Origin of the sequence: Streptomyces sp. NPDC021012 (genome assembly GCF_044333355.1) — a bacterium.
Taxonomy (GTDB): Bacteria; Actinomycetota; Actinomycetes; order Streptomycetales; family Streptomycetaceae; genus Streptomyces.
In genome coordinates this window covers 18,624-132,099 of sequence record NZ_JBIRQU010000001.1, presented here as the reverse complement: position 1 = coordinate 132,099, position 113,476 = coordinate 18,624, and the positions used below count along the sequence as shown (strand labels likewise).

The window sequence follows — 113,476 nt, the reverse complement described above, 5'->3', positions numbered from 1 at the left end:
GGTTCCGCGTGCTCGGCAGGCTGGGGGCATGACAGCGATCGAGGTGCGGGGACTGCACAAGGCGTATGACGGCCGGAAGGTGGTCGACGGGGTTTCCTTCGAGGTCGGCGAGGGGGAGGTCTTCGGGATCCTCGGCCCCAACGGAGCCGGCAAGACCACCACAGTGGAGTGCGTGGGGGGCCTGCGGACCCCCGACGAGGGGTGGGTGCGGGTGTGCGGGTACGACCCCGCCACGCAGCGGGACGAGCTCACCCGGGTGCTCGGGGTCCAGCTCCAGGAGAGCGAGCTCCAGGCCAAGCTGACCGTCCGTGAGGCGCTCGACCTGTACGCCTCCTTCTACGAGCGGCCCGTCGACCGGCGGGAGCTCGCCGAGCGGCTCGGACTGGCCCCGCACCTGCGGACCCGGTTCGGGAAGCTGTCCGGCGGGCAGAAGCAGCGGCTGTTCATCGCCCTGGCGCTCCTCGGCGGTCCCCGGGTCGTCGTGCTCGACGAGCTCACCACCGGGCTCGATCCGCGGGCCCGCCGCGACACCTGGGCGCTCGTCGAGTCCGTACGCGACAGCGGCGTGACCGTCCTCCTCGTCACCCACTTCATGGAGGAGGCCCAGCGGCTCTGCGACCGGATCGCCGTCATCGACCGCGGCCGGGTCACCGCCCTGGACACCCCCGCCGGGCTCATCCGCCGCGCCGGGGCCGCCAAGTCCGTCTCGTACGAGGACGACGGGCGGATCGACCGGGCCGAACTCCTCGCCCTGCCCGGCGCCGCCGCCGTGGACGCCCAGGGCGGCCGGACCGTGCTCACCGGCACCGACGCCACCGTCGACGCCTTCGTCCAGCTGCTCGCCCGCCGCGGGATCACCGCCCGCGGACTGCGCGTCACCGACGCAACCCTCGACGACGCCTACCTCGACCTGACCGGAGCCGACCAGTGACCACCGTGACCGCCGCCCCGCGCAGCCGCCCCGCCGCCGCCCTGCTGCGGACCGAGCTCCGCCTCTTCGCCCGCGAACCCGCCTTCCTGTTCTGGGTGCTGGCCGCGCCGACCGTGCTCCTCGTGATCCTCGGGTCCATCCCGTCCTTCCGCGAGCCCTCCGCCGACCTCGGCGGACTGCGCACCGTCGACCTCTACGTCCCCATCGCCGTCCTCTTCGCCCTGATCACGGCCGGACTCCAGGCCCTGCCACCGGTCCTCTCCGGCTACCGGGAACGCGGCATCCTGCGCCGCCTGTCCACCACCCCGGTCCGCCCCGGCGCCCTGCTCGCCGCCCAGCTCGTCCTGAACGGGGCCGCGGGGCTCGGCTCCGCGCTGCTCGTCATCGCCGTCGGCCGGCTCGCCTTCGGCGTCGCCCTGCCCGGCAACCTCCCCGGCTACGCCCTCGCCCTGCTCCTCGCCACCGCCGGCAGCCTCGCGCTCGGCGCGACGGTCTGCGCCGTCTCCCGCACCCAGAAGATCGCCCAGGGCATCGGTACGGCCGTCTACTTCCCCAGCATGTTCACGTCGGGCGTCTGGCTGCCGGTCCAGATGATGCCGGATACGCTGCGCGGGATCGTCGGGTTCACCCCGCTCGGCGCCGCCTCCCGGGCCCTGGGCGCGGCCGCGTCCGGTGCCTGGCCGGCGTGGAGCGCGCTCGGTGCGATGGCGCTGTGGACGGTGCTGCTGACCGGGGTGGCGGTCCGCTGGTTCCGCTGGGAGTGACACGAGTGCCGTACGCGAGGGGCGAAGTGACCACGAGTACCGTGACGTCGGTCGAGGAACGCCGACGGCAGTTCTTCCGCTGGGCGCCGTACGGACTGCTCGCCGTGGCCACGGTCCTCGCGCTCGCCGTCGCCGACCGGATCACCCCCCGCCCCCTCGCCGTCCTCGTCGCGCTCCTCACCGCGACCCTCGCCCTCCAGCTCTGGTGGACCCGCCGCGAGCGCGCCTTCGCCGCGAGCGAGCCGCCCGCGCCGGACACCCCCGGCGTCGTCAGCATCCCCGGCGCCCCCGGCCCCGCCTCCGTCACGTACTTCGTGCTGCGCACGGCGCTCGGGTTCGCGCTCACCTGGGTGAGCCCGTTCTTCGCGGTCTTCGCCTGCGTCGGGTACTTCGACGCCGTCCCCCTGCTGCCGCCCCGCCCCGTGTACGCCCGCGCCGGACTCCTCGCCGTGGCGCTGACGCTCGGCGGCTCGCAGTCGGGCGGGCTGCCGCCGCGGTCCGCCGTCCAGTGGGCGGCGTTCGGCGGACTGTTCGCGCTCAACGCCGCCCTCGCCCTCGGCCTCGCCCACCTCGGCGGCAAGGAGATCGAGAGGGCCGCCACCCTCGCCCGCACCAACGCCCGCCTGGAACAGGCCCTCACCGAGAACGCGGCGCTCCAGGCGCAGCTCCTCGTGCAGGCCCGCGAGGCGGGCGTCGCCGACGAGCGGCGGCGGCTCGCCGCCGAGATCCACGACACCATCGCGCAGGGCCTCACCGGCGTCATCGCCCAGCTCCAGGTCGTCTCCGTGACCACGGACCCCGAAGTCGCCCGGGTCCACCTGGGCCGCGCCGCCGACCTCGCCCGGCACAGCCTCGGCGAGGCCCGCCGCTCGGTGCAGAACCTCAGCCCGGTCGCCCTGGAGCACGACACCCTGCCCGAGGCGCTGAAGAAGACCGTCGCCGCCTGGACCGAACGCACCGGCATCGCGGCCCGGTTCACCGTCACCGGCACCGAGCACCCGCTGCACGACGAGATCGCCGCCACCCTGCTGCGGATCGCCCAGGAGGCCCTGGCCAACGCCGAGCGCCACTCGGGCGCCACCCGCGCCGGCGTCACCCTCTCCTACATGGGCGACGAGATCACCCTGGACGTACGGGACGACGGCCGCGGCTTCGACCCGGCCGCCGTCCCCGCCCGCTCCCGGGCCGGCGGCTTCGGCCTCGACGGCATGCGCGCGCGGGCCGAGCGCCTCGCCGGCACGGTCACCGTGGAGACCGCTCCGGGCGAGGGCACGGCGATCTCCGCTCGCGTACCGTTGGGCGCGCCATGACTGACATCACGCTCCTGATCGTCGACGACCATCCCGTCGTACGGGACGGCCTGCGCGGCATGTTCGCCGTCGAGGGCTCCGGCTTCCGCGTCCTCGGCGAGGCCCCCGACGGCGTCCGGGGCGTCGAACTCGCCCTGGAACTCGACCCGGACGTCGTCCTCATGGACCTGCGGATGCCGGGCGGCGGCGGGGTCGACGCCATCGCCGAGCTCACCCGGCGCGGGGCCCGCTCCCGGGTCCTCGTCCTCACCACGTACGACACGGACACCGACACCCTCCCGGCGATCGAGGCGGGCGCGACCGGCTACCTCCTGAAGGACGCGCCCCGCGGGGAGCTCTTCGCGGCGGTGCGCGCCGCCGCCGAGGGCCGCACGGTCCTCTCCCCGGCCGTCGCCTCCCGCCTGGTGACCGCCGTCCGCACCCCCGCCGCCGCCGACACCGGCCTCTCCGCCCGCGAGAACGAGATCCTCGCCCTCGTCGCCAAGGGCACCCCGAACCGCGCCATCGCCGCGGAGCTCTTCATCAGCGAGGCCACGGTCAAGACCCACCTCACCCACATCTACGCCAAGCTCGGGGTCAACGACCGCGCGGCCGCCGTCGCCACCGGCTACGAACGCGGCATCCTGGGCCGCGCCTGAGCGGTCGCGGGCTACTCCCGGACCCGTAGCAGGACCATCGCGCGGGCCGGGACCGTGATCACCGTGCCGCCCTCGTGGCGGGTGCCCGGTGGTGCGGACTGGTCCTCGCGGGAGGTGTCCACGACGAGTTCGTAGGTCGCGGCCCACGGGGGGCCGGGGAGGTGGAAGTCCAGGGGCCGGGGGCCGGCGTGGAGGACGGCGAGGAAGCTGTCGTCGGTGATCTGGCGGCCGAGGGCGTCGCGGCCGGGGATGTCGCGGCCCGAGAGGTAGAGCCCGAGCGTGGCCGTCGGCGCGTACCAGTCGCGTTCGGTCATCTCGGTGCCGTCGGCGGTGAACCAGGCGAGGTCCCGCAGCCCGTCCGCGCCCTGGGCCCGGCCGGAGAAGAAGGCGCGGCGGCGCAGGACCGGGTGGTGGTGGCGGAGGGAGAGCAGGCGGCGGGTGAGGGAGAGGAGGCCGGCCCGGCCGGGGTCGTCGGGGAGCGACCAGTCGAGCCAGCCGAGCTCGTTGTCCTGGCAGTACGCGTTGTTGTTGCCGCCCTGGGTGCGGCCCATCTCGTCGCCGGCGACGAGCATCGGGACGCCGGTGGAGAGGAGGAGGGTGGTGAGGAGGTTGCGCTGCTGGCGGAGGCGCAGCTCCTGGATCCCCGGGTCGTCGGTCTCGCCCTCCACCCCGCAGTTCCAGGAGCGGTTGTCGTGGGTGCCGTCCCGGTTGCCCTCGCCGTTCGCCTCGTTGTGCTTCCGCTCGTACGTGACGAGGTCCCGGAGCGTGAAGCCGTCGTGGGCGGTGACGAAGTTGACGGAGGCGTACGGGCGGCGCCCGCCCCAGGCGTACAGGTCGCTGGAGCCGGACAGCCGGTAGCCGAGGTCCCGCACGTCGGGGAGCGCCCCGCGCCAGAAGTCCCGTACGGCGTCCCGGTAGCGGTCGTTCCACTCGGTCCACAGGGGCGGGAAGGCGCCGACCTGGTAGCCGCCGTTGCCGACGTCCCAGGGTTCGGCGATCAGTTTCACCCGGCGCAGGACCGGGTCCTGGGCGATGACCGCCAGGAAGGGGGAGAGCATGTCGACGTCGTGCATCGAGCGGGCGAGGGCCGCCGCCAGGTCGAAGCGGAAGCCGTCGACGCCCATCTCCGTGACCCAGTAGCGCAGGGAGTCGGTGATGAGGCGCAGGACCTGCGGCTGGACGACGTGCAGGGTGTTGCCGCAGCCCGTGTAGTCGGCGTACCGGCGGGCGTCGGACTGGAGGCGGTAGTAGCCGCGGTTGTCGATGCCCTTGAGGGAGAGGGTGGGGCCGAGTTCGCCCGCCTCCGCCGTGTGGTTGTAGACGACGTCGAGGATGACCTCGATCCCGGCCGCGTGCAGCGCCCGCACCATCCGCTTGAACTCGCCGACCTGCTGCCCGGCCGTCCCGGACGAGGAGTAGCCGGCATGCGGGGCGAAGTAGCCGACGGAGTTGTAGCCCCAGTAGTTGCGCAGCCCGCGGCGGAGGAGGTGGTCCTCGTGGGCGAACTGGTGGACCGGGAGGAGCTCGACCGCCGTCACCCCGAGCCGGACCAGGTGGTCGACGGCGGCGGGGTGCGCGAGGCCCGCGTAGGTGCCCCGCAGGTGTTCCGGGATGCCCGGGTGCTGCTTCGTGAAGCCCTTGACGTGCAGCTCGTAGATGACCGAGTCCTGCCAGGGCGTCTTGGGCCTGCGGTCGTCGGACCAGTCGTCGTCGTCATGGACGACGACGCCCTTGGGGACGTACGGGGCGGAGTCCCGCTCGTCGCGGACGGTGTCGGCGACGTGCTGCTGGGGCCAGTCCCGGACGTGCCCGTAGACCTCGGCCGGCAGGGCGAAGTCGCCGTCGACGGCCCGCGCGTACGGGTCGAGGAGCAGCTTCGCCGGGTTCCAGCGGGCGCCGGTCCACGGGTCCCAGCGGCCGTGCACCCGGTAGCCGTACCGCTGCCCGGGGCCGACGCCCGGCACGAAGCCGTGCCAGATCTCGTGCGTCAGCTCGGTCAGCGGGAGGCGCGTCTCCGTCCCGTCCGCGTCGAAGAGGCACAGCTCCACCGCCTCCGCACCGCCCGCCCACAGGGCGAAGTTGGTGCCCGTCACCCCGCCGGGGCCGACCCGGCAGCGGGCCCCCAGCGGGGTCGGCGCCCCCGGCCACACGGGCGGCCCGGCCCGCTCCAGGGCACGCTGCTGTACCGCCTCCTGCTCGGCTGCGCTCGCCACCGTCCCGGCCTCCCGCGGCTCGTCGGGCCCGCACGCGGGGGGAGCGGCGGCGTCCCGGCCGTCGCTCCCGCGCGTGGTTCTCCCCCTGTTCTGCCCGCACGGCCGTGCTCCCAACATGACCGGCACGCACGTTTCCCCTGGAGGGTGGCCGTCGTTGGGCCGGGTGTGACCTTTGTGTGGAAGCGGGCGGGGCACGCCCTCGCGGTGGCGGGACTGATGGCGGGCCTCGCGGGCTGCTCCGGAGCGGGCGGCGGTGGCGGCGTCGGCATCGGCCTGCCGGGCAAGGCGCGGGCCCCGGGCGACGTCATCCGGGTGAGCCCGGAGGACGGCAGCCGGGCGGTGCCGGCCGAGGGGCCCGTCGAGGTGAAGGTGGACAGCGGGCGGCTCGAAAGGGTGACGGTCGCCCAGGTCGAGGACGGCCGGCGGGCCGAGGTCGCCGGGGAGATCTCGGCGGACGGGCTGCGCTGGCGGCCCCGGCGGGACGCCCGGCTCGCGCTGGCCGCCAAGTACAGCGTGGACGCGGTCGCGCTCGACGGGCACGGGCGCCGCTCGGCCCGGCACACCACCTTCACCACCGTGGTCCCCGAGTCCCGCTTCATCGGCTACTTCAAGCCGGAGAACCGTTCCACGGTCGGCACCGGCATGATCGTCTCCTTCGGCTTCAACCTGCCGATCGAGAACCGGGCCGAGGTCGAGCGGGCCGTCCGCGTCACCTCGGAGCCGCCGGTGGAGGTCGTCGGCCACTGGTTCGGCAAGGAGCGGCTCGACTTCCGGCCCGCCGCGTACTGGCGGCCGGGCACGAAGGTCACCGTGGAGATCGGCCTGCGGGACGTCGAGGGGGCGCCCGGGGTGTACGGCATCCAGCGCAAGAAGGTCGGCTTCACCGTCGGCCGCTCCCAGGTCTCCCTGGTGGACGCGGCCGCGCACACCATGGAGGTACGGCGGGACGGCCGGGTCCTGGCCACGCTGCCGGTGACCGCGGGGGCGCCGAAGACCACCACGTACAACGGGAGGATGGTCGTCACCGAGCTGTACGACGTGACCCGGATGGACGGCAGGACGGTCGGGTTCGGCGGGGAGTACGACATCAAGGACGTGCCGCACGCGATCCGGCTGACCGACTCGGGGACCTTCCTGCACGGCAACTACTGGGCCGACCCCTCCACCTTCGGCTCGGCCAACGTCAGCCACGGCTGTGTGGGCCTGAGGGACGAGAAGGGCGGCAGTCCCGACTCGCCGGCGGGCTGGTTCTTCGACCGGACGCTCGTCGGGGACGTGGTGGAGGTGGTCAACTCGCGGGACAAGGAGGTGGCCCCCGACAACGGTCTCGGCGGCTGGAACCTGGACTGGCGCCGGTGGAAGGCGGGCTCCGCGCTGAGCTGACCCCCGACCGCCTCCCGTATCACGCCGACTGGGACTGAACGGTGACATGCGCGAAGAACTTTCGTGTCCTGCGGTGTGATTATCTAGCGCTGTGTGCGCGAGTGGATGCGCACGGGGGAGGGGCCGTGGCGATGCCGGGCCGTGCGAGGGGAGAAAGCCACAGTGAACGGGCAGCCGATATCGGGGGCATCGGTCGGGAGCGGGCGGCGGCGCGGGGGCGTCAAGCTGCAGGCCCTGGCGGCAGGGGCGCTGCTCCTGGTCCTGACCGCCTGCGGCGGCGGTGAGACCGCCACCGGCGGCGGTGCGGGGGGCCAGGGTCCGGCCGCGCAGGGCGGCGGCCAGCAGGGGAACGCGGCCTCGCAGGCGGTCGTGACGGTCCTTCCGAAGGACGGCGCCGACTCGGTCGCCACCAGCGGGGCCCTCAAGGTCACCGCCGAGCAGGGCAAGCTGACCACGGTCACGGTCGCCGACTCCAAGGGCACCGAGGTCGAGGGCAGGATCGCCGCCGACGGCGCCAGCTGGTCGCCGACCGCGCACCTGGCGGCGGCCACCCAGTACAAGGTCCACGCCATCGCGAAGGACGCCGACGGCCGCGAGTCGGCGAAGGACACCACCTTCACCACGCTCGTCCCGAAGAACACCTTCATCGGCCAGTACACGCCGGAGGACGGTTCGACCGTCGGCGTCGGCATGCCGGTCTCCATCAACTTCAGCCGGGGCATCACCGACCCCGAGGCCGTCGAGAAGGCCATCAAGGTGACGGCCGTCCCGGCCGTGCGGATCGAGGGCCACTGGTTCGGCAACGACCGCCTCGACTTCCGTCCCGAGGACTACTGGGCCGCCGGCACCAAGGTGACGGTGCAGCTCAACCTGGACGGCGTCGAGGGCCGCCCGGGCGTCTACGGCAAGCAGAAGAAGACGATCTCCTTCACCATCGGTCGCCGTCAGGTCTCCACGGTGGACGCCTCCGCGCACACCATGAAGGTCGAGCGCGACGGCAAGATCATCAAGACCATCCCGATCAGCGCGGGCGCGCCGTCCACGACGACGTACAACGGGCAGATGGTCATCAGCGAGAAGTACAAGGTGACCCGCATGAACGGCGCCACCGTGGGCTTCGGCGGCGAGTACGACATCAAGGACGTGCCGCACGCGATGCGCCTGTCCAACTCGGGCACCTTCGTGCACGGCAACTACTGGGGCTCCCCGGGGATCTTCGGCACCACCAACACCAGCCACGGCTGTGTCGGTCTGCAGGACGCGCGGGGCGCGGGCGACAGCTCGATGCCGGCGGCCTGGTTCTTCGACCGCTCGCTCATCGGTGACGTGGTCGTCGTGAAGAACTCCAAGGACAAGCAGATCCAGCCGGACAACGGCCTCAACGGCTGGAACATGGACTGGTCGGAGTGGATCGCCTAGACCTCCCGTGACCTTCCGGTCGAAGGGGCCCGGTGCTGTGAGCAACAGCACCGGGCCCCTTGCCGTTAACGGACACTAACCTTCCTCCCATGACTGTGAACCTCGAAGTCGCCGAAGGCGTCGGCACGATCCGCCTCGACCGCCCCCCGATGAACGCCCTGGACGTCGCCACCCAGGACCGGCTGCGCGAGCTGGCCCAGGAGGCGACCGACCGCGACGACGTGCGGGCCGTGGTCCTCTACGGCGGCGAGAAGGTGTTCGCGGCCGGCGCGGACATCAAGGAGATGCAGGTCATGGACCACGTGGCCATGGTCAAGCGCTCGCGCGCCCTCCAGGACTCCTTCACCGCCGTCGCCCGCATCCCCAAGCCGGTCGTCGCCGCGATCACCGGGTACGCCCTCGGTGGCGGCTGCGAGCTCGCGCTCTGCGCCGACTACCGGATCGCCGGCGACAACGCCAAGCTGGGCCAGCCCGAGATCCTGCTCGGCCTGATCCCCGGCGCGGGCGGCACCCAGCGCCTGTCCCGGCTGATCGGCCCCTCCAAGGCCAAGGACCTCATCTTCACCGGCCGGATGGTGAAGGCCGACGAGGCCCTGACGCTCGGCCTGGTCGACCGGGTCGTCCCGGCCGCCGAGGTGTACGAGCAGGCGCACGCCTGGGCCGCGAAGCTGGCGCAGGGCCCGGCCGTCGCCCTGCGGGCCGCGAAGGAGGCGATCGACCAGGGCCTGGAGGCCGACATCGACACCGGTCTCGCCATCGAGCGCACCTGGTTCGCGGGCCTGTTCGCCACCGCGGACCGGGAGACCGGGATGCGCAGCTTCGTCGAGGAGGGCCCGGGCAAGGCGAAGTTCGCCTGACGTTCTTCACGGGTCGGGTGACGATCCTTCACGGGTGGGGGCCGATTCCGCCGGAACGGCCCCCGCGGAGGGCTTCGTACGGCCATGATGGGGGGCATGGCGGGCCTGGAGGGTAGGGAACAACCGCGGCAGCGCGCGAGCGCCGCCGCATCGCGGTGGTCACCGGCCGCCGACGACGAACAGGCCGCCGACGCAGTGGAGTTGTACGGCAATCCGGCCGAGGAGGATGTCCGGCTGCCGTCCCGCCCCGAGTCCGCGTGGGTGGCCCGCAGGCTCACCCAGCACGTCGTGCTGCGGCAGTGGGGGCTTGGTCCGACGATCGCCGAGCACGCGATCCTCCTCGTCTCGGAGCTCGTCGGGAACGCCGTGCGGCACACCGGTGCCCGGGTCTTCGCCCTGCGGTTACAGCGGCGCCGGGGCTGGATCCGGATCGAGGTGCGCGATCCCTCGCGCGGACTGCCCTGTCTGATGCCGGTGCACGAGCTCGACGTCAGCGGCCGCGGGCTCTTCCTCGTCGACAAGCTCGCCGACCGCTGGGGCGTGGACCTGGCGCCGCGCGGCAAGACGACCTGGTTCGAGATGCGGGTCGTCGACCGGCCCTGAGGCTCCTGGCCCCGGACGCACGGAAGCCCCCGTGCGCAGTGGTGGGGCGCGTGGGGGCTTCCGTGTGGTGAGCCGTGGACGGGGGGGTGTATCCACGGCCGCTATGTCGACCTGGCCCGGGTCAATGGGGGTCGTGTCTCCGACTATGGCAGACGGGAGGCCTCGCCGCCAAAAGTCCTTACTGGGGCGAGACGGGTCAAAAGCGGACAGTTCAATTATGAATCGTTGGTGACGTGTAGCACTCGCCTTGTAAACAGTGAATGGCTATGCGGTTCATCGGGTGTTTCTGGTGCTCGTCCGCATGGTGGACGCCTGGCGCGCGGCGGCAAACGTCCTGAATTGGCCTAATCGTGACCAATCGGGCGACATCCCTCTTAAATGGTCGCGTGAAGCCGACCGACCGCCGAGGAGCCCTCCGGGCGGGCGCGGCCGCCGCCCTCGCGGGAGCCCTCGCCACCGCCTGCGGCACGGAACCCCGCCCCGCCCCCGCCGCAGCCCGGCCCCCCGCCGCAGCCCGGCCCCCCGCCCCCGCGCCCGTCGCCGCCCCGGCGCCCCGCCGCTTCCCCGGGCAGCCGGACGAGATCGCCCACGGCCCCGGGGACCGGCCCCGGGTCGCCCTCACCTTCCACGGCCAGGGCGACCCCGCCCTCGCCCGGCGGCTCCTCGGCCAGGCCGAGAAGGCCGGCGCCCGCGTCACCGTCCTCGCCGTCGGCGGCTGGCTCGACGAGCACCCCGAGATGGCCCGCCGCATCCTCGACGGCGGCCACGACCTCGGCAACCACACCCAGCGCCACATCGACATCAACGCCATGACCGAGGCCGAGGCCCTCGCCGAGATCGAGGCCTGCGCCGGCCGGCTGCGCCGCCTCACCGGCTCCGTCGGCACCTGGTTCCGGCCCTCCCGCACCCAGCACGCCGCCCCCCACGTCCTGCGCGCCGCCCGGCGCGCCGGATACCCGCACGTCCTCTCGTACGACGTCGACTCCCTCGACTTCACCTCGCCCGGCGCGGCGGCCGTCGTCCGCAACGTCATAGGGCCCGTCCGCGCCGGATCCGTCGTCAGCCTGCACTTCGGCTACCCCGACACCGCCGCCGCGCTGCCCCTCCTCCTCGCCGACCTCGACCGCCGCGGCCTGAGCGCGGTCACCACCACGGAGCTGCTGAGCTGATGGCACACCCCACCCGAAGGACCAGGGCCCTCCTCGCCGCCGCCCTGATCGCCGGACTCGCCGGCTGCGGCACCGCGAACCACTCCGAGGGCGCCGCCCCCGTGAAGAAGGCCGCCGCCGTCCCCAAGGCGGCCGTCGCTCCCCCCGGACTCCCCGGGATGCCGCCCCTGCTCGACGCGCACGACGTCTACGCCGCCGACCGGCCGAACCGGCTCTCCCCGGTGGTGAAGGACTTCCCCTCCCGGGTCTACGTCCCCAACACCAACTCCAACACCGTCTCGGTCATCGACCCCGCGACCTACCAGGTCGTCGAGACCATCCCGGTCGGCGTCCAGCCCCAGCACGTCGTCCCCTCCTGGGACATGAAGACCCTCTGGGTCAACAACGACCGGGGCCACACCCTCACGCCCATCGACCCCGCCACCGGCGTCGCCGGCAAGCCCGTCGAGGTCCACGACCCGTACAACCTCTACTTCACGCCCAACGGCAAGTACGCCATCGTGATGGCCTCGCTCGACCGCGAGCTCGTCTTCCGCGACCCCCACACCATGGAGCGGAAGAAGACCGTCCCCGTCAGCTGCTACGGCGTCAACCACGCCGACTTCTCCGCCGACGGGCGCTACTTCGTCGTCTCCTGCGAGTTCTCCGGCGAGCTCCTCAAGGTCGACACCGAGAAGATGGAGGTGATCGGCCAGCAGAAGCTGCCCTTCCAGGGCGCCATGCCGCAGGACGTGAAGATCTCCCCGGACGGGAAGACCTTCTACATCGCCGACATGATGGCCCACGGCATGTGGGTCCTGGACGGCGAGAAGTTCACCACCCCCACCCTGCTGCCCACCGGCAAGGGCTGCCACGGCCTCTACGTCAGCCGGGACTCGCGCGAGATGTACGTCTCCAACCGGGGCGAGGGCTCGGTCTCCGTCTTCGACTTCGGGCAGAACAAGCTCACCAAGAAGTGGTGGCTCCCGGGCGGCGGCTCCCCCGACATGGGCGGCGTCTCCGCCGACGGCAAGGTCCTGTGGCTCTCCGGACGCTACGACGCCGAGGTGTACGCGATCGACACCGCGACCGGGAAGCAGCTCGCCCGCATCCCGGTCGGCAGCGGCCCGCACGGCCTCGCGGTCTACCCGCAGCCGGGCCGCTACTCGCTCGGGCACACCGGCATCTTCCGGTAGCGGCTCAGCCGGCGATCAGGAGCGCCTCCGAGGCCACCGGGCGGTAGCCGGCCGCCTGGAAGACGCGGACGCTGCGGGCGTTGCCCGGGGACTGCTGGGCCCACACCACCCCGCCCGGGGCGAGGTGGCGGGCCGCCGTCGCCAGGGCCCGGCCCAGGCCCCGGTGGCGCACCTCCTCGTCCACCTCGATCGCCGCCTCCCAGCGGCCCGCGACGCCCCGGCCCAGGATCAGGACGCCGCCGTCGGCCGCCCAGACCCGGACCTCGTCGCGGAACTTCAGGGCCCGCGCCACCCGGGGGTGCGCGGGGTCGTCGATCTCGCGGAGCTCCAGCGGGGGAGGGCCCGGCAGGGTGTCCGCCACCGTGAGCAGGTCGATCGTGTTCATGTGCCGGCCGGTGCGGGCCATCAGGGCGTACAGGAAGCCCGGGTTCATGCTCGCCGCGAGCGGGTCGCTCGACGCGGCCGCCAGCGCGGCCCGCACCCACTCCGGGTCGGCGTCCGTGAAGACCACCGAGTGGGCGGTGAAGGCGAGCACCCCCGCGTCCCGGGGGTTCGGCTGCGGCACCACCGTGGTCGAACCGTCCGGAGGCGGGAAGTCCCCGCGCGCGGCCGCCGCCAGTATCCGTGCCACCTCGTTGTTCATGCCCCCATCATCGGTCACCGGGCGGCCAGCTAATCTGGCCCCGTCAGACAAGCACCAAGAAGGGGCGGACGCAGTGGCGGACATCGACTCGGCACGCACGGCATTCAACAAGTTCGACGTGAACGGCGACGGCTTCATCACCGCCGAGGAGTACAAGCACGTCATGGCGGAGCTGGGCGACTTCAACGTCACCGTGACGGTCGCCGAGGCGATCATCAAGCAGCGCGACGACAACGGCGACGGCGTCCTGTCCTGGGACGAGTTCTGGGCGCACTACAGCAAGGCCTGAACCTGAGCTGCCGGCCCGGACGGGCGGAGCGACCCGGGTCGCGGCCTGTCCGGGCTTTGTCGTACCCCGGACCCGACGTATTGGCCTAGACCTATTGTGCGGCTCTTTTCGCGACGGTACGTTCGTCCACGGCTGCGCAGCCGGACGTACCGCAACGCAACGCACCACATCGCATCGTCACGCACTCCGCCGGGGCATCCCGGCGTTTTCAGGAGGCAATGCCATGTACCGCCGCACCGCAGCCGCCCTCGCGACCGCCGTCACCGCCGGGGCGCTCGCGCTCGGAGCCGCCGGAGCCGCCCAGGCCAACCCCGGCCCCGGCTACTACGCGAACAGCTCCTACTCCTCGTACGCCGACTGCCAGGCCGCGGGGAAGGCCGGCTACAGGATCTGGGGCCCGGTCTTCACCTGCGAGCCCTTCAGCGCCGACCGCCAGGACATCATCGTCCTCTGGGTCCGCGCCTGACGGAGAAACGGCCGGCCCCGGGGGAGATCCCCGGGGCCGGCCGTTCTCGGGCGGGGCTCAGCACTCGATGATGTTCACCGCGAGACCGCCGCGCGCGGTCTCCTTGTACTTCACGCTCATGTCGGCGCCGGTCTCCTTCATGGTCTTGATGACCTTGTCGAGGGAGACCAGGTGGCTGCCGTCGCCGCGCATCGACATCTTCGCCGCCGTGACGGCCTTGACCGCCGCCATGCCGTTGCGCTCGATGCACGGGATCTGGACCAGGCCGCCGACCGGGTCGCAGGTCAGGCCCAGGTTGTGCTCCATGCCGATCTCGGCCGCGTTCTCCACCTGCTCCGGGGAGCCGCCGAGGACCTCGGCGAGGGCGCCCGCCGCCATCGAGCAGGCCGAGCCGACCTCGCCCTGGCAGCCGACCTCGGCGCCGGAGATCGAGGCGTTCTCCTTGAACAGCATGCCGACCGCGCCGGCCGCGAGCAGGAAGCGGACGATGCCGTCCTCGTCGGCGCCCGGGACGAAGTTCATGTAGTAGTGCAGGACGGCGGGGATGATGCCGGCCGCGCCGTTGGTCGGGGCGGTGACCACCCGGCCGCCCGCCGCGTTCTCCTCGTTCACGGCCATCGCGTAGAGGGTGATCCACTCCATCGCGTGCGCGGCCGGGTCGCCCTCGGAGCGCAGCTTGCGGGCGGAGGTCGCGGCGCGGCGGCGGACCTTCAGGCCGCCGGGCAGGATGCCCTCGCGGGACATGCCGCGCGAGACGCAGGCCTGCATGACCCGCCAGATCTCCAGCAGACCCGCGCGGATCTCCTCCTCGGTGCGCCAGGCCTTCTCGTTCTCCAGCATCAGCGAGGAGATCGACAGGCCGGTCTCCCTGGCCAGGCGGAGCAGCTCGTCGCCGGTGCGGAAGGGGTACTTCAGGACGGTGTCGTCCAGGATGATCGGGTTCTCGCCGGCCACCGCGTCCTCGTCGACGACGAAGCCGCCGCCGACCGAGTAGTACGTCTTCTCCAGGACGAGCCCGCCCTCCGCGTCGTACGCGAAGACCGTCATGCCGTTGGCGTGGTACGGGAGCGCCTTGCGGCGGTGCAGGATCAGGTCGTCGTCGAAGGAGAACGGGATCTCGTGGGCACCGAGCAGGTTGATCCTCCCGCTCGCCTTGATCCGCTCGAACTCGTCGTCGGCGCTCTCCACGTCGACCGTGCGGGGAGAGTTGCCCTCCAGGCCGAGCAGGACGGCCTTGGGGGTGCCGTGGCCGTGGCCGGTGGCGCCCAGCGAGCCGTACAGCTCGGCCCGTATCTTCGCCGTCCGGGCGAGCAGGCCCTCGTTCTTCAGGCGGCGGGCGAACATCCGGGCCGCCCTCATGGGGCCCACCGTGTGGGAGCTCGAAGGACCGATGCCGATCGAGAACAGGTCGAAGACCGAGATGGCCACGGAAGGACTCCTTGTGGGGGCTAGACGCCGTTGTCTGCCGGGGTGGAGCAGAGAAGCGCGAAGGGGCTGAGCATGGGCCGGGGCACCGCGCTCACTGTCCAGTGTGCGGGGTGCCCCGGAGATTCCGTACGAACAAAAGGGTACGAAATTACTTCAGGCCGGGGTACAGCGGGTGCTTGTCCGCGAGGGCGGTCACCCGGGCCTTGAGGGCGGCGGCCTTGTCGGCGTCGAAGCCCGGCTTGAGGGTCTCGGCGATGACGTCGGCGACCTCGGCGAAGTCCTCGGCCTGGAAGCCGCGGGTCGCGAGGGCCGGCGTGCCGATGCGCAGACCGGAGGTGACCATCGGCGGGCGCGGGTCGTTCGGAACGGCGTTCCGGTTGACCGTGATGCCGACCTCGTGGAGACGGTCCTCGGCCTGCTGGCCGTCGAGCTCGGAGTTGCGCAGGTCCACCAGGACCAGGTGCACGTCCGTGCCGCCGGACAGGACGGAGACGCCGTGGGCGGTGACGTCGTCCTGGACCAGGCGCTCGGCCAGCGCGCGGGCGCCGTCGAGGGTGCGCTGCTGGCGCTCCTTGAACTCCTCCGAGGCCGCGACCTTGAAGGAGACGGCCTTGGCCGCGATCACGTGCTCCAGCGGGCCGCCCTGGAAACCGGGGAAGACCGAGGAGTTCAGCTTCTTCGCGAACTCCTTCTTCGCCAGGATGATGCCGCCGCGCGGGCCGCCGAGCGTCTTGTGCGTGGTGGAGGTCACCACGTCCGCGTACTCGACCGGGTTCGGGTGCAGACCGGCGGCGACCAGGCCCGCGAAGTGGGCCATGTCGACCCACAGGTAGGCCTCGACCTCGTCGGCGATCCGGCGGAACTCGGCGAAGTCCAGCTGGCGCGGGTAGGCGGACCAGCCCGCGATGATCACCTTGGGGCGGTGCTCCTTGGCGAGGCGCTCGACCTCGGCCATGTCGACCAGACCGGCGTCGTCCACGTGGTACGCGACCACGTTGAACTGCTTGCCGGAGAAGTTCAGGCGCATGCCGTGGGTGAGGTGGCCGCCGTGCGCCAGGTCGAGACCCAGGATCGTGTCGCCGGGCTGGGCGATCGCGAAGAGGGCGGCCTGGTTCGCGGAGGCGCCGGAGTGCGGCTGGACGTTGGCGTACTCGGCGCCGAACAGGTCCTTGATCCGGTCGATCGCGATCTGCTCGGCCACGTCGACGTGCTCGCAGCCGCCGTAGTAGCGGCGGCCCGGGTAGCCCTCGGCGTACTTGTTGGTGAGGACGGAGCCCTGGGCCTCCATGACCGCGACCGGAGCGAAGTTCTCCGAGGCGATCATCTCGAGGGTGGACTGCTGACGAAGGAGCTCGGCGTCGACGGCGGCGGCGACGTCGGGGTCCAGCTCGTGGAGGGGAGTGTTCAGAAGCGACATGAATCGATCCCTAGGGGGTCTCGGGCCCGGTCTCAGTTCCCGGAGAACTCGGTGTACGCGGCGGCGTCGAGCAGGTCGTCCGGCTCGCCGGTGACGCGCACCTTGAACAGCCAGCCACCCGCGAACGGAGCCGTGTTCACCAGGGACGGGTCGTCCACGACGTCCTGGTTGGCCGCGACGACCTCGCCCGTGACGGGGGAGTAGAGGTCGCTGACCGACTTCGTCGACTCCAGCTCGCCGCAGGTCTCGCCCGCGGTGACGGTGTCGCCGACGGCGGGGAGCTGGGCGTAGACGACGTCACCGAGCGCGTTGGCCGCGAACTCCGTGATGCCGACCGTCGCGACGCCGTCCTCGGCGGCCGACAGCCACTCGTGCTCCTTGGTGTAGCGCAGCTCGTTGGGGTTGCTCATGACCTGATTCTCCTGGATCGGGGGAGTACTGATGAACGTGGGTCTTGCGGGGTGAGACGAGGAGTGAGACGAGTCCGTCACTTCTGGCGCTTGTAGAACGGCAGCGCCACGACCTCGTACGGCTCGTGGGTGCCGCGGATGTCCACACCTACACCCTGGGTGCCGGGCTCGGCGTGCGCCGCGTCCACGTACGCCATGGCGATCGGCTTTCCGAGGGTCGGGGACGGGGCGCCGGAGGTGACCTCGCCGATGACCACGCCGTCCTTGACGACGGAGAAGCCGGCGCGCGGGACGCGGCGGCCCTCGGCGACCAGGCCGACGAGCTTGCGCGGCGGGGCGGTCTCGGCGCGCTCGGCGGCCTTCTCCAGCGCCTCGCGGCCGACGAAGCGGCCCTCGTTGGTGGTCTTCTCGAACTTCACGACCCGTCCCAGGCCCGCGTCGAACGGGGTGAGGGCGGTGGTCAGCTCGTGGCCGTACAGCGGCATGCCCGCCTCCAGGCGGAGCGTGTCGCGGCAGGACAGGCCGCAGGGGATCAGGCCGACGCCCTCGCCCGCCTCGGTCAGCGCCTTCCAGACGCCCTCGGCGTGCTCGGGCTTCAGGAACAGCTCGAAGCCGTCCTCGCCGGTGTAGCCGGTGCGGGCGATCAGCGCGGGGACGCCGGCGACCGTGCCGGGCAGGCCGGCGTAGTACTTGAGGCCGTCCAGGTCGGCGTCGGTGAGCGACTTCAGGATGCCGGGGGACTCCGGGCCCTGGACGGCGATCAGGGCGTACGCGTCGCGGTCGTCGCGGACCTCGGCGTCGAAGCCGGCCGCGCGCTCGGTCAGCGCGTCGAGGACGACCTGGGCGTTGGAGGCGTTGGCGACGACCATGTACTCGGTCTCGCCGAGGCGGTAGACGATCAGGTCGTCGAGGATGCCGCCGTCCTCCCGGCAGATCATCGTGTAGCGGGCGCGGCCGTTGCCCACGGTCGAGATGTTGCCGACGAGGGCGTGGTCCAGGAGGTCGACGGCCTGCGGGCCGGTGACCGTGATCTCGCCCATGTGGGAGAGGTCGAAGAGGCCCGCCTTGGTGCGGACGGCGTTGTGCTCGTCGCGCTCGCTGCCGTACCGCAGCGGCATGTCCCAGCCGGCGAAGTCGGTCATGGTCGCGCCCAGCGAACGATGCAGGGCATCGAGGGCGGTCAGACGGGGGGCAGTGCTCATGGGGTGGCTCCCGGGTCCCAAGGGCGTGATCGGTGACGAAAACACATGACGGGCGAGGACGTCCTCCCCATCTGTCATGGAACCTGAGAGGTTCACCGAGAGCATCTCGTCACCGAGAGGTCGGCTTGCACCTTGGGTGGGGACGCGGCGAAGCGTCCCGCTTTTCAGATCTGCCTCATCCACGCGGTACGGGGCCTGAGAGATTCAAGGGAGGGTCTTGCTCCTTCGGCGCCCGGACGCGCTCGGCGGTCCGGAACTCTCCCGCGCGGATTCGAGCGGCCGGTATGCGGTTGTACGGCGACTGTGCGCGCCTGGCGCGCACATCATTGCACGCGGTGTCGGCGGGGCAAATCGCTTGTGTCGCATTACCGATTCTTTACACTTCGTGGGCAAGGGTCTCCTGAGGTCTCCTGAGACCCGGCCAGGGGGAGTAGCGATGAGGATCCAGGACACCGGCGCGTACGCGACGGGTACCGGCATACCGTCCCAGCGGGCCCGTGCCCGGAGCCGCCGCCGCGGCCGCCTCCTGCGGGACCTGCGCGAGCGCGGCGGCCGCGGCCCCCGCGCCCTCACCTTCGCCGCGGGCGACCTCGTCGTCGTCTCCGGGCTGCCCGGCAGCGGCAAGTCCACCCTGCTGAAGCGCGCCGCCGAAGGGGGCGGCATCGACTCCCAGGACGCCCGCGAGCGCTGGGAGGCCCGCATGCCGCGCCTCCTGCCGTACGCCGTCTACCGCCCCCTCGTCCGGATCGCGCACTACGCCGGACTGCGCCGCGCCCTGCGCTCCGGCGCGAGCGTGATCGTCCACGACTGCGGCACCCAGTCCTGGGTGCGGGCCTGGCTCGCCCGCGAGGCCAGGCGCCGCGGCCGCGCCCTGCACCTGGTCCTCCTCGACGTCACCCCGGACACCGCGCGGGCCGGCCAGGACGCCCGGGGCCGGGGCGTCTCCGCGTACGCCTTCGGGCGCCACCGGCGGTCCGTCGGCCGGCTCCTGCGGGCCGCCGAGTCCGGCACCGTGCCGCACGGCTGCGCCTCGGTCACCCTCCTCGACCGGGACGCCGCCGACTCCCTGCGCAGGATCGGCTTCCGGGAGGCGGCCTGAGGGCGCGACCGGCGTCCTCGGGGGGTGCGACCGGCGTCCCCGGGGGTGCGACCGGCGTTCCTGAGGGGTGAGACCGGCGTCCCGCCCCGTCCCGGGACGCCCGTACCCTTCCCTTTGGGCCACGGCGGCGCCGGGGCGGCATTAGGGTGCTGCCGGGTGGCCGGTGGCGGCAGGCCGTGCGAGAAGGGGAAACGCGACCGTGGACGTGACGTGGCCGGGCAACGAGCTCGAAGAGGTCCTTGCCGCCTCACTCGGCAACCCGGGGGCGGGCGGACGCCTGATCGAGGTGCTCGGCCGCAGCCCGGTCTGGGTGCCCCTGCCCAACGGCGGCGGCCCCGACAGCGCCGACCTGGACCTCGCCACCATCGAGCTCGACGGCGCGGCCTTCGTCCCCGTCTTCAGCTCCGAGCAGCAGTTCCTCGCCTGCGTCGGCACCCACATGTCCTTCACGGTCGCCCCCGCCCGTGACTTCGCCCGCGGTCTGCCCCCGCAGCTCGGCATCGCCGTGAACCCCGGCGGCACCGTCGGCGTCCCGCTGCCCCCGCCCGCCGTCGCCGAGCTCTGCCGCGTCGGCCGGACCCCGCTCGACGGCCCCGCCAGCGGCGGCCGCGTCCGGCTCTTCGAGCCCGACTGGCAGGACGACCCGGTCGACTTCCTCGCCGCCGCCTCCGCCGAGTTCGAGGCCACCGGGGTCGTCACCACCGCCCGCCGCGCCCTCGCCAGCGTCGAGGGCACCGAACCGGCCCTCTTCATCGGCGTCCAGCTCGGCGGCTGGGACGGCGTCGACCGGAACGCGCCCCTGGACGCCCTCGGGCGCGCCCTCGGGCGCGTCGAGGTCGCCTGGCCCGTCAACCTCATCCTGCTCGACATGGCGCAGGACCCGGTCGGGGACTGGATGCTGGAGCGGGTGCGGCCCTTCTACCAGCGCGCCGCCGTGTAGGCGTACCCCTGTTTAAGCTGAACTGACTCGGTGGACGGAAGAGGGGCGGGACCCAGGGTGAGCGCGTCGGGCACGGCAGCGGCCGGAGGAGTCGAGCACAGACTGCGCCAGGTGGCACCCGGACGCTACGACGCGTACGAGCAGTTGCTGCACGCCCTCGCCGACGGCGAGCTCTTCATGCTGCTCTGGCAGGGCGCCCCCGGCGCGCCCGACGCCCAGTACGGGAACATGGAGGTCGACGGCTTCGGGTACGCGCCCTGCGTCACCTCCGCCCAGGAGCTCTCCGCCTCCGGCTGGAACCGCGCCCACGAGCTCGTCACCGGCCGCGAGATCGCCCGCGCCCTCTACCCCGACCGCTGGGGCGTCTGGCTCAATCCGCATGCCCCCGGCGGCGGCGTCGGCATCCCCTGGCCCGATCTGCGCCGGATCGCCACCGGTCTCGACCGGATGCCCGCCGGACCGCTGCGGGTCACCGAGCCCGCCCTGGAGATCCCGCAGTTCTACGCCCTGCTCACGCAGAACGCGCACCGCACCCCGGTCGTCCGGTCGCTGCGCCGCGGCTGGGTGCAGCCCGCGCTCGGCTCCGCGTACCTCGTCATCGGTCTCGACCTGTACGACACCTCCCCGGCGGCCGTCGACACGGTCCGCTCGATGATGCGCCAGTCGATCGGCTCCGTCCCCGACGGACTGCCCGTCTCCACGGTCGCGCTCTCCGACGCGTACGACCCGGTGGCCCTCTGGCTGCGGTCGAACGCGCGCCCCTTCTACGACCGCGAGGCGCATGCCGGACGCGGTTCCGCGTCCGTCCCGGGATACGGCTACCCGCCCCCGGCTCCGTCCGGATACTGAGACGCCCCTCGTGTCCCACTTGTCGGCAAAGGCCTCCGGAGTCCCCTCCGGAGGCCTTCGTTCACCCCAATTCCATAGGTGAAGACACCTGTTGAGCGGCATGTCCGATTGCGCACAAGAGAGCCCCGGTTGGTCCGCTCAGGTGATCGCGACGTCCGGATAACGGAAGTCGCAGCACCGCATCACGTTTGAGCAAACATTCACCTTCAGGTCTGGCGGGTGATCGCGAGCGCATTGAAGACTCCCCGGAACACCGGGCGTTCCACCTCCTTTCGAGCGGATGCCCAGCAGGTTGTTCCACCGAGCCGCTACCCGCGGCGGGCAAGGGCCGGCTATCCGCGGCCGAGAGGGGTCCTCACCACGATGACGGCACCACTGCACGAGACGAGTGCGGGCGAGGCGACCGCCACCGTCGACGGCGCGCCCGACGCTCCCGGCACTCCGGACAAGTCCGGCGCGGCCGGCAAGGCGATCGAGGGGCGCTCGCCCTGGAAGATCGCCTGGACCCGCCTCAAGCGCGACAAGCTGGCCCTCGCGGGCGCCTTCGTCGTCATCTTCCTCATCCTCGTCGCGATCTTCGCGCCGGTCATCGTGGGCCTCCTCGGCCACCCGCCGGACGAGTTCCACGAGGACCAGATCGACCCGCTGTTCGGCACGCCGATCGGGTCCTGGGGCGGCATCAACGGCGACTTCCTCCTCGGCGTCGAGCCCGTCAACGGCCGCGACGTCTTCAGCCGGATCGTCTACGGCGCCCGGATCTCGCTGCTCGTCGCCTTCCTGGCGGCGGTCTTCGCGGTCTTCCTCGGCACGATCCTCGGCATCATCGCGGGCTACTTCGGCGGCTGGATCGACGCGGCCCTCAGCCGGGTCATGGACGTCATGCTCGCCTTCCCGCAGCTGCTCTTCACGATCGCCCTGGTCTCGGTGCTGCCCAACGAGCTGCTCGGCCTGGACGGTTCGGGCGTGCGCATCGCCGCCCTCGTCCTGGTGATCGGCTTCTTCGGCTGGCCGTACGTCGGACGCATCGTCCGAGGCCAGACCCTCTCGCTGCGCAACCGCGAGTACGTCGAGGCCGCCCAGAGCCTGGGCGCCGGCCGCTTCTACATCCTGCGCCGCGAACTGCTGCCCAACCTGATCGCCCCGATCACGGTCTACGCGACCCTCATGATCCCCACCAACATCCTGACCGAAGCGGCGCTCAGCTTCCTCGGCGCGGGTGTGAAGCCTCCCACCGCTTCCTGGGGCCAGATGCTGTCGACGGCCATCACCACCTACGAGTCGGACCCCCTGTTCATGGTGATCCCCGGCCTCGCGATCTTCATCACCGTTCTGGCGTTCAACCTCTTCGGCGACGGCGTGCGTGACGCGCTCGACCCGAAGGGCTCCCGCTGACCGTTCGCCGACGACACGCAAGACCCGCCCCTGCCGATGGCGACAGGAGGCCCATCCCCACTCGGCGGACCGCCGTGACGGCCGCCACTATCCCGGAGGTTGCTGGACCCATGCTGAAGAGCTCTCAGCGCAGAATCGCCGCGGGCGCGCTGCTTGCGGCGGCCACGATGGTCGTCACCACCGCCTGTGGCGGCGGTGGCGGCAAGGACGGCGGCAAGGACAGCGCGGGTGCGCCCGGCTTCAACGCCGGTGTGAACAAGGTCGCCAACGCCTCCGACAAGAAGGGCGGCGAGCTGAAGTTCATCGGCTCGCAGGAGGCCGACAACTGGGACCCGCAGCGCGGTTACTACGGCTTCGTGTGGGACTTCGCCCGCTACTACACCCGCCAGCTGGTCACCTTCAAGGCCGCCCCGGGCACCGCCTCCACCGAGCTGGTCCCCGACCTCGCCACCGACGCCGGCAAGGTCTCGGCCGACGGCCTCACCTACACCTTCACGCTGAAGGACGGGATCACCTGGGAGGACGGCAAGCCGATCACCTCCAAGGACATCAAGTACGGCATCGAGCGCATCTGGGCCCAGGACGTCATCTCCGGCGGCCCGATCTACCTCCAGCAGGTCCTCGACCCCAAGGGCGAGTACAAGGGTCCGTACAAGGACACCACCACGGACAAGCTCGGTCTGAAGGCGATCGAGACGCCGGACGACAAGACCATCATCTTCAAGCTGCCGGTCGCCAACGGCGACTTCCTGCAGATGCTGGCCATGCCGGCCGCCTCCCCGGTCCGCCAGGACAAGGACACCAAGGCTCAGTACGGCCTGAAGCCCTTCTCCTCCGGCCCGTACAAGTGGCAGTCGTACACGCCGAACAAGTCCATCAAGCTCGTCCGCAACGACAAGTGGGACGCCAAGTCCGACACCGTCCGCAAGGCGCTCCCGGACAGCATCAGCGTCACGTTCACCACGAACGCCGACGACATGGACAACCGTCTGGTCGAGGGCGAGTACGACCTCGACATCAACGCGACCGGTGTCGGCGCCGCCGCCCGCCAGAAGGTGCTCCAGCAGCACAAGGGCAACGTCGACAACCCGCAGACGGGCTTCATCCGCTACGCGGTCTTCCCGCAGACGGTGATCCCCAACATCGAGTGCCGCAAGGCGATCATCTACGCCGCCGACTCGAAGTCCCTCCAGACCGCCCGTGGCGGCCCGCAGGCCGGTGGCGACATCGCCCCCAACATGCTGCCGCCGGGCATCAAGGGCGGCGACCCGACGTACGACCCGTACGGCAAGCTCGCCGGCGCCCCGGACCTGGCCAAGGCCAAGGAGGCGCTGAAGAAGTGCGGTAAGCCGAACGGCTTCAAGACCACGATCGCGGTCCGCAACAACAAGAAGATCGAGATCGCGACCGCCGAGTCCCTCCAGCAGTCGCTGAAGGCCGTCGGCATCGACGCCCAGATCGACCAGTTCGACGGCGCCCAGACCTCCGGCATCATCGGTTCGCCGAAGGTGGTCAAGGAGAAGGGCTACGGCATCATCATCATGGGCTGGGGCGCCGACTTCCCGACCGGCCAGGGCTTCCTCCAGCCGCTGGTCGACGGCCGCTTCATCCTCCAGAGCGGCAACAACAACTTCGCCGAGCTGAACGACAAGGCCATCAACGGCCTGTTCGACCAGGCGCTGAAGGAGACCGACCCGAACAAGGCCGGCGAGCTCTACAAGCAGATCAACACGAAGGTGTCGGAGGCCGCGGTCTACCTGCCCTTCACCAACGAGAAGAACATCATCTGGCGCAGCTCCCGGCTGACCAACGTCTACACGGCGGACGCCTACAACGGCCGCTACGACTACGCGTCGCTCGGCGTCGTCAAGTAATCCGACCCGCTTCACCGGCGCACCACCCGCCGCCAGGTCCGAAGGGCAGGTGATGGCCGCCCCGGCGGCCGGGGAATCCGACCGGATTCCCCGGCCGCCGACCGGCCGACCGCATGCTTGCATACATAATCCGACGGCTTTTCGCAGTCGTCGTGATGCTGCTCGTCGTCACGCTCGTGACGCTCAGCATCTTCTTCCTCATCCCCAAGATGACCGGCAGTGATCCTGCCGCGATGTTCGTCGGCAAGCAGGCGGATCCGGCTTCCATCGAGGCCATCCGGCAGAAGCTCGGCCTGGGCGATCCGATCCTGGTGCAGTTCTGGCACTTCGTCTCGGGCATCTTCGTCGGCCGGGACTACACCGGCGGCGGCGACACGATCCACTGCGCCGCGCCCTGCTTCGGCTACTCGTTCCGTACCGAGCAGGACGTGTCGACGATGCTCGCCGACGCCTTCCCGGTCACCCTGTCCATGGTCATCGGCGCCGCCGTGCTGTGGCTGGTCATGGGTGTCGCCACGGGCGTGGTCTCCGCGCTCAAGCGGGGCACGATCATCGACCGTGCCGCGATGATCACCGCGCTCGCCGGTGTCTCGCTCCCCATCTTCTTCACCGCCATGCTGGCGATGCTCGTCTTCCGCACCCAGCTCGGCTGGGTGGACGCCTCGTACGTGCCGATCACCGAGTCCTTCACCGGCTGGTTCGGCGGCCTGCTCCTCCCCTGGGTCACCCTGGCCTTCCTGTACGCGGCGATGTACGCGCGCCTCACCCGCGCCACCATGCTGGAGGTCCTCGGCGAGGACTACATCCGCACCGCGCGGGCCAAGGGCCTGCCGGAGTCGGTCGTGCTCGGCAAGCACGCCATGCGCTCCACCATGACCCCCATCCTGACCATCTTCGGCATGGACCTCGGCGCCCTCATCGGCGGCGCGATCCTGACCGAGACCGCGTTCAGCCTCCACGGACTCGGCGGCCTCGCCATCAAGGGCGTGAGCGAGCGTGACCTGCCGCTGATCCTGGCCGTCACCCTCATCACCGCCGCCTGCGTCGTCCTCGCGAACCTCGTGGTGGACCTTCTGTACGCGGTGATCGACCCCCGAGTGAGGCTCGCATGACGGACAAGCTGACGAAGACCGGCGCGGCGGTGGGAGAGCCCGTCGACACCGGGAAGTCCGCCCCCTCCGAAGCCTTCCTCGACGTACGCGACCTGAAGATCCACTTCCCGACCGACGACGGTCTGGTGAAGTCGGTCGACGGCCTCAGCTTCCAGCTGGAGAAGGGCAAGACCCTCGGCATCGTGGGCGAGTCCGGCTCCGGCAAGTCGGTCACCTCGCTCGGCATCATGGGCCTGCACACGGTCGGCCAGTACGGCCGGCAGAAGGCCAGGATCTCCGGCGAGATCTGGCTGAACGGGCGCGAGCTCCTCTCCGGCGACCCGGAAGAGGTCCGCAAGATGCGCGGCCGCGAGATGGCGATGATCTTCCAGGACCCGCTGTCCGCGATGCACCCGTACTACACGGTCGGCCACCAGATCGTGGAGGCGTACCGCGTCCACCACCCCGTGGACAAGAAGACGGCGAAGAAGCGGGCCGTCGAACTCCTCGACCGGGTCGGCATCCCCGAGCCCGCCAAGCGGTTCGACAACTACCCGCACGAGTTCTCCGGCGGCATGCGCCAGCGCGCGATGATCGCCATGGCGCTCGTCAACAACCCCGAGCTCCTCATCGCCGACGAGCCCACCACGGCGCTCGACGTGACGGTCCAGGCCCAGATCCTCGACCTGATGCGCGACCTCCAGAAGGAGTTCGGCTCCGCGGTCATCATCATCACGCACGACCTCGGCGTCGTCGCCGAGCTCGCCGACGACATCCTCGTGATGTACGGCGGGCGCTGCGTCGAGCGCGGACCGGCCGAGTCCGTCTTCTACGAGCCGCAGCACCCCTACACCTGGGGCCTGCTCGGCTCGATGCCGCGGATCGACCGCGAGCAGACCGAGCGGCTCATCCCGGTCAAGGGCAACCCGCCCAGCCTCATCAACGTCCCGAGCGGCTGCGCCTTCAACCCCCGCTGCCCGTACGCCGACGTCCCCAAGGGCGGCATCACGCGTACCCAGCGCCCCGAGCTGACCCTCGTCGGAGAGCGTCACCACTCGGCCTGCCACATGCCGCAGGAGGAGCGCACCCGCATCTGGACCGAAGAGATTGCGCCGAAGCTGTGAGCGACACGATGGAACCCCTGCTGAAGGTCACCGGCCTGCAGAAGCACTTCCCCATCCGGAAGGGCCTGCTCCAGCGTCAGACCGGCGCGGTCAAGGCGGTCGACGGGCTCGACTTCGAGGTCTACCCCGGTGAGACCCTCGGTGTCGTCGGCGAGTCCGGCTGCGGCAAGTCGACGATGGGCCGGCTCATCACCCGCCTCCTCGAACCGACCGGCGGGAAGATCGAGTTCCAGGGCACGGACATCTCGCACCTCGGCGTCTCGGGCATGCGTCCGCTGCGCCGGGACGTCCAGATGATCTTCCAGGACCCGTACGGCTCGCTGAACCCGCGCCACACGGTCGGCTCGATCGTCTCGGCCCCCTTCAAGCTCCAGGGCGTCGAGCCCGAGGGCGGCGTGAAGAAGGAGGTCCAGCGCCTGCTCAGCCTGGTCGGCCTGAACCCCGAGCACTACAACCGCTACCCGCACGAGTTCTCCGGCGGCCAGCGCCAGCGCATCGGCATCGCCCGCGCCCTGGCCCTGAAGCCGAAGCTGGTCGTCGCGGACGAGCCGGTCTCCGCCCTGGACGTCTCCATCCAGGCGCAGGTGGTGAACCTCCTGGACGACCTCCAGGAGGAGCTGGGCCTCACCTACGTGTTCATCGCGCACGACCTGTCGGTCGTCCGGCACGTCTCGGACCGCATCGCGGTGATGTACCTGGGCAAGATCGTGGAGCTCGCGGACCGCAAGTCCCTGTACGAGTCCCCGATGCACCCGTACACCCGGGCCCTGATGTCCGCGGTCCCGATCCCGGACCCGCGCCGCAAGGGCGTCAAGAGCGAGCGCATCCTGCTCCAGGGCGACGTCCCGTCCCCGATCGCCCCGCCGGCGGGCTGCCGCTTCCACACGCGCTGCTGGAAGGCCACGGACCTCTGCCGCACCCAGGAGCCCCCGCTCCTGGAGCTCCGCCCGGGCCAGCGCGTGGCCTGCCACCACCCGGAGAACGCGGAGGGCCTCACGGTCCCGGAGGCCCGCCAGTCGGTCGAGGTCACGATCACGAAGAAGCCGGAGACGCCGGAGACGCCGGAGACGCCGGAGACGCCGGAGACGCCGGAGCCGGCGGAGCCGGCCGCGAAGGCCGAGGCCGACGTGAAGGCCGAGGCCGACGTGAAGGCCGAGGTCGACGTGAAGAAGGACGACGCGTCCGGGGAGTGATCCCTGGGCGAGGCCGAGGGAGGCCCCCGCCGCCGCACGGCGACGGGGGCCTCCCCATGTCCATGTCGGGGACGGACGGAACAACCGGGACAATGGGCCCGTGCTCCACGATCTGTTCACCCCCTCCGTCCAACACGCCCTCGACCTCGTCGGCATCTTCGTCTTCGCCATCTCCGGCGCCCTCCTCGCCGTCCGCAAGAACTTCGACGTCTTCGGCATCGCCGTGCTCGCCGAGGTGACCGCCCTCGGCGGCGGTCTCTTCCGGGACCTGGTCATCGGGGCCGTGCCCCCCGCCGCCTTCAGTGATCTCGGCTACTTCCTGATGCCGCTGATCGCGACGGTCCTCGTCTTCTTCCTCCACCCGGAGGTGGAGCGCACCCAGACCGCGGTGAACGTCTTCGACGCGGCCGGTCTGGGCCTCTTCTGCGTGACGGGGACGACGAAGGCGTACGACTACGGCCTCGGCCTCACCTCCTCCGCCGCGCTCGGCCTCGCGACGGCCGTCGGCGGCGGTGTGCTGCGGGACGTGCTGGCGAACGAGGTGCCGTCGCTGCTGCGCTGGGACCGGGACCTGTACGCCGTCCCGGCGATCGTGGGCGCGACGATGGTCGTGCTGTGCATCCGGTTCGACGCGCTCAACGGGTTCACGAGCGGCGCCGCCGTCGTGACCGCCTTCACGCTCCGCCTGCTCGCGATGCGCTACCACTGGCGGGCGCCCCGCGCCTGGAACCGCCGCTCCTCCGCGCGCGAGGAACCGGAAAAAGCTACCGCTCAGTAGCAACCTGCGGTACCGTCGGAAACATGAGCACGAGCACCGAGAACGCCGTCGCCCTCACGAGTGAGTTCGACCGCGACACCGCCGTCACCCTCCGGGAGCCCGGGGTCTACGACGCCGAGCTCTCCGCCGGCTGGACCATCATCCACGCCGTCAACGGCGGCTACCTCCTCGCCCTGCTCGGCCGCGCCCTCGGCGACCACCTCCCGCACCCGGACCCGTTCACGATCTCGGCGCACTACCTGACGCCCTCCGTGCCGGGCCCGGCGGTCATCCGCACGGAGACGGTCCGCACCGGCCGCACCCTCTCCACCGGACAGGCCTCGCTCTTCCAGTACGCCGAGGACGGCACCGAGGTCGAGCGCATCCGCGTCCTCGCCTCGTACGGGGACCTCGACGCCCTCACGGACGACGTCCGCACCTCCGCGACGCCCCCGGCGATCGCCGCGATCGAGAACTGCTTCAGCGCGGCGGACGCCCCGGCCCCGAGGATCCCCGGCTCCTCGGCGATCGCGGACCGCCTCGACCTCCGCCTCGACCCCGCCTGCGTGGGCTGGGCGGTCGGCGCCCCGTCCGGCAGGGGCGAGATGCGGGCCTGGTTCGGCCTCGCCGACGGCCGCGAGCCCGACGCCCTGTCGCTCCTCCTCTCCGTGGACGCCCTCCCGCCGACCTCCTTCGAGCTGGGCCTCAAGGGCTGGACCCCCACCGTCGAGCTCACCACCCACATCCGCTGCCGCCCCGCCCCCGGCCCCCTCCGCGTCTCCATCACCACCCGCAACCTCGCCGGCGGCTTCCTGGAGGAGGACGCCGAGGTCTGGGACAGCGCCGACCGCCTGGTGGCCCAGTCCCGCCAGCTGGCCCGCGCCCCGCGCGACTGACCCGCGCCCCGCGGCCGATGCGCGGCACGGCGCCTCGCGGTCGATACGCGGCACGGCGCCTCGCGGCCGAGAACAGCCGTCGCCGTCCGGTGTGAACGGGCCGGGCGGCGGGCCGGGGTGTCCGGGCTCGTAGAATCGACGCACCATGGCTTACCTCGACCACGCCGCGACCACGCCCATGCTGCCCGAGGCGATCGAGGCGATGACCGCCCAGCTCGCCGTCACGGGCAACGCCTCCTCCCTGCACGCCGCCGGACGGCGCGCCCGGCGGACCGTCGAGGAGGGGCGGGAGACGCTCGCGGCCGCGCTCGGCGCGCGGCCGAGCGAGGTCGTCTTCACCTCCGGCGGCACGGAGGCGGACAACCTCGCCGTGAAGGGCCTGTACTGGGCCCGGCGCGACGCCGACCCCCGCCGTACCCGCGTCCTGGCCAGCCCGGTCGAACACCACGCCGTCCTCGACGCCGTCGACTGGCTGGCGACCCACGAGGGCGCGGCCGTCGAGTACCTGCCCGTCGACCACCACGGCCGCGTCCACCCGGACGCGCTGCGCGAGGCGATCGCCCGTGACCCCGAATCCGTCGCGCTGGCCACCGTCATGTGGGCGAACAACGAGATCGGCACGATCATGCCGGTCCGCGAACTCGCCGACGTCGCCGCCGAGTTCGGCGTACCGCTGCACGCCGACGCCGTCCAGGCCGTGGGGCAGGTTCCGGTCGACTTCGCCGCCTCCGGCCTCGCCGCGATGACCGTGTCCGGCCACAAGATCGGCGGCCCGTACGGCATCGGCGCCCTGCTCCTGGGCCGCGAGTACACCCCCGTGCCCGTGCTGCACGGCGGCGGCCAGGAGCGGCACGTCCGCTCCGGCACCCTCGACGTGCCGGCCGTCGCCGCCTTCGCGGTCGCCGCCCGCCTCGCCGCCGAGGGGCAGGAGGAGTTCGCCCGCGAGGTCGGAGCCCTGCGCGACGAGCTCGTCACCGCTGTCCGGGCGGTCGTCCCCGACGCGATCCTCGGCGGCGACCCGGCCGGCCGGCTCCCGGCCAACGCCCACTTCACCTTCCCCGGCTGCGAGGGCGACTCCCTGCTCCTGCTGCTCGACGCGGCCGGCATCGCCTGCTCCACCGGCTCCGCCTGCACGGCCGGCATCGCCCAGCCCAGCCACGTCCTGCTGGCCACCGGCACCGACCCGGACCTGGCCCGGGGCACCCTGCGCTTCTCCCTCGGCCACACCTCCACCAAGGAGGACGTGGCGGCGGTCGCGGAGGCGATCGGCCCGGCCGTGGAGAGGGCCAGGACCGCCGGCCTCAGCTGAGCCGCGCGCGGGCCTTCCGCACGAGCCCCATGTACCGGTCCCAGTCCCAGTGCGGACCGGGATCGGTGTGGTCCGTGCCCGGCACCTCCACGTGCCCGATGATGTGCTCCCGGTCCACGGGTATCCCGTACCGGGCGCATATGTCGGCCGTGAGCCGCGCCGAGCCCTCGTACATCGCCGTCGTGAAGTCCTGCGGCCGGTCGACGAAGCCCTCGTGCTCGATGCCGACGCTCCGCTCGTTCATGTCGCGGTTCCCGGCGTGGAAGGCGACGTCGAGCTCGCGGATCATCTGCGCCACATGGCCGTCCTTGCGGACCACGTAGTGCGCGGCGGCCCCGTGTGCCGGGTCCTTGAAGACCTTCAGGGCGCTCGCGTAGCTGCCCTGGACGACGTGGATCACGACCCGGTCGATCGGATAGTCGTCCGGCCGGTCGGCCCGCCGCCAGTTCGCCCGCGACGCCGCCGTCCACTCGGCGCCCTTGTGGTCGAGCTCGCCCTCGACCCGCTTCTTCTCCATCCCCGGCAGCCGCCACCAGAGCCGGCCCAGCTCGTCCCTCGCCAGCGCGGCCGTGCCCACCGCGGCGGCCGCGCCGCCGATCAGCACGGCCCGGCGCCCCACGCGCCGCCCGCCCGCCCCGTCCCCCGTGCCCTTCGGCTTGCTCCCCATGCCCGGGAGAACGCTTACTCACGCGACCGCGGTTCCCGGAGCCCCGTACCCTGGTACCGCTATGACTAAGACTCCTCTCCGCGTCCTCGCCGCCATGTCGGGCGGAGTGGACTCCGCCGTCGCCGCCGCCCGCGCCGCCGAAGCCGGTCACGACGTCACCGGCGTGCACCTGGCCCTCTCCGCCAACCCGCAGTCCTTCCGTACGGGAGCGCGCGGCTGTTGCACGATCGAGGACTCGCGCGACGCGCGCCGGGCGGCCGACGTCATCGGCATCCCCTTCTACGTGTGGGACCTCGCCGAGCGGTTCCGCGAGGACGTCGTCGACGACTTCGTCGCCGAGTACGAGGCGGGCCGCACGCCCAACCCGTGCCTGCGCTGCAACGAGAAGATCAAGTTCGCGGCGCTCCTCGACAAGGCCCTCGCCCTCGGCTTCGACGCGGTCTGCACCGGCCACTACGCGACCGTCGTCCTCAACGAGGACGGCACCCGCGAGCTGCACCGGGCCTCCGACATGGCCAAGGACCAGTCGTACGTCCTCGGCGTGCTCGACGAGAAGCAGCTCGCCCACGCCATGTTCCCGCTCGGCGACACCCTCACCACCAAGGACGAGATCCGCGCGGAGGCCGAGCGGCGCGGGCTCGCGGTCGCGAAGAAGCCCGACAGCCACGACATCTGCTTCATCGCCGACGGCGACACGCAGGGCTTCCTCGCCGCCCGCCTGGGCAAGGCGGAGGGCGACATCGTCGACGAGGCCGGGACGAAGATCGGCAGCCACGAGGGCGCGTACGGCTTCACCATCGGCCAGCGCAAGGGCCTGCGGATCGGCCACCCGGCCGCGGACGGCAAGCCCCGCTACGTCCTCGACATCTCGCCCGTGAACAACACCGTCACCGTCGGCCCCGCCGAGGCCCTCGACGTCACCGCCCTCACCGCCATCAAGCCCCGCTGGTGCGGCACCGCCCCCGAGGGCCCGGGCCGCTTCACCGCCCAGCTCCGCGCCCACGGCGACGAGACGCCGGTGAGCGCCTCCATGGAGGACGGCGAGCTGAAGGTCACCTTCGACGCGCCCGTCCGCGGCGTCGCCCCCGGCCAGGCGATCGTCCTGTACGACGGCACGCGCGTGGTGGGCTCGGCGACGATCGCGACCACGACGCGGCGCACGGCCGCGCCCGCCTAGAAACGCCCGTCGCCTAGACCGGCCCGTCGAGGAACTCCTGCAGGACCGGGGCCAGCACGTGCGGGGCCACCTCGTGCGTCTGGCCCGTCAGGGTGCGGTGCCGGGCCCGGGGGAGGGCCGCCGACAGGGCGCGGGCCGCCTGCCGGGTCGCCACCGGGCTGGCGCCGCCGTCGACGACCAGCACGCGCGCGTGGACCGCCCGGGCGAGCCCGTCCGCGAGCGGCTCCGGCTCGTAGACCGACACCGCGCCCACCGGCAGCCCGGCCGCCGCCCCCGCGAGCGCGAGGGCCCCGCCCGTCTCCGTGCCGTGCACGGCCGCGCCCGGTCCCGCCGCCTCCAGGACGGCCGCCAGGTCCTCGATCTCCCGCTCCACCAGGGCCGGACCGCGCCGCTCGTACGTCACGACGGAGAACCGCCGGGCGAGCAGCCCCGCGAGGGCCCGCCCGCCGCCGGCCGCGCCGCCCACCAGCACGACGGCCGGCCCGTCCCCGTACCGCTCGTACGCGATCTCCGTGCCGTCCCGCGACACCACACGACCCCTGCTCACCACGTCCATGGCAGGGCAGACCGGGGCCGTGACGGAAACTCATCGCCGCCCGCCGGACCTCTTTCGCGACCCCCTACGGTGGGGCCATGAACATCTGCGTCTTCCTCTCCGCCGCCGACCTCGACGAGCGCTACACGTCCGCCGCCCGTGACTTCGCCACCCGCCTCGGCAAGACCGGTCACACCCTCGTCTGGGGCGGCTCCGACACCGGCCTCATGAAGGTCGTCGCGGACGGCGTCCAGGAGGCCGGCGGCAGGCTGGTGGGCGTCTCCGTCGACTTCCTCGCCCACAAGGCCCGCCCGAACGCCGACCAGATGGTCATCGCCGGCGACCTGGCCGAGCGCAAGGCGCTGCTCCTCGCCAAGTCCGACGCCGTCGTCGTCATGGTCGGCGGCACGGGCACCCTCGACGAGGCCACCGAGATCCTGGAACTGAAGAAGCACGGCAAGCACACCAAGCCGGTCGTCCTCCTCAACACGGCCGGCTTCTACGACGGCCTCAAGGCCCAGTTCCACCGCATGGAGACCGAGGGCTTCCTCCCCCGCCCCCTCTCCGAGCTCGTCTTCTTCGCCGAGGACGGCCCGACGGCCCTCGCCCACCTGGAGGCGGAGATCGCCTCCCGCTGATGCGAGCATGGTGACCATGGCTACTCATGTGATCACCGGAGCCGGTTCCGGCATCGGCGCGGCCGTCGCGCGCCGCCTGCACGCGCGCGGGGACGAGCTCGTGCTGCACGCGCGCGACGCGGGGCGGGCGAAGGAGCTCGCCGCGCAGTTCCCGGGGGCGCGGACGCTCGTCGGGGACCTGGCGGACCCGGACCGGCTGTCGTGGGCGTTCTCGCACCAGAGCCTTCCGGACCGGGTGGACGGTCTGCTGCACATCGCGGGGGTCGTCGACCTCGGGCCGGTCGGGGAGCTGACCCCGAAGACCTGGCACCACCAGCTGAACGTCAACCTGGTGGCGCCGGCCGAGCTGACCCGGCACTTCCTGCCCCAGCTGCGGGTCTCGCAGGGGCACGTCGTGTTCGTGAACTCGGGGGCCGGGCTCAACGCGCATGCGGAGTGGGGCGCGTACGCCGCCTCCAAGCACGGGCTCAAGGCCCTCGCGGACTCGCTGCGCCACGAGGAGCACGCCAACGGCGTGCGGGTCACCTCGGTCTACCCGGGCCGCACCGCCAGCCCGATGCAGGCGAAGGTCCACCAGCAGGAGGGCAAGGAGTACGACCCGTCCCGCTGGATCGACCCCGAGTCCGTCGCGACGGCGATCGTCACCGCGATCGACCTGCCGCGCGACGCCGAGATCAACGACCTCACCGTGCGTCCGGGGCGGTAGGCGTGGACGACATGAAGCTGTTCGGCCCGGCCACCGGGGTCGGGTCCCTGCCCGGGGGCGACGCCCGCGAGGCCGCCAAGACGGTCACCGGGTCCTTCGAGGACTTCCCGTTCCTCGCGGAGCTGCCCGCGCGCGGCCCCGGCGCCGACATGATCGGCCGGACCCTCGGGATGCTCGTCGACCTGTACGCGCACGTGGAGCCGAGCGGTTGGCGGATCAGCGACCGGCCGGGCCGCGACACCAAGCGGGCCCGCTCCTGGCTGGGGGAGGACCTGGACGCCCTGGAGGAGTTCACCCAGGGGTACGAGGGTCCGCTCAAGGTCCAGGCGGTGGGCCCGTGGACGCTCGCCGCCGCCCTGGAGCTGCGGGGCGGCGAGGCCGCCCTCGGCGACGCGGGCGCGTGCCGCGATCTGGCCGCGTCCCTCGCCGAGGGGCTCCGCGAGCACCTCGCGGAGCTCTCCAAGCGGGTTCCCGGGGCGCGGATCGTGCTCCAGCTCGACGAGCCCTCGCTCATCGCCGTGCTGCGCGGGCAGATCCGTACCGCCAGCGGCTACCGCACCCACCGGGCCGTCGACCGGCAGGTCGTGGAGAGCGCCCTGCGGGACGTCATGGGCGTCCACGACGGGCCGGTGATCGTCCATTCCTGCGCGCCCGACGTGCCGTTCGCGCTGCTGCGGCGCGCGGGCGCGGCGGGCATCTCGTTCGATTTCTCGCTTCTCACCGAACGTGACGAGGAGCCGATCGGCGAGGCCGTGGAGGCCGGGACGAAGCTCTTCGCCGGTGTGGTGCCGTCCACCGACACGGCATTGTCAGACCCGGGCGGTAGCGTCATGGGTGTCAGGACGCTGTGGCGCAGGCTGGGGCTGAATCCGGGGGCTCTCGCGGAGTCCGTGGTCGTCACGCCCACGTGCGGTCTGGCGGGTGCTTCGCCCGCCTATGCCCGGGCGGCGCTCGCCCACTGCGTCAGAGCGGCACGGTCGCTCGCGGACAACCCTGAGTAACGGAGGACGAAACGGTGGCAGTCGAACAGGGGGCCCTGCCCGCCCAGGCACGGGAGAAGCACGCCGAGCTGGCCGAGCAGGTCGAGGAGCACCGCTTCCGGTACTACGTGAAGGACCAGCCGGTCATCAGCGACGGCGAGTTCGACAAGCTCCTGCGCGCGCTCGAAGCGCTGGAGGAGGAGTATCCGGAGCTGCGGACGCCGGACTCGCCGACCCAGAAGGTCGCCGGGCAGTACGAGACCGACTTCACCGCCGTCCAGCACCGGGAGCGGATGCTCTCCCTGGACAACGCCTTCGACGAGGAGGAGCTCGCCACCTGGGCCGAGCGCGTCGCGCGGGACGTCGGCACGCCCGACTTCCACTACCTGTGCGAGCTCAAGGTCGACGGCCTCGCCGTGAACCTGACGTACGAGCACGGGCGGCTGACCCGCGCCGCCACCCGCGGCGACGGCCGCACCGGCGAGGACATCACGCCCAACGTCCGGACGATCGCCGACATCCCGGAGCGCCTCAAGGGCGACCGCATCCCGGAGCTCGTGGAGATCCGCGGCGAGGTCTACTTCCCGATGGAGGCCTTCGAGGGGCTCAACGCCCGTCTGGTGGAGGCCGGTGACAAGCCCTTCGCCAACCCGCGGAACGCGGCGGCGGGTTCGCTCCGGCAGAAGGACCCGAAGGTCACCGCCTCCCGCCCGCTCCACATGGTGGTGCACGGCATCGGCGCCCGCGAGGGCTTCGAGATCTCCCGGCTCTCGGAGACGTACGAGCTGCTGCACGAGTGGGGCCTGCCCACCGCCCGGCACAACAAGGTCGTCGACTCCCTCGACGGAGTGCGGGAGTTCATCGCGTACTTCGGGGAGAACCGGCACTCCGTGGAGCACGAGATCGACGGCGTCGTCGTCAAGCTCGACGAGATCCCCCTCCAGGGCCGTCTCGGCTCCACCGCGCGCGCCCCGCGCTGGGCGATCGCCTGGAAGTACGCGCCGGAGGAGGTCAACACCAAGCTGGTCGACATCAAGGTCGGCGTCGGCCGCACCGGCCGCGTCACGCCGTACGCGCAGGTCGAACCGGTGACCGTGGCCGGCTCCGAGGTCGAGTTCGCGACCCTCCACAACCAGGAGGTCGTGAAGGCCAAGGGCGTGCTGATCGGCGACACCGTCGTGCTGCGCAAGGCCGGGGACGTGATCCCGGAGATCCTCGGGCCCGTCGCCGACCTGCGGGACGGCACCGAGCGGGAGTTCGTGATGCCCGCCGAGTGCCCCGAGTGCGGGACGCCGCTGAAGGCGATGAAGGAGGGCGACATCGACCTCCGCTGCCCGAACGCCCGGACGTGCCCGGCGCAGCTGCGCGAGCGGCTCTTCTTCCTGGCCGGGCGGCAGTGCCTCGACATCGAGAACTTCGGCGCGGTGGCGGCGGCGGCCCTGACCCGCCCCCTGGAGCCCGCCGAGCCGCCGCTCGTGGACGAGGGCGACCTCTTCGACCTCACCATCGAGCAGCTGCTCCCGATCAAGGCGTACGTCCTCGACCCGGACAGCGGGCTGCCCAAGCGGGACCCGAAGACCGGCGAGGAGAAGATCGTCACGGTCTTCGCCAACCAGAAGGGCGAGCCGAAGAAGAACGCGCTGGCGATGCTGGAGAACATCGCGGCGGCCAGGACCCGCCCGCTCGCCCGCTTCATCAACGGGCTCTCCATCCGGCACGTCGGGCCGGTCGCGGCCGAGGCGCTGGCCCGCGAGTTCCGCTCCCTGGAGCGGATCGAGCAGGCGAGCGAGGAGGAGCTCGCGGCCGTCGACGGCGTCGGCGGGATCATCGCGGCCGCCGTGAAGCAGTGGTTCTCGGAGGAGTGGCACCGCGAGATCGTGCGCAAGTGGCGCGAGGCCGGAGTGAGCCTGGAGGACGAAGGGGCAGGAGAGGACGAAGGGCCGCGTCCGCTGGAAGGGCTGACGGTCGTGGTGACCGGCACCCTGGAGAAGTTCACCAGGGATGGCGCAAAAGAGTCGCTCCAGCGGCTCGGGGCGAAGGTGACCGGTTCCGTTTCGAAGAAGACCTCCTTCGTCGTGGTGGGTGAAAACCCTGGTTCGAAGTACGACAAGGCGATGCAGCTGAAGGTTCCGGTTCTCGACGAGGGGGGCTTCTCCGTCCTGCTCGAACAGGGACCCGAGGCGGCCCGGGAGGCCGCGGTGCCCGTCGCCGAGTAGCCCCCGGAGCCCTGCGGAAGCTCACCCGTTCGGCGCATACCAGATCGTTACGGGTGGGCTGGTCGCATTCGGGCAAGAGAGGGAGAGCGCTGCCCGTCGGAGCCCTCGGCGGCCTAGTGTGGTGACCGTGCGTCCAGTCCTGCACGCCCGCGCGAGGGCTCTGCCGGTCATGGCGTCAGGACAACGGACCCGTGCCTCCGGGACGGTCGCCCGCCGGCGGCCGGGCGCCGGACGACGGACGGGGCCGGACGACGGTACGGCCGCGCAGGACGCGGCCCATCGCACACCGACGGCACCGCCGCCTGTGAGAGGGACGGGAATGGAACCGACCGAGAGCGCCGCCCCGGTCCCACGGCCGCAGGGCCGTGTGGTCCCCCTGGGCTTCCCCTCCCGGCTGCCCGCAGCCGTGGTGGGCATCGCCGCCGTCGTGCTCGCCGCCGGGCTCCAGCGAGCCCTGAGCGCCGGCCACGGACTCTTCCCCGGCGGCGCCGCCGGCTGGTCCCTCGCCGTCCTCACCGGCCTCATCGTCGGCCACCTGGTCGCCCTCGGCCGGGACCGCTGGTGGGGCGGCACCGGCTCCGGCGCCGCCCTCACCCTCGCCGTCCTCCTGCTGTACGGCTGGGTGCCCGCCGGACTCGTCTCGCTGACCGTCGTCGCCCTCGTCGGCGCCGCCCGCCACCACCGCTGGCGCCAGAGCCTGCTGCACGGCGCCGCCGACGTCCTCGGGGTCGGCGCCGCCGCCCTCCTCCTCGCCCTCTTCGGAGACGTACCGACCGTCGAACAGCCCTGGCACCCCCTCGGCTGGACCATCGGCGACCTCCCGGAGGTCGTCCTCGCCGCCGGTACCTACCTCGCGGTCACCCGCCTCCTCCTGTGGTACACGCTCGCCCCCCAGGGCCGCGGACTGCCCACCATCGCCCGCACCGCCCTCCTGCGGCAGGGCCTCGTCGCCGTCGCCCTGCTCGGCATCGCCCCGCTCATCTGCGTCGTCGCCGCCACCCGGCCGGTCCTCCTGCCGCTCTTCGCCGTCCCCCTCATCGCCCTCGACTCCACCCTCTGGATCGCCCGCGCCCGCGCCGAGGAGCAGCTCCGCGACCCGCTCACCGGGCTCCCCAACCGCCAGTGGCTCCTGGAGCGGGCCTGGACCGCCCTGGAGGAGGCCGAGGGCGAAGGCGCCCGCGCCGCCCTCGTCCTCATCGACCTCGACCGCTTCCGCTCCGTCAACGACACCCTCGGGCACCTCGCGGGCGACCGGCTGCTCCTCCAGATCGCCGAACGGCTCCGCCTCGCCCTGCCCCGCGGCGCCGAGGCCGCCCGCCTCGGCGGCGACGAGTTCGCCGTCCTGCTGCCCACCTGCGACTCCACCACCAGCGCCCAGCGGGTCGCCCGCCACCTCGTCGCCGAGCTCTCCTCCCCGCTCGACCTCGACGGGCTCACCCTCGTCCTGGAGGCCAGCGCCGGCGTCGCCGTCTTCCCCGACCACGCCCTGGACGCCGAGGGCCTGCTGCGCCGCGCCGACGTCGCCATGTACCAGGCCAAGCGCGACCGCACCGGCGTCGAGGTCTACGAGTCCAAGCGCGACTCCAACACCCCCGACCGGCTCGGCCTCCTCGGCGACCTCCGCCGCGCCCTCGACGCCGGCGAGGTCGAACTCCACTACCAGCCCAAGGTCCGCTTCGACGGCCAGGTCGCCGGCCTCGAAGCCCTCGTCCGCTGGGTCCACCCCGAGCGCGGCAAGGTCCCGCCGGACGAGTTCATCGCCATCGCCGAGTCCTCCGGCCTCATGCCCCACCTCACCGAGTACGTCCTGGAGACCGCCCTCGCCCAGGTCGCCCGCTGGCGCGCCCAGGGCCTCAACGTCCCGGTCGCCGTCAACGTCTCGCCGCGCGACGTCCACACCCCCGGCTTCGCCGGAGCCGTCGCCGCCCGCCTCGCCCGCCACGGCGTCCCGGCCGGCGCCCTCCAGCTGGAGATAACGGAGCACGTGCTCCTGGAGGACCCCCAGCGGGCCGCCGACACGCTGAACGGCCTCACCGGCCACGGCGTCAAGATGTCCCTGGACGACTTCGGCACCGGCTACTCCTCCCTCGTCCACCTGCGCCGCCTGCCCGTCAGCGAGCTGAAGATCGACCGCTCGTTCGTGGCGCGGCTCGCCGTCGACACCGAGGACGCCGAGATCGTCCGCTGCACCGTCGACCTCGCCCACTCCCTCGGCCTCCTCGTCGTCGCCGAGGGCGTCGAGGACGACGAGACCTGGGAGCGCCTGCGCGACCTGGGCTGCGACGCCGTCCAGGGCTGGCTGGTCGCCGCCGCCATGCCGCCCGGCGAGGCCACCGCCTGGCTCCTCGCCCGCGGCGAGCACGGCTGGCGCCGCCCCGCCGACATCGCCGCCCAGGTCGACCTGGACCACCCTTCGGGCCAGGTCGTCCAATGACCCACCCCTGACTTACCCCCTCCCGGGGCAAACCGTTTAACGGGCAGCGGCACCGGCGCCATAGGATGGTCCGACACCATCAAGCTCACCCCGTGAGGAACCGCATGCCTGGCATCACGCGCGAGGAGGTCGCCCACCTCGCACGGCTGGCGCGTCTGGAGCTGAAGGGCGAAGAACTCGATCACTTCGCCGGTCAGCTGGACGACATCATCGGCGCGGTCGCCCGCGTCGCCGAGGTCGCCGACCAAGACGTACCGCCGACCTCCCACCCGCTGCCGCTGACCAATGTCATGCGCGCGGACGAGGTCCGTCCGTCGCTCACCCCCGAGCAGGCGCTCTCCGGCGCCCCGGCCCAGGAGCAGCAGCGTTTCAAGGTGCCGCAGATCCTGGGGGAGGACTAAGAAGTCATGACGGACAACACCATCATCAAGCTCACCGCGGCCGAGATCGCCGGGAAGATCGCCGCCGGCGAGCTGACCGCCGTCGAGGTCACCGAGGCCCACCTCGCCCGCATCGAGGCCGTCGACGAGAAGGTCCACGCCTTCCTGCACGTCGACCGCGAGGGCGCCCTCGCCCAGGCCCGTGCCGTCGACGAGAAGCGCGCCCGGGGCGAGAAGCTCGGCCCGCTCGCCGGTGTGCCGCTCGCGCTCAAGGACATCTTCACCACCGTCGGCATGCCGACCACCGTGGGCTCGAAGATGCTCGAGGGCTGGATGCCGCCGTACGACGCGACCCTGGTCAAGAACCTCAAGGCCGCCGACGTCGTCATCCTCGGCAAGACCAACATGGACGAGTTCGCGATGGGCTCCTCCACGGAGAACAGCGCCTACGGCCCGACCGGCAACCCCTGGGACCTCACCCGGATCCCCGGCGGCTCCGGCGGCGGCTCCTCGGCCGCCCTCGCGGCGTACGAGGCCCCGCTCGCCATCGGCACGGACACCGGCGGCTCCATCCGCCAGCCCGCGGCCGTCACCGGCACCGTCGGCGTCAAGCCGACCTACGGCGGCGTCTCCCGCTACGGCATGGTGGCCTTCTCCTCCTCCCTCGACCAGGGCGGCCCCTGCGCCCGTACGGTCCTGGACGCGGCCCTCCTCCACGAGGCGATCGCCGGGCACGACCCGCTCGACTCCACCTCCATCGACGCCCCGGTCCCGCCGGTCGTCGAGGCCGCGCGCAACGGCTCGGTGGCCGGGATGCGCGTCGGCGTCGTCAAGCAGTTCCGCGGCGAGGGCTACCAGGCCGGCGTCGTGCAGCGCTTCGACGAGTCCGTCGAGCTGCTGAAGTCGCTGGGCGCCGAGATCGTCGAGCTGGACTGCCCGACCTTCGACCTCGCGCTCTCCGCGTACTACCTGATCGCGCCGTCGGAGTGCTCCTCCAACCTGGCCCGCTTCGACGCCATGCGCTACGGCCTGCGCGTCGGCGACGACGGCACCCGCTCGGCCGAGGACGTCACCGCCCTCACCCGCGAGGCCGGCTTCGGCGACGAGGTCAAGCGCCGCATCATCCTCGGCACGTACGCGCTCAGCTCCGGCTACTACGACGCGTACTACGGCTCGGCGCAGAAGGTCCGCACCCTCATCACCCGCGAGTTCGAGCAGGCCTTCGAGCAGGTCGACGTGATCGTCTCCCCGACGACCCCGACCACCGCCTTCCCGATCGGCGAGCGCGCCGACGACCCGATGGCGATGTACCTCGCGGACCTGTGCACCATCCCGACCAACCTGGCCGGCAACGCCGCCATGTCGCTGCCCTGCGGCCTCGCGCCCGAGGACGGCCTCCCGGTCGGTCTGCAGATCATCGCCCCCGCCATGAAGGACGACCGGCTGTACAAGGTCGGCGCCGCCGTCGAGGCCGCCTTCGTGGAAAAGTGGGGCCACCCGCTGCTCGAGGAGGCTCCGTCGCTGTGAGTTCCACCAGTGCACTGCAGAAGGCCAAGGGCTTCAAGAAGTCCAAGACCGGTACGTACCTGTCGATGGGCACCACCGCCTTCGGTGCCATCGCCGTGACGAAGCAGATCAAGAAGGCCCGCGCCGAGCACGACACGCTCAAGCTCGTCGACGCGGTCGTGTCCGCCGCCGCCATCGTCACCGGCCTCGCCATCCTGTACCGCGAGCTGAAGCGGCTCGGCGACGACGACGTCCTGCTGGGCTGAGAGGGAAGTTCCACCGTGACTGTCACTGAACTGCTGTCGTACGAAGCGGCGCTCGCCGAGTACGACCCCGTCATGGGCCTGGAGGTCCATGTCGAGCTCGGCACCAAGACGAAGATGTTCTGCGGCTGCTCCACCGAGCTGGGCGCGGAGCCGAACTCGCAGACCTGCCCGACCTGCCTCGGCCTGCCCGGCTCCCTGCCGGTGGTCAACGCGATCGGCGTCGAGTCCGCCATCAAGATCGGCCTCGCGCTGAACTGCGAGATCGCCGAGTGGTGCCGCTTCGCCCGGAAGAACTACTTCTATCCGGACATGCCGAAGAACTTCCAGACCTCCCAGTACGACGAGCCGATCGCCTTCAACGGCTACCTGGACGTCCAGCTGGAGGACGGCGAGGTCTTCCGCGTGGAGATCGAGCGCGCCCACATGGAGGAGGACACCGGCAAGTCCACCCACATCGGTGGCGCGACCGGCCGCATCCACGGCGCCTCGCACTCGCTGCTCGACTACAACCGCGCCGGCATCCCGCTCATCGAGATCGTCACCAAGCCGATCGAGGGCGCGGGCGAGCGGGCCCCCGAGGTCGCCAAGGCGTACGTCGCCGAGCTGCGCGCGCTCATCCTCGCGCTCGGCGTCTCCGAGGCCCGGATGGACAAGGGCCAGATGCGCTGCGACGTGAACCTGTCGCTGCGCCCGCACGGCACCAAGACCTTCGGCACCCGCTCGGAGACGAAGAACGTCAACTCGCTCCGTTCGGTGGAGCGGGCGGCGCGCTTCGAGATCCAGCGCCACGCGGCCGTCCTCGCCTCCGGCGGGACGATCGTGCAGGAGACCCGTCACTTCCACGAGGACGACGGCTCCACCACCTCCGGCCGCATCAAGGACAACGCCGAGGACTACCGGTACTTCCCGGAGCCCGACCTCGTCCCCGTCGCCCCGGCCCGCGAGTGGGTCGAGGAGCTGCGCGCCGGTCTGCCCGAGCTGCCGCGCGTGCGCCGCAACCGCCTCCGCGAGGAGTGGGGCGTCTCCGAGCACGAGATGCAGTCCATCCTCAACGCGGGCGCGGTCGACGCGATCGTCGCCACCACCGAGGCGGGCGCCGACGCGGCGTCGGCCCGCAAGTGGTGGATGGGCGAGCTCGCCCGCAACGCCAACGAGAAGGGCGTCTCCCTGGAGGAGCTGCCCATCACCCCGGCGGACGTCGCCCGGGTCTCGGCCCTCGTCGCGGCCGGTGACCTCAACGACAAGCTGGCCCGCCAGGTCATCGAGGGCGTCCTCGCCGGCGAGGGCACCCCGGACGAGGTCGTCGAGAAGCGCGGCCTCAAGGTCGTCTCCGACGACGGCGCGCTCGGCACGGCGGTCGACGAGGCCATCGCGGGCAACGCGGCCATCGCCGACAAGATCCGCGGCGGCAAGGTCGCCGCGGTCGGCGCCCTGGTCGGCGCGGTCATGAAGGCCACCCGCGGCCAGGCCGACGCGGCGAAGGTCAAGGACCTGATCCTGGAGAAGCTGGGCGTCAGCGAAGGCTGATCCCGTACGGCTCAAGGGGGTGGCCCCGCACCGGAGTTCCGGTGCGGGGCCGCTTTCGTGCGTGGGCGGGGATCAGAAGCAGGAGACCGACGTCGTCGGCCGCAGCAGCAGGGAGCTGGCCTCGTCGCGCTGACCGATGCCGTTGCCGTCGACGAAGTCGTCCGACAGCTGGTCGTGGCTGACGGAGCTGCCCGGGTTCACGCAGAAGTCGAAGTTCGAGTAGTTGGCGTCCTTGTAGTAGTGGCTCTCGTAGCCGCCGGTGCTGGAGTTGCTGGCCGACCACGAGTTGTCGTTCACGCCGTGCCCGCTGGAGAACACGTCGTCGGTGAAGTTCGGGTCGCTGTTGAAGAAGTTGTGCACGGAGGACCCGATGCTGCCCTCGAAGAGGCAGTGGTAGCCCGCGGGGCAGCTGGGGCCGGCCGAGGCGGTCGAGGCGGTCGCGATGCCGCCGCCCACGAGGAGCGCGGCGGTGGCGGCCACGGTGGCGAACTTCTTGAGCATGGACATGTCAATCTCTCTTTCGTTCCGGGGATTGCCGGGGAACATCCGCTCCTGGGCTCAGGGGCGGAAGACTGTGGTGGTGGCGGGAGGGCTCAGCCGCCCAGCGCCTCGCCTGCCGCCTTGTCCTGGCGGGCCGAGAGCTTCTCGAAGTCCCGGCCGACGTCCGGGTGTTCGTCCAGCCAGCGCTGCTGGACGGCGGCCAGCCGGCGGTACGCCGTGGTCAGGTACCCGGTCTCCGCCTTGCAGCGCACGTCCGCCGCGGCGACGGGGCTGGTCCGCCGCTCCGCCTCCGAGCGCAGGGACGCCTGGACCCGTACGGGATCCTCGGCCTTGACCTTGGCCCGGTCCATGCACTCCCGCCAGCGCGCGGTCGCCGTGCGGAACGCCGGGTCCTTCTCCACGTCCTCGCGCGCCTGCTCCTGCCCCTCGAAGAGCAGGATCCGCACCTGGAGCCAGCGCATCCGGCCGTCGCCGAGCAGCCGCGTCTCCGCCTCGGCCATGCAGCCGTTGCCCGGCCGCGAGACGCCCAGCCGCGCGCCCTTGGCGGTGACCCGCTTGGCCTCGTCGCCGAAGAGGGCCCGTGCGTACGCGGCGGTGGTCTCGGGGCTGCCGGGCTTCGGCGGCGCCTCGGGGGACGCCGAAGGGGCGGTCGCGGGCCGGGGAGCCGTGGACTCGAAGCCGAAGGGCTGCGGGCGCTCCTCGGCGCCCGGGGCCTTGGGCGGGGGGACGGGGGCGTACCGGTAGCCCCGCTCGGCCATGCAGGCGATGGTGATCTTCTGCTGTGCCTCGGCCGCCCGCAGCTGCGGGGTGAAGAGCAGGCCGGTCACGGGCGGCAGCCGGTGCAGCGCGGTCAGCTCGGCGGGGGCCGGGGCCGTCGCCGGTGTCGGGCCCGTCGTCGAAGCCGTTCCCGTACTCGAACATGCGGCGCATCCGGCGAGAACCGCTCCCGCGGCGATGGCGCGGACGAGCTTCGCCAGGGTCTCGGGCATTTTGCGTTCCCCCGTTCTGTTGGTGAGTGAGCCGATCCGAAAACCGAACGGATCAGAGTCTGCGATCACCGGGGGAGTTCCGTGAACTTGCGTGCGCTGGAACGCAATTGCCCTGGTCGGAAGGGGTGGAGATGCTGCGCGTTCACTTCACGGGCGAGGACCTCGGGCGGATCAGGATCGCCACGGGACCCGATCCGATGTGGGAGATGCTGCTGAGCCTGCACCGGCTGCGAAGACGGGATTCGGGCGTGCTCCTGGGCCCGTGGGTGCGCGAGTCGCTGTCCCGGGTGCCCGCGACGACGCGGATGCTGACGGTGCTCACGCCGCCCGTCGGGTACTCGCCGGACTTCCTGACCCCGGCGGTCGGCGGGGGCTTCGCCGACCGTCTGGAGGCGCTGCGCGCCACGCCGTTACGCCAGGTGGTGAACGATCTGACGGAGTTCGGCATCCAGAACCCCGGGCGGCGCCTGCCGACGATCTGCCGCCGGCAGCTGGCGGCCAGGGAGTCCGGGGCGGTGGGCAGGCTGGCCGACGCGGCGCACGCGTACGTCGGCACCGTGCTCGACCCGTTCTGGGAGCGGATCCGGGCGCAGGTGAGCCGCGACCGGGCGCGCCGCATGACGGCGCTCGCGGAGGGAGGCTGGGACGCGGTCCTCCGTACGCTCCATCCGTCGGCGCGCTGGGAGTACCCGGTGCTCCGGATCGCCTTCCCCGTCGAGCAGGACCTCCACCTGGGCGGCCGCGGCCTGCTGCTCCAGCCGTCGTTCTTCTGCCGCCACGCCCCGACGACGTTCGCCGACCCGGCCCTGCCCCCGGTCCTCGTCCACCCGATCGAGCACGAGACCCACTGGGCCACCCCCGAGGCGGGCCCGGCGGACGGACGGGCGCTCGCGGCGCTGATCGGCCCGACACGGGCCGCCCTGCTGGCCGCCCTCGCGGACGGCGACGCGGCGACCGGCGAGCTGGCCCGCCGCGCGGGCACCACCGCGCCCAACGCCAGCCGCCACCTCACGGCCCTGCGGGAAGCGGCGCTGGTCTCCAGCCACCGCCACCGCAACGCGACCCTCCACACGGTCACCGAGCTGGGCCGCGCCTTGCTGGAGGGTCGCAACGTCCCTCTGACCGCCTAGGAGGCCGCCCCGCCGACGAAGGAGCCCCACACGGCCGGGGAGACGCTGAAGACGGGGCTGCTCTCGCCGAGCTTGGAGTCCCGGACGTGCACGGCGGCGGGGTGGGCGGCCACCTCGACGCAGTTGCCACCCTCGTCGCCGCTGTAGCTGGACTTGCGCCAGTCGTAGGCGACTTCGAGGCAGTTCCCACCCTCGCTGCCGCTGTAGCTGGACTTGAACCACGAAAGTGCTGCTGAGCTCATGTCACTCCTGCCAGATGTTCCAGCAGGCCCATGGTGTCCTCGGGTGTCAGGGCCTGTGAGCGCAGCATTCCATACTTGCCCTGGAGGATGCCGACCTCGTCGGGGTCGTCGATGAGGAAGCTCACCCGCTGCCCTTCGATGTAGGCGACGTGCTCGTGGTCGGGTGTTTCCAGGAGCACCATGGGCCCGTCGAGTGCCGCATGCGTGGTCCGCGACTTCGGGATGATCTGGAGGCTGAGGAAGGGGAGTTCGGCCATCTCGCGCAGATGGAGGATCTGCCCGCGCAGCACCTCCCGGCCTCCGATGGCCTTCTCCAGGATGGATTCGTCCAGGAGGAAGGACATCATCGGCGGCCACGGCTTCTGCTCGAAGATCCGCTGGCGGTCGAGCCGGTCGAGCATCCGGTCCTCCACTTCCTGCGGAGTGATCGGCGGATAGAGGCAGTCGAAGACCGCGCGGGCGTACTCGGGGGTCTGGAGCAGTCCCGGGACCACCGCGTTCTCGTACGAGCAGATGCTCAGCGCCTGCGCCTCCAGGTCGATGAACTCCTGCACGAACGCCGGGTACCGCTCCTTCTTCGGCGCCTTCCCGACCGCCACCGCCAGCGCCCCGCCCGTGTTCAGGATGCCGTCCAGCTCACCCGCGAGCCCGAGCCGCAGCGCCCTCCGTCCCTGCTCGATGGAGCCCAGCGTCTCCAGGGCCACGCACGCCTGTGAGGCCAACTGGGGCTGGGTCAGCCCCGCTTGTTTCCGGTAGAGCGCCAGGAGGGCGCCGACCACTTCCCACGAAGGGACCTTCTTCCTGGAGTTCGTGCGACGTTGCATGAGCGGTGCCTTCCCCGCTCCGTACGTGGTCGACGCGCTCGGGACCCGTACAAAGAATTTGTACGGGTCGATGCCCTGGGGCGCGTGGGGCGCGGGACGTCACCGTGGTCGCCATGAGCGACCAACTCCCCCTGTTCCGCGAGGCCTTCTACCGCCGTGAGCGCCGTTCCGTGCCCCTCGCCCGCGACTTCACCCGCAAGGCGCTGGCCGACTGGGGGCTGGACGGGCGTGCGGACGACGTGCTGGTGTGCGTGAGCGAGCTCGCGACCAACGCGCTCCTGCACGGGGTCCCGCCCGGCCGGGGCTACCGGCTCCACCTGTACCTGGAGCGCCCCGGGCCGCTTCGTATCGAGGTGCACGACAGCGGGGACGGGACCCCGGCCGTCCGCGAGCCGTCCGACGAGTCGGGCCGGGGGCTGCTCCTCGTCGAGGCGCTCGCGGACCGGTGGGGTGTGGGGGCGCGCGACCCCGGCAAGATCGTCTGGTGCGAGTTCGCCGTGCCGGGTCTCCAGCCGGTCGGTGTCTCCAGCCGGTCGGTGTCCCCAGGAGCGTGTCCCGGTAGCGGGCAAGCGGCTCCGCTCCCGTGACCGGCGGGTCGGTCGCGGCGGTCCCGCCGGGGCCCGTGTGGGGCTCCGGCGGGGCTCGTGACGTGGCCGGGGAGGCCCGGCTGGTCAGTCGGCCAGGGCGGCGGGCCCTGCTGTCCCGGCGTGGCGGAAGATCTTGCGGAGGTTGACGGCTGTAGGCCTTCCGGCCGGGCTTGGTCCGCAGCTTGCGGGCCATGCGCCCCTTCAGGGCCGCGTCCTTCGGGATGCGTCCGCGTTGCGGGTGCCGGTGTTCTGCGCGGACTGGTCGAGCATGGCGGTGTGGTTCGGTGCGCGGAGGCGTTGCGGGTGACGTCGGCGGCGCGGCCGTGGCTCATCGCCTTGTGCTCGGAGGCGTTGGCTTCGAGTGGATCGCCGGTCACAGAGGCACGCTCCTAGCGGCGCAGGAAGGTTCCGCCGTCGATGACCCAGAGGTTGGCCGGAACCGCGCCGCACTTGACGACTTCGGAGTGCGTTTGGGGGTTGGTCCGGGCCCAGCCGACCCGACGCTGGTGCTGCTCGTCGGTCGGGTAGAAGGTGAGACCGGCCTCGGGGTGCCGGCCCTCCTCGAAGAGGTACGGCTCGCCCCCGAGCGGGGTGACCACGGTCCGTGAGATGGGCCCGGTCACGGTGATGGCACCGTTCCCGTCGACGGTCAGACAGTCGACGTCGAACTCGGCCCGGACGGTGCCGCTCTCCTCGAACACGTGCTGCACCACGACGTGCCCCCGGGTGTGGCCGTCGACCGTACGGGCGCTGACCCGCGCGGTGAGCCGCTCGCCCGGGTTGGGGCCCGGGCCGTGCTCGTTGAGCAGGGTCCAGCCGTGCAGCGCGAGGTGCTGGGCCGGTCGGGGGGCGGCCGGCACGGGCACGGCCGCGGCGGTGCCGGCCGTCCCGGCCGCGAGGGCCACGGCCGCAGTGGTGAGCGCGATGGCGGTGGTGAGCTTTCGCATGGTCGATCCTCGGTGGAGAGAAGGGAGCCGGGGCGTTTCCCGACTGCCTCCAACCTCCCAGCTCGCCCCCGGTCGAGGCCTCCGCCGCAAGGAGGGACCGGCTCCCCCCGGCGGGGGAACCGCTCCTCCTCCGCCCGGCTCATCGAGTGGCGTGTCACCGCGTGTCGCGGCGTGTCGCGTCCACGACGTCGACGGCGAACCCGGCCGCCGTGAACCGCTGCCCCGCCTCGACGGCGAACCCGTGCCGCCCGGCTCGGGGGCCGACTCGATCGCCGCCGACGGCAGGTGCACCCGGGAGGCGGAGTTGCGCTGACTCGCCGCCACGAGCTTGGCGATGTCGAGGTGGTCGGGGTGCTCGTGCGTCACCAGCACCTCGTCGACCCGGTCGAGCGCCTCGGCCGCCGGGAACGTCCCCGGGTCGATCACCAGCACCCGGTCGTCCGCCTCCGGGCGCACACAGGCGTGGCCGTATCCGATCAAATTCATGCGCCCGCTGTGGCCATGGTGGATCGCAAGGCGCACGCGGGTTGCCGGTTACCGGGACACGCTCCTAGCCGGCCAGGAAGGCGAGGAGCCGGCGGACGGCCTCCGCCACCGGGAGGCCGACCTCGCCGACGAGGGCGGCGACCCCGGAGACGGCGCCGAGGGCGCGGCGGAAGGCTCCGGGGGGTGCGGCGTCGCCCTGGCGGATGGTCTCCAGGGAGCTGTCGAGGACCTCGCGGTCCTCGGCGGACACCTGGCCGCGCAAGGTCTCGATGGCGTGGATCACGGCGTCGTGGAGGGCCTGCGGGTCCTGGGCGCCCTGCTGGTTGTGGTCGATGCGGCCGACGGCTCCGTCTCCGGAGGCGTTGTAGAAGTCGCGCATGGTGCCGATGTGGAACTCGCCGTTTCCGGTCACTGTCCTGTCCTTCCCACGCTGCCCGCGCCGGACGCGTTGTAGAAGTCGCGCATGCTGCCGATGTTGTAGGTGACCATCTGCTTGACGAAGCCGGGGAAGTGCGGGTCGTCGATGGCCCGCATGATGTCGCGCACGAGCTCGTGCACCTCGTTCCGGTCCAGGCTGGCCAGCAGGGTGCGCGGGTTTCCCGAGGTCTCGATGACCAGGGCGTAGTACGTCCTCGTGAGCAGGACGGCGAGCAGCTGGAGGAGGAAGGCCGCCACGAGCACGGCCGCGGTGATCCGCACCCCCTGCGTGATCAGTTCCCGGTCGCTGTCCGACACCTCGCCGGACTGGGCGACGGCGAGCGCGGCGACCGCCAGGACCCCCGTGACCAGCAGGGAGGTGAGGAAGCGCCCCACGGCCTTCGCGCGCGGGGGTTTGATCCGGACCGTCGTCGCCCGCGCGATGTTCTGCAGGGGGTACGCCTCGGCCCCGATCCAGAGCACCCGCCTGCTGACCTCGACCTTGATGACTTTGCGTCTGGCCATGCGACATCCCCTCATACGTCGTGGCCGTGCGTCGCGATCAGGATGCTCGCGAACACCGCCGCTCAGCAAGGGAAATCCGTGAGGTGGCTCACACCGCCGTTCCGGCCCGGTCCCGGCCGACCGGGGCCTGACCGGCCGTCGCGTGAGGGGTGCGGTGGACGGCGGGCGTTCGTGGCCGGAAACCGCTTGGATTCGTGTCGAGTTCTGTTGGACGTTCACCATCGCGCCCCCGTTGGGTCTTCTCTCGGTCATCCCGGCTCATTACCGTCCCCGGCGTACCCCCCAATGGCTCGAAGGCGAACCATTGGCCGTCGACTGGAGGTCGGTGTCTTGTCCCCCGAGAAGTCCCCCGAGCTGTCCCGCAGAAGGCTCCTCGCGCTGGGCGGAGGCGCCCTCGGCGTCGCCGCGGCGGGGTCGCTGCTGCCGCCGTCGTTGCAGGCGGCGATGGCCGCGGAGCCGCCCGCCGGGGGGATGTCGGCGGTCCGGCACGTGGTGATCCTGATGCAGGAGAACCGTTCCTTCGACCACTACTTCGGCACCCTCCGGGGCGTCCGCGGATTCGGCGACCGCAACGCGATCGAACTGCCCTCGGGCAAGCCGGTCTTCGAGCAGCCCGCCGCGCCCGGCCGGACCGTGCTGCCCTTCCCGATCCGCGGCGCCGCCGAGGCGCAGCAGAAGGACCTCCAGTACATCGGCGCCCTCGACCACTCCTGGAGCGGCGGCGGCAAGGCCTGGCGGGGCGGCTGGATGGACGGCTGGGTCCCGGCGAAGACCGCCGCCACCATGGCGTACTACGACCGGCAGGACATCCCGCTCCACTACGAGCTCGCCGACACCTTCACCATCTGCGACGCGTACCACTCGTCCATCCACACCTCGACGAGCCCCAACCGGAACCACCTCTGGTCCGGCTGGACCGGCTTCGAGGCCGACGGCAGCCGTGCCGTCAGCAACGCCGCCTACGCGGAGGACACCCACCCCGGCTACGGCTGGCCCACCTACGCCGAGCGGCTCGAAGCCGCCGGGCGGAGCTGGAAGACGTACACCGAGTGGGAGAACTTCACGGACAACAACATCGAGTTCTTCACCAGCTTCAAGAAGATCGCCCGCAAGGCGCTCGCCCTCACCGGCGGGCCCGGGACGGCGGCGCACACCTTCATGGAGTCCTTCTACGCCGCCGTCCGCGACACCGGGGACCTCGCCGAGCGGGCGAGGCTGCTCGGGCTCCTGGAGGAGGGCGTCGCGACCCTCACCGACGCCGAGCGCTCCCTCTTCGAGCGCGGGCTCCGCCGCGTCGAGTCCGGCACCCTCGCCGACGCCTTCCGCGCGGACGTCGCCGCCGGCACCCTCCCCGAGGTCTCCTACCTCGTGCCCTCCGCGATCGACTCCGAGCACCCCGGCTCCTCCTCGCCGATCGCCTCCGCGACCCTCGTCTACAAGGTGCTCGACGCCCTCGGCGCGCACCCGGACGTCTGGCGCCACACCGTCGTCCTGATCAACTACGACGAGAACGACGGCTTCTTCGACCACGTGCCGCCGCCGGTCCCGCCCGCCGACGACACGGACGAGCGGTGGAAGGGCCTGCCGACCGGCCTCGGCGTCCGCGTCCCGCTGCTCGTCGTCTCCCCGTGGTCGGTCGGCGGCTACGTCTGCTCCGAGACCTTCGACCACACCTCGGTGATCCGCTTCCTGGAGCGGCTCACCGGCATCGAGGAGCCCAACATCACGCCGTGGCGCCGGGCCGTCACCGGTGACCTCACCTCCGCCTTCGACTTCCGGCGGACCCGGCGGCAGCCGCCCGTCGAGCAGCCCGGCCCGGTGCCGCCCTTCACCGGGCGCTGGCGGCCCCAGCCGCCGGCCGTGCAGCGGATGCCCGTCCAGGAGCCCGGGGTCCGCCCCGCGCGCCCGCTGCCGTACCAGCCGGACGCCTCCGCGACGACCGGTGCCGGTGCCGTGACGGTCGCGCTGAGCAACCGGGGGAAGGCGAGCGCGCACTTCGCGCTCTACCCGTACGCGGGGGAGTACGCCGTCCCGCAGCACCAGGACGTCAGGGGGGAGGGGGAGTGGACCGTCCCCGTTCCGGGTGATCGTTACCGGTTCACGGTCACCGGCCCCAACGGCTTCCGGCGCGAGTTCGAGGGCCCCGCGACCGGCGGCGCCGAGCTGGCCTCCCGGATCGACCACGAGGACCGTGACCTGCACCTCACCGTGCGGAACACCGGGCAGGCCCCCGTCTCCTTCACCGTCCGGCCGCTCGGGTACGTCGACGAGGACGACCTCGCCGACTGGACCCGCACGGTCACCGTGAAGCCCGGGAAGACCCGTACCGTCGTCCACTCCGCCGCCGACGCGCACGGCTGGTACGACGTCGAGGTGACCGCACCGGGCGGCTTCCGCCGCAGGCTCATGGGCCACATCGAGAACGGCCGGCCGAGCGTCTCCGGCTGAGGACCGCGCGGGGCCGGGGGCAGGACCCCCGGCCCCGCGACCTGCCCTGTGAGGATCGCCACGAAACGGGCAAACGATCACGTTTGGCTGTAACAGTGGGGCGCGAGCACAGATCCAGTCAGGAGTACGTCCTTGGCAGCAATCGCACGGTGGTGTGTACGTCACCGTCTCGTCGTCGTCCTCCTCTGGCTCCTCGCGCTCGGCGGGACCGCCGCCGGCGCGACCCTCGCCGGCAGCGCGTACTCCAACGACTACGAGGTCCCCGGCACCGAGTCCGGCCGGGCCACCGCCCTCCTCGACCGGGGCTTCCACGGCCTCGGCGGCGACAGCGACACCATCGTCTGGCACAGCGACCGGGGCAGCGTCCGCGCCGACGCCGTCGAGGAACGCGTCGGCGACATGCTCGACAAGGTCGCCGAGCTGCCCGGCGTCGCCGCCGTCACCTCCCCGTACGAGGACGCGCGCGGGCAGATCAGCGAGGACGGGCACACCGCCTACGCCACCGTCACCTTCGACGCGCAGTCCGACGACATCCCCGTGGCCCAGGCCGAGGCCCTCGTCGCCACCGCCAGGGCCGCCGCCACGGACGACCTCCAGGTCGAGCTCGGCGGCAGCGCCGTCGCCCTCACCGAGGCCCCCGGCGGGCACGTCGCGGAGATCGTCGGCGTCGCCGTCGCGGCCGTCGTCCTCTTCCTCGCCTTCGGCTCGCTCGCCGCCTCCGTGCTCCCCATCGCGACCGCGCTCGTCAGCGTCGGCATCGCGTACTCCGGGATCGTGCTCCTCGGCCATCTGATGACCGTCGCCGACTTCGCCCCCATGCTGGGGATGCTGGTCGGCCTCGGCGTCGGCATCGACTACGCGCTGTTCATCGTCACCCGGCACCGCAGAGGCCTCAAACGCGGACTCTCCGTCACCGAGGCCGCCGAGACCGCCGTCGCCACCACCGGCCGCGCCGTCGTCTTCGCGGGCGCCACGGTCTGCATCGCCCTGCTCGGCATGCTGATCCTGCGGCTCAGCTTCCTCAACGGCGTCGCCATCGCCGCCTCGCTCACCGTGCTCCTCACGGTCGCCGCCTCCGTCACCCTGCTGCCCGCGCTGCTCTCCTTCATCGGGATGCGGGCGCTGTCCCGGCGCGAACGCCGGACGCTCGCCGAGCGCGGGCCGCAGCCCGAGCTGCCCACCGGCTTCGCCGCCCGCTGGTCCGCCTTCGTCGAGCGGCACCCCAAGCTCCTCGGCGCCGTCGCCGTCCTCGTCATGGGCGTCCTGGCGCTGCCGACGCTCTCGCTCCACCTCGGCACCTCCGACCAGGGCAACAATCCGGCCACCGCGACCACGCGCAAGGCCTACGACCTGCTCGCCGAGGGCTTCGGCCCCGGCGTCAACGGGCCCCTGACCCTCGTCGCCGGCCTCGACGGCGCCGACGACCGGGTCGCCCTCGACCAGCTGCCGGCCGCGCTCGACGCCACCAAGGGCGTCGCGTCCGTCTCCCCGGTCACGTACAACAGCGCGGGCGACACCGCCTTCCTCACCGTCGTGCCCGCGTCCTCGCCGCAGTCCCAGCAGACCAGCGAGCTCGTCGACCGGCTCCGCGCCGACGTCCTGCCGAAGGCCGGGGCCGGGACCTCCCTGGAGGTCCACGTGGGCGGCGTCACCGCCTCGTACGACGACTTCGCCGGGATCATCGTCGGCAAGCTGCCGCTCTTCGTCGGCGTCGTCATCGCCCTCGGCTGCCTGCTGCTCCTGCTCGCCTTCCGCTCGATCGGCATCCCGCTCAAGGCCGCCGCGATGAACGTCGCCGCCGTCGCCGGAGCCTTCGGCATCGTCGTCGCGATCTTCCAGTGGGGCTGGGGGAGCGAGCTCCTCGGCCTCGGCAGCGCCGGCCCGATCGAGCCCTTCCTCCCCGTGATCATGGTCTCGGTCCTCTTCGGGCTCTCCATGGACTACCAGGTCTTCCTGGTCAGCCGGATGTACGAGGAGTGGCTGGAGACCGGCGACAACCGGCGGGCGGTCCGGGTCGGCCTCGCCGAGACCAGCCGCGTGATCAACTCCGCGGCGGTCATCATGATCTCCGTCTTCCTCGCCTTCGTCCTCAGCGGCGACCGGGTCATAGCGATGTTCGGCATCGCCCTCGCGGCCGCCGTCGCCCTCGACGCCTTCATCCTGCGGACCCTCCTCGTCCCCGCGCTCATGCACATGCTCGGCAGCGCGAACTGGTGGCTGCCCAAGTGGCTCGACCGGCTGCTGCCCCGGATCAGCATCGAACCGCCCGAGTGCCGGGAGGCCGCCGACACCCGTGCGAAGATCGCCATACCCGTACAGCGCGTCACGGCCCCGGCCGACGAGGAGAGGAACGACGATGTTCGCGATATCGCTGGGTGACGACGGCGCCGAGCTGAGGCCCCTGGAGCCCTGGCAGGCCGAGGAGTTCCTCACCCACATGGACCGGGGCCGGGAGTTCGTCGGGCAGCACATCGGCCTCCCCGACATCGTCACGGACCTCGACTCCGCCCGCGCCTACCTCACCTCGTACGCCGAGAAGGCCGCGAGCGACACCGGCCGCCTCTACGGCATCTGGAGCGGGGGCACCCTCGTCGGCGGCGTCCTCTTCCGGACCTTCGACGCCGCGAACGGCACCGCCGAGGCGGGCTGCTGGCTGGAGCCCTCCGCCGCCGGGAAGGGCCTGATCACCCGGGCCTGCCGGGTCATCATCGACTGGGCGATCGAGGAGCGCGGCATCCACCGCGTCGAGTGGCACGCCTCCACGAAGAACGAGCCCAGCATCGCCGTCGCCCGCCGCCTCGGGATGACGCAGGAGGGCGTCGTACGGGAGAACTACCTGTACCGCGGCCACCGCAGCGACACCGCGATCTGGGCCGTCCTCGCCCCCGAGTGGCGCGCGGCGAAGACGTCCTGAGGTGCCTCTCCGGCCCCTCCCTGAGGCACCCTAGGGAGTCCCTAAGGACCCCCTGGGACCCTCCTAAGGACCCCCGCGTCCCGAACATGCGGCACTCGCCCGATGTGGCGGCACCCCCTGGGAAACGAAAGTAGAGGCATCGCAAGAGAGCGATACCGAAACCGAGAAACCCAGGGAGCACACGATGTTCGAGTACGAACTCCACACCATGCACCACGCCGAGCTCGTCGCCGAGGCCGCCGCCGACCGCCTGGCCCACGAGGCCCCGGCGACCCACAAGGGCCTGCGCCTCTTCGGCATCCGGATCGGCGGCCACCACACGGAGCAGCTGACCGACGGCGGTCGCGGTCGCTTCGCCAAGGCCGCGTGACCCCCTTATGAGCGACGGCACGGAAGTCTGTGCGATGCTCGGCGCCGTGGAGACCAGGTCAGTCAGCCCCGTCTTCGTCGGCCGCGCCGGCGAACTCACCGCCCTCACCGAGGCGCTCTCCCGCGCGACAGCGGGAGAGCCCCAGGCCCTGCTCATCGGCGGTGAGGCGGGCGTCGGAAAGACCCGGCTCATCGAGGAGTTCCTCGACACGGCCTGCGAGCAGGACGCCGTCGTCGCCCTCGGCGGCTGCGTCGAACTCGGCGCCGACGGACTGCCCTTCGCGCCCTTCGCCTCCGCCCTGCGCGCCCTGAGCCGCCGCCTCCCCGCCGAACTCGCCGCCGCCGCCGACGGCCACGAGGGCGAACTCGCCCGCCTGCTGCCCGAACTGGGCGACCCCGGCAGCCACGAGCCCTCCGACGAGGACTCCACCGCCCGCCTCTTCGAACTGACCGTACGGCTCCTGGAACGGCTCGCCGCCGACCGCACGATCGTGCTCGTCCTGGAGGACCTGCACTGGGCCGACACCTCCACCCGGCACCTGTTCACGTACCTCCTGCGCACCCTGCGCCGCGGCCGGATCGTGGTCGTCGCCAGCTACCGCGCCGACGACATCCACCGCCGCCACCCGCTGCGCCCCCTCCTCGCCGAACTCGACCGGCTCCGCACCATCCGCCGCATCGAACTCGCCCGCTTCACCCGCACCGAGGTGCACCGCCAGCTCACCGGCATCCTCGCCGCCGAACCCGACCCCGGACTCGTCGAAGAGGTCTTCGAACGCTCCGACGGCAACGCCTTCTTCGTCGAGGAGCTCGTCGTCTCCCACGAGGCCGGCTGCGCCGTGGGCCAGCTCAGCGACTCCCTGCGCGACCTCCTGCTCGTCCGGGTCGAGACGCTCCCCGAAGCCGCCCAGCGGGTCGCCAGGATCGTCGCCGAGGGCGGCTCCACCGTCGAGTACGGACTCCTCGCCGCCGTCGCCCGGCTCCCCGAGGACGAACTCATCGAGGCCCTGCGCGCCGCCGTCGGCGCCAACATCCTGCTCGCCGTCCCCGACGGCGACGGCTACCGCTTCCGCCACTCCCTCGTCCGCGAGGCCGTCAGCGACGACCTGCTGCCCGGCGAACGCTCCCGCCTCAACCGGCGCTACGCCGAGGCCCTCGAAGCCGACCCCGGACTCGTCCGCGCCCACGAGCGGACCACCCGCCTCGCCACGTACTGGTACCACGCGCACGACCCCGAGAAGGCCCTCCCCGCCGTCCTCCAGGCCTCCGTCGAGACCCGCAAGCGCCACGCCTACGCCGAGCAGCTCAGCCTCCTCGAACGGGCCATGGAGCTGTGGGACAAGGTCCCCGCCGGGACGCGCGACTCGCTGCGCCCCATGGACTACGCCGACGCGTACCCCGCCTGCGGCTGCGACCCCGAGACCGCCTCGCTGCGCTTCCTCGACCTGCTCGCCGAGGCCGCCGTCGCCGCCAGGCTCAGCGGCGAACGCGAACGGGCCTCGAAGATCTGCCGCACGGCCCTGCGGATCCTCGACGACGCCGAGAACGACCCGCTGCGCGCCGCCTGGTTCTGGACCGAGATGGCCCGGCTCCAGTCCAACCTCGGCAAGGGCGACGGCTGGGCCGAGATCGCCCGCGCCCAGGAACTCGTCAAGGGCCTCCCGCCGTCCGCCGTCCACGCCACCGTCCTCGTCGGCGCGGCCGGCTGGGGAATGCTGCGCAACCCCGGCCCCGAGGCGCTCGCCGCCGCCGAACGCGCCGTCGAGTACGCCCGCTTCGTCAAGGCCGAACCGATCGAGCTGAACGCCCGGATCACCCTCGGCACCATCATGGTCTCCGCCGGCGACACCGAGGGCGGCCTCGCCACGATCCACGCGGCACGCGAACGGACCGTCGCCCTCGGCCAGTTCCACGAGGCCGCCCGCGCCCATGTGAACCTCTCCTCCTCCATGGAGGCGCTCGGCCGCTCCCGCGAGGCCGTCGAGACCGCCGTCACCGGCATCGAGCTGGCCCGCTCCCGGGGCCTCGTCGACAGCGCGGGCTGGATCCGCGCCAACCTCGCCGAATCGCTCCTCGCGCTCGGCGAATGGGACCGCAGCAAGGAGGAGGCCGAGGAGCTGCTCCGCTCCGGGGCCGGCAGCATCAAGCCGGGCGGCACGGCCCTGCTCCAGCTCGCCCACCTCGCCGTCGACCGGGGCGAGCCCGCCAAGGCCGCCGCGCACCTCGCCGAGGCCCGCGCGCGCTACGGCACCCGCGACCCGATCCCGCAGTACACCCTGCCCATGGCCCAGGCCGAGATATCCATCGCCGCCGCCGAGGGACGCCTCACGGACGTACGGGAACGGCTCGCCGCCCTCGCGGAGACCGGCTTCCCGCCCGGCACCCACCGCTACGGCTGGCCGCTCGTCCTCACCGCGGTCACCGCCGAGGCCGACAGCCGCGGACTGCCCGCCGCCGACGAGGGACGCGCCGCCGCGCTCGAACGGGTCCGCCGCTGCGTCCGGGGCCTCGCCACCCCGGCCCCGGTCTGGGAGGCCTACTCCCGGCAGGTCTCCGAGGAGCTCGCCCGCGCCGAGGGACGCGAGACCGCCGCCCGCTGGGCCGAGGTCGTCGCCGCCTGGGAGCCGCTCGAACGCCCGCACCAGCTGGCCCGCGCCCGGCACCGCCTCGCCGACGCGCTGCTCGTCGAGGGAGGCCGCCGCGAGGAGGCCACGGCCCTGCTCCGCGAGGCCCACGCCACCGCCGTACGGCTCGGCGCCCGCCCGCTCCGCGAGGACGTGGAACTCCTCGCCGCCCGCGCCCGCCTCTCCCTCGCCCCGGAGCGGCAGGCCCCGGCACCGGCGGAGCCCGGGGAGGACGGCTTCGGGCTCACGCCCCGGGAGCAGGACGTGCTGCGCCTGGTCGCCGCCGGCCGCACCAACCGCCAGATCGCCGAGGAGCTGTTCATCTCGCCGAAGACGGCCAGCGTCCACGTCTCCAACATCCTCGCCAAGCTCGGCGTCGCGGGCCGGGGGGAGGCCGCCGCCCTGGCCCACCGGCTGCACCTGCTCGACACGCCCCTCTGAGGCCTCAGCGCACCTCAAGCCTGAGGATCCGGTCGTCCCCGGGGCCGGGCGTGCCCCGGGTGTCGGTCTCGCTGGTCACCAGCCAGAGCCGCCCGTCGCCCGCCGCGAGGACCGTGCGCAGGCGTCCGTACGCGCCCGTGAGGAACGCCTCGGGCCCTCCGGACCGCTTCGCCCCGGAGAGCGGGACGCGCCACAGCCGCTCGCCCCGGAGCGCGGCCATCCAGATCGCGCCCCGGGCGTACGCGATGCCGCTCGGGGAGGCCTCCGAGGTCGGCCACTGGGCCACCGGGTCCACGAGTCCGGGCTTCCCGGCCCGGCCCTCGGCCTGCGGCCAGCCGTAGTTGCGCCCCGGCTCGATCAGGTTCAGCTCGTCCCAGGTGTTCTGCCCGAACTCGGACGCCCACAGCCGGCCCGCCGGGTCCCAGGCGAGGCCCTGCACATTGCGGTGCCCGTACGAGTACACCACCGAGCCCGGGAAGGGGTTGCCCGGCGCCGGCCCGCCCTCCGGCGTCATCCGCAGGATCTTCCCGCCGAGGGAGGACCGGTCCTGGGCGAGTCCGGTCCGGCCCGTCTCGCCCGTCCCCGCGTACAGCATCCCGTCCGGCCCGAACGCGATCCGGCCGCCGTTGTGCACGGACCCCTTCGGGATGCCGGTGAGCACCGGCTCCGGCGGCCCCAGCCGGTCGCCCTCCCCGCCGCCGTACCGCATGCGCACGACGCGGTTGTCCGAGGCGGCCGTCAGGTACGCGTACACCCAGCCGTCCCGCACCGCGAGCCCGAGCAGCCCGCCCTCACCGCCCGGCACCACCCCCGGCACCTCGCCGAGCGGCCTCTTCGCGCCGGTCCGCCCGTCGATCCGCGTGATCGTCCGCTCGTCCCGCGAGGAGACGAGCAGGTCCCCGCCGGGCAGCTCCGCGAGGCCCCAGGGCGACTTCAGCCCCTCCGCGAGGGTGCCGGCGACCGAGACCCGGGCACTGGCGGAGGGAGGCGAGGAGACCGATGCCGGCGGCGCCGCACCGGGGCCTTCCCCGGTACTCCCCGAGGAGCACCCGGCCACCAGCACGAGCACGGCGGCGCCCCACAGGGCCTTCACCACAACAGGACGGCTCACGGTCCGGTGCCCCTTCGACGAGTCGGGCTACCCCTCCTTGATACCCCGCCCCGCCCCGCGCGGCGCTCAGTCCCAGGAGCCGCGCGGCGCCGGGAGCGTCGCGATCTCCGCCAGGTCCTCCGGGGTGAGGCGCAGCGCGGCGGCGCGGGCGTTCTCGACCGCCCACCGCTCCCGCTTCGCCCCCGGCACGGGCACGACGTGCCGTCCGAGGCCGAGCACCCACGCGAGCGCCACCTGAGCCGGGGTGACGTCCGCCCCGTGCCGGGCGGCCACGCGGCGCAGGCCCGCGACGATCGGCTGGTTCGCGGCCATCATCTCGGCGGTGAAGCGGGGGTGCCGGGCCCGCGGGTCGTCCGGCTCGAAGCCGCCGCCCGGGGTCAGCGTCCCGGTGAGGAAGCCGTTCCCCAGCGGCATGGCCGCGAGGAAGCCGACGCCCCGCGCCGCGCACCAGGGGAGGAGCCGTACCAGCGCCTCCCGGGACCACACCGACAGCTCCGCCTCCACGGCGGCCACCGGGAAGACCTGCTGGATCCGGTCCAGTTGGCGGATCGTTCCCTCGTACAGATCGGCCCCGCGCCGGGCCGGGCGCGCCCCCACGGCGCAGAGGCCGAGCGCCCGCACCTTGCCCGCCGACACCAGTTCGGCCATGGCGCCCCAGGTCTCCTCGACCGGCACCTCGGGGTCCGCCCGGTGGAGCTGGTAGAGGTCGATGACATCGGTCTGGAGCCGTCGCAGCGAGGCGTCGCAGGCCCGGCGCACGTACCCCGGGCGGCCGTTGGCGACCACGTGGCGCCGCTCGCCGCCGTCGCCGACGAGCAGTCCGCACTTCGTCGAGACGAAGGCCTCGGACCGCCGCTCCTTCAACACCCGCCCCACAAGCAGCTCGTTGGTGAACGGTCCGTACATGTCGGCGGTGTCGAGCAGGCTCACCCCGGCGTCGAGCGCCGCGTGCACGGTCCGCAGCGAGCGGTCCCCCCGCTGTTCCGAACGGCTGTACGCCCAGCTCATCGGCATGCACCCCAGGCCGATCGCACCCACGCCGAGCGCCGTCGCCCCGATAGTCCTGCGCTCCACCTGCCGGTACCCCTCCCTGTGCCGCCCCCCAAAGTAACCAATGGAACGCGGGATTCTTCGCATAGCCTCCCGGTCATGAGATTCGAAGACACGACCGCTGACGTGTGGCTTCCCGTTCCGGCGGAGGAGATCGAGGGACTTCCCGAGCCGGGCGCGTCGGGGCTGAACTACCGCTTCTGGGACGGCGGTCCCGAGTTCCCCGCCGATCCGGCGCGCTGCGCCTTCTACGTCGTCCCGTACATGAAGGGCTCGGAGATCGCCGTACGGCCGCTGGCCGCGATGACCTCCCTCCGCGTCGTGCAGACCCTGTCCGCCGGCATCGACCACGTCACCCCGGGCATCGGCTCGCTGGGGCCGGGCGTCGCCCTCTGCAACGCGAAGGGCGTCCACGAGGCCAGCACCGCCGAGCTGACGCTCGCCCTGATCCTCGCCTCGCTGCGCGGCATCCCGGGATTCGTGCGCGGCCAGGACGCCGAGGAGTGGCGGGCGGGCTTCTACCCGGCGCTCGCCGACAAGTCCGTCCTGATCGTCGGGTACGGGTCGATCGGCGCCGCCATCGAGGACCGGCTCGCGCCCTTCGAGTGCGCGCGGGTGGCGCGCGTCGCACGCTCCGCGCGCACCGCAGAGCGCGGCCCGGTGCACGCCCTGGCCGACCTGCCGGCGCTGCTCCCGGAGGCGGACGTGGTCGTGCTGTCCACTCCGCTCACGCCGGAGACCACGGGGCTGGCCGACGCCGGGTTCCTCGCGCGGATGAAGGAGGGGGCGCTCCTCGTGAACGTCGCCCGGGGCCCGGTCGTCGACACGTCCGCGCTGCTCAAGGAGGTGGAGAGCGGTCGTATCACGGCGGCGCTCGACGTCACCGACCCCGAACCGCTGCCGGCCGGGCACCCGCTGTGGCACGCTCCCGGTGTCCTGATCAGTCCCCATGTGGGAGGTTCCACTTCGGCCTTCATGCCGAGGGCGAAGCGGCTGATCGCGGGACAGCTGCGGAGGTTCGCGGAGGGCGGGGAACTGGCCAACGTCATCCTTACCACCGGCTGAACCATCGGCCGACCGGGCGACCCCGCTCGGCCGCTCGGGTGACGCGCGCTCCCGACACGCGCCGTGCACAAGCCCCCTGGCAGTCACGGAGAGTACTGCACCCCTGTCCCTGAGTGACGGTCCTGGTGTATCGTCCCGTGGCGGGGGACTGCGTCGAGAACGGGCTGACGCTGGGGAGCGAAGTGACGGGTCATCAGATTCCGAGGGGGGCGACGGGTGGAGCACGGCCGAAGGACCGACGATCCGACGCGGCGGCGACGCCGCCGGCAAGCCTTCCGCGCCTCGCCGCCGGCCTCGGGCACTCGGTGCCGGACCAGGCGGCACCGCACCGGCCACCCCGCCCCGCCGCCCCACCGGACACCACGACCGCAGCCGACGGCACCGAGCCGCCCCGCCGGGCCGCCGCCGACCGCGCGGACCCGCCGGGCAGGGGGCCCGGCGCCGAGCCGCCCCGCCGGTCTGCCGTCGGGCGTGAGGGCGCGGCGGACCGCGAGCCCGGTGCCGAGTCGTCCCGCCGGGCCGCCGCCGGGCGCGCCGAGCTGCCGGAGCTGCCGGACCGGGAGCCCTGTGAGGCCTGTGGTGACGGGCGGAGGGCGCTCGTGCGTGCCGTGCCGGACCCCGGGGGCCCGCACGACTGCGACGGGCACGCCCCCGGGCGGGGTGACGAGCCGGCGGCGCGGTCGCACGACGCGGCCGGGTGCGGCGGACCGGCACCGGAGGGCCCGGTGAGCGCGCCCGGGGCGGTCATCGCGCGCAGCCCCGTCGGCGGCGGCTCCGGCCACCCGGACCCCGACCGCCCCCGCCTCGGCGGGGCCGTCGCCCAGATCGCCCTCGGGCTCGTCTGCGCGGGGTACACCACCGGCGCCTCGCTCGGCTGGGGCTCCCCCCGACTGGCCCTCTTCATGGGCGACTTCGGGCTCAGCGCCGCCGCCTTCACCGCCGCGGTCTCCTGCTTCCTCTACGGCCGCGGCCACCGCGGCAGCGCCCGCCCCGCCTGGCTGCTCTTCGCCTTCTCCTCCTTCATGGCGGCCGCGGGCAACGCCGTGTGGGGCTGGTACGAGGTCGTGCTCCGCACCGAGGTGCCCGACTCCTCCGCCGCCGACCTCTGCTTCTTACTCTTCGCCCCACCCGCCATCGTGGGCCTCCTCGTCCTCGCCAAGAAGCCCGTGACCCGGGCCGGCTGGGTCTGCCTCGGGCTCGACGCCTGGCTCATCGGCGGCTCCCTGCTCACGCTCTCCTGGAGCCTCGCCCTCGCCCGCACCGCGCACGTCGAGGGCGAGTCCGTGGCCCAGGCCGCGCTGTCGCTCGCGTACCCGCTGCTCGACATCGTGCTCGTCAGCATGGTCCTCGTCCTGCACTTCCGGCGCTCGCAGGCCAACCGCTCCGCGACGAACACCGCGATCGCCGCGCTCGCCCTGACCGTGCTGTGCGACGCCCTCTTCACCTCGCCGCTGCTCCGCGCGAGCTACGCCTCCGGGCAGCTCCTCGACGCCGGCTGGTTCGCCGGCTCGCTGCTCCTCGCGTACGCGCCCTGGGGCGTGCGCCGCCCGCCGGACACCGCGCGCGCCCCCTCGCTCCACAGCCGTCCCGTCGCCGGCTCGCTCGCCGCCCTCACCCCGTACCTCGCCGCGGCCGTCTGCACCCTCGGCATCCTGTACAACGTCGTCGAGGGCCGCCGGGTCGACCGCGTCGTCGTCCTCACCGGCTGCACGGTCGTGCTCGCCCTCGTCGTGCGCCAGGGCATCATGCTCCTGGACAACATCGCCCTCACCCACGAACTGGCGCAGAAGGAGAACCACTTCAGGTCGCTCGTGCAGGGCTCCAGCGACGTCATCATGATCGCCGCGCCCAGCGGGACCCTGCGCTACGTCAGCCCGGCCGCCACCGGGGTCTACGGACGCGACGCCGAGGAGCTCGTCGGCTCCGAGCTCGCCTCCCTCATCCACCCCGAGGACCTCGGTGCCGTCGTCCACGAGGTGCGCCGCTTCCTGGCCGTCTCGCCCGCCGAGGAGCCCACCACCCGGATCGAATGCCGCTTCCGCTCGGGCCGCGGCGACTGGCTCAACGTCGAGTCGACCGTCAACCGCCACCAGGGCGGCCTGATCTTCAACAGCCGGGACGTCACCGAACGCGTCCGCCTCCAGGCCCAGTTGCAGCACAACGCCGAGCACGACCCGCTCACCGACCTGCCCAACCGCGCCCTCTTCACCCGGCGGGTCCGGCAGGCGCTCGGCGGCCGCCGCTCCTCCGACCCCGGCACCGCCGTGCTCTTCATCGACCTCGACGGCTTCAAGGGGGTCAACGACCGCCTCGGCCACCAGGCGGGCGACGACCTCCTCGTCCAGGCCGCCCGCCGCCTCCACGACTCCGTACGGGCCGGGGACACCGCCGCCCGGCTCGGCGGCGACGAGTTCGCCGCCCTCATCCTCGGCGACGGCGGCCGCGACCGGACGGCCCGCCGCAACCAGGTCCAGGAGATCGCCGACCGGCTCCGGCTCACGCTCTCCCAGCCCTACCGCGTCGACGGCGGCAACGAGGTGCGGGTCGCCGCCTCCATCGGCGTCGCCTTCGCCGAGCCCGGCATCGAGGCCGGCGACCTCCTGCGCAACGCCGACCTGGCCATGTACCGGGCCAAGGCCGCCGGCAAGGACCGCGTCGAGCTCTACGCCCCGCAGATGCAGGCCGAGGTGGTGCGGCGCACCGAACTGGCCGCCCGGCTGCGCACCGCCCTCCACGACGGCGAGTTCGCCCTGCTCCACCAGCCCGTCGTCGACCTCGCCACCGGCCGGATCTCCGCCGTCAGCGCCCAGGCCCGCTGGCGCTCCAGCCAGGGCATCCTCTTCACCCCCGCCGAGTACCTCCGGGTCACCGACGACGGCGAGCGCACCGCCGAGCTCGGCCGCTGGCTCCTCGAAGAGGCCGTCGAGCAGGCCGCCGAGCGGGCCGGGATCGGCCACCGCACGCCCGTCTCCATCCGGCTCTCCGCCGGCCGCCTCCTGGACCGCTCGCTGCCCCTCGGCTCGGTCGAGTCGCTGCTCACCCGGTACGGGCTGCCCTCCGGCTCGCTGATCGTCGAGCTCGCCGACAGCGACCCCCGGACCTCGCTCGACGAGCTGGAGCAGCGCCTGGTCGCCCTGCGCCGCCTCGGGGTGCGGATCGTGCTCGACGGATTCGGCAGCGGACACATGGCGATCAACGCCCTGCGCAGGCTCCCGGTCGACATACTGAAGCTGGACCGGGGACTCGTCGAGGGCGTGGTCGAATCGGCCCGCCTCCGCAAGATCACCAGTGGGGTGCTCCGCATCGCCGGCGAGCTCGGCCTGCAGACGCTCGCCGAGGGCGTCGACGTGCCGGAGCAGGTCGTCGCCCTGCGCGCGATGGGCTGCACCCACGCCCAGGGCATGGCCTTCTCGGGCCCGCTCGACGAATACCGGCTGCGCAGGGCCCTCGTACGGGACGAGTACCCACTGCCCGGAGCGGTCCCCGTGCGTGTCGGAAACCGTCCCCCGATCGGCTCACATTCTGAGACGTCCGTCCCACCCACTTGACAGTGGTGAGGGCGGAGAGGGAGGGTCAGTGCCATGCGCACCCGAATTCTCGTACTTGGAAAGCGCGTCGGCTGAAGCAGGGTCCCTTAGGTCCCGCTGAGAACGCACCCGACGCGCTCCCCTCGCTTGCCTCACGGCACGAGGGGTTTTTTGTTGCACCGGCTCACCCCAAAAACGACGCAAACCCCTGCAAAACACCTCGCAAAAACCCTCTGCTTCGAGAAGAGATGCTGATGACCGAGCAGGCCACCGGGCACCATCCGCAGCCGCGGCCCCGTAGCGGCGCGCAGCCCACCACCGTCGAGCACGTCACGGGTGCGCAGTCCCTCATCCGTTCTCTCGAGGAAGTGGGCGCCGACACCGTCTTCGGCATCCCCGGCGGCGCGATCCTCCCCGCCTACGACCCGATGATGGACTCGAAGCGGGTGCGCCACATCCTCGTCCGCCACGAGCAGGGGGCGGGCCACGCCGCCACCGGTTACGCCCAGGCCACCGGCAAGGTCGGCGTCTGCATGGCGACCTCGGGCCCCGGTGCGACCAACCTCGTCACGCCGATCGCCGACGCGCACATGGACTCGGTCCCGCTCGTCGCGATCACCGGGCAGGTCGCCTCGAAGGCGATCGGCACGGACGCCTTCCAGGAGGCGGACATCTGCGGCATCACGATGCCGATCACCAAGCACAACTTCCTCGTCACCAAGGCCGAGGACATCCCGCGGACGATCGCCGAGGCCTTCCACATCGCCTCCACCGGCCGCCCGGGCCCGGTCCTGGTCGACATCGCCAAGGACGCGCTCCAGGCGAAGACCACCTTCAGCTGGCCGCCGCAGACCGACCTGCCCGGCTACCGCCCGGTCACCAAGCCGCACGCCAAGCAGATCCGCGAGGCCGCCAAGCTGATCACCGCCGCCAAGCGGCCCGTCCTGTACGTCGGCGGCGGCGTCATCAAGGCCGGCGCCACCGCCGAGCTGAAGATCCTCGCCGAGCTCACCGGCGCCCCGGTCACCACCACCCTGATGGCGCTCGGCGCGTTCCCCGACAGCCACCCGCTGCACGTCGGCATGCCCGGCATGCACGGCGCCGTCACGGCCGTCACCGCGCTGCAGAAGGCCGACCTGATCGTCGCCCTCGGCGCCCGCTTCGACGACCGCGTCACCGGCAAGCTCGACAGCTTCGCCCCGTACGCCAAGATCGTCCACGCGGACATCGACCCGGCCGAGATCGGCAAGAACCGCGCCGCCGACGTCCCGATCGTCGGTGACGCCCGCGAGGTCATCGCCGACCTGGTCCAGGCCGTCCAGGCCGAGCACAGCGAGGGCAACAAGGGCGACTACACCGCCTGGTGGAGCGACCTGAGCCGCTGGCGCGAGACCTACCCGCTCGGCTACGACCTGCCGGAGGACGGCAGCCTCTCGCCGCAGCAGGTCATCCAGCGCGTCGGCCAGCTCGCCCCCGAGGGCACGATCTTCGCGGCGGGCGTCGGCCAGCACCAGATGTGGGCCGCCCACTTCATCGACTACGAGCAGCCCGCCACCTGGCTGAACTCCGGCGGCGCCGGCACGATGGGCTACGCGGTCCCCGCCGCGATGGGCGCCAAGGCCGGCATGCCTGACCGCACGGTCTGGGCGATCGACGGCGACGGCTGCTTCCAGATGACCAACCAGGAGCTCACGACCTGCGCCCTGAACAACATCCCGATCAAGGTCGCCATCATCAACAACGGCGCCCTGGGCATGGTCCGTCAGTGGCAGACGCTCTTCTACAACCAGCGCTACTCGAACACCGTCCTGCACTCCGGCCCGGACGACATCCAGGCGAACAAGGGCACCCGCGTCCCCGACTTCGTCAAGCTCTCCGAGGCCATGGGCTGCGTCGCCCTGCGCTGTGAGGACCCGGCCGACCTGGACAAGGTCATCGCCGAGGCCAACGCCATCAACGACCGCCCGGTCGTGATCGACTTCATCGTCCACGAGGACGCCCAGGTCTGGCCGATGGTCGCCGCCGGCACCTCGAACGACGAGGTCATGGCCGCGCGGGGCGTCCGCCCCGACTTCGGCGACGGCGAAGACGACTGAGGCGAAGAGCGAAAAGGAAGAGACCCAGACATGTCCACCAAGCACACGCTCTCCGTTCTCGTCGAGAACACGCCCGGCATCCTCGCCCGGATCGCCGCCCTGTTCTCCCGCCGCGGCTTCAACATCGACTCCCTCGCGGTCGGTGTCACCGAACACCCCGACATCTCCCGCATCACCATCGTGGTCGGTGTCGAGGACCTGCCCCTGGAGCAGGTCACCAAGCAGCTCAACAAGCTGGTCAACGTCCTGAAGATCGTCGAACTCGAGCCCAGCGCTGCGATCCAGCGCGAGCTCGTCCTGGTGAAGGTCCGCGCCGACAACGAGACCCGCTCCCAGATCGTCGAGATCGTGCAGCTGTTCCGCGCCAAGACCGTGGACGTCTCGCCCGAGGCGGTCACCATCGAGGCCACCGGTTCGAGTGACAAGCTCGACGCGATGCTCAAGATGCTGGAGCAGTTCGGCATCAAGGAGCTCGTGCAGTCCGGCACGATCGCCATAGGGCGTGGCGCCCGGTCCATCACGGACCGGTCCCTGCGGGCCCTCGACCGCAGCGCCTGAGAGTCTTCGACGGTCGACCGCGGGTCCGTCCCGCGGTCCGACTGACGAGACCCGAGAACTTTCCTCCCGCTCCCCGCCGTACGGTGGGACGCAACACCAGCACTTCAAGGAGATACCCAGTGGCCGAGCTGTTCTACGACGACGACGCCGACCTGTCCATCATCCAGGGCCGCAAGGTCGCGGTGATCGGCTACGGCAGCCAGGGCCACGCCCACGCGCTGTCGCTCCGTGACTCCGGTGTCGACGTCCGCGTCGGTCTCCAGGAGGGCTCGAAGTCCAAGGCCAAGGCCGAGGAGCAGGGCCTGCGCGTCGTCCCCGTCGCCCAGGCGGCGGAAGAGGCCGACCTCATCATGATCCTGACGCCGGACCCGATCCAGGCCCAGGTCTACGAGGAGTCCATCAAGGACCACCTGAAGGAGGGCGACGCGCTCTTCTTCGGCCACGGCTTCAACGTCCGCTACGGCTTCATCAAGGTGCCCGAGGGCGTCGACGTCGCCCTGGTCGCCCCGAAGGGCCCGGGTCACCTGGTCCGCCGTCAGTACGAGGAGGGCCGCGGCGTTCCGTGCATCGCGGCCGTCGAGCAGGACGCCACGGGCAACGCCTTCGCGCTGGCCCTGTCGTACGCCAAGGGCATCGGCGGCACCCGCGCCGGCGTCATCAAGACGACCTTCACCGAGGAGACCGAGACCGACCTGTTCGGTGAGCAGGCCGTCCTCTGCGGTGGCACCGCGGCCCTGGTCAAGGCGGGCTTCGAGACCCTGACCGAGGCCGGCTACCAGCCGGAGATCGCCTACTTCGAGTGCCTGCACGAGCTGAAGCTCATCGTCGACCTCATGTACGAGGGCGGCCTGGAGAAGATGCGCTGGTCGGTCTCCGAGACCGCCGAGTGGGGCGACTACGTCACCGGCCCGCGGATCATCACCGACGCCACCAAGGCCGAGATGAAGAAGGTCCTCGCGGAGATCCAGGACGGCACCTTCGCCAAGGAGTGGATGGCCGAGTACCACGGCGGCCTGAAGAAGTACAACGAGTACAAGACCCAGGACGAGAAGCACCTCCTGGAGACCACCGGCAAGGAGCTGCGCAAGCTCATGAGCTGGGTGAACGACGAGGAGGCGTAAGCCTTCGGGCGAGGGGCCGGACACACTGTCCGGCCCCTCGCCACATCGTTGGACACCCCGTCCAACCACGGACGGGTGATCCTTCCAACGAGGCGCATGAACTGCGCCGATGCACCACTACACTTCTCAACAACATCGCGTCTGGCCCACAGCGTCGTGCGCTTTCACGCGGCAAGCCCCCTCCACCGCCTGCGGCCGTCGGGACGGCCGTCCGCACTGCCTCTGTGAGGACTCACGTGAGCTCGAAACCTGTCGTACTCATCGCTGAAGAGCTGTCGCCCGCCACCGTCGACGCCCTGGGCCCGGACTTCGAGATCCGGCACTGCAACGGTGCCGACCGCGCCGAGCTGATCCCCGCCATCGCCGATGTGGACGCGATCCTGGTCCGCTCCGCGACCAAGGTCGACGCCGAGGCCCTCGCCGCCGCGAACAAGCTCCGGGTCGTCGCCCGGGCCGGCGTCGGCCTGGACAACGTCGACGTCTCCGCCGCCACCAAGGCCGGCGTCATGGTCGTGAACGCCCCGACCTCGAACATCGTCACCGCCGCCGAGCTCGCGTGCGGTCTGCTCGTCGCCACCGCGCGCAACATCCCGCAGGCCAACACCGCCCTGAAGAACGGCGAGTGGAAGCGCAGCAAGTACACCGGCGTCGAGCTGAGCGAGAAGACCCTCGGCGTCGTCGGCCTCGGCCGCATCGGCGTCCTGGTCGCCCAGCGCATGTCCGCCTTCGGCATGAAGATCGTCGCGTACGACCCCTACGTGCAGCCGGCCCGCGCCGCCCAGATGGGCGTGAAGCTGCTGTCCCTGGACGAGCTGCTCGAGGTCGCCGACTTCATCACCGTCCACCTGCCGAAGACCCCGGAGACCATCGGTCTCATCGGCGACGAGGCGCTGCACAAGGTCAAGCCCTCCGTCCGCATCGTCAACGCCGCGCGCGGCGGGATCGTGGACGAGGCCGCGCTGTACTCGGCGCTCAAGGAGGGCCGGGTCGCCGGCGCGGGCCTCGACGTGTACGCGAAGGAGCCCTGCACGGACTCCCCGCTCTTCGAGCTCGACCAGGTCGTCTGCACCCCGCACCTCGGTGCCTCCACGGACGAGGCCCAGGAGAAGGCCGGCATCGCCGTCGCCAAGTCGGTGCGCCTGGCGCTCGCGGGCGAGCTGGTCCCGGACGCGGTCAACGTCCAGGGCGGTGTCATCGCCGAGGACGTGAAGCCGGGTCTGCCGCTCGCCGAGAAGCTCGGCCGGATCTTCACCGCCCTCGCGGGCGAGGTCGCGGCCCGCCTCGACGTCGAGGTCTACGGCGAGATCACCCAGCACGACGTGAAGGTGCTCGAACTCTCCGCGCTCAAGGGCGTGTTCGAGGACGTGGTCGACGAGACCGTGTCGTACGTCAACGCCCCGCTGTTCGCGCAGGAGCGCGGTGTCGAGGTGCGCCTGACGACGAGCTCCGAGTCGCCCGACCACCGCAACGTGGTCACCGTGCGCGGCACGCTCTCCGACGGCCAGGAGGTCTCGGTCTCCGGCACGCTCGCGGGCCCGAAGCACCTGCAGAAGATCGTCGCGGTCGGCGACTACGACGTGGACGTGGCGCTCGCCGACCACATGGTCGTGCTGCGCTACGAGGACCGTCCGGGTGTCGTCGGCACCGTCGGCCGGATCCTCGGCGAGGCCGGTCTGAACATCGCGGGCATGCAGGTGGCGCGCGCGGAGGAGGGCGGCGAGGCGCTCGTCGTCCTCACCGTGGACGACACCGTCCCGGCCGGTGTGCTCACGGAGATCGCGGAGGAGATCGGCGCGACCTCGGCCCGCTCGGTCAACCTGATCTGACGCTTCTGACGCACCCCGTACCCGGTCGATAGACGCTCGTCTTATACGCTCGTCTATCGGTCGGGTACAGTGCTGTCATGGGACACAAGGAAGACCTTCTCGAAGGCGCCAAGCGCTGCCTCCTGGAGAAGGGGTACGGGCGCACCACCGCGCGCGACATCGTCGCCGCCTCGGGCACCAACCTCGCCTCCATCGGCTACCACTACGGCTCCAAGGACGCCCTGCTCCAGCAGGCCTTCCTGGCACTGACCGAGGAGTGGGGCGACCGGGCGGGCGCGGCCGGGGCCGAGGGCGAGAAGCCGCTGCCGGCCGACCCGTACGAGCGTTTCCACGCCGTCTGGGAGCAGGTCATCGCCGCGGCTGGGCCGAGCCGGCCGGTCTGGAAGCTCCAGACCGAGGTCGTCACCCGCATCGACGACGACGAGAAGCTCCGCGAGGCCATCAAGGAACCCCAGCGCGAGGGCCGCCTCGGCATGGCGCAGGGCTTCCTCGGCATCGACCCGGAGGCCGACCCGGAGAAGGCCCGGGTCGCCGGACTGCTCTGCCAGGCCCTCGCGACCGGCGTCATGATCCAGTGGATGGTCGACCCGGAGACCGCGCCGAGCGCCGACGACCTCACCGCCGGACTGCGGGTCCTGATGGAGGGCCGGTAGGGGGGACCCTCAGAGCCGGGCCGACTTCAGGGACATGTGGAGCAGGAGGCGGTCCTCGCCGTCGTCCAGGTCGAGGCCGGTGAGCTGCTCGACCCGGGACAGCCGGTAGTAGAGGGTCTGGCGGTGGATGCCCAGGGCCGCCGCCGTGCGGCCCGCCTGGCCCGCGTGGTCGAGGAACGCCTCGGCGGTGCGGGCCAGTTCCGTGTGGGCGGGGGCGAGGAGAGGGGCGACGACGGGGTCGATCTCGGGGTGGTAGAGCGCCGCGAGCAGCCGGTACGGGCCGATCCCGGTCCACTCCGCGACCGGGCCGAGCGTCGGCTGCGCCGTGGCGGCGCGGGCCGCCGTGTTGGCCTCGCGCCAGGCCGCCGGGAGCTCCGCGAGGCCCCGGCGGGGGTTCGCGATGCCGGCCGGGGCGGCCGCGCGCAGCCGGTCGGCGGCCGTGTGGGCGGGGGAGAGGTCCTCGGCCGTGCGCAGCCGCACGAGGACGGCGAGGGACTCGGCCTCGGGGAGCACGGCGACCGCCGCCGCGCCGGGGACCGCCCGGATCGACGGGGCCTCGCCCCGCCAGGGCGTCACGCAGACGACGGTGTGCAGGCCGTCCGCGCTGGGGCCGAGCGCCACCCGGAGCGCCGCGACGGCCATGTCGCTCTGCCAGCCGCGCCCGGCGGTCAGGACCGCGGCGAACTCGCGCGAGAGGTCGGCGTCCGCGCGCTCCTCGTCGGCGAGGAGGCCGCCGATCCGGGTGGCGACCTCCATCGCGGCCGTGAGCTGGGCGGGCGTGGGGCCGGGCTCGGCGTCGAGCAGCCAGACGTACCCGAGGACGACGCCCCGATGGCGTACGGGGAGGCAGATGCGGTCCCGGAAGACACCGGCGTCCGGGGCGGCCGGGATGCGGACCGGGCCCGTCGCCCGGGTGATGCCGAAGCCCTCGAACCAGGCGCGGACCGCCGGGGTCGACTTCCGGGTCAGGATCGACCGCGTCCGGACGGGGTCCATGGCGGTGTCGTCGTCGCTGTCGTGGGCGCCGAAGGCGATCAGCCCGAAATCACGGTTCTCCAGCGTCGCCGGTGCGCCGAGCAGCGCGGAGATCTCGTCCACCAGTTCTTGGTAATCGCCCTTCACGGAGCCATTCTCGCACCCTCCTCAGACATATGTATGAGATGCCCGGCACGGATGCGTGACAGCTGTAGATGGCGGACGATCGGAGCGATCCGTAGGTTTCACGGTGGTTCTTCGTGCTGTTACCTGTTTCTTACGGAAGATCGGGTACGGCACCTTTCGTCACCCTGTCCTTCTGGAGGTACCCCGTGCTGGGTCCCGTGATCCTCGCCGCGTCGCGCAGCGACAAGATGCGCCGTCTCGTTTCGGCCGCCCCCGGGACCAAGCAGGTCGTCGCCCGCTTCATCGCCGGCGAGACGGTCGACGACGTCGTCCCGATCGTCTCCGAGCTCAGCGGCCGCGGCCTGGAGGTCACCCTCGACGTCGTCGGTGAGGACATCACCACCGTCGAGCAGTCGTACGCCGCCCGGGACGCCTACCTGGAGCTCATCGGCCGGCTCAAGGAGCTGGGCCTCGGCGAGCGCGCCGAGATGTCCGTGAAGCTGTCGATGTTCGGCCAGTCCCTGGAGAACGGCCACGAGCTGGCCCTCGCGAACGTCCGCCCGGTCGTCGAGGCCGCCGCCGAGATCGGCACCACCGTCACCCTGGACGCCGAGGACCACACCACCCTCGACTCGATGTTCGCCATCCACGAGGAGCTGCGGAAGGACTTCCCGCAGACCGGCTGCGTCATCCAGGCCTACCTCTTCCGCACGGAGGAGGACGCCCGCCGCCTCGCCGCGAACGGCTCCCGCGTCCGGATCGTGAAGGGCGCCTACAAGGAGCCCGCCGAGGTCGCCATCCAGGACAAGCCCGAGATCGACAAGGCCTACGTCCGGATCATGAAGATCCTGATGGAGGGCGAGGGCTACCCGATGATCGGCTCGCACGACCCGCGCCTGATCTCCATCGGCCAGGAGCTGGCCCGCCGCGCCGGGCGCAAGCTGGACGAGTACGAGTTCCAGATGCTGTACGGCATCCGCAGCGAGGAGCAGAACCGTCTCGCCGCCGAGGGCCACCGCATGCGCGTCTACACCGCGTACGGCACCGACTGGTACGGCTACTTCATGCGCCGCCTCGCGGAGAAGCCGGCCAACCTCCTCTTCTTCGTCCGCTCCATCCTCACCAAGGGCTGAGCCCACCTCTCACAAGGAGTTACGCGACTCATGGACGCTGTCACCCAGGTCCCCGCTCCGGTCAACGAGCCGGTGCACAGCTACGCCCCCGGTTCCCCGGAGCGCGCCCGCCTCGAGGTCAAGCTCAAGGAACTGGCCGAGAACCCGCGCGAGCTGCCGATGACCATCGGCGGCGTGAAGCGCCTCGGCGGCGGCGAGGAGTTCAAGGTCGTCCAGCCGCACAACCACAAGGCCGTCATCGGCACCTTCCGCGGCGCCACCCAGCAGGACGCCCAGGACGCCATCGACGCCGCCCTGGCCGCCGCCCCGGCCTGGCGCGCGATGTCCTTCGACGACCGCGCCGCGATCATCCTGCGCGCCGCCGAGCTGCTCGCCGGCCCGTGGCGCGAGACGCTGGCCGCGTCCACCATGCTCGGCCAGTCGAAGACCGCCCAGCAGGCCGAGATCGACACCCCGTGCGAGCTCGTCGACTTCTGGCGCTTCAACGTGGCGTACGCCCGCCAGATCCTCGCCGAGCAGCCCCCGGCGAACTCCCCGGGCGTCTGGAACCGCCTGGACCACCGCCCCCTCGAGGGCTTCGTCTACGCGATCACGCCGTTCAACTTCACGGCCATCGCGGGCAACCTGCCCACCGCGCCCGCCCTCATGGGCAACGTGGTGGTCTGGAAGCCGTCCCCGACGCAGACCCACTCCGCCGTGCTCCTCATGGAGCTCCTGGAGGAGGCCGGCCTGCCGAAGGGCGTTATCAACCTGGTGACCGGCGACGGCATCGCCGTCTCCGAGGTGGCCCTGAACCACCGCGACCTGGCCGGCATCCACTTCACCGGCTCGACCAAGACCTTCCAGCACCTGTGGAAGACGGTCGGCAACAACATCGAGAAGTACCGCTCGTACCCGCGGATCGTCGGCGAGACCGGCGGCAAGGACTTCGTCGTCGCCCACCCCAGCGCCGACCGCGCCGTCCTGAAGACCGCGCTGAACCGCGGCTCCTTCGAGTTCCAGGGCCAGAAGTGCTCCGCGTCCTCGCGTGCGTACATCCCGGCGTCGATCTGGAACGACGGCTTCAAGGAGGAGTTCGCGGCCGAGATCGACGGCATCAAGATGGGTGACGTCACCGACCTGTCGAACTACATCGGCGCCGTCATCGACGAGCGCTCGTTCGCCAAGAACAAGGCGGCGATCGACCGTGCCGCGGCCGACCCGAGCTGCACGATCATCGCCGGCGGCACCTACGACGACTCGGTGGGCTACTTCGTCCGCCCGACCGTCATCGTCTGCGACGACCCGGAGAACGAGGTCTTCAAGGCCGAGTACTTCGGCCCGATCCTCGCGATCCACGTCTACGAGGACGACAAGTACGACGAGATGCTGACCCAGATGGAGTCGGTCTCGGACTACGCCCTCACCGGCTCGGTCATCTCCGGCGACCGCGCGGCCGCCGCGTACACGATGGAGAAGCTCCGCTTCGCCGCGGGCAACTTCTACATCAACGACAAGTCGACCGGTGCCGTCGTCGGCCAGCAGCCCTTCGGCGGCGGCCGCGCCTCGGGTACGAACGACAAGGCCGGCGCCCCGCAGAACCTGATGCGCTGGACGCTGACCCGCGCCATCAAGGAGACGCTGGTCCCGCCGACCGAGTACGGCTACCCGCACATGGGCTGACGCCCCCCGGCCTCGTGGAGGCCCCCTGACACCGCCCCCCTCCTCTTCCCCCAATCGAGGACGGGGGCGGTTCTCATGCGGCGGGCTTACGCTGCTGGGAGGGGGCTCGGTGAGGAGGCAGGACATGCCCGGTTCGACGACACTCGGCCCCGGGCACGGGGTCGACGCGATCGAGCACCTCGACGCGCTGCGGATGCTGTCCCTGATGAAGGAGCTGAACCGGCTGCTGACCGCGCCGGGATCCGACCGGATCACGGACGCCCAGGCCGCGGCCCTGGGCGGAGGCGAGGCCCGCTCCCGGGAGGAGCTCACCGCCTGGGTGGAGCGGGTCACCCGCGACCTGGAGAGGGCTACGGCCTGAGGAGGACGTGCCGCCCGAGGAAGTCGTCGATCAGGGCGGCGATCGCCGGCGCGTGGGTCTCCAGGGCGAAGTGGCCCGTGGGCAGGAGGTGGATCTCGGCGTCCGGGAGGTCGCGGCGGAAGGCCTCGGCGCCCGCCGGGACGAAGACCTGGTCGCCCTCGCCCCAGACGGCGAGGAGCGGGACCCGGGAGGTGCGGAAGTACTCCTGGAAGGCCGGGTAGAGGGCGAAGTTGGAGCCGTAGTCGGCGATCAGGTCCAGCTGGATGCCGTCCTGGCCCGCGCGGGCCATCAGTGCGGCGTCGTGGTGCCAGGCGTCCGGGCTGAGGAGGTCGCGGTACTCGGCGGGGACGCCCGTCTCGTACTGCCACCGGATGCCCTCCGGGGAGCGGATGGCGCGGACGGGCTCCTCGGTCTCGGGGGTGCGCTCCTCGATGAGGGCGAGGACGGGCGCCCAGGCCTCGGCGCCGAGGCCCTCCTCGTAGGCGTTGCCGTTCTGGGTGATGATCGCGGTGATCCGCTCGGGGTGGGCGAGGGCGAGGCGCAGGCCGATGGGGGCGCCGTAGTCCTGGATGTAGAGCGCGAACCGGTCGAGGCCGAGGGCCTCGGTGAACTCGGCGGTGAGCGCGGCCAGTCCGGCGAAGGTGTACGGGAAGTCGGCGGGCGCGGCGCTGCGGCCGAAGCCCAGGTGGTCGGGGGCGATCAGCCGGTGGGAGTCGGCGAGCAGGGGGATCAGGTCGCGGAACATGTGCGAGCTGGTGGGGAAGCCGTGCAGCAGGAGCAGGACGGGGGCGTCGGCGGGGCCGGCCTCGCGGTAGGCGATCTCGTGGCCCCGGACGGTGACGGTGCGGTGGTGGGTCGGCAGCACGGACATCGTTCTAACCCCTCAAGTCTTCGTCACTGGTTATGGCAGGACTCAATCAGGCCGGGATTAACCTGTCAATGGGGTGATGGGGGTTAGGGTGGGTCCATGGATGTCAGGATCGCGCCCACCCATGAACTCGGAGCCGCCCGGCTCCGCTCCGTACGCGAACTGCTCGACGCCGCCTTCGACGGCGACTTCTCCGAGGACGACTGGGACCACACCCTCGGCGGCGTCCACGCCTGGATCGAGGACGGGCGGGGCATCGCCGCCCACGGCGCCGTCGTGCAGCGGCGCGCGCTCCACCGGGGCCGCTCGCACCGCGTCGGATACGTCGAGGGGGTCGCCGTACGGGACGACCTCAGGCGGCGGGGGCTCGGCGGGGCGGTCATGGCCGGGCTCGAGCGGGTGATCGACGGCGCGTACCCCTTCGGGGCGCTGGGCGCCTCGGACGAGGGGGCCGCGCTCTACCGGGCGCGCGGCTGGCGGGTCTGGGAGGGGCGCCTCGAAGCACTCGGTCCCGAGGGGACCGTCCGTCTCGCCGAGGAGGAGGGCCACGTCTTCCTGCGCCCCGCGGCCGGCCGGGTCCTGCCGGACCCCGCCGCCCCGCTGGTCTTCGACTGGCGGGACGGCGACGTGATGTGAGGGGCCGTCAGCCGTGGTCGGCCTTCTGCCGGGCGCGGCCCGTGGCCGTCTCCAGCCGGGAGGTCCAGGCGGCCGAGACCATGGACGCGAGGGCGACCGTGATCGCCAGGCCGCCCGTGCCGAGCACCCCGACGAAGAACGCCGCCAGCGCACCGCCGACCAGGGCGCCCCAGACCGCGAGCACCGCCTTGCCCCGACGGCTCAGGAACAGCCACCGCTGCGGGGTGGCCGGCGGCGCCCCCACCGTGCCCGCCGGTCCCGCGGTCGCCGCGCGCGGCCGCTTGAAGTAGCCGTACACCAGCCACTCCCCGCACAGCTCCCAGCCCTCCGGCGTGAGCTCGTCGAACACGCGGCCGCGCCGGCGCCCGGCGATGACCTCGCGGCGGTACTCCCAGCGCAGCGCCGAGCCGGGCGTCCGGCGGCAGACGAACCGGCCGATCGCGTCGAGCGACTCCACCTCCCAGCCCTGGTCGCCGTGGACGGCCAGCATCCGGCGGTCGTTGAAGAAGTCGGCGGTCCACGTCCAGGACTCGGCCCGCTCGTCCGGCTCGCCGGGCTCGGGCGCGAGACCGCCGAGCTGCGCGGCGAACGCGGCGGCGGGGCCGAACTCCTCCTCCGGGGCCGTCCCCGTCTCCGCGAGGTGGGCCCGCAGGTCCTCGACGGTCGCGGCGATCTGCTCCTCGGGCACCCGGGCGGCGCGCAGCGAGGCGGCGAACTCGGCGAAGTAGGCGTCGGTGGTCATGGTGTCGTTCCCCCTGGGCTGAGCGTGGTCTGTACGGCGCGGTGGAAGGCGAGCCACGCCCCGGTCTCGGCGGCGAGCCGCTCGCGGCCGAGGTCCGTGAGCCGGTAGTAGCGCCGTCCCGGGCCGCGCTCGGCGGCGCGGAACTCGGCCTCCACCAGACCGGCCTCCTCCAGGCGGTTCAGGACGGGGTAGAGCGTCCCGCCCTTGATCTCGCCGAGCCCCGCCTCGGCGAGCGCCTTGGCGATCTCGTACCCGTAGCTCTCCCCGTCGGTCAGGCGGGAGAGGACGAGCAGGTCGAGGACTCCCTTGAGCCAGCTGGATCTGCGGTCTGCTGCCATGCGCACATCTGATCACTACCTAGGTAGGAATGCAACCTAGGTAGGAGAGTCGTGTTCCACGGAGCGTTGAAGGCCGTCTCAGATAGTAGGAAGTCCGAGTAATTGTGGAGACAGATGCGGAGGGCTGCCCTAGCTTTGTAGGAGCCGAACGTCTCGCTTCATCAAGCGAATGGCGGTCGAGAGCGCGACGCCCCGTGCAGGCAACCCCTGCGGCGGCGCTCCCCGCCCCTTCCGGCGCCTTCGATCACAAGCTGATCTCCGCACATCCGGATCACCAATTGATCTCAAGGAGTCGATCCCCCATGGCCGCTCAGACCGCCCGCCGCGTCCGCCACTCCGCCAACCGTCCCAGCGACGAGGCCCGCCAGAACGCCGCCGCCGCCCTCCAGCGCGCCCTCGACCGCCGTGACAACGGCGGCTCCACCGGCCACTGAGAGGCCCTCCCGCCGACTGTCCGTTCGTCCACATGGTGGACGTTACGTGTCAGACGATGGGACGAAGAGTAGGGTGCCGACATGTCTCACAGCATCAATCTCGCAGTCATTCCCGGCGACGGCATCGGCCAGGAGGTCGTGGCCCAGGGCCTCAAGGTCCTCGCGGCCGCCCTTCCCCAGGACGTGAAGCTGGAGACCGAGGAGTACGACTTCGGCGCCAAGCGCTACCACGCCACCGGTGAGACCCTCACCGACGCCGACCTCGACTCGCTCAAGAAGCACGACGCCATCCTGCTCGGCGCCATCGGCGACCCGTCGGTGCCGTCCGGCGTCCTGGAGCGCGGCTTCCTCCTGAAGCTCCGCTTCGCCTTCGACCACCACGTGAACCTGCGCCCCTCGAAGCTGCTCCCCGGCGTCGCCACCCCGCTCGCCGGGCAGCCCGAGATCGACTTCGTCGTGGTCCGCGAGGGCACCGAGGGCCCGTACACGGGCAACGGCGGCACCATCCGCAAGGGCACCGAGCACGAGGTCGCCACCGAGGTCTCGGTCAACACCGCCTTCGGTGTCGAGCGCGTGGTCCGGGACGCCTTCGCCCGCGCCCAGGCCCGCCCGCGCAAGAAGCTGACGCTGGTCCACAAGAACAACGTGCTGACCTTCGCCGGCCACCTCTGGACGAACATCTTCAACAAGGTCGCGGCCGAGTTCCCCGAGGTCACGACCGACTACCTGCACGTCGACGCCGCGACGATCTTCCTCGTCACCGACCCGGCCCGCTTCGACGTGATCGTCACCGACAACCTCTTCGGCGACATCATCACCGACCTCGCCGCGGCCGTCTCCGGCGGCATCGGCGTCGCCGCCTCCGGCAACATCAACCCGAGCGGCGAGTTCCCGTCCATGTTCGAGCCGGTCCACGGCTCCGCGCCGGACATCGCGGGCCAGGGCAAGGCCGACCCCACGGCCACCGTCCTCTCCGTCGCCCTCCTGCTGCGCCACCTCGGCCACGAGGCCGAGGCCGCCCGGGTCGAGGAGGCCGTCGCGGCCGACCTCACCGAGCGCGGCGACAGCGTCCGCACCACGGACGAGATCGGCGACGCGCTCGCCGCGCGAGTAGCGAGCTGACCCGCGCCGACTGACATCAGCAGCAGCCGCCGGGTCGCGTTCAGCGCCCGGCGGCCGTCCTTTGCGCGGTCGCGGGGCGCTTCCCCCTCGAACTCCGGACCGTGCCCACCCGTTTCCCGCACCGGTCCCCACGGGCGATAATCGGACGTGGGGCCGCGGCATACGGGCATGCCCGTACGCCGCCTCGTCAGGGACAGCCGTCCCCGACAGCGACGTGCGCGCGCGGTCCTCCCCATCACAACCGGTGAAGGACACGCACTCATGACGACGCCCACGATCGAGCTCAAGCCCTCCTCCAGCCCGCTGTCCGCCGCGGAGCGCGAGGCGATCCTGGCCAACCCGGGATTCGGCCGCCACTTCACCGACCACATGGTCACCATCCGGTGGACCGAGGGCCGCGGCTGGCACGACGCCCAGCTCGTGCCGTACGGTCCGCTCTCCCTGGACCCCGCCACGAACGTCCTGCACTACGCGCAGGAGATCTTCGAGGGCCTGAAGGCCTACCGCCGCCCCGACGGCTCGGTCGCCACCTTCCGTCCCGACGCCAACGGCCGCCGGTTCCAGCGCTCCGCGCACCGCCTCGGCATGCCCGAGCTGCCCGTCGAGACCTTCGTCGAGGCCTGTGACGTGCTCGTCCGGCACGACGAGGCCTGGGTCCCGGCGCACGGCGGCGAGTCCTCGCTCTACCTGCGCCCGTTCATGATCGCGACCGAGGTCGGCCTCGGCGTCCGCCCGGCCAACGAGTACCTCTTCGTCGTCATCGCCTCCCCGGCCGGCCCGTACTTCCCCGGCGGCGTGAAGCCCGTCTCCATCTGGGCCTCCGAGGACCGCGTCCGCGCCGTCCCCGGCGGCATGGGCGACGCCAAGACCGGCGGCAACTACGCGGCCTCCCTGCTCGCGCAGGCCGAGGCGGCGGCCAAGGGCTGCGACCAGGTCTGCTACCTCGACGCGGTCGAGCACAAGTGGGTCGAGGAGCTCGGCGGCATGAACCTGTACTTCGTGTACGGGAACAAGATCGTCACGCCGACCCTCACCGGCTCCATCCTGGAGGGCATCACCCGCGACTCCCTCCTCCAGCTCGCCAAGGACCTCGGCTACGAGCCCGAGGAGGGCCGCGTCTCCATCGACCAGTGGCAGGCCGACAGCGCCAACGGCACCCTCACCGAGGTCTTCGCCTGCGGCACCGCCGCCGTCATCACCCCGGTCGGCACGGTCAAGTCCGCCCGGGGCGAGTGGCAGCAGTCGGGCGGCGAGCCCGGCGAGGTCACGATGAAGCTGCGCGAGGCGCTGCTCGCCATCCAGACCGGGAAGTCCGAGGACGTCCACGGCTGGATGCACGAACTCGGCAAGCAGTAACTACTCCGTCGCCGCCAGGGCTTCCGGGGCCGTCGTCACGGTCGCGGGAGCCCTGTTCGGCGTCAGTACGGCGTACAGCGCGCCGCCCACGATCCCCGAGAAGACGAAGCTGCAGTCGATCCCGCCCGTCAGGGCGAGCAGCGGCCCCTCGTAGAGCGGCGTCGACACCGCGGCCAGGCCGACCGCCGCGCCGACCGCCCAGGAGACGGTGGCGCGCGGGTGCCAGCCCGCCGAGAACCAGTAGATCCCGCCGCGCGAGCGGTTGTTGAAGACCTGGAGCGCCTCCGGGTCGTACACACCGCCGCAGCGGGCGTGCCCGATCAGGGTGATCACCGCCCACGGGGTGCCGATCGCGGTGAGCAGCAGCACGAACGAGGTCATCGCCGTCTGGGCGTCCGAGGCGAAGTGGCCGGCGAAGACGAAAGCCGTGGACACCGCCGCGACCACGAGGGTGGCACGCGCGCGCGTGGCCTTCGGGAGGATCGCGTCGAGGTCGAGCCCCATCGAGTACAGCATCAGACCCGCGTTGCCGACGGAGCCGGCGCTGGCGGAGACCAGCAGCGGTACGAGGTACCAGACGGGCGAGGCCGCGACGAGCGGGCCCGCGTAGTCCAGGCCGCCGCGCGCGGCCAGGGCGGTGAACGTGCCGAAGAGCTGCGGGACCAGCAGGCCCACGGTCAGGCCCAGGCAGGTGGCCCGCCAGATGGTCTTCGGGCTGTACCGCTCGGGGGAGACGTACCGGGTGTAGTCGCCCAGCAGGGTGATGAAGGCGACCGGGCCGCTGAGTCCCGCCGCGACGGCCGAGAGCAGCCAGGTCGGCCAGAAGGAGCCGAGCAGGTACGGGGTGTCCGGGACCGCCGCCGTCGTGAAGTCCCCGGCGTAGGCGACCAGGCCGACGGCGAGGAGCACCGTCATGCCGATCGCGAGCACCTTGCTCAGCTTCAGCAGCAGCCGGTAGCCGTACACCGCGCCCACCACGGTGCAGGCGGCCAGGACCGCGTAGACGGTGGCGTGGGCCGCGCCGCCGGTCGGCAGGCCGATCAGGCGGGCGAGCGCCCCCACCATCACGTCGCCGCCGATCCAGAGGGTCAGCGCGGTGTAGCCGAGCGAGAGCAGCAGCCCGACCACGGAGCCGACGAGCCGGCCGCGGACGCCGAAGAAGGCGCCGGAGGAGGTGGAGAGGTTGGTCGCGGTGCGGAGCGACACGAGCGCGAGCGGGGAGGTGACCGCGACGCCGACGAGGGTGCCGGTGACGACGGAGGTCACCGAGGCCCAGAAGCCGAGTCCGAAGGAGACCGGCAGCCAGCCGAAGACGATCACCCCCAGACAGAGGTTGGATCCGAGCAGGATCGACACGAGGTCGCGGGGGCCGCTGGTGCGTTCGGCCTCCGGGATGGTGTCGACTCCGCGCTGTTCTATCGCCATGGGGACTCCCTGCGGGGCGATCGGGACTGTTTTAGAGCGGCGCTCAATGTGACCTAAGGCTGTCGGTGACGTCAATGCTTGGAAGCGAGCGGCTCAACATTTAGAGTGTCACTCAAACGTGTCGCAATTGCAGGAGGTGTTTGGGGCGTGAGACTGACCCCCACGGAACGCGACCGGCTGCTTCTCTTCGGTGCCGCCGAGCTCGCCCGAGCCCGCCGGGCCAGGGGCCTGCGGCTCAACGTGCCCGAGGCGACCGCGCTCATCGCGGACACCGTCTGCGAGGCGGCCCGCGACGGCAAGCGACTCGCCGAGGCGATCGAGGCGGCCCGCTCCGTCCTCGGCCCCGACGACGTCCTGCCCGGCGTCGCCGACGTGGTCACCGAGGTCCACGTCGAGGCCGTCTTCGACGACGGCTCCCGGCTCGCGGTCGTCTCCGACCCGATCGGCGGGGGCGGTCTGGGCGCCGGGGCGCCGGGCGCGCTGCTGCCCGGCCCCGGCCACCCCGAGCAGGAACCCGCCGTGCGGATGACCGTACGGAACACGGCGACGGTCCCCGTGAGCGTCACCTCCCACTTCCACTTCTTCGAGGTCAACCCGCGCCTCGACTTCGACCGGGCCGCCGCCTACGGCATGCGGCTCGCCATCCCCGCCGGAGCCTCCTTCCGCTTCGACCCGGGCGGCGAGGCCGAGGTCGGGCTCGTGCCGATCGGCGGCGCCCGCGTCGCCATCGGCTTCGCGGGCCTGGTCGACGGGCCGCTGGACGCGCCCGGCGCGAAGGAAGAGGCCCTGCGGCGCGCGGCGGCCTGTGGCTACCTGGGAGTCGAGAACTGATGGACCCGTACGAGTACGCATCTGTCCACGGCCCGCGCGCCGGCGACCGGGTCGTCCTGGGCGACTCCGGGCTCGTCGTCCGCGTCGAGTCGGACGCCCAGAAGCCCGGCGACGAGTTCCTGGCCGGCTTCGGCAAGACCGCCCGCGACGGCCTCCACCTCAAGGCCGCGGCCGTCCGCGAGACCTGCGACGTCGTCATCAGCAACGTCCTGGTCATCGACGCCGTGCAGGGCGTCCGCAAGGTGTCCATCGGCATCCGCGAGGGCCGGATCCACGCGATCGGGCGGGCCGGCAACCCCGACACCCTCGACGGCGTCGACGTCGTCGTCGGCACCGGCACCTCGATCGTCTCCGGCGAGGGCCTCATCGCCACCGCCGGAGCCGTCGACACCCACGTCCACCTGCTCTCGCCCCGCATCATGGAGGCCTCGCTCGCGAGCGGCGTCACCACGATCATCGGCCAGGAGTTCGGTCCCGTCTGGGGCGTCGGCGTCAACTCGCCCTGGGCCCTCAAGCACGCCTTCAACGCCTTCGACGCCTGGCCGGTCAACATCGGCTTCCTGGCCCGAGGCTCCTCCTCGGACGCGGCGCCGCTGGTGGAGGCGCTCGCCGAGGGCGGTGCCTCCGGCTTCAAGGTCCACGAGGACATGGGCGCCCACACGAGGGCCCTCGACACGGCCCTGCGGGTCGCCGAGGAGCACGACGTCCAGGTGGCGCTCCACTCGGACGGCCTGAACGAGTGCCTGTCGGTCGAGGACACCCTGAAGGTGCTGGACGGCCGTACGATCCACGCCTTCCACATCGAGGGCTGCGGCGGCGGACACGTCCCCAACGTCCTGAAGATGGCGGGCGTGCCGAACGTCATCGGCTCCTCCACCAACCCCACCCTGCCCTTCGGCCGCGACGCGGTCGCCGAGCACTACGGGATGATCGTCTCCGTCCACGACCTGAAGACCGACCTCCCGGGCGACGCGGCCATGGCGCGCGACCGGATCCGGGCCGGGACGATGGGCGCGGAGGACGTCCTGCACGACCTCGGCGCGATCGGGATCACCTCCTCCGACGCGCAGGGGATGGGAAGGGCCGGCGAGACCGTACGCCGGACCTTCGCCATGGCCGGGAAGATGAAGGCCGAGCTGGGCCCGATGGAGGGCGACGGCGCGCACGACGACAACGCGCGCGTGCTGCGCTACATGGCCAAGCTCACCATCAACCCGGCGATCGCCCACGGCCTCGCGCACGAGATCGGCTCGATCGAGGTCGGCAAGCTCGCCGACATCGTGCTGTGGCGGCCCGAGTTCTTCGGCGCCAAGCCCCAACTGGTGCTGAAGTCCGGCTTCCCCGCGTGGGGGGTCGTGGGCGATCCGAACGCCGCCACCGACACCTGCGAACCGCTCGTCCTCGGGCCGCTGTTCGGCGCGCACGGCGCCACGGCCGCCGACCTCTCCGTCGCGTTCGTCGCGCAGGCGGCCGTCGACCTCGGCTCCGACGCCATGCCGACCCGACGCCGCCGGGTCGCCGTGCGCGGCACCCGCGGCATCGGCCCCGCCGACCTGCGGTTCAACTCCCGCATCGGCGACGTGCAGGTCGACGGCCGGACCGGCCTCGTCTCGCTCGACGGCTCCCCGATCCGCTCCGAGGCGGCCGAGTCCGTCTCCCTCAACCGCCTCTACTTCCTCTGACTTTCCTTAGGACCTCCTCATGACCTTCCGCATGCCCGCCGAGTGGACGCCGCACGAGCGCACCTGGATGGCCTGGCCCAGCCCCAACCCCACCTTCACCGACGAGCGCGAGCTCACCGAGGCCCGCGAGGCCTGGGCGGCGGTGGCCCGCACCGTCCGCCGCTTCGAGCCGGTCACGATGGTCGTCGCCCCCGGCGACGCCGACTCGGCCCGCGCGCTCCTCGGCGAGGACATCGACCTGGTCGAGCGCGAGCTCGACGACGCCTGGATGCGGGACATCGGCCCGACCTTCGTCACCGACGGAACCGAACTCGCCGCCGTGGACTGGGTGTTCAACGGCTGGGGCGCCCAGGACTGGGCCCGCTGGGAGCACGACTCCAAGATCGCCCGCCATGTCGCGGACGTCGCCGGGGTCCCCGTGCAGCCGTCCCCCCTCGTCAACGAGGGCGGCGCGATCCACGTCGACGGCGAGGGCACCGTCCTCCTCACCGACACCGTCCAGCTCGGCTCCGGCCGCAACCCCGAGTGGACCCGCGAGCAGGTCGAGCAGGAGATACACGCCAAGCTCGGCACGACCAAGGCCATCTGGCTCCCGCACGGCCTCGCCGGCGACTACGGCCTCTACGGCACCCAGGGCCACGTCGACATCGTCGCCGCCTTCGCCCGCCCCGGCACCGTCCTCGTCCACAGCCAGCAGGACCCGGCCCACCCCGACTACGTGCGCTCGAAGATGTACGTGGAGATCCTCCGCGCCCAGACCGACGCCCAGGGCCGCCCCCTGGAGGTCATCGAGGTCCCCGCCCCGACCGTCCTCAAGGACGAGGAGGGCGACTGGGTCGACTACTCGTACATCAACCACTACCTCTGCAACGGCGGCGTCGTCCTCTGCTCCTTCGACGACCCCCACGACGAGGTCGCGGCCGAGATCTTCCGCCGCCTCTTCCCCGACCGCGAGGTCGTCCTCACCGACGCCCGCACGATCTTCGCGAGCGGCGGCGGCATCCACTGCATCACGCAGCAGCAGCCGAAGGTCTGAGCGCGACAGGGGGTGAGGTAGAACATACGGGTGAGTACGAGCAGCAACCCGGCACCCCACCCCCGCCGGCGCAACCAGGCGGCACCGCCCCGTGAGGACGTTCTCGCCGCCGCCATGGACACCATCGCCGAGCGCGGGCTCGACGGGCTCACCATGGCCGGGCTCGGGCGGCAGGTGGGGATGAGCAGCGGGCATCTGCTCTACTACTTCCGCACCAAGGACGAGCTGCTGCTGCAGACGCTGGAGTGGAGCGAGGGGCGGCTCGGGGCGGAGCGGAGTGCGCTGCTGTCCCGGCCGGGGACCGCGCGGGAGCGGCTCGACGGGTACGTGGACGTGTACGTGCCCGACGGGCCCCGGGACCCGCACTGGACGCTGTGGCTGGAGGTGTGGAACCGGTCGCAGAACGCCGACGCCGACGCCCGCGCGCGGCAGGCCGCCATCGAGGGGGCCTGGCACCGGGACCTCGTCGCGATCCTCGCCGAGGGGGTCTCGCGGGGGGAGTTCCGGGCCGTCGACCCGGACCGTTTCGCGCACCGGATGCGGGCCCTGCTCGACGGCTTCAGCGTGCACGTCGCCGTCGGCATCCCGGGCACGGGGAGGGAGCAAGTCCTCGCGCACGTGCGGGAGTTCATCGCCGAAACGCTGATCTCGCGACCGTAACGCACGCAAGTACTCCCGATCGTTGCGCGTTGCACCCTTGTTGCCCCCGCGCTCCCTCCGGCACGGTCCTGCCCATGGGACGAGAGCACTGGAAGAAGATCTGGGTCGGTTCCGCGGGCAACATGGTCGAGTGGTTCGACTGGTTCGTGTACGCGAGCTTCGCCACCTACTTCGCGGGGGCCTTCTTCCCCGAGGGCGACGACACCGCCAAGCTCATGAACACCGCCGGCATCTTCGCCGTCGGGTTCTTCATGCGCCCGGTCGGCGGCTGGCTCTTCGGCCGGGTCGGCGACCGGAAGGGGCGGAAGGCGGCGCTCACCCTGACGGTGACGCTGATGTCCGCCTCCGCCGTGCTGATCGCCATCGCGCCCACGTACGCCGTCGCCGGGTACGGCGGCGCGGTCGTGCTGCTGCTCGCCCGGCTCCTCCAGGGCCTCTCCGTCGGCGGCGAGTACGCGGCCAGCGCCACCTACCTCACCGAGGCCTCCGCGCCGGAGCACCGGGGCTTCGCGTCCAGCTTCCAGTACGTGTCGATGACCGCCGGCCAGATCCTCGGCCTCGGCCTGCTGCTCGTCCTCCAGCGCACCCTGTCCGACCAGGCCCTGCACGCCTGGGGCTGGCGCGTCCCCTTCGTCGTCGGCGCCCTCGGCGCGGCCGTCGTCTTCTATCTGCGGCGGAACATGCTGGAGACCGAGGTGTACGAGGAGACCGGCGCCGACCAGGCCGATCGCGGCACCCTCAGGGCCCTGTGGGCGCACAAGCGGGAGGCCTTCCTCGTCGTCGCGCTCACCATGGGCGGGACCGTGGCGTACTACACGTACACCACCTACCTCACCAAGTACCTGTCGAACTCCGCCGGGCTGCCCAAGCCGACCGCCACCCTGGTCTCCCTCTGCGCCCTCGTCGTCTTCGCCTGCCTCCAGCCGCTCGCCGGCCGGCTCTCCGACCGGATCGGGCGCCGCCCGCTCCTCATCACCTTCGCGGTCGGCTCCACCCTCCTCACCGTCCCGATCCTGACGATGCTCAGGCATGCGGGCTCCTTCTGGCCGGCCCTCGGCCTCTCCCTCCTCGCGCTCGTCGTCGTCACCGGGTACACGTCCATCAACGCCTGCGTGAAGGCCGAGCTCTTCCCGACCGGCGTCCGCGCCCTCGGCGTCGCCCTGCCGTACGCGATCGCCAACGCCCTCTTCGGCGGCACCGCCGAGTACGTGGCGCTCTGGTTCAAGGACGCCGGAATCGAGTCGGGCTTCTCCTGGTACGTGGCGGGCTGCGCGGCCGTCTCGCTGGTCGTCTACCTCACGATGCGGGAGACCCGCGACATCGACCTGGGGCGGGTCGGCGCCGCCCCGACCGGCCGGAAACGAGATCAACTGCCCGTATCGTGAGACCGGCGTCCCGCCGCTCCCGAACCTGTGTCAGACTTCCGGCGTGCTTGCTACCACGATGATTATCGGCAGCGGCGCGCCGGTCCGCAGTGGCCACTGAACCGCGGAACAACCCCGCGGCAGTGGACACCGTGCCCCAGACCCGCGCGCAGACCTCTCGCACCCGCGAGGGGTTTTTTCGTTTTCCGGCCCCACCCACGCCGGAAACGGGCGACGCGTGAGAATGGGGGCAAGTGGATCCATACCTTCCGGAGCCACATCCGACAGGAGCCATCACAGCCATGACCACGGAGAACGCCGAGAGCTCGCGCCTCGACGACAGCTTCCATGTCTTCGACACGACCCTGCGCGACGGGGCGCAGCGTGAAGGCATCAACCTCACCGTCGCGGACAAGCTGACCATCGCCCGGCACCTCGACGAGTTCGGCGTGGGCTTCATCGAGGGCGGCTGGCCCGGCGCCAACCCGCGCGACACGGAGTTCTTCGCCCGCGCCCGGCAGGAGATCGCGTTCAAGAACGCGCAGCTCGTCGCCTTCGGCGCCACCCGCCGGGCCGGCGGCAACGCCGCCGAGGACCCGCAGGTCAAGGCGCTCCTCGACTCCGGCGCTCCGGTGATCACCCTCGTCGCCAAGTCGCACGACCGGCACGTCGAACTGGCCCTGCGCACCACCCTCGACGAGAACCTGGAGATGGTCCGCGACACCGTCTCCCACCTGGTCTCCCAGGGGCGCCGGGTCTTCGTCGACTGCGAGCACTTCTTCGACGGCTACAAGGCGAACCCGGACTACGCCAAGGCCGTCGTCCGCGCCGCGCACGAGGCCGGCGCCGACGTCGTCATCCTCTGCGACACCAACGGCGGGATGCTCCCCGCCCAGATCCAGGCCGTCGTCGCCACCGTCCTCGCCGACACCGGCGCCCGCCTCGGCATCCACGCCCAGGACGACACCGGCTGCGCCGTCGCCAACACCCTCGCCGCCGTCGACGCGGGCGCCACCCACGTGCAGTGCACCGCCAACGGCTACGGCGAGCGGGTCGGCAACGCCAACCTCTTCCCCGTCGTCGCGGCCCTGGAGCTCAAGTACGGCAAGAAGGTCCTCCCCGAGGGCGCCCTCGCCGAGATGACCCGGATCTCGCACGCCATCGCCGAGGTCGTCAACCTCACCCCCTCCACCCACCAGCCGTACGTCGGCGTCTCCGCCTTCGCGCACAAGGCGGGCCTGCACGCCTCCGCGATCAAGGTGGACCCCGACCTCTACCAGCACATCGACCCCGAGCTGGTCGGCAACACCATGCGGATGCTGGTCTCCGACATGGCCGGCCGCGCCTCCATCGAGCTCAAGGGCAAGGAGCTCGGCGTCGACCTGGGCGGCGACCGCGAGCTCGTCGGCCGGGTCGTCGAGCGGGTCAAGGAGCGCGAGCTCAAGGGCTACACGTACGAGGCCGCCGACGCCTCCTTCGAGCTGCTGCTCCGCGAGGAGGTCGAGGGCCGGGCCCGGCGCTACTTCCGCACGGAGTCCTGGCGCGCGATCGTCGAGGACCGCCCCGACGGCATCCACGCCAACGAGGCCACCGTGAAGCTCTGGGCCAAGGGGGAGAGGATCGTCGCCACCGCCGAGGGCAACGGCCCGGTCAACGCCCTCGACCGGGCGATCCGGACCGGCCTGGAGCGGATCTACCCGCAGCTCGCCAAGTTCGAGCTGATCGACTACAAGGTCCGCATCCTGGAGGGCCGCCACGGCACCGAGTCCACGACCCGCGTCCTGATCACCACCAGCGACGGCAACGGCGAGTGGGCCACGGTCGGCGTCGGCGAGAACGTCATCGCCGCCTCCTGGCAGGCCCTGGAGGACGCCTTCACCTACGGCCTCCTCCGGGCCGGAATCGACCCCGCCGAATAGTCCCGCATGTTCGCTTCGGTCCGGTTCGGGTAGCTTCGAACCATGAGGACCAGGGCGATGTCCACGGGATCGGCCCTCGGCGGGCTGATCCTGCTCCTGCTGCTGGTCCTGGCGCCCCTCGCGGGTGCCAGGGCCACGGGCGTGTCCGACGCGGCCGCCGCCCTGAAACGGGGCCCGGTCTACGTCGACCCGGGCGCCGCCGACCAGATCTCCACGGCCGACGCGAAGAGCCTCGCGCAGAAGATCAAGGACGCGGACAAGCCGCTCCTCGTGGCGGTGCTCCCGGCGAACGCGCAGTTCCCGCCCAAGGGCCTCATCGACAACCTGCGCGCCCAGACCGGCATCGCCGGCCTCTACGCGGTGCGCCTCGGCGACCGCTTCGACGCGGGCGTCGACCCGGCGGTCATGTCCCCGGCCGCCGTGGAGAACCTCGTCGCCTCCGTACGCGCGCCCGGCGTCGACGCGGCCACCGAGCTGAACGACTTCGTCGACCAGGCCCTGCCCGCGATGCGCGGCTCCGCCCCCGCCTCCTGGGGTGCCGTGGGGAAGGACTCCGGAGTCCCCGTCGCCGGGCTCGTCACCCTCGGCGCGGTCGTCGTCGCCGGCGGCGCGGGCGCCTACGCCGTCGTCCGCCGCAACCGGCTCCGCAAGGAGGCCGAGGAGCGCGCCGCCCTCGACCGGCTGCGGGTCGTCGTCGACGAGGACATCACCGCCTTCGGCGAGGAACTCGAACGCCTCGACTTCCACCCCGCCGAGCCCGGCGCCGACGACGCCATGCGCGCCGACTACGAGCGCGCCCTCGACTCGTACGACAGCGCCAAGTCCCGCATGGGCGCGGTCACCCGGCCGCACGAGGTCCGCGCCGTCACCCAGGCCCTGGAGGACGGCCGCTTCTCCCTCGCCGTCCTGGCCGCCCGCCGCGAGTCCCGCCCGCTCCCCGACCGCCGGCCGCCCTGCTTCTTCGACCCCCGCCACGGCCCCTCCACCACGGACCGCACCTGGATCCCGCCCGGCGGCTCCGCCCGCGAGGTCCCGGTCTGCGCCGCCGACGCGGCCCGCCTCGACGACGGCCTCGACCCCGTGGCCCGCACCGTCGACACCGAGACCGGCCGCCGCCCCTACTGGGAGGCGGGCCCCGCCTACGGCCCCTGGGCCGGCGGCTACTTCGGCGGCGGGATGCTCCCCGGCCTCCTGGTGGGCACCATGCTCGGCTCCATGCTCTCCACCCCGGCCTACGCCTCCGAGTACGGCGGCGGGGACTTCGGGGGCTTCCAGGGCGGCGACTTCAGCGCCGGGGACTTCGGTTCGGGCGACTTCGGCGGCGGTGACTTCGGGGGCGGCGGAGGCTTCGACGGTGGCGGAGGCGGCTTCGACGGCGGCGGCGGGTTCTAGCGCCCCTTTCCCGTACCCCCGAGGAGCTCAGACCAGCGGCTTCACCGACATCAGCAGGTGGCGGTGGGTGGCGTCCGGGCCGTCGGTGAGGAGGGCGCGCTGGCCGGGGCCCAGGAGGTGGAAGTGGACCTCGGGGGCGTCCAGGGAACCGAGGGCGTCCAGCAGGTAGCCCGGGTTGAAGGCGACCGTCAGGGACTCCGAGCCCGTGAGGGTGGCGGGCAGGCGCTGGGAGGCCACGTCGTCCTCGTACCCCGCCTGGAGGTGGAGGCCGGTGGGGGAGAAGGCCAGCTGCACCGGGCTGTCGCCCTCCGCGACGACCGCGACCCGCTTGACGGCCTCGGTCAGCGGGGCCAGCTCGGTGACCGCGAGGGCGTGCTCGCCGAGGGCGAAGAGCTTGTCGTGGCGGGGGAGGCGGCCGTCGAGCAGCCGGGTGGTGGTGCGGGTGCCCGCGCTCTCGAAGCCGAGGGAGCCGGAGTCGAGGGCGAGGCGGGCGGGGCCCGTGCCGGCGAGGGAGCGGGCGATCTCGGTGAGGCGGCGGGCCGGGACGACCACGTCGGCGCCCTCCGCGGGGGCGCCGGCCTCGGGCTTCCACTCCAGGGTGCGGACCGCGTACCGGTAGCGGTCGGTGGCGGCCAGCGTCATGGTGCCGCCGTCCAGGGCGAGCCGTATCCCGGTCAGCACGGGCAGCGAGTCGTCCCGGCCCGCGGCCACGGCGACCTGGCCGACCGCCGCCGCGAAGGCGTCCCCGTCCACGAGCCCGCGCACCTCGGGCAGCGCGGGCGCGGCGGGGTAGTCGTCGAGCGGCAGCAGGGAGAGGCCGAAGCGGGCGCCGCCCGAGGTCACCGAGAGGCGGGCGCCCTCCACGGCGACCTCGGTGACGCCCCGGGGGAGGACCTTGCAGATGTCGAGCAGACGCCGCCCGAGGACCAGCGCCCGGCCGTCGACGGCGGTGTCGGCCTCGACCTCGACGCGGGCCGAGGCCTCGTGGTCGAGGCCCGAGACGCGCAGCCCGCCGTCCGCCGCCTCCAGGAGCAGACCGCCGAGGACGGGCAGGGGGGAGCGGGCGGGCAGGACGCGCGCGGCCCAAGCCACGGCGTCGGTCAACACGGCGCTGTCGATGCGGAATTCCATGCCGACGACGCTAGCGGCCGCCACTGACAAAGGCGTTGACCTGCGGTTTCGGGCGGCTTCGCAGCGGACTCCCGTGGACGGGAAGGAAACCGCGCCCATGATCGTTCTTCTTTCCGTCCGTGACAGCGACAGGCAGGGGGAGCAGAGCCATGACCGAAGTCCACGGCAGGGTGGAGCCCGGATTCGAGTCCGTGCGCGAGGTGTTCGCGGAGATCGCCGCGAACGAGGCGCGGGACGGCGGCGCCCAGCTCGCCGTCCACCACCACGGCCGGCTGGTCGTCGACCTCTGGGGCGGTGACGGCGTCGACGGCGACTCCCTGCTCCCGCTCTACTCCTCGTCCAAGGGGGCCATGGCCCTGATCGCCGCGCTCCTCGTCCAGGACGGCGTCCTGGACCTGGACCGCACGGTCGCCTCCTGGTGGCCCGAGTTCGCCGCCGAGGGCAAGGGCGGGCTCACCCTCCGGCAGCTGCTCGCCCACCGCTCGGGCGTGATCGGCGTGGACGGGGGCTTCTCGATGGAGGAGCTCGCCGACGACCGCCGGATCGCCGCCCGCCTCGCGGGGCAGCGCCCCTTCTGGGAGCCGGGCACCGGCCACGGCTACCACGCCCTGGTGATCGGGGCCCTCGTCGGCGAGGTGATCCTGCGGGCCACCGGCCGGACGATCCAGGAGATCTACGAGGAGCGGGTCCGCGTCCCGTACGGGCTCGACTACTACCTCGGCCTGCCCGAGGAGCTCGAACCCCGGTTCCGCACGGTCCTGCCGCTGGAGCCCACCCCCGCCGAGCGGGAGTTCCTCGCGGCGAACCCGGTCGCCCCCGACAGCCTCATGGGCATCGCCTTCAACCTCCACGCCGACCCGCCGTTCGACAACCCCGCCTACGGCAACTCCCGGGCCGTGCGGGAGAAGGCCCCGCTCTCCGGCGGCGGCGTCGGCACCGCGCGCGGCCTCTCCCGGATGTACGCGGCGATGGCGGGCGAGCTCGACGGCCGGCCGCCGCTCCTCGCCCCCGGGACCCTCGCCGAGTTCGCCCGGATCCACTCCCGCGGCACCGACCTGGTGACCGGCGGGGAGAACGCCTTCGGCCTCGGCTTCGTCCCGCTGGCCACCCGCTACCCCTCGCTCGGCCCCGGCGCCGTCGGCCACAGCGGCGCCCCCGGCTCCCAGTCCTTCGCCGACCCGGCGACCGGCCTCGCCTACAGCTACGCCCGCCGCCGCTTCGGCTTCATGTCCGGCCCGGGCGCCGCCGAGAACGCCCGCCTGATCCCGGCGGTCGTCGAGGCGGCGGCCAAGACCGCCTGACCTGCGGGATCACGCTTCCGGGTGATGCGAGATCGTGATCGGCGCGGGCCCGCCGCGCTCCTACGATCATCGTCATGATCACCCTTGCCGTCGACACCTCCTCGGAGGCCTACGCCCAGGGCCAGGCCGTCGGGACGCTCCTCGTCGCCCTCCTGGCCGCGGCCCTGGTCTGGCGCCTCACCCGTTCCTGGCGCCACGAGGCCCCGGGCCCCCGCGTCGCGGCCGCGCCCCTGCCGCTCGCCGAGGCCGCGTTGGCCGACGCGCGCGTCACGGACGGCGGCACCGACGGCTCCTGGGCGCGCGCCCGCCGCCGGAAGGCGATCGCCCTCGGCGCGGTCGCGGCGATCGTCGCCCTCGGCGTCACGAGGGCGCTCTCGTACGAGGGCCGGCCCCCGGCCGGGCAGTCGGGCGCCGGTTCCACCGGGGCGGCCGTGGCCGCGGCGAAGCCGGGGGAGACCGTCCGGGCCCGGGTTGTCGAGGGGCCCGACCGGGTCGGCGAGTACCGCATCCTCGCGGGGGCCGACCCCTTGAAGGGGAAGAAGAAGCCGCGAGGCAGGCAGTGGTACTACGACCGTGACGGCGACGGCGCCCCGGACCTGATGCTCGGCATCGACGCCGTCGAATGGGACCCCTCGCTCTTCACGCAGAAGCGGGGGGAGACGCTCGACCAGGAGCTGCGGAACTTCTTCGCCGGGGCCAAGGCGGAGGACGTCACCGCCTTCGACGCCGGACCCTGGGGCGGGAAGCTGAGCTGCGGGAACCTCGCGTCGTCCGGGGTGCCGACGGTGCTGTGCGCGTGGACCGATGCCGAGACCTTCGGCAGCGTACTGGTCGGGGGAGACGGCGACCTCGCTTCGGTCGCGAAGACCGCCCTCGCCTTCCGCACCGCCTCCGAGAAGCGCGGCTGACGCCCGGCACTCCCGCGAACGCCGAGCGCCCGCCTTCCGCTGCTGCGGAGGGCGGGCGCGCTCGTGTGTCCGGGGCCGGACGGGGGTTCCGGGAAGGGGGTCCGGAAAGGGTTTCCCGGAAGGGGTCAGGCGGCGTTCTTGATGGCGGAGATGTCGAAGTTCAGCTTGACCTTGTCGCTGACCATGACGCCACCGGTCTCCAGGGCCGCGTTCCAGGTCAGGCCCCACGCGGAGCGCAGGATCTCGGCGGAGCCCTCGAAGCCGACGCGCTCGTTGCCGTAGACGTCCGTGGCGGTGCCGTTGAACTCCAGGTCGATGGAGAGCGGCTTGGTGACGTCCTTGATGGTCAGGTCGCCGGTGACGCGGTACTTGTCGCCGCCCAGCTGCTCGGCGGAGGTGGAGCGGAAGGTCATCAGCGGGAACTGCTCGGCGTCGAAGAAGTCACCGCTGCGCAGGTGGCCGTCGCGGTCGCCGATGCCGGTGTCGATGGAGGCGATCTTGACGTCGATCGAGGCGGTGGAGGCGCCCGGGTCGGAGCCGTCGAGCTTCAGCGAGCCCTCGTGCTCGGCGAAGGTGCCGCGGACGTTGGTGACCATCGCGTGACGGACGGTGAAGCCGATGCTGCTGTGCGCCGGGTCGATGGTGTACTCGCCGGTCAGGGCGGCCAGGGCCGGGTCCACCGGGAGGGTGGCGGTGGTGGTGGCGGACTCGTTGCTCTTGCGGCTGAAGATGCCCATGACGTGCTCCTTGTCGGTGTTTGTTGAACCTTCAACGAGAACGACTGTAGCCCTATTCCGTTCAACTTTCAACAGCTATGGAAGAAGTTCATCCGAACGGCGTCACAGAGCCACCGACGCCCTCTGGCGGACGCGCGTAGAACTGCGGCACCATCTCCCTGCGCGACCGGATGCACCGGCTCCGCCCGCGCCACCGGCACCACCTGCACAGCCGTCCCCAACCGTCACGGTCACCAGCAGGAGGCAACCCCGTGAAACTCCGCTCCGTCCTCACCGCCCTCGGCCTCGTCCTCGGCGCCCTCTTCGCCCCCGGGTTCGGCGCCCTCTCCACCGCCACCGACGCCCACGCGGTCACCAAGATCAGCCACGCCACCGCGACCTCGATGTTCCGCTCCTCCGGGATCACCTGGTCCTCCTCCGGCAACTGCTCGGACCGCAACAACCCCACCTGCACGTCCTTCGAGCAGCTCAACCTCGCCACCGCCCAGGGCGCCCAGACCCTCAAGAGCGCCAGCGGCTGCGCCCTCAACATCACCGGCGGAACCGAGACCGGCCACGCGAGCGGCACCTACTCGCACTGGAACGGCTACAAGCTCGACCTCAGCAAGTACACCTGTATCGGGAGCTACATCAAGAACACCTTCACCTACATCGGCCTGCGCGGCGACGGCGCCCCGCAGTGGCAGTCCGGCGCGGGCAACGTCTACGCCGACGAGGGCAGCCACTGGGACGTGACCTTCTACAACTGCGGCGGCTGCTGAGCGACTTGGACTAACCGGAATGGGTTGTTGGACTGGCGGGGCCGTCCGTGGACGATCTCGTTGACGGTGATCCGTCACCCGGGCCAACTAGTGCGCATGTCGCACCCACACTCCTCCGTTCCCTCCGCGGCGCGGCGGCTGCGCACGGCCTGTGCGCTGGCCGCCGCCACCTCCGCCGTGCTCGCGCTGGCCGGCCCGGCCCGCGCGGGCACGCCCGCCGAGAACCCCGCCGCCACGGCCGCCGAAGGCGCTGCCGTCATCGGCTCCGACCAGCTCTCCGTCGCCGTCGCCGAGGACTTCCCCCGCGTCCTCTCGTACACCGACCGTGCGAGCGGCGCCCGTCTCCTCGGGAGTACGGCCCCGGTCACGCAGGTCGTGCTCAACGGCACCGCCCACGCCGTCCAGGCCACGGGCGCCCCCGTCCTGACCGCCGACTCCGCCGCGTACACCCTCGCCTTCCCCGACCTGCCCGGCGTCGAGATCGACGCCCGGCTGAGCGTCGACGGCCGGACCACCACCTTCAAGGTCACCGCCGTCCGCGACACCGAGGCCTTCCGCGTCGGCACGATCGACGTCCCCGGCCACGACCTGGTCTCCGTCGGCTCCACGGACCCCGGCGCCGCGACCGCCTTCACCCGGCTCGACCCGGACTCCACCCGTACCGCCGACGTCTTCGCCCGGGTCACCGACGGCACCGCCGCCGAGGCGAACCCGGTCGGCGCCAGCTACGCGATCGTCAACACCGGCGCCCTCGCCGCGGCCGTCGAGTCGAACTCCTCGTACGACAAGCCCTCCGGCGCCTCCGCCCGCGACGGCGCCCGCTTCTGGCACCAGGCCCGCAGGAGCGGCACCGAGACCCGCGTCGGCGTCTGGTCCGGCCAGTGGACCTACCGCGGCGCCGGCGCCCCGCAGCCCGAGACCGGCGACGACCTGCCCTGGGCCAAGGTCGTCGTCACCCCCGACGCCAACGCCGACGGAGCCGTCGACTGGCAGGACGGCGCCGTCGCCTTCCGCACGATCGGGATCAAGGCCCCCGGCAGCGACCGGACCCCGGACCGGGTCGTCGCCCACATCCCCTTCAACTTCGCCTCCCAGGCCACCCACCCCTTCCTGCGCACCCTCGACGACGTCAAGCGGATCTCGCTCTCCACCGACGGACTCGGCCAGTTCGCGCTGCTCAAGGGGTACGCCTCCGAGGGCCACGACTCCGCCCACCCCGACTACGGCGGCAACTACAACAAGCGCGCCGGCGGCCTCGCCGACCTCAACACCCTCCTGCGCGAGGGCAGGAAGTGGGGCGCCGGCTTCGGCGTCCACGTGAACGCCACCGAGTCGTACCCCGAGGCCCACAACTTCAGCGAGACCCTCGTCGACAAGACGAAGCCCGGCTGGGACTGGCTGGGCCAGAGCTACTACATCGACCAGCGCCGGGACATCAACAGCGGCGACCTCGCCCGCCGCTTCAAGCAGCTCCGCGACGAGACCGACCCCAACCTGTCGATGCTCTACATCGACGTCTACTACACGCACGGCTGGATCGCCGACAAGACGATGCAGGCCGTCCAGGCGCAGGGCTGGAACGTAGCCACAGAGTTCTCCGAGGCGTTCGAGCGGGCCTCCCTCTGGTCCCACTGGGCCAACGACCTCGACTACGGCGGCGCCACCAACAAGGGCTTCAACTCGAAGATCATCCGCTTCATCCGCAACGGTGAGAAGGACACCTGGAACAACCACCCGGTCCTCGGCCAGACCGCCCTCGTCGACTTCGAGGGCTGGACCGGCGAGACCGACTGGAACGCCTTCTCTGCCAACATCTGGCAGCGCGACCTCCCCGCCAAGTACCTCCAGCACCAGAGGATCACCCGCTGGAACGGCGACGACATCACCTTCACCGGCGGTGTCCGCGGCACCGTCGAGAACGGTCGCCGCACCTTCTACGACAACGGCCGCAAGGTCCTCGACGGCGAGGGCTACCTGCTCCCCTGGGACGGCGGCAAGAAGCTCTACCACTACAACAAGTCCGGCGGCACGACCAGTTGGGCCGTCCCGGCCGGCACGCGCACGTACACCGTGTACAAGCTCACCGACAACGGGCGCGTGAAGACGGGCACCGTGCGCCCCTCCGGCGGGCGGATCACCCTCGACGCCGTCGCCGGACAGCCCTACGTCCTCTACCCCGACAGCGCCCCCGCGCAGACCGCCCCGCAGTGGGGCCAGGGCACCCCGGTGAAGGACCCCGGCTTCAACGACGCGAAGCTCGGCGCCTGGACCAAGGCCGGCACCGTCGCCCGCGACACCGACGACCAGGGCCGCAACAGCGCGAAGCTCTCCGGCACCGCCACCGCCTCGGTCCGCCAGCAGATCACCGGCCTCACCCCCGGCAAGCGGTACACCGCCTCCGCCCTCATCGAGGTCGAACCCGGCAGGACCCGCCCCACCACCCTGTCCATCGGAGGCCAGGAGGTCACCGTCGAGCGCTCCGCCCTGGAGAACCAGGTCGCCGCCTCCGACTGGAACGGCACCCGCCTCCAGCGCGCCAAGGTCACCTTCACCGCACCCGCCGACGGCTCCGTCCCGCTGCGGATCCAGGCCGCGAGCGGCAGCCCGGCGACCGTCCGGATCGACGACGTACGGATCGTCGCCGACGACCCGGCGACGAAGCCCGGAACGGCCGTGTACGAGGACTTCGAGGCCGTCGACCAGGGCTGGGGCCCCTTCCTCAAGGGCGACGCCGGCGGCACCACCGACCCGCGCACCCACATCGCCCAGCTGCATGCCCCGTACACCCAGGCCGGCTGGAACGGAAAGCTGATCGACGACGTCGTCGGCGGCGCCGAGAGCCTCAAGTCCCACGACGAGAACAGCGGCCTCGTCTACCGGACCGCGCCCTGGACCGTCCCGATGAAGGACGGCCACAGCTACCGCGTCGCGTACGACTACCAGTCCAGCCACGCGGGCGCGTACGAGTGGGTCACCGGCTACGACCGGACGAACGGCGACGGACCGGCCGTCGAGACCCGCCGCACCCCGATCGGCCAGCAGCGGACCACCGGGCACTTCGCCGAGACGGTCACCGCCGGCTGCGGCGACACCTGGACCGGCCTGCGCAAGCGCGAGGACGCCCCGGAGGGCGCCGACTTCGTCCTCGACGGCTTCACCGTCACCGACCTCGGCCCGGCCGCCGAGCGCGCCGCCTGCGGCACGCTCGCCGTCACCGCGCCCGAGACCCTGGAGCCCGGCCGCCCGAACCAGGTCACGGCCACCTTCTCCAACGACGAGGCCGCCGACGTCACCGGCGCCGAGGCCGTCCTCGACCTCCCCGAGGGCTGGACCGCCGAACCCGCCGCGCCCGTCGCCCTCGGCACGGTCGCGCCGGGCGCGCGGGCCACCGCCACCTGGCAGGTGACACCGCCGGTGGACGCGGCCTACCAGCCGTACCCGCTGGGCGCCTCCGTCGCGTACGGCATCGGGGGAGGACGGCGGAAGCTGACCGCCGCCACCACCGTCCGCACCCTGCCCCCGCCGCCCACCGCCGACAGCTGGGCCAGCGACCTCGACTGGACCTCGGCCGCCAACGGCTGGGGACCCGTCGAGCGCGACCTCTCCAACGGCGAGACCGGCACCGGCGACGGCACCCCGCTGCGGATCGGCGGAGTGGCGTACACGAAGGGCCTGGGCACCCACGCCCCGGCCAGGGTCCGCTACTACCTGGGCGGCCGGTGCGCCTCGTTCACCGCCGAGGTCGGCGTGGACGACGTCCAGACCACCCGGGGCAGCGTCCAGTTCAGCGTCCTCGCGGACGGCGCCGAGAAGGTGAAGTCCCCGGTCCTGAAGGCTCCGGACCCGGCCTGGTCGCTCACCGCCGACGTCACCGGCGCCTCCTACGTCGACCTGGTCGTCGGCGACGGCGGAGACGGGAACGGCAACGACCACGCGGACTGGGGGAGCGCCCGCTTCCACTGCGGGAGCTGACGCCCCCGCGGCGGACGGCAAGCGCTTGCTGCCGTGCTCATTGATTGCGTCGGAAACAGGGTGTTACACCGGGCGCCGACCGGTCTCCACCACTTCCCCCGGGAGGCTCCCGTGTCCCTGTCCCCCTGGTCCCGCCGCACCTTCCTGAGCACGACGACAGCGGCAGCTCTCACCCTCGCCCTCGCCCCGCAGGCCCACGCGGCCGACTCGGCGGACGAGTTCGAGGCGCTGCGGCTCCGCTGGCTCGACCTCCAGCTCGGCTCCGGCTTCGACGCCGGGGCCGAGCCCTATGCCGGCCGGCTCGCCGAGACGGGCACGCTCGCGCGCGGCTTCCGCGCGGGCATGGCGGCCACCCCCACCTCGCTCTGGCCCGACGCCCCCTTCGACCCGCCGGCCGGCATCACCCAGAGCTACAGCCGCCTGTGGACCATGACCCAGGCGTACGCGCAGCCCGGCACCGGCCTCACCGGCGACGAGAGCCTGCTCGCCGACGTGCTGCGCGGCCTCGACCACCTCTCCGCCACGGTCTACAAGGCGGGCGCCCCGCGTTACGGCAACTGGTGGGAGTGGCAGATCGGCAGCCCCCGCCTCCTCATGGACATCACGGCCGCGCTCCACCCCCGCCTCGGCGCCGAGCGCGTCGCCGCCGCCTGCGCCGCCGTCGACCACTTCGTGCCCGACTCGGTGCTCACGAACTACTCCGGCACCTCCACGGGCGCCAACCGCGTCGACCTCTGCCGCTCCGTCGCCCTGCGCGGGGTCCTCGGCGCGAACCCCGCCAAGATCGCCCTCGCCCGCGACGCCCTCTCGCCCGTCTTCCCGTACGTGACCCAGGGCGACGGCCTCTACGCCGACGGCTCCTTCGTCCAGCACACCTGGGTCGCCTACTCCGGCACCTACGGACAGGTCATGCTCGACGGCCTCGGCCGGCTCTTCACCCTCCTCGCCGGCTCCACCTGGGCCGTCACCGACCCCCACCGGCAGATCGTCCTGGACAGCGTCGAGAAGGCCTACGCGCCCCTGATCTACGACGGCCTGATGATGGACAGCGTCAACGGGCGCGCCGTCAGCCGCGGCTACCTGAAGAACGACGACCGGCAGATCATGCGCTCCGACCACTTCCACGGCCAGGGCGTCATCGCGGCCATCGCCCTCCTCGCGGGCGGGGCGTCCGCCGCCGAGCGCGACCGGTGGCACGCGCGCGTGAAGGGGTGGATCGAGCGCGACACCGTCTCCCCGATCCTCGCCGCCCGCCAGTTCGGCGTCGCCGACCTCGCCCGGCTGCACGCCGTGGCCGCGTCCCCCGTCCCCGCCGCCCCCGAACCCACCGGCCACCGGCTCTTCGCCGCCATGGACCGGGCCGTGCACCGCCGCCCCGGCTGGGCCGCGAACATCTCCATGGCCTCGAACCGGATCACGTACTACGAGTGCGGCAACGGCGAGAACCCGCGCGGCTGGCACACCGGCGCCGGGATGCTCTCCTGGTGGACCCCGGACCTCGGCGACCAGTACACCGACTGGTTCTGGCCCACCGTCGACCCGTACCGCCTGCCCGGCACCACCGTCTCCACCAGGCGCCTCGCCGACCGGGCGGGCGGCGAGTGGGGCGCGCCCCGGCCGGCCGTGCGCTGGGTCGGCGGGGCCACCGACGGCGAGTACGCGGCCGTCGGCCAGCACCTCAAGGGCCTCGGCTCCACCCTGGAGGCCCGCAAGTCCTGGTTCTGCGCGGCGGACGCGGTCGTCTGCCTGGGCGCCGGGATCACCGCGACCGACGGCGTGCCCGTCGAGACGGTCGTCGACAACCGCCTCCTGGGGGAGGCCGGGACGCAGGCCTTCACGACCGGCGAGGGCTGGGCCCATCTGGAGGGCCACGGCGGCTGGGTCTTCCCGCAGGGCGCCGGGAACCTCCGCACCCTCCGCGAGGACCGCACCGGCGCCTGGAGCGACATCAACACCACCAGCTCCACCGCTCGCCGCACCCGCCGGTACCAGACCCTCTGGCTGGACCACGGCACCGACCCGGTCGCCGCCTCGTACGCGTACCTCCTGATGCCGGGCGCCACCCCGCGGACGCTCGCCGCCCGCGCCGCCGACCCCGGCTGGCTGCACGTTCTCGACAACACCGCCGAGCGGCAGGCGATCGCCGTCCCCTCCCTCGGGCTGACCGCCGCGAACCTCTGGCAGGCCGGTACGGTGGGACCCCTCACGGTCACCGCGCCCGCGAGCGTCCTCGTCCGGCGCCGCCGCGCGGTCCTCGACCTGAGGGTCTCCGAGCCGCTCCGCACCGGGCAGCCGCTGGAGCTGAACTGGAACCTCCCGGTCCGCCGGGTGGTCCGCCACGACCCCTCGGTGGAGGTCCTCGCCACCGGGTCCGCGCTGCGGCTGCGGATCACCCCGGGCACCGGGGGCGCGACCCACGGTTGCGAGGTTCTCCTCTAGGTCTATGTCGGAACCCGACAAATACTCGGGGTGTCTGGCTGTTGACTCGGGCTGCATGGGCGAGGGTTCTGTGCAGCCCCACCAGGATTCGACACGCGAGACTGTACGGAGTCGACGGCGGGGTTTTCTTGCGTGACTTCGTAGGGTCGGTACATGACCGTTGTGGACCAGATCCCGAGCGAGCCCGCTGACGCCCGAGGCCGAGTGGCCGAGCTGCACGTCCTGCGCGAGCAGGCCCTGCGCGGCCCGAGCGAGCGGGCCACCGAGGCCCAGCACGCCAAGGGCAAGCTGACCGCCCGCGAGCGCATCGAGCTGCTGCTCGACGCTGGTTCCTTCAACGAGGTCGAGCAGCTGCGCCGGCACCGCGCGCAGGGCTTCGGCCTGGAGGCCAAGAAGCCCTACACCGACGGCGTCATCACCGGCTGGGGCACGGTCGAGGGCCGCACGGTCTTCGTCTACGCGCACGACTTCCGGATCTTCGGCGGCGCCCTCGGCGAGGCCCACGCCACCAAGATCCACAAGATCATGGACATGGCCATCGCGGCCGGTGCCCCGCTGGTCTCCCTGAACGACGGCGCCGGCGCCCGCATCCAGGAGGGCGTCTCCGCCCTCGCCGGCTACGGCGGCATCTTCCAGCGCAACACCAAGGCCTCGGGCGTCATCCCGCAGATCTCGGTGATGCTCGGCCCGTGCGCCGGCGGCGCCGCGTACAGCCCGGCCCTCACGGACTTCGTCTTCATGGTCCGCGAGACCTCGCAGATGTTCATCACCGGCCCGGACGTCGTCAAGGCGGTCACCGGCGAGGAGATCACCCAGAACGGCCTCGGCGGCGCCGACGTGCACGCCGAGACCTCCGGCGTCGCGCACTTCGCGTACGACGACGAGGAGACCTGCATCGCCGAGGTGCGCTACCTCCTGTCGATGCTCCCGCAGAACAACCGCGAGAACCCGCCCACCGTCGCCTCCGAGGACCCGGCCGACCGCCGCTCCGACGTCCTCCTCGACCTCGTGCCCGCCGACGGCAACCGCCCGTACGACATGCACAAGGTCATCGAGGAGCTCGTCGACGAGGGCGACTACCTGGAGATCCACGAGCGCTGGGCCCGCAACATCATCTGCGCCCTGGCCCGGCTCGACGGCCAGGTCGTCGGCATCGTCGCCAACCAGCCCCAGTCGCTCGCCGGCGTCCTCGACATCGAGGCCTCCGAGAAGGCCGCGCGCTTCGTCCAGATGTGCGACGCCTTCAACATCCCGATCATCACCCTTCTGGACGTACCCGGCTTCCTGCCCGGCGTCGACCAGGAGCACGGTGGAATCATCAGGCACGGCGCGAAGCTCCTGTACGCGTACTGCAACGCGACCGTGCCCCGGATCTCCCTGATCCTGCGCAAGGCCTACGGCGGCGCCTACATCGTGATGGACTCCCAGTCCATCGGCGCCGACCTGACGTACGCCTGGCCCACCAACGAAATCGCGGTCATGGGCGCCGAGGGCGCCGCCAACGTCATCTTCCGCAAGCAGATCGCGGAGGCCGAGGACCCCGAGGCCATGCGGGCCCGCATGGTCAAGGAGTACAAGGCCGAGCTGATGCACCCGTACTACGCGGCGGAGCGCGGCCTGGTCGACGACGTCATCGACCCCGCCGACACCCGCCAGGTGCTCATCAGGTCCCTCGCGATGCTCCGCACCAAGCACGCCGACCTGCCGTCCCGCAAGCACGGCAACCCGCCTCAGTAAGAGGAGTCATCCACGTGACCACCCCTGCCAACCTCCTCCGCGTCGAGAAGGGCACCGCCGACCCCGAGGAGCTCGCCGCCATCACCGCGGTGCTGCTCGCCCGCGCGGCCTCCCAGCCCACCGAGACCGCCGCCCACGGCCGCACCACGGCCCGCTGGCGCCGCCTGGAGCGCGAGCACGGCTTCCGCGCGCCGCACAGCTGGCGCTGACGCCCGTACGAGAGGGCCCCGCACCGAAGACGGTGCGGGGCCCTCTCGTACGTTGCGGGCAGTCGTTCCGCAGGGCGGAACGGGTGGGCACAACGTACGGCGCCTTTACGGGCGTGTCCGTTCCCGGGACCCAAGCACGAAGGCCCCGCACCAAACGGTGCGGGGCCTTCGACGTGCAACCGCCAGGGACTACCGCAGCCGCGCCATGAGCGCGTGCTCGACGAGCGTGATGAGGGCGCTCTTGGCGTCGGCGCGGTGGCGGGCGTCGGTGGTGATGATGGGGGTGTCGGGGCCGATCTGGAGGGCCTCGCGGACCTCTTCCGGCTGGTAGGGCTGGTTGCCGTCGAAGCCGTTGAGGGCGATGACGAAGGGCAGGCCCGAGTTCTCGAAGTAGTCGACGGCGGGGAAGCAGTCGGCGAGGCGGCGGGTGTCGACGAGGACGACGGCGCCGATGGCGCCGCGGACCAGGTCGTCCCACATGAACCAGAAGCGGTCCTGTCCGGGGGTACCGAAGAGGTACAGGATCAGGTCCTGGTCCAGGGTGATGCGGCCGAAGTCCATGGCGACGGTCGTCGTCGTCTTGTCGCCGGTGTGGGTGAGGTCGTCGATGCCCGCGGACGCGGAGGTCATGACGGCTTCGGTACGCAGCGGGTTGATCTCCGAGACGGCGCCGACGAACGTGGTCTTGCCCACGCCGAAGCCGCCCGCCACCACGATCTTCGCGCTGGTGGTTGAACGGGCCGCGCCGCCGCTAGAGCTTGCGAAGTCCACTGAGCACCCTTTCGAGCAGTGTCACGTCTGGCTGACCGCCGGCGGCCTCGTCGCCGCCGGGCTGGTGGATGGCGACGAGTCCGGCCTCGGCCAGGTCGGCGACGAGGATTCGGGCGACGCCGAGGGGGATGGAGAGAAGTGCCGAGATCTCCGCGACCGACTTGATCTCGAAGCAGAGCCGGCAGATCCGCTGGTGCTCGGGCAACTGCCCCTGCAGCCGGGCGGGATCGGCCGTCGTGCTGACCAGAGCCTCGATGGCGAGCTGGTAACGGGGCCGGGTCCGGCCGCCGGTCATCGCGTACGGACGCACCAGCGGGTTGTGCCCGCCGGAACCGCCCGAGGCGGCCGGCGATCCCGCGGCCGCCGACGGGGCCTGAGGCTGCGCGTAGGGCTGAGACACGCCCTGTCTGCTCGGGGCGGAGGGAAAGTTGTACCGGTTCTGCGCGGTGTCGCCCAGCGGCGCCTGGTGCGCGTCATAACCGTTGTAGGGGCTCGCGCCCGGGGGTGTACCCACGTCTCCTCCTCCGACTGCCTCGCGGCCCATGTCCCTTGGACCCGCGCCACCGCACCCTACGGTGCGGTGGCACGAAACGCACTGTCTGTCTGTTAGTTGAGCAGACTTCCCTGAAGTTCCGCCCGGAGGTCAGGCGTCAGAACCGTGCCCGCGCGGTCCACGAGGAGGGCCATCTCGTAGCCCACGAGGCCGATGTCGGCCTCCGGGTGGGCGAGCACGGCCAGCGAGGAGCCGTCCGAGATCGACATGATGAAGAGGAAGCCGCGCTCCATCTCCACCACGGTCTGGTTGACCGCACCGCCCTCGAAGATCCGGGACGCGCCCGCGGTCAGCGAGGTCAGTCCGGAGGCGACGGCCGCCAGCTGGTCGGCGCGGTCGCGGGGGAACCCCTCGGACATCGCCAGCAGGAGTCCGTCGGCGGAGACCACCACCGTGTGGGACACCCCGGGGGTGTTGTCCACGAAGTTGGTGATCAACCAGTTCAGATTCTGCGCCGCCTGGCTCATGCTCACACTAACGCTCCTGGTTGTAGGTACTGCCCGGGCCGAAGCCCGATCCGTTCGTGTCCGTTCCCGCGTTGCGTCCCTGCGTGACGCCCCGGCGCAGGTTGCTCAACCTGCCCCGGACGTCCTCGGGTGCGCGGGAGACCTGGGGGCCGCCCTGCGGGGTCTGCTCAGCCGTGCCCTCGACCAGGTTGGCCTTCGGCACCCGGCGGGGGAGACCGGACGAGGTGACCCCGCCCGCCTTGGGGTCCTTGAGCTTTCCGGCCCGCTGCCAGCGCTCGTCGTTGGTCGAGCGCCATTCGTCGGAGCCGTCGGCTGCGTCCTGCTGCTGCACCGGCTGCGCGGGCTTCGGCTGCTGCGGTGCCTGCGGGGGCACCTGCTGCGTCTGCCGGCCGACGCTGCCGCGGCGCGGCAGACCGGCGTCGGTCAGCGCGTGTCCGGTGTCCGGGGCGGGACTCTGGGTCGGACCCGGACGGTCGAAGCCTACGCGGTCGGGGGCCTGTTCGGGAGCGCTCGGAGCAGATTCCGGTTCGGCTCCGAAATCCTGCCCGTAGCCGCCCTGGTAAGCGCCCTGATCCGGCCACTCTGCCTGGTGGGGCTGGGGATCGAACGCATTGCCGTACTGCTGGTGTTCGGTTTCCGGGGTCTCGTACGAAGCTTCCGCATAACCCTGCTGCGGGTAGGCCTCGTAACCCTGCTGCGGGTAGGCGTAGCCGTCCTGCTGCGGATAGCCGGCCGCGTACTCCTGACCGTACTCCTGCGCCTGCTGGGGCTGCTCGTACTCCTGCGCCGGGTACTGCTCCGCCGGGTACTCCTGCGCGGGGTACTGCTCCGCCGGGTACTCCTGGGCCTGGCCGTACTGCTCGGCCGGCTCCGCCTCGTCGCGGAAGAGCGGACGGTCGCCGCCCTGCGCCTGGGCCTCCAGGGCGGCACGCCGCTCCTCGCGCTGGAGCGAGCGGTTGACCGGGTCGAGACCGCGCCCGTCCTCGGCCTGCTGCTCGTAGCGGGAGTCGTCGAAGCCGAGATCGGCCGCGGTGAGCATCTGCTGCGGCGGGGCCGCCTCGAAGGCGTTCTGCTGCTGTTGCTGCGGGATGATCTGGGAGACGGTGAAGTCGTCCTGGAGCGGCTGCTCGCCGCCACCGCCGTGCGTGATCGCGTCCGGCAGCATGATCAGCGAGGTCGTACCGGCCTGCTCGCCCGAGGGGCGGAGCTGGACCCGGATGCCGTGCCGGTCGGCGAGCCGGCCGACCACGAAGAGGCCCATGCGCTGCGAGACGGCCGCGTCCACGGTCGGCGGGTTGGCCAGCTTGTGGTTGATGTCCGCGAAGTCCTCGGCGGTGAGGCCGATGCCCTTGTCGTGGATCTCGACCATCACGCGGCCGTCGGGAAGACGCGTCGCGGTGACGCGGACCTTGGTCTGCGGGGAGGAGAACGTGGTGGCGTTCTCCAGGAGCTCGGCGAGGAGGTGCACGAGGTCGGTCACGGCCTGGCCGTGGATCTCGGCCTCCGGCACGCCCGCCAGCTCGATGCGCTCGTACTGCTCCACCTCGGAGGAGGCGGCGCGCATGACGTCGACCAGCGGGACCGGCTGGTCCCAGCGGCGGCCCGGCTCCTCGCCGGCGAGGACGAGGAGGTTCTCGCCGTTGCGGCGCATGCGGGTGGCCAGGTGGTCCAGCTTGAAGAGGTTCTCCAGCTGGTCCGGGTCGGCCTCGTTGTTCTCCAGGTCGGTGATGAGGGTCAGCTGGCCCTCGATCAGCGACTGGTTGCGGCGCGAGAGGTTCGTGAAGATCGCGTTGACGTTGCCGCGGAGCATGGCCTGCTCGGCGGCGAGCCGGACGGCCTCGCGGTGGACCTGGTCGAAGGCGCGGGCGACCTCGCCGATCTCGTCCTGCGAGTCGATCGGGATGGGCTGGACGCGGGTGTCGACCCGGCCCGGCTCCGTACGGGAGAGCTGGTCGACGAGCATCGGCAGGCGCTGCTCGGCGATGCCGAAGGCGGCGGACCGCAGCTCGCGCATCGAGCGGCTCATCTGGCGGGCCATCATCCCGGCCAGGATGAAGGCGGCGAGCAGGGCGACGACGGTGATGCCACCGGTGACCCAGGCGTCCGTCTTGGCCTCGTCGGAGATGTCGGCGGCCTCGTTCACGGCCTTGTCGACGAGGGTCTTCTCGACCTCGCTGTAGCCGTCGAACTTGGCGGTGGCGACGGCCATCCAGGTCTCGGGCGTGATGCCCTGGCCCTTCAGCTCCTTGATGCCCTCGGGGCCCTTGGCGGTGCCGATCCGGGAGGCGACGCCCGAGTAGACGGAGCCGTCCTTGCCCTTGGGGAGCTCGACGCCGGCCGCGGCCATCTTCTTCTCGCCGTCGGCGGCCTTGCCGGCCATGACCTTCTTGAGCAGGTCGACGTCCTCGGGCAGACCGCCGGAGTTGAACTCGCCGAGGGCGATCTGCTCCAGGTAGTTGTACGAGTTGAACGCCACGGACTGCTGGGCGAAGACGGCCTCGTCGTGGCTGGGCCGGACCAGCAGCTGGGTGCCGATGGAGCGCTGGAGGGACTCCGCGCCCTTCGAGAGCTGGATCGCGTAGACGGTACGGCCGTAGCTGGTGATGTTGCCGGTGCCGAGCCCGAGCTCGTTGGAGAACTCCATGAGGTAGTGCTGCACGCCCGTGTAGCCGAGCTGGGTGTTCACCGGGTCCAGGGACCGGGTGTACGCCGCCTTGCGCAGCGTCTCCAGCTTGGGCTCCTCGTCCTTGAACAGCCGCAGGCGGCGCTCCAGGCCCTCGCCCGACGGCATGCTCTTGACGGCCTCGTCGAACTTCGCCTTGGCGGCGTCGGTCGCGGCGTACGCCCGCGTGACCTCGTCGGCCTTGCGGTCCTCGGGGTTCTTCGCGGCGAGCAGGGGGCCGGCGGTGAGGTCGCGCTCGTTGAGCAGGGCGGTGCTGTACTCCGAGGCGGCGCGCACGATGAGCGCCGTCTTCTCGGCGTCCTGCGCCTCCTGCCAGGTCTCGATCGCTCCCTTGACCTGGAAGCCGCCCATGACGAGGCCGACCAGCACGGGTATGAGGAGGATCGCGTTCAGCCTGGTCGGCACCCGCCAGTTGCGGGGAGAGAGCTTGCTGGAGCTTCCCTTGGGCGCCTCGGTGGGGAGCGGCGTGACGGGCACGTCCGCGGGCGACACCGCTGCGCGCGACGGCGGCGTGAAGTTGCCCCGCGTCTCCTGCTCCGCGGAGCCTTCCTTGCTTCGCCTCACTCGACCAACAACCTCTCGGCGTCGGCACCTACGTTGTGCCGGTGTTTCGTTCAGGGCCGTACTACTCGGGAGTTCATGAATTGCAGCACGTGAAGGGGGTCCGTTCCAAACAGTGGGAAGGGGCCTCTTTCAGTGGTCCAGGCCTCACCTAAAACGGGCATAAAGAGCGAGCCCCGCCAAATGGCGGGGCTCATGTGAGCGCAGTGACACCGATCGGATGCGTCGGGTGTCCGGGGCGCCCCAATTCTCTTTCGAAACGTTATGAACGCGCGGGCGGCCGTGTCGAAGGACACAGACCGCCCCTGGCAGAGGCATATGACAACTGCCCTGGTCCCTCGCGCTACTTGGGCCCCGCCTACTTGAGCCGCGCCATGAGCGCGTGCTCGACGAGCGTGATGAGGGCGCTCTTGGCGTCGGCGCGGTGGCGGGCGTCGGTGGTGATGATGGGGGTGTCGGGGCCGATCTGGAGGGCCTCGCGGACCTCTTCCGGCTGGTAGGGCTGGTTGCCGTCGAAGCCGTTGAGGGCGATGACGAAGGGCAGGCCCGAGTTCTCGAAGTAGTCGACGGCGGGGAAGCAGTCGGCGAGGCGGCGGGTGTCGACGAGGACGACGGCGCCGATGGCGCCGCGGACCAGGTCGTCCCACATGAACCAGAAGCGGTCCTGTCCGGGGGTACCGAAGAGGTACAGGATCAGGTCCTGGTCCAGGGTGATGCGGCCGAAGTCCATGGCGACGGTCGTCGTCGTCTTGCCGCCGGTGTGCGTCAGATCGTCGATGCCGGCCGACGCGGAGGTCATGACGGCTTCGGTACGCAGCGGGTTGATCTCCGAGACGGCGCCGACGAACGTGGTCTTGCCCACGCCGAAGCCGCCCGCCACCACGATCTTCGCGCTGGTGGTCGATCTGGCCGCGCCGTTAGAGCTTGCGAAGTCCACTGAGCACCCTTTCGAGCAGTGTCACGTCCGGCGTGCCGCCGGTCTCTCCGTTGCCCGGCTGGTGGATCGCCACCATGCCGGCCTCCGCCAGGTCGGCCACGAGGATCCGGGCGACGCCGAGCGGCATCGACAGGAGGGCCGACACCTCGGCCACCGACTTGACCTCGCGGCAGAGGTGGCAGATCCGCTGGTGCTCCGGCAGGAGCGTGGCGAGGTGCGCCGGGTCGGCGGTGGTGCTGACCAGCGCCTCGATGGCGAGCTGGTAGCGCGGCCGGGTCCGGCCGCCGGTCATCGCGTACGGACGCACCAGCGGCTGGTCGCCCTCATGTCCGTACTCGTCGACTGAGGAGCCGTACGGATCGTGAGAGGCGGGGGGCGGGGTCATGAATCCTCCGGGCGTGACAGCAAGACTTCTGCCGTCTGATGGGGCCGGTGGGGGGCCGGGTGGGGCGGCCGGACGGTGAACGGTACTCAGGGCGGTACGGAGGGGCGTACCGCCCTGTCGGTCGGTCGATGCGGTGGGTTGTCCGGTGAACGTGACCGCTAGTGGAGCAGGCTGCCCTGGAGCTCCGCACGGAGATCCGGGGTGAGGACGCTGCCGGCCCGGTCGACCAGCAGCGCCATCTCGTAGCCCACGAGGCCGATGTCGCACTCGGGGTGCGCGAGCACGGCCAGCGAGGAGCCGTCGGAGACGGACATCAGGAAGAGGAAGCCGCGCTCCATCTCCACCACGGTCTGCGCGACGGGTCCGCCCTCGAAGATCCGGGACGCCCCCGCGGTCAGCGAGGTCAGTCCGGACGCGACCGCCGCCAGCTGGTCGGCGCGGTCGCGGGGGAATCCTTCGGACATGGCCAGCAGGAGTCCGTCGGCGGAGACCACCACCGTGTGCGACACCCCGGGGGTGTTGTCCACGAAGTTGGTGATCAACCAGTTCAGATTCTGCGCCGCCTGGCTCATCGCGTTCAACTAACGCTCCTGCTGATGGTTCGGACCGAGGTGGTGGCTACCCGTGGTCGAGTTGCCGGCCTGACGGCCCTGCTGAATGCCGCGGCGCAGATTCGTGAGCCGGCCGCGGACGTCGTCGGGTGCACGCGAGACCTGGGGGCCGGCCGTGTGGGCCTGCTCCTGTGCGGTCCCGGGTACGAGGTTGGCCTTCGGCACACGGCGCGGAAGACCGGAGGTGGTGACGCCGCCGGCCGCGGGCTTGCGCACCCGCTCCGCCTGGCGCACCAGCTCGTCGTTGGGCGAGGTCCGCCAGGCGGCCCCGCCGTTCTGGCGGCCGTCGGCGGCCGGGTCACCGGCCGGACGGGGTGCCGGGGCGGACGGCTGCGACACGACCGGGGTCGGCATCGTCTGCGTCAGGTCCACCTGCTGCTGCGGCTGCCCCTGGTGGGACCAGTTGGTCTCCAGGTTGTCGTACAGCGGGGTACGGGCCTCGCCCGCGCCACCGGCCGGCGGCAGCGCCTCCGGACGGCGCGGCTGCTGGAGCTGCGGCTGCTGCGGCTCCTGCCGGCGGACCGGCTCGGCCGGACGCGGGGCACCGAAGTCGTCGCCGGTCCGCTGACGCGGCGCCGGCGGCTGGGCCTGCGGGGCCTGCTGCTGGGCCTGCTGCGCCTGCGGTACGAAGGGCTGGTGGCCGAACTGCTGCTGGCCGCCCTGGTACGCCTGCGGGGCCTGGTGCTGCTGGGGCATGGCCTGCTGCTGGTGCTGCGGCTGCTGCTGCGGGGCACCGAAGTCCGGGCGCGGGAACTGGCCCGTGGAACCGGGACCCTGCGGGGCACCGAAGTCGGGGCGCGGGAACTGCGCCGTCGACGCCGGGTCCTGCATGCCGCCCTGGTACGCCTGCGGGGCCTGGTGCTGCTGGGGCATGGCCTGCTGCTGGTGCTGCGGCTGCTGCTGCGGGGCACCGAAGTCCGGGCGCGG

At 72.0% G+C, this 113,476-nt stretch carries 100 protein-coding genes, 2 pseudogenes and 1 riboswitch; of the genes and pseudogenes, 69 read left to right on the top strand and 33 right to left on the bottom strand.

Features of this window, described 5'->3' with window-relative positions; translation table 11 throughout:
* Positions 1-28: 28 nt before the first annotated feature.
* Genes ACH4TP_RS00630 through ACH4TP_RS00615 form a run of 4 tightly spaced genes read left to right on the top strand, consistent with a single transcriptional unit; the run spans position 29 to position 3,643 of the window.
* Positions 29-931 carry an ABC transporter ATP-binding protein gene (locus ACH4TP_RS00630; RefSeq protein ID WP_398435044.1) on the top strand — a complete coding sequence of 301 codons (903 nt, stop codon included), beginning with the start codon at positions 29-31 and terminating at the stop codon, positions 929-931.
* Positions 928-1,695 (top strand): ABC transporter permease, encoded by a 768-nt coding sequence (locus ACH4TP_RS00625; RefSeq protein ID WP_398435042.1) that lies wholly within the window; start codon positions 928-930, stop codon positions 1,693-1,695. The genes ACH4TP_RS00630 and ACH4TP_RS00625 overlap by 4 nt, the downstream gene beginning before the upstream one ends.
* A gap of 26 nt (positions 1,696-1,721) precedes the next feature.
* A complete protein-coding gene (locus ACH4TP_RS00620) occupies positions 1,722-3,005 on the top strand; it encodes a sensor histidine kinase (RefSeq protein ID WP_389236012.1) in 1,284 nt (427 codons plus the stop codon).
* Complete coding sequence (locus tag ACH4TP_RS00615) at positions 3,002-3,643, top strand: response regulator (RefSeq protein WP_398435039.1); 642 nt, start codon at positions 3,002-3,004, stop codon at positions 3,641-3,643. The genes ACH4TP_RS00620 and ACH4TP_RS00615 overlap by 4 nt, the downstream gene beginning before the upstream one ends.
* An 11-nt stretch (positions 3,644-3,654) precedes the next feature.
* On the opposite strand, the gene glgX is transcribed toward ACH4TP_RS00615, so the two are convergent.
* Complete coding sequence (gene glgX, locus ACH4TP_RS00610) at positions 3,655-5,856, bottom strand: glycogen debranching protein GlgX (RefSeq protein ID WP_389236008.1); 2,202 nt, start codon at positions 5,854-5,856, stop codon at positions 3,655-3,657.
* Positions 5,857-6,072: 216 nt separating this feature from the next.
* Between glgX and ACH4TP_RS00605 the strand changes: the two genes are divergently transcribed.
* From ACH4TP_RS00605 to ACH4TP_RS00580, 6 genes are all read left to right on the top strand, one after another.
* Complete coding sequence (locus ACH4TP_RS00605) at positions 6,073-7,239, top strand: Ig-like domain-containing protein (RefSeq protein WP_389236263.1); 1,167 nt, start codon at positions 6,073-6,075, stop codon at positions 7,237-7,239.
* Between the two features lie 162 nt (positions 7,240-7,401).
* Complete coding sequence (locus ACH4TP_RS00600) at positions 7,402-8,658, top strand: Ig-like domain-containing protein (RefSeq protein ID WP_389236006.1); 1,257 nt, start codon at positions 7,402-7,404, stop codon at positions 8,656-8,658.
* Between the two features lie 89 nt (positions 8,659-8,747).
* A complete protein-coding gene (locus tag ACH4TP_RS00595) occupies positions 8,748-9,515 on the top strand; it encodes an enoyl-CoA hydratase/isomerase family protein (RefSeq protein ID WP_398192369.1) in 768 nt (255 codons plus the stop codon).
* Between the two features lie 96 nt (positions 9,516-9,611).
* The gene (locus tag ACH4TP_RS00590) at positions 9,612-10,118 is read left to right on the top strand and encodes an ATP-binding protein (RefSeq protein WP_389236002.1); all 507 of its coding nucleotides are present in this window, start codon (positions 9,612-9,614) and stop codon (positions 10,116-10,118) included.
* A 386-nt stretch (positions 10,119-10,504) separates the two neighbouring features.
* On the top strand, positions 10,505-11,287 hold the full coding sequence (locus tag ACH4TP_RS00585; protein WP_398435036.1) for a polysaccharide deacetylase family protein: 783 nt from the start codon (positions 10,505-10,507) through the stop codon (positions 11,285-11,287).
* Positions 11,287-12,462, top strand: a complete 1,176-nt coding sequence (locus ACH4TP_RS00580; protein ID WP_398435035.1) for a YncE family protein — start codon at positions 11,287-11,289, stop codon at positions 12,460-12,462. Before ACH4TP_RS00585 ends, ACH4TP_RS00580 begins: the two co-directional genes overlap by 1 nt.
* A gap of 4 nt (positions 12,463-12,466) precedes the next feature.
* On the opposite strand, the gene ACH4TP_RS00575 is transcribed toward ACH4TP_RS00580, so the two are convergent.
* Entirely contained in the window at positions 12,467-13,105 is a 639-nt protein-coding gene (locus ACH4TP_RS00575; RefSeq protein WP_398192363.1) for a GNAT family N-acetyltransferase, read from the bottom strand.
* Between the two features lie 73 nt (positions 13,106-13,178).
* On the opposite strand from ACH4TP_RS00575, the gene ACH4TP_RS00570 reads away from it, so the two are divergent.
* Together ACH4TP_RS00570 and ACH4TP_RS00565 are read left to right on the top strand one after the other, a co-directional pair.
* Positions 13,179-13,394: an EF-hand domain-containing protein gene (locus ACH4TP_RS00570; RefSeq protein WP_041131334.1), complete on the top strand. Its 216-nt coding sequence runs from the start codon at positions 13,179-13,181 to the stop codon at positions 13,392-13,394.
* Between the two features lie 223 nt (positions 13,395-13,617).
* Positions 13,618-13,860 carry a hypothetical protein gene (locus tag ACH4TP_RS00565; RefSeq protein ID WP_389235993.1) on the top strand — a complete coding sequence of 81 codons (243 nt, stop codon included), beginning with the start codon at positions 13,618-13,620 and terminating at the stop codon, positions 13,858-13,860.
* Positions 13,861-13,917: 57 nt separating this feature from the next.
* Here ACH4TP_RS00565 and ACH4TP_RS00560 read toward each other — a convergent pair whose 3' ends face one another.
* From ACH4TP_RS00560 to gcvT, 4 genes are all read right to left on the bottom strand, one after another.
* On the bottom strand, positions 13,918-15,288 hold the full coding sequence (locus tag ACH4TP_RS00560; RefSeq protein WP_398192361.1) for an L-serine ammonia-lyase: 1,371 nt from the start codon (positions 15,286-15,288) through the stop codon (positions 13,918-13,920).
* 148 nt (positions 15,289-15,436) lie between these two features.
* Positions 15,437-16,705: a serine hydroxymethyltransferase gene (gene glyA / locus ACH4TP_RS00555; protein ID WP_389235987.1), complete on the bottom strand. Its 1,269-nt coding sequence runs from the start codon at positions 16,703-16,705 to the stop codon at positions 15,437-15,439.
* A 32-nt stretch (positions 16,706-16,737) separates the two neighbouring features.
* Positions 16,738-17,115, bottom strand: a complete 378-nt coding sequence (gene gcvH, locus ACH4TP_RS00550; RefSeq protein WP_389235984.1) for a glycine cleavage system protein GcvH — start codon at positions 17,113-17,115, stop codon at positions 16,738-16,740.
* A 77-nt stretch (positions 17,116-17,192) separates the two neighbouring features.
* Entirely contained in the window at positions 17,193-18,317 is a 1,125-nt protein-coding gene (gene gcvT, locus ACH4TP_RS00545; protein WP_398435031.1) for a glycine cleavage system aminomethyltransferase GcvT, read from the bottom strand.
* A gap of 174 nt (positions 18,318-18,491) precedes the next feature.
* Positions 18,492-18,591, bottom strand: a riboswitch (glycine riboswitch).
* 162 nt (positions 18,592-18,753) lie between these two features.
* On the opposite strand from gcvT, the gene ACH4TP_RS00540 reads away from it, so the two are divergent.
* The 11 genes from ACH4TP_RS00540 (at position 18,754) to ACH4TP_RS00490 (ending at position 30,841) form a co-directional block, all read left to right on the top strand.
* Positions 18,754-19,416 carry an AAA family ATPase gene (locus ACH4TP_RS00540; RefSeq protein ID WP_389235978.1) on the top strand — a complete coding sequence of 221 codons (663 nt, stop codon included), beginning with the start codon at positions 18,754-18,756 and terminating at the stop codon, positions 19,414-19,416.
* Positions 19,417-19,615: 199 nt separating this feature from the next.
* The gene (locus tag ACH4TP_RS00535) at positions 19,616-20,356 is read left to right on the top strand and encodes an enhanced serine sensitivity protein SseB (RefSeq protein WP_398192356.1); all 741 of its coding nucleotides are present in this window, start codon (positions 19,616-19,618) and stop codon (positions 20,354-20,356) included.
* Positions 20,357-20,413: 57 nt separating this feature from the next.
* Positions 20,414-21,205, top strand: coding sequence for an enhanced serine sensitivity protein SseB C-terminal domain-containing protein (locus ACH4TP_RS00530; protein ID WP_389235971.1), 792 nt, complete (start codon positions 20,414-20,416; stop codon positions 21,203-21,205).
* Positions 21,206-21,568: 363 nt separating this feature from the next.
* On the top strand, positions 21,569-22,597 hold the full coding sequence (locus tag ACH4TP_RS00525; protein WP_041131355.1) for an ABC transporter permease: 1,029 nt from the start codon (positions 21,569-21,571) through the stop codon (positions 22,595-22,597).
* A 110-nt stretch (positions 22,598-22,707) separates the two neighbouring features.
* The gene (locus ACH4TP_RS00520; protein WP_389235967.1) at positions 22,708-24,471 is read left to right on the top strand and encodes an ABC transporter substrate-binding protein; all 1,764 of its coding nucleotides are present in this window, start codon (positions 22,708-22,710) and stop codon (positions 24,469-24,471) included.
* Positions 24,472-24,584: 113 nt separating this feature from the next.
* On the top strand, positions 24,585-25,583 hold the full coding sequence (locus tag ACH4TP_RS00515) for an ABC transporter permease (protein WP_041131357.1): 999 nt from the start codon (positions 24,585-24,587) through the stop codon (positions 25,581-25,583).
* Complete coding sequence (locus tag ACH4TP_RS00510; RefSeq protein WP_398189417.1) at positions 25,580-26,686, top strand: ABC transporter ATP-binding protein; 1,107 nt, start codon at positions 25,580-25,582, stop codon at positions 26,684-26,686. Before ACH4TP_RS00515 ends, ACH4TP_RS00510 begins: the two co-directional genes overlap by 4 nt.
* Before the next feature lie 8 nt (positions 26,687-26,694).
* Positions 26,695-27,879 carry an ABC transporter ATP-binding protein gene (locus ACH4TP_RS00505; RefSeq protein WP_398435760.1) on the top strand — a complete coding sequence of 395 codons (1,185 nt, stop codon included), beginning with the start codon at positions 26,695-26,697 and terminating at the stop codon, positions 27,877-27,879.
* 100 nt (positions 27,880-27,979) lie between these two features.
* The gene (locus tag ACH4TP_RS00500) at positions 27,980-28,657 is read left to right on the top strand and encodes a trimeric intracellular cation channel family protein (RefSeq protein ID WP_398189420.1); all 678 of its coding nucleotides are present in this window, start codon (positions 27,980-27,982) and stop codon (positions 28,655-28,657) included.
* A 23-nt stretch (positions 28,658-28,680) separates the two neighbouring features.
* Positions 28,681-29,532: a thioesterase family protein gene (locus ACH4TP_RS00495; protein ID WP_398189423.1), complete on the top strand. Its 852-nt coding sequence runs from the start codon at positions 28,681-28,683 to the stop codon at positions 29,530-29,532.
* 145 nt (positions 29,533-29,677) lie between these two features.
* Positions 29,678-30,841, top strand: coding sequence for a cysteine desulfurase family protein (locus ACH4TP_RS00490; RefSeq protein WP_398435027.1), 1,164 nt, complete (start codon positions 29,678-29,680; stop codon positions 30,839-30,841).
* On the opposite strand, the gene ACH4TP_RS00485 is transcribed toward ACH4TP_RS00490, so the two are convergent.
* Positions 30,834-31,508 carry an N-acetylmuramoyl-L-alanine amidase gene (locus ACH4TP_RS00485; protein WP_398189429.1) on the bottom strand — a complete coding sequence of 225 codons (675 nt, stop codon included), beginning with the start codon at positions 31,506-31,508 and terminating at the stop codon, positions 30,834-30,836. The genes ACH4TP_RS00490 and ACH4TP_RS00485 overlap by 8 nt on opposite strands.
* Before the next feature lie 61 nt (positions 31,509-31,569).
* Between ACH4TP_RS00485 and mnmA the strand changes: the two genes are divergently transcribed.
* On the top strand, positions 31,570-32,685 hold the full coding sequence (mnmA, locus tag ACH4TP_RS00480) for a tRNA 2-thiouridine(34) synthase MnmA (protein WP_389231994.1): 1,116 nt from the start codon (positions 31,570-31,572) through the stop codon (positions 32,683-32,685).
* Positions 32,686-32,698: 13 nt separating this feature from the next.
* Here the strand turns inward: mnmA and ACH4TP_RS00475 are convergent, their stop codons facing one another.
* Positions 32,699-33,241, bottom strand: coding sequence for an alpha/beta fold hydrolase (locus ACH4TP_RS00475; RefSeq protein WP_389231997.1), 543 nt, complete (start codon positions 33,239-33,241; stop codon positions 32,699-32,701).
* Positions 33,242-33,318: 77 nt separating this feature from the next.
* Between ACH4TP_RS00475 and ACH4TP_RS00470 the strand changes: the two genes are divergently transcribed.
* The 9 genes from ACH4TP_RS00470 (at position 33,319) to gatB (ending at position 43,873) form a co-directional block, all read left to right on the top strand.
* A complete protein-coding gene (locus ACH4TP_RS00470) occupies positions 33,319-33,858 on the top strand; it encodes a TIGR00730 family Rossman fold protein (RefSeq protein WP_398435024.1) in 540 nt (179 codons plus the stop codon).
* Between the two features lie 7 nt (positions 33,859-33,865).
* On the top strand, positions 33,866-34,564 hold the full coding sequence (locus tag ACH4TP_RS00465; protein WP_398189436.1) for an SDR family oxidoreductase: 699 nt from the start codon (positions 33,866-33,868) through the stop codon (positions 34,562-34,564).
* An 11-nt stretch (positions 34,565-34,575) separates the two neighbouring features.
* Positions 34,576-35,565, top strand: coding sequence for a methionine synthase (locus ACH4TP_RS00460; protein ID WP_389232544.1), 990 nt, complete (start codon positions 34,576-34,578; stop codon positions 35,563-35,565).
* Between the two features lie 14 nt (positions 35,566-35,579).
* Positions 35,580-37,760: an NAD-dependent DNA ligase LigA gene (gene ligA / locus ACH4TP_RS00455; RefSeq protein WP_398435023.1), complete on the top strand. Its 2,181-nt coding sequence runs from the start codon at positions 35,580-35,582 to the stop codon at positions 37,758-37,760.
* Between the two features lie 319 nt (positions 37,761-38,079).
* Positions 38,080-40,194 (top strand): putative bifunctional diguanylate cyclase/phosphodiesterase, encoded by a 2,115-nt coding sequence (locus tag ACH4TP_RS00450; RefSeq protein WP_389232018.1) that lies wholly within the window; start codon positions 38,080-38,082, stop codon positions 40,192-40,194.
* A 104-nt stretch (positions 40,195-40,298) separates the two neighbouring features.
* Complete coding sequence (gene gatC / locus ACH4TP_RS00445) at positions 40,299-40,595, top strand: Asp-tRNA(Asn)/Glu-tRNA(Gln) amidotransferase subunit GatC (RefSeq protein WP_318102946.1); 297 nt, start codon at positions 40,299-40,301, stop codon at positions 40,593-40,595.
* A 6-nt stretch (positions 40,596-40,601) separates the two neighbouring features.
* Entirely contained in the window at positions 40,602-42,101 is a 1,500-nt protein-coding gene (gatA, locus tag ACH4TP_RS00440; protein ID WP_389232020.1) for an Asp-tRNA(Asn)/Glu-tRNA(Gln) amidotransferase subunit GatA, read from the top strand.
* Positions 42,098-42,346 carry a hypothetical protein gene (locus tag ACH4TP_RS00435; protein WP_078908511.1) on the top strand — a complete coding sequence of 83 codons (249 nt, stop codon included), beginning with the start codon at positions 42,098-42,100 and terminating at the stop codon, positions 42,344-42,346. The genes gatA and ACH4TP_RS00435 overlap by 4 nt, the downstream gene beginning before the upstream one ends.
* Positions 42,347-42,361: 15 nt before the next feature.
* Positions 42,362-43,873: an Asp-tRNA(Asn)/Glu-tRNA(Gln) amidotransferase subunit GatB gene (gene gatB, locus ACH4TP_RS00430; RefSeq protein WP_389232023.1), complete on the top strand. Its 1,512-nt coding sequence runs from the start codon at positions 42,362-42,364 to the stop codon at positions 43,871-43,873.
* Between the two features lie 72 nt (positions 43,874-43,945).
* Here the strand turns inward: gatB and ACH4TP_RS00425 are convergent, their stop codons facing one another.
* Both ACH4TP_RS00425 and ACH4TP_RS00420 read right to left on the bottom strand, forming a co-directional pair.
* The gene (locus tag ACH4TP_RS00425; protein ID WP_398435020.1) at positions 43,946-44,380 is read right to left on the bottom strand and encodes a hypothetical protein; all 435 of its coding nucleotides are present in this window, start codon (positions 44,378-44,380) and stop codon (positions 43,946-43,948) included.
* An 86-nt stretch (positions 44,381-44,466) separates the two neighbouring features.
* Positions 44,467-45,363: a hypothetical protein gene (locus ACH4TP_RS00420; protein ID WP_389232029.1), complete on the bottom strand. Its 897-nt coding sequence runs from the start codon at positions 45,361-45,363 to the stop codon at positions 44,467-44,469.
* Between the two features lie 131 nt (positions 45,364-45,494).
* Here ACH4TP_RS00420 and ACH4TP_RS00415 point away from each other — a divergent pair, with 131 nt between their 5' ends.
* Positions 45,495-46,493 carry an ArsR/SmtB family transcription factor gene (locus ACH4TP_RS00415; protein ID WP_389232032.1) on the top strand — a complete coding sequence of 333 codons (999 nt, stop codon included), beginning with the start codon at positions 45,495-45,497 and terminating at the stop codon, positions 46,491-46,493.
* On the opposite strand, the gene ACH4TP_RS00410 is transcribed toward ACH4TP_RS00415, so the two are convergent.
* Together ACH4TP_RS00410 and ACH4TP_RS00405 are read right to left on the bottom strand one after the other, a co-directional pair.
* Positions 46,490-46,735 (bottom strand): DUF397 domain-containing protein, encoded by a 246-nt coding sequence (locus ACH4TP_RS00410; RefSeq protein WP_398435019.1) that lies wholly within the window; start codon positions 46,733-46,735, stop codon positions 46,490-46,492. The genes ACH4TP_RS00415 and ACH4TP_RS00410 overlap by 4 nt on opposite strands.
* Positions 46,732-47,559 (bottom strand): Scr1 family TA system antitoxin-like transcriptional regulator, encoded by an 828-nt coding sequence (locus ACH4TP_RS00405; RefSeq protein WP_398435017.1) that lies wholly within the window; start codon positions 47,557-47,559, stop codon positions 46,732-46,734. Before ACH4TP_RS00405 ends, ACH4TP_RS00410 begins: the two co-directional genes overlap by 4 nt.
* A 113-nt stretch (positions 47,560-47,672) precedes the next feature.
* Here ACH4TP_RS00405 and ACH4TP_RS00400 point away from each other — a divergent pair, with 113 nt between their 5' ends.
* Positions 47,673-48,146, top strand: a complete 474-nt coding sequence (locus ACH4TP_RS00400; RefSeq protein WP_389232041.1) for an ATP-binding protein — start codon at positions 47,673-47,675, stop codon at positions 48,144-48,146.
* Between the two features lie 389 nt (positions 48,147-48,535).
* Here ACH4TP_RS00400 and ACH4TP_RS00395 read toward each other — a convergent pair whose 3' ends face one another.
* On the bottom strand, positions 48,536-49,093 hold the full coding sequence (locus tag ACH4TP_RS00395) for a hypothetical protein (protein ID WP_398189811.1): 558 nt from the start codon (positions 49,091-49,093) through the stop codon (positions 48,536-48,538).
* 151 nt (positions 49,094-49,244) lie between these two features.
* Here ACH4TP_RS00395 and ACH4TP_RS00390 point away from each other — a divergent pair, with 151 nt between their 5' ends.
* Positions 49,245-49,406, top strand: a complete 162-nt coding sequence (locus tag ACH4TP_RS00390; protein ID WP_398435797.1) for a hypothetical protein — start codon at positions 49,245-49,247, stop codon at positions 49,404-49,406.
* A gap of 23 nt (positions 49,407-49,429) precedes the next feature.
* On the opposite strand, the pseudogene ACH4TP_RS00385 reads toward ACH4TP_RS00390, so the two are convergent.
* From ACH4TP_RS00385 to ACH4TP_RS00375, 3 genes and pseudogenes are all read right to left on the bottom strand, one after another.
* Positions 49,430-49,579, bottom strand: a pseudogene (locus ACH4TP_RS00385) (MBL fold metallo-hydrolase); the annotation flags it as partial.
* Positions 49,580-49,643: 64 nt separating this feature from the next.
* Positions 49,644-49,991, bottom strand: a complete 348-nt coding sequence (locus ACH4TP_RS00380; protein WP_398189460.1) for a hypothetical protein — start codon at positions 49,989-49,991, stop codon at positions 49,644-49,646.
* On the bottom strand, positions 49,988-50,521 hold the full coding sequence (locus tag ACH4TP_RS00375) for a DUF6232 family protein (protein ID WP_398435015.1): 534 nt from the start codon (positions 50,519-50,521) through the stop codon (positions 49,988-49,990). The genes ACH4TP_RS00380 and ACH4TP_RS00375 overlap by 4 nt, the downstream gene beginning before the upstream one ends.
* 330 nt (positions 50,522-50,851) lie before the next feature.
* On the opposite strand from ACH4TP_RS00375, the gene ACH4TP_RS00370 reads away from it, so the two are divergent.
* The 5 genes from ACH4TP_RS00370 (at position 50,852) to ACH4TP_RS00350 (ending at position 59,317) form a co-directional block, all read left to right on the top strand.
* Positions 50,852-52,969, top strand: a complete 2,118-nt coding sequence (locus tag ACH4TP_RS00370) for a phosphocholine-specific phospholipase C (RefSeq protein ID WP_398435014.1) — start codon at positions 50,852-50,854, stop codon at positions 52,967-52,969.
* A 132-nt stretch (positions 52,970-53,101) separates the two neighbouring features.
* A complete protein-coding gene (locus ACH4TP_RS00365) occupies positions 53,102-55,348 on the top strand; it encodes an MMPL family transporter (protein ID WP_389232058.1) in 2,247 nt (748 codons plus the stop codon).
* The gene (locus ACH4TP_RS00360) at positions 55,326-55,883 is read left to right on the top strand and encodes a GNAT family N-acetyltransferase (protein ID WP_398189469.1); all 558 of its coding nucleotides are present in this window, start codon (positions 55,326-55,328) and stop codon (positions 55,881-55,883) included. Before ACH4TP_RS00365 ends, ACH4TP_RS00360 begins: the two co-directional genes overlap by 23 nt.
* Before the next feature lie 184 nt (positions 55,884-56,067).
* Complete coding sequence (locus ACH4TP_RS00355) at positions 56,068-56,253, top strand: hypothetical protein (protein ID WP_389232064.1); 186 nt, start codon at positions 56,068-56,070, stop codon at positions 56,251-56,253.
* Between the two features lie 7 nt (positions 56,254-56,260).
* On the top strand, positions 56,261-59,317 hold the full coding sequence (locus tag ACH4TP_RS00350; protein WP_398189472.1) for an AAA family ATPase: 3,057 nt from the start codon (positions 56,261-56,263) through the stop codon (positions 59,315-59,317).
* Positions 59,318-59,321: 4 nt separating this feature from the next.
* Here ACH4TP_RS00350 and ACH4TP_RS00345 read toward each other — a convergent pair whose 3' ends face one another.
* The gene (locus tag ACH4TP_RS00345) at positions 59,322-60,428 is read right to left on the bottom strand and encodes a PQQ-dependent sugar dehydrogenase (protein ID WP_398189475.1); all 1,107 of its coding nucleotides are present in this window, start codon (positions 60,426-60,428) and stop codon (positions 59,322-59,324) included.
* 66 nt (positions 60,429-60,494) lie between these two features.
* On the bottom strand, positions 60,495-61,502 hold the full coding sequence (locus ACH4TP_RS00340; RefSeq protein WP_389232073.1) for an aldo/keto reductase: 1,008 nt from the start codon (positions 61,500-61,502) through the stop codon (positions 60,495-60,497).
* A gap of 75 nt (positions 61,503-61,577) precedes the next feature.
* Here ACH4TP_RS00340 and ACH4TP_RS00335 point away from each other — a divergent pair, with 75 nt between their 5' ends.
* The 7 genes from ACH4TP_RS00335 (at position 61,578) to ACH4TP_RS00305 (ending at position 72,324) form a co-directional block, all read left to right on the top strand.
* Complete coding sequence (locus ACH4TP_RS00335; protein WP_398435011.1) at positions 61,578-62,543, top strand: 2-hydroxyacid dehydrogenase; 966 nt, start codon at positions 61,578-61,580, stop codon at positions 62,541-62,543.
* Positions 62,544-63,268: 725 nt separating this feature from the next.
* Entirely contained in the window at positions 63,269-66,091 is a 2,823-nt protein-coding gene (locus ACH4TP_RS00330; protein WP_398189484.1) for a putative bifunctional diguanylate cyclase/phosphodiesterase, read from the top strand.
* Positions 66,092-66,318: 227 nt separating this feature from the next.
* Positions 66,319-68,166, top strand: coding sequence for an acetolactate synthase large subunit (locus ACH4TP_RS00325; protein WP_389232079.1), 1,848 nt, complete (start codon positions 66,319-66,321; stop codon positions 68,164-68,166).
* Between the two features lie 30 nt (positions 68,167-68,196).
* Entirely contained in the window at positions 68,197-68,724 is a 528-nt protein-coding gene (gene ilvN, locus ACH4TP_RS00320) for an acetolactate synthase small subunit (protein WP_389232082.1), read from the top strand.
* Positions 68,725-68,843: 119 nt separating this feature from the next.
* Entirely contained in the window at positions 68,844-69,845 is a 1,002-nt protein-coding gene (ilvC, locus tag ACH4TP_RS00315; RefSeq protein ID WP_389232085.1) for a ketol-acid reductoisomerase, read from the top strand.
* A 236-nt stretch (positions 69,846-70,081) separates the two neighbouring features.
* A complete protein-coding gene (gene serA / locus ACH4TP_RS00310) occupies positions 70,082-71,671 on the top strand; it encodes a phosphoglycerate dehydrogenase (protein ID WP_389232088.1) in 1,590 nt (529 codons plus the stop codon).
* Between the two features lie 77 nt (positions 71,672-71,748).
* Entirely contained in the window at positions 71,749-72,324 is a 576-nt protein-coding gene (locus ACH4TP_RS00305) for a TetR/AcrR family transcriptional regulator (RefSeq protein WP_398435008.1), read from the top strand.
* Positions 72,325-72,333: 9 nt separating this feature from the next.
* On the opposite strand, the gene ACH4TP_RS00300 is transcribed toward ACH4TP_RS00305, so the two are convergent.
* Positions 72,334-73,446 (bottom strand): PucR family transcriptional regulator, encoded by a 1,113-nt coding sequence (locus tag ACH4TP_RS00300; RefSeq protein ID WP_398189490.1) that lies wholly within the window; start codon positions 73,444-73,446, stop codon positions 72,334-72,336.
* Between the two features lie 185 nt (positions 73,447-73,631).
* Here ACH4TP_RS00300 and ACH4TP_RS00295 point away from each other — a divergent pair, with 185 nt between their 5' ends.
* The 3 genes from ACH4TP_RS00295 (at position 73,632) to ACH4TP_RS00285 (ending at position 76,581) form a co-directional block, all read left to right on the top strand.
* Positions 73,632-74,558, top strand: a complete 927-nt coding sequence (locus ACH4TP_RS00295; protein WP_389232097.1) for a proline dehydrogenase family protein — start codon at positions 73,632-73,634, stop codon at positions 74,556-74,558.
* Between the two features lie 30 nt (positions 74,559-74,588).
* Entirely contained in the window at positions 74,589-76,220 is a 1,632-nt protein-coding gene (gene pruA, locus ACH4TP_RS00290; protein ID WP_389232100.1) for an L-glutamate gamma-semialdehyde dehydrogenase, read from the top strand.
* 124 nt (positions 76,221-76,344) lie between these two features.
* The gene (locus ACH4TP_RS00285) at positions 76,345-76,581 is read left to right on the top strand and encodes a hypothetical protein (protein WP_398189494.1); all 237 of its coding nucleotides are present in this window, start codon (positions 76,345-76,347) and stop codon (positions 76,579-76,581) included.
* On the opposite strand, the gene ACH4TP_RS00280 is transcribed toward ACH4TP_RS00285, so the two are convergent.
* Positions 76,571-77,452, bottom strand: a complete 882-nt coding sequence (locus ACH4TP_RS00280; RefSeq protein ID WP_398435005.1) for an alpha/beta fold hydrolase — start codon at positions 77,450-77,452, stop codon at positions 76,571-76,573. The two genes, ACH4TP_RS00285 and ACH4TP_RS00280, sit on opposite strands and share 11 nt — an antisense overlap.
* A 96-nt stretch (positions 77,453-77,548) precedes the next feature.
* On the opposite strand from ACH4TP_RS00280, the gene ACH4TP_RS00275 reads away from it, so the two are divergent.
* The gene (locus tag ACH4TP_RS00275) at positions 77,549-78,085 is read left to right on the top strand and encodes a GNAT family N-acetyltransferase (RefSeq protein ID WP_398189500.1); all 537 of its coding nucleotides are present in this window, start codon (positions 77,549-77,551) and stop codon (positions 78,083-78,085) included.
* Positions 78,086-78,092: 7 nt separating this feature from the next.
* On the opposite strand, the gene ACH4TP_RS00270 is transcribed toward ACH4TP_RS00275, so the two are convergent.
* Positions 78,093-78,827 (bottom strand): hypothetical protein, encoded by a 735-nt coding sequence (locus ACH4TP_RS00270; RefSeq protein WP_398435003.1) that lies wholly within the window; start codon positions 78,825-78,827, stop codon positions 78,093-78,095.
* Positions 78,824-79,165, bottom strand: coding sequence for a PadR family transcriptional regulator (locus ACH4TP_RS00265; protein WP_389232115.1), 342 nt, complete (start codon positions 79,163-79,165; stop codon positions 78,824-78,826). The genes ACH4TP_RS00270 and ACH4TP_RS00265 overlap by 4 nt, the downstream gene beginning before the upstream one ends.
* Positions 79,166-79,467: 302 nt before the next feature.
* On the opposite strand from ACH4TP_RS00265, the gene ACH4TP_RS00260 reads away from it, so the two are divergent.
* From ACH4TP_RS00260 to ACH4TP_RS00250, 3 genes are all read left to right on the top strand, one after another.
* Positions 79,468-79,599: a hypothetical protein gene (locus ACH4TP_RS00260; protein WP_256341282.1), complete on the top strand. Its 132-nt coding sequence runs from the start codon at positions 79,468-79,470 to the stop codon at positions 79,597-79,599.
* An 81-nt stretch (positions 79,600-79,680) separates the two neighbouring features.
* Positions 79,681-80,721, top strand: a complete 1,041-nt coding sequence (locus ACH4TP_RS00255) for a 3-isopropylmalate dehydrogenase (protein ID WP_389232119.1) — start codon at positions 79,681-79,683, stop codon at positions 80,719-80,721.
* A gap of 261 nt (positions 80,722-80,982) precedes the next feature.
* Positions 80,983-82,077 carry a branched-chain amino acid aminotransferase gene (locus ACH4TP_RS00250; protein ID WP_041131396.1) on the top strand — a complete coding sequence of 365 codons (1,095 nt, stop codon included), beginning with the start codon at positions 80,983-80,985 and terminating at the stop codon, positions 82,075-82,077.
* On the opposite strand, the gene ACH4TP_RS00245 is transcribed toward ACH4TP_RS00250, so the two are convergent.
* On the bottom strand, positions 82,078-83,502 hold the full coding sequence (locus ACH4TP_RS00245) for a cytosine permease (protein ID WP_398435001.1): 1,425 nt from the start codon (positions 83,500-83,502) through the stop codon (positions 82,078-82,080). It lies immediately after the preceding gene.
* 147 nt (positions 83,503-83,649) lie between these two features.
* Between ACH4TP_RS00245 and ureA the strand changes: the two genes are divergently transcribed.
* From ureA to ACH4TP_RS00210, 7 genes are all read left to right on the top strand, one after another.
* Complete coding sequence (ureA, locus tag ACH4TP_RS00240) at positions 83,650-84,333, top strand: urease subunit gamma (protein WP_398189513.1); 684 nt, start codon at positions 83,650-83,652, stop codon at positions 84,331-84,333.
* Complete coding sequence (locus ACH4TP_RS00235; protein WP_398434999.1) at positions 84,333-86,015, top strand: urease subunit alpha; 1,683 nt, start codon at positions 84,333-84,335, stop codon at positions 86,013-86,015. The genes ureA and ACH4TP_RS00235 overlap by 1 nt, the downstream gene beginning before the upstream one ends.
* A gap of 19 nt (positions 86,016-86,034) precedes the next feature.
* Entirely contained in the window at positions 86,035-87,051 is a 1,017-nt protein-coding gene (locus ACH4TP_RS00230) for an agmatine/peptidylarginine deiminase (RefSeq protein ID WP_398434997.1), read from the top strand.
* 114 nt (positions 87,052-87,165) lie between these two features.
* Positions 87,166-87,711 carry a TetR/AcrR family transcriptional regulator gene (locus ACH4TP_RS00225; protein ID WP_398435758.1) on the top strand — a complete coding sequence of 182 codons (546 nt, stop codon included), beginning with the start codon at positions 87,166-87,168 and terminating at the stop codon, positions 87,709-87,711.
* Positions 87,712-87,785: 74 nt separating this feature from the next.
* On the top strand, positions 87,786-89,096 hold the full coding sequence (locus ACH4TP_RS00220; protein ID WP_398434996.1) for an MFS transporter: 1,311 nt from the start codon (positions 87,786-87,788) through the stop codon (positions 89,094-89,096).
* Positions 89,097-89,377: 281 nt separating this feature from the next.
* Positions 89,378-90,994 (top strand): citramalate synthase, encoded by a 1,617-nt coding sequence (gene cimA, locus ACH4TP_RS00215; RefSeq protein ID WP_398434994.1) that lies wholly within the window; start codon positions 89,378-89,380, stop codon positions 90,992-90,994.
* Between the two features lie 42 nt (positions 90,995-91,036).
* Positions 91,037-92,386 (top strand): hypothetical protein, encoded by a 1,350-nt coding sequence (locus tag ACH4TP_RS00210; RefSeq protein WP_398189525.1) that lies wholly within the window; start codon positions 91,037-91,039, stop codon positions 92,384-92,386.
* Between the two features lie 27 nt (positions 92,387-92,413).
* Here ACH4TP_RS00210 and dnaN read toward each other — a convergent pair whose 3' ends face one another.
* On the bottom strand, positions 92,414-93,517 hold the full coding sequence (gene dnaN / locus ACH4TP_RS00205) for a DNA polymerase III subunit beta (RefSeq protein ID WP_398189528.1): 1,104 nt from the start codon (positions 93,515-93,517) through the stop codon (positions 92,414-92,416).
* A gap of 149 nt (positions 93,518-93,666) precedes the next feature.
* On the opposite strand from dnaN, the gene ACH4TP_RS00200 reads away from it, so the two are divergent.
* A complete protein-coding gene (locus tag ACH4TP_RS00200) occupies positions 93,667-94,818 on the top strand; it encodes a serine hydrolase domain-containing protein (protein WP_398434991.1) in 1,152 nt (383 codons plus the stop codon).
* Between the two features lie 74 nt (positions 94,819-94,892).
* A complete protein-coding gene (locus ACH4TP_RS00195) occupies positions 94,893-95,726 on the top strand; it encodes a hypothetical protein (protein ID WP_398434990.1) in 834 nt (277 codons plus the stop codon).
* 125 nt (positions 95,727-95,851) lie between these two features.
* Here ACH4TP_RS00195 and ACH4TP_RS00190 read toward each other — a convergent pair whose 3' ends face one another.
* Positions 95,852-96,463, bottom strand: a complete 612-nt coding sequence (locus ACH4TP_RS00190) for a YceI family protein (protein WP_389232154.1) — start codon at positions 96,461-96,463, stop codon at positions 95,852-95,854.
* Between the two features lie 251 nt (positions 96,464-96,714).
* Between ACH4TP_RS00190 and ACH4TP_RS00185 the strand changes: the two genes are divergently transcribed.
* The 5 genes from ACH4TP_RS00185 to ACH4TP_RS00165 all read left to right on the top strand — a co-directional run bounded on the left by ACH4TP_RS00185 (position 96,715) and on the right by ACH4TP_RS00165 (position 105,581).
* The gene (locus ACH4TP_RS00185) at positions 96,715-97,224 is read left to right on the top strand and encodes a hypothetical protein (protein WP_398189537.1); all 510 of its coding nucleotides are present in this window, start codon (positions 96,715-96,717) and stop codon (positions 97,222-97,224) included.
* A gap of 96 nt (positions 97,225-97,320) precedes the next feature.
* Complete coding sequence (locus tag ACH4TP_RS00180) at positions 97,321-101,196, top strand: endo-alpha-N-acetylgalactosaminidase family protein (RefSeq protein WP_398434988.1); 3,876 nt, start codon at positions 97,321-97,323, stop codon at positions 101,194-101,196.
* A gap of 117 nt (positions 101,197-101,313) precedes the next feature.
* A complete protein-coding gene (locus tag ACH4TP_RS00175) occupies positions 101,314-103,635 on the top strand; it encodes a polysaccharide lyase 8 family protein (protein ID WP_398435756.1) in 2,322 nt (773 codons plus the stop codon).
* Positions 103,636-103,788: 153 nt separating this feature from the next.
* A complete protein-coding gene (locus ACH4TP_RS00170) occupies positions 103,789-105,372 on the top strand; it encodes an acyl-CoA carboxylase subunit beta (RefSeq protein ID WP_389232162.1) in 1,584 nt (527 codons plus the stop codon).
* 14 nt (positions 105,373-105,386) lie between these two features.
* Positions 105,387-105,581, top strand: a complete 195-nt coding sequence (locus ACH4TP_RS00165) for an acyl-CoA carboxylase subunit epsilon (RefSeq protein WP_389232165.1) — start codon at positions 105,387-105,389, stop codon at positions 105,579-105,581.
* A 189-nt stretch (positions 105,582-105,770) separates the two neighbouring features.
* On the opposite strand, the gene ACH4TP_RS00160 is transcribed toward ACH4TP_RS00165, so the two are convergent.
* The 8 genes and pseudogenes from ACH4TP_RS00160 to ACH4TP_RS00125 form a co-directional block, all read right to left on the bottom strand.
* The gene (locus ACH4TP_RS00160; protein ID WP_015036414.1) at positions 105,771-106,352 is read right to left on the bottom strand and encodes an ATP/GTP-binding protein; all 582 of its coding nucleotides are present in this window, start codon (positions 106,350-106,352) and stop codon (positions 105,771-105,773) included.
* Positions 106,333-106,866 (bottom strand): DUF742 domain-containing protein, encoded by a 534-nt coding sequence (locus ACH4TP_RS00155; RefSeq protein ID WP_389232168.1) that lies wholly within the window; start codon positions 106,864-106,866, stop codon positions 106,333-106,335. Before ACH4TP_RS00155 ends, ACH4TP_RS00160 begins: the two co-directional genes overlap by 20 nt.
* Positions 106,867-106,958: 92 nt before the next feature.
* Complete coding sequence (locus ACH4TP_RS00150; RefSeq protein WP_026057603.1) at positions 106,959-107,372, bottom strand: roadblock/LC7 domain-containing protein; 414 nt, start codon at positions 107,370-107,372, stop codon at positions 106,959-106,961.
* A 7-nt stretch (positions 107,373-107,379) separates the two neighbouring features.
* Positions 107,380-110,619, bottom strand: a complete 3,240-nt coding sequence (locus ACH4TP_RS00145) for a nitrate- and nitrite sensing domain-containing protein (protein WP_398189543.1) — start codon at positions 110,617-110,619, stop codon at positions 107,380-107,382.
* Between the two features lie 355 nt (positions 110,620-110,974).
* Positions 110,975-111,553, bottom strand: a complete 579-nt coding sequence (locus ACH4TP_RS00140; protein ID WP_389232174.1) for an ATP/GTP-binding protein — start codon at positions 111,551-111,553, stop codon at positions 110,975-110,977.
* Entirely contained in the window at positions 111,534-111,938 is a 405-nt protein-coding gene (locus tag ACH4TP_RS00135) for a DUF742 domain-containing protein (protein ID WP_121834079.1), read from the bottom strand. The genes ACH4TP_RS00140 and ACH4TP_RS00135 overlap by 20 nt, the downstream gene beginning before the upstream one ends.
* A 158-nt stretch (positions 111,939-112,096) precedes the next feature.
* Positions 112,097-112,510, bottom strand: coding sequence for a roadblock/LC7 domain-containing protein (locus ACH4TP_RS00130; RefSeq protein WP_030496942.1), 414 nt, complete (start codon positions 112,508-112,510; stop codon positions 112,097-112,099).
* Between the two features lie 9 nt (positions 112,511-112,519).
* Positions 112,520-113,476 (bottom strand): annotated as a pseudogene (locus tag ACH4TP_RS00125) (histidine kinase); the annotation flags it as partial.

Excerpts from the sequence above, each read along its gene's own strand:
- gatA (WP_389232020.1), top strand. The coding sequence starts at position 40,602 with ATGACGGACAACACCATCATCAAGCTCACCGCGGCCGAGATCGCCGGG.
- pruA (WP_389232100.1), top strand. The coding sequence starts at position 74,589 with ATGGACGCTGTCACCCAGGTCCCCGCTCCGGTCAACGAGCCGGTGCAC.
- ACH4TP_RS00470 (WP_398435024.1), top strand. The coding sequence starts at position 33,319 with ATGAACATCTGCGTCTTCCTCTCCGCCGCCGACCTCGACGAGCGCTAC.
- ACH4TP_RS00130 (WP_030496942.1), bottom strand. The coding sequence starts at position 112,510 with ATGAGCCAGGCGGCGCAGAATCTGAACTGGTTGATCACCAACTTCGTG.
- cimA (WP_398434994.1), top strand. The coding sequence starts at position 89,378 with ATGACCACGGAGAACGCCGAGAGCTCGCGCCTCGACGACAGCTTCCAT.
- ACH4TP_RS00230 (WP_398434997.1), top strand. The coding sequence starts at position 86,035 with ATGACCTTCCGCATGCCCGCCGAGTGGACGCCGCACGAGCGCACCTGG.
- glyA (WP_389235987.1), bottom strand. The coding sequence starts at position 16,705 with ATGTCGCTTCTGAACACTCCCCTCCACGAGCTGGACCCCGACGTCGCC.
- gcvH (WP_389235984.1), bottom strand. The coding sequence starts at position 17,115 with ATGAGCAACCCCAACGAGCTGCGCTACACCAAGGAGCACGAGTGGCTG.
- ACH4TP_RS00245 (WP_398435001.1), bottom strand. The coding sequence starts at position 83,502 with ATGGCGATAGAACAGCGCGGAGTCGACACCATCCCGGAGGCCGAACGC.
- ACH4TP_RS00615 (WP_398435039.1), top strand. The coding sequence starts at position 3,002 with ATGACTGACATCACGCTCCTGATCGTCGACGACCATCCCGTCGTACGG.
- ACH4TP_RS00265 (WP_389232115.1), bottom strand. The coding sequence starts at position 79,165 with ATGGCAGCAGACCGCAGATCCAGCTGGCTCAAGGGAGTCCTCGACCTG.
- ACH4TP_RS00270 (WP_398435003.1), bottom strand. The coding sequence starts at position 78,827 with ATGACCACCGACGCCTACTTCGCCGAGTTCGCCGCCTCGCTGCGCGCC.
- ACH4TP_RS00135 (WP_121834079.1), bottom strand. The coding sequence starts at position 111,938 with ATGACCCCGCCCCCCGCCTCTCACGATCCGTACGGCTCCTCAGTCGAC.
- ACH4TP_RS00515 (WP_041131357.1), top strand. The coding sequence starts at position 24,585 with ATGCTTGCATACATAATCCGACGGCTTTTCGCAGTCGTCGTGATGCTG.
- ACH4TP_RS00170 (WP_389232162.1), top strand. The coding sequence starts at position 103,789 with ATGACCGTTGTGGACCAGATCCCGAGCGAGCCCGCTGACGCCCGAGGC.
- ACH4TP_RS00375 (WP_398435015.1), bottom strand. The coding sequence starts at position 50,521 with ATGGCCAGACGCAAAGTCATCAAGGTCGAGGTCAGCAGGCGGGTGCTC.
- ACH4TP_RS00580 (WP_398435035.1), top strand. The coding sequence starts at position 11,287 with ATGGCACACCCCACCCGAAGGACCAGGGCCCTCCTCGCCGCCGCCCTG.
- ACH4TP_RS00405 (WP_398435017.1), bottom strand. The coding sequence starts at position 47,559 with ATGCAACGTCGCACGAACTCCAGGAAGAAGGTCCCTTCGTGGGAAGTG.
- ACH4TP_RS00510 (WP_398189417.1), top strand. The coding sequence starts at position 25,580 with ATGACGGACAAGCTGACGAAGACCGGCGCGGCGGTGGGAGAGCCCGTC.
- ACH4TP_RS00495 (WP_398189423.1), top strand. The coding sequence starts at position 28,681 with ATGAGCACGAGCACCGAGAACGCCGTCGCCCTCACGAGTGAGTTCGAC.
- ACH4TP_RS00400 (WP_389232041.1), top strand. The coding sequence starts at position 47,673 with ATGAGCGACCAACTCCCCCTGTTCCGCGAGGCCTTCTACCGCCGTGAG.
- ACH4TP_RS00565 (WP_389235993.1), top strand. The coding sequence starts at position 13,618 with ATGTACCGCCGCACCGCAGCCGCCCTCGCGACCGCCGTCACCGCCGGG.
- ACH4TP_RS00225 (WP_398435758.1), top strand. The coding sequence starts at position 87,166 with ATGGACACCATCGCCGAGCGCGGGCTCGACGGGCTCACCATGGCCGGG.
- ACH4TP_RS00285 (WP_398189494.1), top strand. The coding sequence starts at position 76,345 with ATGCCCGGTTCGACGACACTCGGCCCCGGGCACGGGGTCGACGCGATC.
- ACH4TP_RS00525 (WP_041131355.1), top strand. The coding sequence starts at position 21,569 with ATGACGGCACCACTGCACGAGACGAGTGCGGGCGAGGCGACCGCCACC.
- ACH4TP_RS00180 (WP_398434988.1), top strand. The coding sequence starts at position 97,321 with ATGTCGCACCCACACTCCTCCGTTCCCTCCGCGGCGCGGCGGCTGCGC.
- ACH4TP_RS00355 (WP_389232064.1), top strand. The coding sequence starts at position 56,068 with ATGTTCGAGTACGAACTCCACACCATGCACCACGCCGAGCTCGTCGCC.
- ACH4TP_RS00410 (WP_398435019.1), bottom strand. The coding sequence starts at position 46,735 with ATGAGCTCAGCAGCACTTTCGTGGTTCAAGTCCAGCTACAGCGGCAGC.
- ACH4TP_RS00150 (WP_026057603.1), bottom strand. The coding sequence starts at position 107,372 with ATGAGCCAGGCGGCGCAGAATCTGAACTGGTTGATCACCAACTTCGTG.
- ACH4TP_RS00280 (WP_398435005.1), bottom strand. The coding sequence starts at position 77,452 with ATGTCCGTGCTGCCGACCCACCACCGCACCGTCACCGTCCGGGGCCAC.
- ACH4TP_RS00450 (WP_389232018.1), top strand. The coding sequence starts at position 38,080 with ATGGAACCGACCGAGAGCGCCGCCCCGGTCCCACGGCCGCAGGGCCGT.
- ACH4TP_RS00200 (WP_398434991.1), top strand. The coding sequence starts at position 93,667 with ATGACCGAAGTCCACGGCAGGGTGGAGCCCGGATTCGAGTCCGTGCGC.
- ACH4TP_RS00350 (WP_398189472.1), top strand. The coding sequence starts at position 56,261 with ATGAGCGACGGCACGGAAGTCTGTGCGATGCTCGGCGCCGTGGAGACC.
- ACH4TP_RS00250 (WP_041131396.1), top strand. The coding sequence starts at position 80,983 with ATGACGACGCCCACGATCGAGCTCAAGCCCTCCTCCAGCCCGCTGTCC.
- ACH4TP_RS00590 (WP_389236002.1), top strand. The coding sequence starts at position 9,612 with ATGGCGGGCCTGGAGGGTAGGGAACAACCGCGGCAGCGCGCGAGCGCC.
- ACH4TP_RS00325 (WP_389232079.1), top strand. The coding sequence starts at position 66,319 with ATGCTGATGACCGAGCAGGCCACCGGGCACCATCCGCAGCCGCGGCCC.
- ACH4TP_RS00460 (WP_389232544.1), top strand. The coding sequence starts at position 34,576 with ATGAAGCTGTTCGGCCCGGCCACCGGGGTCGGGTCCCTGCCCGGGGGC.
- gatC (WP_318102946.1), top strand. The coding sequence starts at position 40,299 with ATGCCTGGCATCACGCGCGAGGAGGTCGCCCACCTCGCACGGCTGGCG.
- ACH4TP_RS00220 (WP_398434996.1), top strand. The coding sequence starts at position 87,786 with ATGGGACGAGAGCACTGGAAGAAGATCTGGGTCGGTTCCGCGGGCAAC.
- ACH4TP_RS00465 (WP_398189436.1), top strand. The coding sequence starts at position 33,866 with ATGGTGACCATGGCTACTCATGTGATCACCGGAGCCGGTTCCGGCATC.
- ACH4TP_RS00485 (WP_398189429.1), bottom strand. The coding sequence starts at position 31,508 with ATGGGGAGCAAGCCGAAGGGCACGGGGGACGGGGCGGGCGGGCGGCGC.
- ACH4TP_RS00335 (WP_398435011.1), top strand. The coding sequence starts at position 61,578 with ATGAGATTCGAAGACACGACCGCTGACGTGTGGCTTCCCGTTCCGGCG.
- ACH4TP_RS00520 (WP_389235967.1), top strand. The coding sequence starts at position 22,708 with ATGCTGAAGAGCTCTCAGCGCAGAATCGCCGCGGGCGCGCTGCTTGCG.
- ACH4TP_RS00415 (WP_389232032.1), top strand. The coding sequence starts at position 45,495 with ATGCTGCGCGTTCACTTCACGGGCGAGGACCTCGGGCGGATCAGGATC.
- ACH4TP_RS00475 (WP_389231997.1), bottom strand. The coding sequence starts at position 33,241 with ATGGACGTGGTGAGCAGGGGTCGTGTGGTGTCGCGGGACGGCACGGAG.
- ACH4TP_RS00605 (WP_389236263.1), top strand. The coding sequence starts at position 6,073 with ATGGCGGGCCTCGCGGGCTGCTCCGGAGCGGGCGGCGGTGGCGGCGTC.
- ACH4TP_RS00420 (WP_389232029.1), bottom strand. The coding sequence starts at position 45,363 with ATGCCCGAGACCCTGGCGAAGCTCGTCCGCGCCATCGCCGCGGGAGCG.
- ACH4TP_RS00395 (WP_398189811.1), bottom strand. The coding sequence starts at position 49,093 with ATGCGAAAGCTCACCACCGCCATCGCGCTCACCACTGCGGCCGTGGCC.
- ACH4TP_RS00575 (WP_398192363.1), bottom strand. The coding sequence starts at position 13,105 with ATGAACAACGAGGTGGCACGGATACTGGCGGCGGCCGCGCGCGGGGAC.
- gcvT (WP_398435031.1), bottom strand. The coding sequence starts at position 18,317 with ATGAGCACTGCCCCCCGTCTGACCGCCCTCGATGCCCTGCATCGTTCG.
- ACH4TP_RS00360 (WP_398189469.1), top strand. The coding sequence starts at position 55,326 with ATGTTCGCGATATCGCTGGGTGACGACGGCGCCGAGCTGAGGCCCCTG.
- ACH4TP_RS00425 (WP_398435020.1), bottom strand. The coding sequence starts at position 44,380 with ATGTCCATGCTCAAGAAGTTCGCCACCGTGGCCGCCACCGCCGCGCTC.
- ACH4TP_RS00490 (WP_398435027.1), top strand. The coding sequence starts at position 29,678 with ATGGCTTACCTCGACCACGCCGCGACCACGCCCATGCTGCCCGAGGCG.
- ACH4TP_RS00255 (WP_389232119.1), top strand. The coding sequence starts at position 79,681 with ATGTCTCACAGCATCAATCTCGCAGTCATTCCCGGCGACGGCATCGGC.
- ACH4TP_RS00305 (WP_398435008.1), top strand. The coding sequence starts at position 71,749 with ATGGGACACAAGGAAGACCTTCTCGAAGGCGCCAAGCGCTGCCTCCTG.
- ACH4TP_RS00210 (WP_398189525.1), top strand. The coding sequence starts at position 91,037 with ATGAGGACCAGGGCGATGTCCACGGGATCGGCCCTCGGCGGGCTGATC.
- ACH4TP_RS00260 (WP_256341282.1), top strand. The coding sequence starts at position 79,468 with ATGGCCGCTCAGACCGCCCGCCGCGTCCGCCACTCCGCCAACCGTCCC.
- ACH4TP_RS00190 (WP_389232154.1), bottom strand. The coding sequence starts at position 96,463 with ATGGGCATCTTCAGCCGCAAGAGCAACGAGTCCGCCACCACCACCGCC.
- ilvN (WP_389232082.1), top strand. The coding sequence starts at position 68,197 with ATGTCCACCAAGCACACGCTCTCCGTTCTCGTCGAGAACACGCCCGGC.
- ACH4TP_RS00505 (WP_398435760.1), top strand. The coding sequence starts at position 26,695 with ATGGAACCCCTGCTGAAGGTCACCGGCCTGCAGAAGCACTTCCCCATC.
- mnmA (WP_389231994.1), top strand. The coding sequence starts at position 31,570 with ATGACTAAGACTCCTCTCCGCGTCCTCGCCGCCATGTCGGGCGGAGTG.
- ACH4TP_RS00540 (WP_389235978.1), top strand. The coding sequence starts at position 18,754 with ATGAGGATCCAGGACACCGGCGCGTACGCGACGGGTACCGGCATACCG.
- ACH4TP_RS00235 (WP_398434999.1), top strand. The coding sequence starts at position 84,333 with ATGGACCCGTACGAGTACGCATCTGTCCACGGCCCGCGCGCCGGCGAC.
- ACH4TP_RS00595 (WP_398192369.1), top strand. The coding sequence starts at position 8,748 with ATGACTGTGAACCTCGAAGTCGCCGAAGGCGTCGGCACGATCCGCCTC.
- ACH4TP_RS00195 (WP_398434990.1), top strand. The coding sequence starts at position 94,893 with ATGATCACCCTTGCCGTCGACACCTCCTCGGAGGCCTACGCCCAGGGC.
- ACH4TP_RS00275 (WP_398189500.1), top strand. The coding sequence starts at position 77,549 with ATGGATGTCAGGATCGCGCCCACCCATGAACTCGGAGCCGCCCGGCTC.
- ACH4TP_RS00630 (WP_398435044.1), top strand. The coding sequence starts at position 29 with ATGACAGCGATCGAGGTGCGGGGACTGCACAAGGCGTATGACGGCCGG.
- dnaN (WP_398189528.1), bottom strand. The coding sequence starts at position 93,517 with ATGGAATTCCGCATCGACAGCGCCGTGTTGACCGACGCCGTGGCTTGG.